The organism is Nostoc sp., from assembly GCF_036917135.1.
Taxonomy (GTDB): Bacteria; Cyanobacteriota; Cyanobacteriia; order Cyanobacteriales; family Nostocaceae; genus Nostoc.
The window spans coordinates 1-107,515 of record NZ_JBALEA010000043.1; the positions used below are offsets into that span (position 1 = coordinate 1).

General features: G+C 42.2%; 85 protein-coding genes, 2 tRNA genes, 1 other RNA gene, 2 pseudogenes and 1 CRISPR repeat array. Of the genes and pseudogenes, 45 read left to right on the plus strand and 45 right to left on the minus strand.

All coding sequences use genetic code 11. The features are described from left to right. The 7 genes and pseudogenes from V7K50_RS13115 to V7K50_RS13145 form a co-directional block, all read left to right on the plus strand. Nucleotides 1-132 (plus strand): annotated as a pseudogene (locus V7K50_RS13115) (photosystem II D2 protein (photosystem q(a) protein)); the annotation flags it as partial. Nucleotides 133-1,021: 889 nt separating this feature from the next. Continuing rightward, nucleotides 1,022-1,303, plus strand: a complete 282-nt coding sequence (locus tag V7K50_RS13120; RefSeq protein WP_334960580.1) for a 4a-hydroxytetrahydrobiopterin dehydratase — start codon at nt 1,022-1,024, stop codon at nt 1,301-1,303. A gap of 660 nt (nt 1,304-1,963) precedes the next feature. Then, nucleotides 1,964-3,658: an iron uptake porin gene (locus V7K50_RS13125; RefSeq protein ID WP_334960582.1), complete on the plus strand. Its 1,695-nt coding sequence runs from the start codon at nt 1,964-1,966 to the stop codon at nt 3,656-3,658. A 250-nt stretch (nt 3,659-3,908) separates the two neighbouring features. Further along, nucleotides 3,909-4,346: an Rrf2 family transcriptional regulator gene (locus V7K50_RS13130; RefSeq protein WP_334960584.1), complete on the plus strand. Its 438-nt coding sequence runs from the start codon at nt 3,909-3,911 to the stop codon at nt 4,344-4,346. A gap of 335 nt (nt 4,347-4,681) precedes the next feature. Beyond that, on the plus strand, nt 4,682-5,644 hold the full coding sequence (gene cysK, locus V7K50_RS13135; protein WP_334960586.1) for a cysteine synthase A: 963 nt from the start codon (nt 4,682-4,684) through the stop codon (nt 5,642-5,644). Between the two features lie 15 nt (nt 5,645-5,659). Then, nucleotides 5,660-6,361 (plus strand): J domain-containing protein, encoded by a 702-nt coding sequence (locus V7K50_RS13140; RefSeq protein WP_334960588.1) that lies wholly within the window; start codon nt 5,660-5,662, stop codon nt 6,359-6,361. Nucleotides 6,362-6,597: 236 nt separating this feature from the next. Next, on the plus strand, nt 6,598-7,470 hold the full coding sequence (locus V7K50_RS13145) for a 6-carboxytetrahydropterin synthase (protein WP_334960590.1): 873 nt from the start codon (nt 6,598-6,600) through the stop codon (nt 7,468-7,470). A gap of 296 nt (nt 7,471-7,766) precedes the next feature. Here the strand turns inward: V7K50_RS13145 and V7K50_RS13150 are convergent, their stop codons facing one another. From V7K50_RS13150 to V7K50_RS13165, 4 genes are all read right to left on the minus strand, one after another. Then, complete coding sequence (locus tag V7K50_RS13150) at nt 7,767-8,324, minus strand: Uma2 family endonuclease (protein WP_334960592.1); 558 nt, start codon at nt 8,322-8,324, stop codon at nt 7,767-7,769. A 32-nt stretch (nt 8,325-8,356) separates the two neighbouring features. Then, nucleotides 8,357-9,325, minus strand: coding sequence for a PrsW family intramembrane metalloprotease (locus V7K50_RS13155; RefSeq protein ID WP_334960594.1), 969 nt, complete (start codon nt 9,323-9,325; stop codon nt 8,357-8,359). Further along, nucleotides 9,318-10,241: a class I SAM-dependent methyltransferase gene (locus V7K50_RS13160; RefSeq protein WP_334960596.1), complete on the minus strand. Its 924-nt coding sequence runs from the start codon at nt 10,239-10,241 to the stop codon at nt 9,318-9,320. The genes V7K50_RS13155 and V7K50_RS13160 overlap by 8 nt, the downstream gene beginning before the upstream one ends. A gap of 282 nt (nt 10,242-10,523) precedes the next feature. Then, nucleotides 10,524-12,206: a DUF3352 domain-containing protein gene (locus tag V7K50_RS13165; RefSeq protein WP_334960598.1), complete on the minus strand. Its 1,683-nt coding sequence runs from the start codon at nt 12,204-12,206 to the stop codon at nt 10,524-10,526. 550 nt (nt 12,207-12,756) lie between these two features. Here V7K50_RS13165 and V7K50_RS13170 point away from each other — a divergent pair. From V7K50_RS13170 to V7K50_RS13185, 4 genes are all read left to right on the plus strand, one after another. Beyond that, nucleotides 12,757-15,399 carry a M1 family metallopeptidase gene (locus V7K50_RS13170; RefSeq protein ID WP_334960600.1) on the plus strand — a complete coding sequence of 881 codons (2,643 nt, stop codon included), beginning with the start codon at nt 12,757-12,759 and terminating at the stop codon, nt 15,397-15,399. A 514-nt stretch (nt 15,400-15,913) separates the two neighbouring features. After that, nucleotides 15,914-17,638, plus strand: coding sequence for an ABC1 kinase family protein (locus tag V7K50_RS13175; RefSeq protein ID WP_334960602.1), 1,725 nt, complete (start codon nt 15,914-15,916; stop codon nt 17,636-17,638). A 29-nt stretch (nt 17,639-17,667) separates the two neighbouring features. Next, entirely contained in the window at nt 17,668-18,042 is a 375-nt protein-coding gene (locus tag V7K50_RS13180; RefSeq protein ID WP_334960604.1) for a hypothetical protein, read from the plus strand. Nucleotides 18,043-18,483: 441 nt separating this feature from the next. After that, nucleotides 18,484-19,368: a hypothetical protein gene (locus tag V7K50_RS13185; protein WP_334960606.1), complete on the plus strand. Its 885-nt coding sequence runs from the start codon at nt 18,484-18,486 to the stop codon at nt 19,366-19,368. Between the two features lie 45 nt (nt 19,369-19,413). On the opposite strand, the gene V7K50_RS13190 is transcribed toward V7K50_RS13185, so the two are convergent. The 7 genes from V7K50_RS13190 to groL all read right to left on the minus strand — a co-directional run bounded on the left by V7K50_RS13190 (nt 19,414) and on the right by groL (nt 27,437). Further along, on the minus strand, nt 19,414-20,475 hold the full coding sequence (locus tag V7K50_RS13190; protein ID WP_334960608.1) for a Gfo/Idh/MocA family protein: 1,062 nt from the start codon (nt 20,473-20,475) through the stop codon (nt 19,414-19,416). 105 nt (nt 20,476-20,580) lie between these two features. Then, complete coding sequence (gene rnc / locus V7K50_RS13195; protein ID WP_334960610.1) at nt 20,581-21,294, minus strand: ribonuclease III; 714 nt, start codon at nt 21,292-21,294, stop codon at nt 20,581-20,583. A gap of 204 nt (nt 21,295-21,498) precedes the next feature. Beyond that, complete coding sequence (locus tag V7K50_RS13200; protein ID WP_334960612.1) at nt 21,499-22,812, minus strand: Nramp family divalent metal transporter; 1,314 nt, start codon at nt 22,810-22,812, stop codon at nt 21,499-21,501. A 228-nt stretch (nt 22,813-23,040) separates the two neighbouring features. After that, nucleotides 23,041-23,469: RNase P RNA component class A (gene rnpB / locus V7K50_RS13205), an RNA gene on the minus strand. A 46-nt stretch (nt 23,470-23,515) separates the two neighbouring features. Continuing rightward, nucleotides 23,516-24,214: a hypothetical protein gene (locus tag V7K50_RS13210; RefSeq protein ID WP_334960614.1), complete on the minus strand. Its 699-nt coding sequence runs from the start codon at nt 24,212-24,214 to the stop codon at nt 23,516-23,518. Between the two features lie 64 nt (nt 24,215-24,278). Next, entirely contained in the window at nt 24,279-25,421 is a 1,143-nt protein-coding gene (gene corA, locus V7K50_RS13215) for a magnesium/cobalt transporter CorA (protein ID WP_334960615.1), read from the minus strand. A gap of 342 nt (nt 25,422-25,763) precedes the next feature. Beyond that, nucleotides 25,764-27,437: a chaperonin GroEL gene (groL, locus tag V7K50_RS13220; RefSeq protein ID WP_334960617.1), complete on the minus strand. Its 1,674-nt coding sequence runs from the start codon at nt 27,435-27,437 to the stop codon at nt 25,764-25,766. Between the two features lie 158 nt (nt 27,438-27,595). On the opposite strand from groL, the gene V7K50_RS13225 reads away from it, so the two are divergent. Both V7K50_RS13225 and V7K50_RS13230 read left to right on the plus strand, forming a co-directional pair. After that, nucleotides 27,596-28,678 carry an MraY family glycosyltransferase gene (locus V7K50_RS13225; protein WP_334960619.1) on the plus strand — a complete coding sequence of 361 codons (1,083 nt, stop codon included), beginning with the start codon at nt 27,596-27,598 and terminating at the stop codon, nt 28,676-28,678. Nucleotides 28,679-29,275: 597 nt separating this feature from the next. Continuing rightward, nucleotides 29,276-29,794, plus strand: a complete 519-nt coding sequence (locus V7K50_RS13230) for an FG-GAP-like repeat-containing protein (protein WP_334960621.1) — start codon at nt 29,276-29,278, stop codon at nt 29,792-29,794. A gap of 353 nt (nt 29,795-30,147) precedes the next feature. On the opposite strand, the gene fabG is transcribed toward V7K50_RS13230, so the two are convergent. Beyond that, nucleotides 30,148-30,894 carry a 3-oxoacyl-[acyl-carrier-protein] reductase gene (fabG, locus tag V7K50_RS13235; protein WP_334960623.1) on the minus strand — a complete coding sequence of 249 codons (747 nt, stop codon included), beginning with the start codon at nt 30,892-30,894 and terminating at the stop codon, nt 30,148-30,150. A gap of 548 nt (nt 30,895-31,442) precedes the next feature. On the opposite strand from fabG, the gene trxA reads away from it, so the two are divergent. Further along, on the plus strand, nt 31,443-31,760 hold the full coding sequence (gene trxA, locus V7K50_RS13240; RefSeq protein WP_334960625.1) for a thioredoxin: 318 nt from the start codon (nt 31,443-31,445) through the stop codon (nt 31,758-31,760). Between the two features lie 76 nt (nt 31,761-31,836). Here trxA and V7K50_RS13245 read toward each other — a convergent pair. The 6 genes and pseudogenes from V7K50_RS13245 to V7K50_RS13270 all read right to left on the minus strand — a co-directional run. Beyond that, nucleotides 31,837-32,580 (minus strand): annotated as a pseudogene (locus tag V7K50_RS13245) (RNA-guided endonuclease InsQ/TnpB family protein); the annotation flags it as partial. Between the two features lie 2 nt (nt 32,581-32,582). After that, entirely contained in the window at nt 32,583-35,219 is a 2,637-nt protein-coding gene (locus V7K50_RS13250; RefSeq protein WP_334960627.1) for an EAL domain-containing protein, read from the minus strand. Between the two features lie 507 nt (nt 35,220-35,726). Then, nucleotides 35,727-37,511: a ShlB/FhaC/HecB family hemolysin secretion/activation protein gene (locus V7K50_RS13255; RefSeq protein ID WP_334960629.1), complete on the minus strand. Its 1,785-nt coding sequence runs from the start codon at nt 37,509-37,511 to the stop codon at nt 35,727-35,729. A gap of 347 nt (nt 37,512-37,858) precedes the next feature. Beyond that, nucleotides 37,859-38,743, minus strand: coding sequence for a hypothetical protein (locus V7K50_RS13260; RefSeq protein ID WP_334960630.1), 885 nt, complete (start codon nt 38,741-38,743; stop codon nt 37,859-37,861). A 70-nt stretch (nt 38,744-38,813) separates the two neighbouring features. Further along, the gene (locus V7K50_RS13265; RefSeq protein ID WP_334960631.1) at nt 38,814-39,407 is read right to left on the minus strand and encodes a DUF1517 domain-containing protein; all 594 of its coding nucleotides are present in this window, start codon (nt 39,405-39,407) and stop codon (nt 38,814-38,816) included. A gap of 129 nt (nt 39,408-39,536) precedes the next feature. Further along, complete coding sequence (locus tag V7K50_RS13270) at nt 39,537-41,102, minus strand: pentapeptide repeat-containing protein (RefSeq protein WP_334960732.1); 1,566 nt, start codon at nt 41,100-41,102, stop codon at nt 39,537-39,539. A 69-nt stretch (nt 41,103-41,171) separates the two neighbouring features. Here V7K50_RS13270 and V7K50_RS13275 point away from each other — a divergent pair, with 69 nt between their 5' ends. Together V7K50_RS13275 and V7K50_RS13280 are read left to right on the plus strand one after the other, a co-directional pair. Next, on the plus strand, nt 41,172-42,011 hold the full coding sequence (locus tag V7K50_RS13275) for a prephenate/arogenate dehydrogenase (protein ID WP_334960633.1): 840 nt from the start codon (nt 41,172-41,174) through the stop codon (nt 42,009-42,011). Nucleotides 42,012-42,239: 228 nt separating this feature from the next. After that, nucleotides 42,240-42,530, plus strand: a complete 291-nt coding sequence (locus V7K50_RS13280) for a hypothetical protein (RefSeq protein WP_334960635.1) — start codon at nt 42,240-42,242, stop codon at nt 42,528-42,530. A gap of 359 nt (nt 42,531-42,889) precedes the next feature. Next, nucleotides 42,890-43,661: a CRISPR direct-repeat array (repeat unit 37 nt; unit sequence ATTGCAATTCATCAAAATCCCTATTAGGGATTGAAAC). Nucleotides 43,662-43,693: 32 nt separating this feature from the next. On the opposite strand, the gene V7K50_RS13285 is transcribed toward V7K50_RS13280, so the two are convergent. Beyond that, nucleotides 43,694-44,995 carry an adenylate/guanylate cyclase domain-containing protein gene (locus V7K50_RS13285; RefSeq protein WP_334960637.1) on the minus strand — a complete coding sequence of 434 codons (1,302 nt, stop codon included), beginning with the start codon at nt 44,993-44,995 and terminating at the stop codon, nt 43,694-43,696. 191 nt (nt 44,996-45,186) lie between these two features. On the opposite strand from V7K50_RS13285, the gene V7K50_RS13290 reads away from it, so the two are divergent. From V7K50_RS13290 to V7K50_RS13305, 4 genes are all read left to right on the plus strand, one after another. Beyond that, a complete protein-coding gene (locus V7K50_RS13290) occupies nt 45,187-46,767 on the plus strand; it encodes a DEAD/DEAH box helicase family protein (RefSeq protein WP_334960639.1) in 1,581 nt (526 codons plus the stop codon). Further along, nucleotides 46,697-47,911 carry a DUF790 family protein gene (locus tag V7K50_RS13295; RefSeq protein ID WP_334960641.1) on the plus strand — a complete coding sequence of 405 codons (1,215 nt, stop codon included), beginning with the start codon at nt 46,697-46,699 and terminating at the stop codon, nt 47,909-47,911. The genes V7K50_RS13290 and V7K50_RS13295 overlap by 71 nt, the downstream gene beginning before the upstream one ends. Nucleotides 47,912-48,997: 1,086 nt before the next feature. Continuing rightward, nucleotides 48,998-51,826, plus strand: a complete 2,829-nt coding sequence (locus tag V7K50_RS13300) for a beta strand repeat-containing protein (protein ID WP_334960643.1) — start codon at nt 48,998-49,000, stop codon at nt 51,824-51,826. A gap of 621 nt (nt 51,827-52,447) precedes the next feature. After that, entirely contained in the window at nt 52,448-52,678 is a 231-nt protein-coding gene (locus tag V7K50_RS13305) for a hypothetical protein (protein WP_334960645.1), read from the plus strand. A 252-nt stretch (nt 52,679-52,930) separates the two neighbouring features. Here V7K50_RS13305 and V7K50_RS13310 read toward each other — a convergent pair whose 3' ends face one another. Genes V7K50_RS13310 through V7K50_RS13320 form a run of 3 tightly spaced genes read right to left on the minus strand, consistent with a single transcriptional unit; the run spans nt 52,931 to nt 55,540 of the window. Next, nucleotides 52,931-53,755: an ABC transporter permease gene (locus V7K50_RS13310; RefSeq protein WP_334960647.1), complete on the minus strand. Its 825-nt coding sequence runs from the start codon at nt 53,753-53,755 to the stop codon at nt 52,931-52,933. A gap of 5 nt (nt 53,756-53,760) precedes the next feature. After that, nucleotides 53,761-54,543, minus strand: a complete 783-nt coding sequence (locus V7K50_RS13315) for an ABC transporter ATP-binding protein (protein ID WP_334960649.1) — start codon at nt 54,541-54,543, stop codon at nt 53,761-53,763. Nucleotides 54,544-54,547: 4 nt separating this feature from the next. After that, nucleotides 54,548-55,540, minus strand: a complete 993-nt coding sequence (locus V7K50_RS13320; RefSeq protein WP_334960651.1) for an ABC transporter substrate-binding protein — start codon at nt 55,538-55,540, stop codon at nt 54,548-54,550. Between the two features lie 542 nt (nt 55,541-56,082). Here V7K50_RS13320 and V7K50_RS13325 point away from each other — a divergent pair. From V7K50_RS13325 to V7K50_RS13340, 4 genes are all read left to right on the plus strand, one after another. Then, on the plus strand, nt 56,083-56,967 hold the full coding sequence (locus tag V7K50_RS13325) for a substrate-binding domain-containing protein (RefSeq protein ID WP_334960653.1): 885 nt from the start codon (nt 56,083-56,085) through the stop codon (nt 56,965-56,967). Between the two features lie 88 nt (nt 56,968-57,055). Next, a complete protein-coding gene (locus V7K50_RS13330; RefSeq protein WP_334960655.1) occupies nt 57,056-57,274 on the plus strand; it encodes a hypothetical protein in 219 nt (72 codons plus the stop codon). A 338-nt stretch (nt 57,275-57,612) separates the two neighbouring features. Beyond that, complete coding sequence (locus V7K50_RS13335; RefSeq protein WP_334960657.1) at nt 57,613-58,311, plus strand: ABC transporter permease; 699 nt, start codon at nt 57,613-57,615, stop codon at nt 58,309-58,311. Continuing rightward, complete coding sequence (locus V7K50_RS13340) at nt 58,308-59,390, plus strand: energy-coupling factor ABC transporter ATP-binding protein (protein ID WP_334960659.1); 1,083 nt, start codon at nt 58,308-58,310, stop codon at nt 59,388-59,390. Before V7K50_RS13335 ends, V7K50_RS13340 begins: the two co-directional genes overlap by 4 nt. A gap of 151 nt (nt 59,391-59,541) precedes the next feature. On the opposite strand, the gene V7K50_RS13345 is transcribed toward V7K50_RS13340, so the two are convergent. Beyond that, complete coding sequence (locus V7K50_RS13345; protein ID WP_334960661.1) at nt 59,542-60,165, minus strand: TetR/AcrR family transcriptional regulator; 624 nt, start codon at nt 60,163-60,165, stop codon at nt 59,542-59,544. Nucleotides 60,166-61,249: 1,084 nt separating this feature from the next. Between V7K50_RS13345 and vnfD the strand changes: the two genes are divergently transcribed. Continuing rightward, nucleotides 61,250-63,241, plus strand: a complete 1,992-nt coding sequence (vnfD, locus tag V7K50_RS13350; protein ID WP_334960663.1) for a nitrogenase vanadium-iron protein, alpha chain — start codon at nt 61,250-61,252, stop codon at nt 63,239-63,241. Nucleotides 63,242-63,793: 552 nt separating this feature from the next. On the opposite strand, the gene V7K50_RS13355 is transcribed toward vnfD, so the two are convergent. Beyond that, nucleotides 63,794-65,803, minus strand: coding sequence for an ABC transporter ATP-binding protein/permease (locus V7K50_RS13355; protein WP_334960665.1), 2,010 nt, complete (start codon nt 65,801-65,803; stop codon nt 63,794-63,796). 760 nt (nt 65,804-66,563) lie between these two features. Between V7K50_RS13355 and V7K50_RS13360 the strand changes: the two genes are divergently transcribed. From V7K50_RS13360 to V7K50_RS13370, 3 genes are all read left to right on the plus strand, one after another. Then, on the plus strand, nt 66,564-66,809 hold the full coding sequence (locus V7K50_RS13360) for a hypothetical protein (RefSeq protein ID WP_334960667.1): 246 nt from the start codon (nt 66,564-66,566) through the stop codon (nt 66,807-66,809). Between the two features lie 74 nt (nt 66,810-66,883). Next, on the plus strand, nt 66,884-67,228 hold the full coding sequence (locus V7K50_RS13365; protein WP_334960669.1) for a DUF433 domain-containing protein: 345 nt from the start codon (nt 66,884-66,886) through the stop codon (nt 67,226-67,228). Beyond that, nucleotides 67,225-67,593: a DUF5615 family PIN-like protein gene (locus V7K50_RS13370; protein ID WP_334960670.1), complete on the plus strand. Its 369-nt coding sequence runs from the start codon at nt 67,225-67,227 to the stop codon at nt 67,591-67,593. The genes V7K50_RS13365 and V7K50_RS13370 overlap by 4 nt, the downstream gene beginning before the upstream one ends. 442 nt (nt 67,594-68,035) lie before the next feature. On the opposite strand, the gene V7K50_RS13375 is transcribed toward V7K50_RS13370, so the two are convergent. The 3 genes from V7K50_RS13375 to V7K50_RS13385 form a co-directional block, all read right to left on the minus strand. After that, on the minus strand, nt 68,036-69,964 hold the full coding sequence (locus V7K50_RS13375) for an ABC-F family ATP-binding cassette domain-containing protein (protein WP_334960672.1): 1,929 nt from the start codon (nt 69,962-69,964) through the stop codon (nt 68,036-68,038). 72 nt (nt 69,965-70,036) lie between these two features. Then, nucleotides 70,037-70,453 (minus strand): DUF1824 family protein, encoded by a 417-nt coding sequence (locus V7K50_RS13380; RefSeq protein ID WP_334799393.1) that lies wholly within the window; start codon nt 70,451-70,453, stop codon nt 70,037-70,039. 82 nt (nt 70,454-70,535) lie between these two features. Continuing rightward, nucleotides 70,536-71,384, minus strand: coding sequence for a prohibitin family protein (locus V7K50_RS13385; RefSeq protein ID WP_334960674.1), 849 nt, complete (start codon nt 71,382-71,384; stop codon nt 70,536-70,538). A 259-nt stretch (nt 71,385-71,643) separates the two neighbouring features. Between V7K50_RS13385 and V7K50_RS13390 the strand changes: the two genes are divergently transcribed. From V7K50_RS13390 to V7K50_RS13410, 5 genes are all read left to right on the plus strand, one after another. Further along, nucleotides 71,644-73,452: an ABC transporter ATP-binding protein gene (locus V7K50_RS13390; RefSeq protein ID WP_334960676.1), complete on the plus strand. Its 1,809-nt coding sequence runs from the start codon at nt 71,644-71,646 to the stop codon at nt 73,450-73,452. Nucleotides 73,453-73,491: 39 nt separating this feature from the next. Next, the gene (gene ccmS / locus V7K50_RS13395) at nt 73,492-73,920 is read left to right on the plus strand and encodes a beta-carboxysome assembly chaperone CcmS (RefSeq protein ID WP_334960678.1); all 429 of its coding nucleotides are present in this window, start codon (nt 73,492-73,494) and stop codon (nt 73,918-73,920) included. A 59-nt stretch (nt 73,921-73,979) separates the two neighbouring features. Next, nucleotides 73,980-74,156, plus strand: a complete 177-nt coding sequence (locus V7K50_RS13400) for a hypothetical protein (RefSeq protein WP_334960680.1) — start codon at nt 73,980-73,982, stop codon at nt 74,154-74,156. Nucleotides 74,157-74,243: 87 nt separating this feature from the next. After that, the gene (locus V7K50_RS13405; RefSeq protein ID WP_334960682.1) at nt 74,244-74,429 is read left to right on the plus strand and encodes a hypothetical protein; all 186 of its coding nucleotides are present in this window, start codon (nt 74,244-74,246) and stop codon (nt 74,427-74,429) included. A gap of 23 nt (nt 74,430-74,452) precedes the next feature. Beyond that, a complete protein-coding gene (locus tag V7K50_RS13410; protein WP_334960685.1) occupies nt 74,453-74,608 on the plus strand; it encodes a hypothetical protein in 156 nt (51 codons plus the stop codon). A gap of 62 nt (nt 74,609-74,670) precedes the next feature. On the opposite strand, the gene V7K50_RS13415 is transcribed toward V7K50_RS13410, so the two are convergent. The 4 genes from V7K50_RS13415 to V7K50_RS13430 all read right to left on the minus strand — a co-directional run bounded on the left by V7K50_RS13415 (nt 74,671) and on the right by V7K50_RS13430 (nt 77,506). Next, nucleotides 74,671-74,743: transfer RNA gene (locus tag V7K50_RS13415), tRNA-Phe, on the minus strand. A 75-nt stretch (nt 74,744-74,818) separates the two neighbouring features. After that, complete coding sequence (locus V7K50_RS13420; RefSeq protein WP_334960686.1) at nt 74,819-75,688, minus strand: metal ABC transporter permease; 870 nt, start codon at nt 75,686-75,688, stop codon at nt 74,819-74,821. Nucleotides 75,689-75,699: 11 nt separating this feature from the next. Then, the gene (locus V7K50_RS13425) at nt 75,700-76,476 is read right to left on the minus strand and encodes a metal ABC transporter ATP-binding protein (protein WP_334960688.1); all 777 of its coding nucleotides are present in this window, start codon (nt 76,474-76,476) and stop codon (nt 75,700-75,702) included. Between the two features lie 88 nt (nt 76,477-76,564). Then, nucleotides 76,565-77,506, minus strand: a complete 942-nt coding sequence (locus V7K50_RS13430) for a metal ABC transporter substrate-binding protein (protein ID WP_334960734.1) — start codon at nt 77,504-77,506, stop codon at nt 76,565-76,567. 525 nt (nt 77,507-78,031) lie between these two features. Between V7K50_RS13430 and V7K50_RS13435 the strand changes: the two genes are divergently transcribed. Beyond that, nucleotides 78,032-79,642: an iron uptake porin gene (locus V7K50_RS13435; RefSeq protein ID WP_334960690.1), complete on the plus strand. Its 1,611-nt coding sequence runs from the start codon at nt 78,032-78,034 to the stop codon at nt 79,640-79,642. 777 nt (nt 79,643-80,419) lie between these two features. Here the strand turns inward: V7K50_RS13435 and murA are convergent. Further along, nucleotides 80,420-81,787 (minus strand): UDP-N-acetylglucosamine 1-carboxyvinyltransferase, encoded by a 1,368-nt coding sequence (gene murA, locus V7K50_RS13440; protein WP_334960736.1) that lies wholly within the window; start codon nt 81,785-81,787, stop codon nt 80,420-80,422. A 408-nt stretch (nt 81,788-82,195) separates the two neighbouring features. Between murA and V7K50_RS13445 the strand changes: the two genes are divergently transcribed. Next, a tRNA-Leu gene (locus tag V7K50_RS13445) sits at nt 82,196-82,276 on the plus strand. A gap of 86 nt (nt 82,277-82,362) precedes the next feature. Next, nucleotides 82,363-83,145, plus strand: coding sequence for a TrmH family RNA methyltransferase (locus V7K50_RS13450; protein WP_334960692.1), 783 nt, complete (start codon nt 82,363-82,365; stop codon nt 83,143-83,145). 12 nt (nt 83,146-83,157) lie between these two features. Here the strand turns inward: V7K50_RS13450 and V7K50_RS13455 are convergent, their stop codons facing one another. Continuing rightward, entirely contained in the window at nt 83,158-83,400 is a 243-nt protein-coding gene (locus V7K50_RS13455; RefSeq protein ID WP_334960694.1) for a hypothetical protein, read from the minus strand. 571 nt (nt 83,401-83,971) lie between these two features. Between V7K50_RS13455 and V7K50_RS13460 the strand changes: the two genes are divergently transcribed. After that, nucleotides 83,972-85,642 carry an ABC transporter ATP-binding protein gene (locus tag V7K50_RS13460; RefSeq protein ID WP_334960696.1) on the plus strand — a complete coding sequence of 557 codons (1,671 nt, stop codon included), beginning with the start codon at nt 83,972-83,974 and terminating at the stop codon, nt 85,640-85,642. A 140-nt stretch (nt 85,643-85,782) separates the two neighbouring features. Beyond that, on the plus strand, nt 85,783-86,286 hold the full coding sequence (locus V7K50_RS13465) for a GNAT family N-acetyltransferase (protein ID WP_334960698.1): 504 nt from the start codon (nt 85,783-85,785) through the stop codon (nt 86,284-86,286). 144 nt (nt 86,287-86,430) lie between these two features. Here the strand turns inward: V7K50_RS13465 and V7K50_RS13470 are convergent, their stop codons facing one another. Together V7K50_RS13470 and V7K50_RS13475 are read right to left on the minus strand one after the other, a co-directional pair. After that, the gene (locus tag V7K50_RS13470; protein ID WP_334960700.1) at nt 86,431-87,063 is read right to left on the minus strand and encodes a TenA family protein; all 633 of its coding nucleotides are present in this window, start codon (nt 87,061-87,063) and stop codon (nt 86,431-86,433) included. A 29-nt stretch (nt 87,064-87,092) separates the two neighbouring features. After that, nucleotides 87,093-87,863 carry a pentapeptide repeat-containing protein gene (locus V7K50_RS13475; protein ID WP_334960701.1) on the minus strand — a complete coding sequence of 257 codons (771 nt, stop codon included), beginning with the start codon at nt 87,861-87,863 and terminating at the stop codon, nt 87,093-87,095. Nucleotides 87,864-88,105: 242 nt separating this feature from the next. On the opposite strand from V7K50_RS13475, the gene V7K50_RS13480 reads away from it, so the two are divergent. Both V7K50_RS13480 and V7K50_RS13485 read left to right on the plus strand, forming a co-directional pair. Then, the gene (locus V7K50_RS13480; RefSeq protein ID WP_334801783.1) at nt 88,106-88,372 is read left to right on the plus strand and encodes a type II toxin-antitoxin system HicA family toxin; all 267 of its coding nucleotides are present in this window, start codon (nt 88,106-88,108) and stop codon (nt 88,370-88,372) included. After that, nucleotides 88,356-88,568, plus strand: coding sequence for a type II toxin-antitoxin system HicB family antitoxin (locus V7K50_RS13485; RefSeq protein WP_334801782.1), 213 nt, complete (start codon nt 88,356-88,358; stop codon nt 88,566-88,568). The genes V7K50_RS13480 and V7K50_RS13485 overlap by 17 nt, the downstream gene beginning before the upstream one ends. A gap of 204 nt (nt 88,569-88,772) precedes the next feature. Here V7K50_RS13485 and V7K50_RS13490 read toward each other — a convergent pair whose 3' ends face one another. The 3 genes from V7K50_RS13490 to V7K50_RS13500 form a co-directional block, all read right to left on the minus strand. Continuing rightward, nucleotides 88,773-89,834: an L-histidine N(alpha)-methyltransferase gene (locus tag V7K50_RS13490; protein ID WP_334960703.1), complete on the minus strand. Its 1,062-nt coding sequence runs from the start codon at nt 89,832-89,834 to the stop codon at nt 88,773-88,775. Further along, nucleotides 89,815-89,967 carry a hypothetical protein gene (locus V7K50_RS13495; protein ID WP_334960705.1) on the minus strand — a complete coding sequence of 51 codons (153 nt, stop codon included), beginning with the start codon at nt 89,965-89,967 and terminating at the stop codon, nt 89,815-89,817. Before V7K50_RS13495 ends, V7K50_RS13490 begins: the two co-directional genes overlap by 20 nt. Before the next feature lie 98 nt (nt 89,968-90,065). Next, nucleotides 90,066-91,346, minus strand: coding sequence for an RNA-guided endonuclease InsQ/TnpB family protein (locus V7K50_RS13500; protein ID WP_334960707.1), 1,281 nt, complete (start codon nt 91,344-91,346; stop codon nt 90,066-90,068). Between the two features lie 150 nt (nt 91,347-91,496). Between V7K50_RS13500 and V7K50_RS13505 the strand changes: the two genes are divergently transcribed. The 5 genes from V7K50_RS13505 (at nt 91,497) to V7K50_RS13525 (ending at nt 98,240) form a co-directional block, all read left to right on the plus strand. Then, nucleotides 91,497-93,296 carry an ABC transporter ATP-binding protein gene (locus V7K50_RS13505; protein ID WP_334960709.1) on the plus strand — a complete coding sequence of 600 codons (1,800 nt, stop codon included), beginning with the start codon at nt 91,497-91,499 and terminating at the stop codon, nt 93,294-93,296. A gap of 67 nt (nt 93,297-93,363) precedes the next feature. Then, nucleotides 93,364-95,154 (plus strand): ABC transporter ATP-binding protein, encoded by a 1,791-nt coding sequence (locus tag V7K50_RS13510; RefSeq protein ID WP_334960711.1) that lies wholly within the window; start codon nt 93,364-93,366, stop codon nt 95,152-95,154. 267 nt (nt 95,155-95,421) lie between these two features. Next, complete coding sequence (locus V7K50_RS13515; RefSeq protein WP_334960713.1) at nt 95,422-96,195, plus strand: nucleoside phosphorylase; 774 nt, start codon at nt 95,422-95,424, stop codon at nt 96,193-96,195. 515 nt (nt 96,196-96,710) lie between these two features. Continuing rightward, entirely contained in the window at nt 96,711-97,271 is a 561-nt protein-coding gene (locus V7K50_RS13520; protein ID WP_334960715.1) for a retropepsin-like aspartic protease family protein, read from the plus strand. A gap of 129 nt (nt 97,272-97,400) precedes the next feature. Further along, nucleotides 97,401-98,240 carry a GH25 family lysozyme gene (locus V7K50_RS13525; RefSeq protein WP_334960717.1) on the plus strand — a complete coding sequence of 280 codons (840 nt, stop codon included), beginning with the start codon at nt 97,401-97,403 and terminating at the stop codon, nt 98,238-98,240. Between the two features lie 226 nt (nt 98,241-98,466). Here the strand turns inward: V7K50_RS13525 and V7K50_RS13530 are convergent, their stop codons facing one another. The 7 genes from V7K50_RS13530 to V7K50_RS13560 form a co-directional block, all read right to left on the minus strand. Then, nucleotides 98,467-99,288, minus strand: coding sequence for an NADPH-dependent oxidoreductase (locus V7K50_RS13530; RefSeq protein WP_334960719.1), 822 nt, complete (start codon nt 99,286-99,288; stop codon nt 98,467-98,469). A gap of 113 nt (nt 99,289-99,401) precedes the next feature. Then, the gene (locus V7K50_RS13535; RefSeq protein WP_334960721.1) at nt 99,402-100,520 is read right to left on the minus strand and encodes a sulfonate ABC transporter substrate-binding protein; all 1,119 of its coding nucleotides are present in this window, start codon (nt 100,518-100,520) and stop codon (nt 99,402-99,404) included. Between the two features lie 150 nt (nt 100,521-100,670). Beyond that, nucleotides 100,671-101,432 carry a class II aldolase/adducin family protein gene (locus tag V7K50_RS13540; RefSeq protein ID WP_334960723.1) on the minus strand — a complete coding sequence of 254 codons (762 nt, stop codon included), beginning with the start codon at nt 101,430-101,432 and terminating at the stop codon, nt 100,671-100,673. Continuing rightward, a complete protein-coding gene (locus V7K50_RS13545) occupies nt 101,425-102,087 on the minus strand; it encodes a hypothetical protein (RefSeq protein WP_334960725.1) in 663 nt (220 codons plus the stop codon). Before V7K50_RS13545 ends, V7K50_RS13540 begins: the two co-directional genes overlap by 8 nt. A 39-nt stretch (nt 102,088-102,126) precedes the next feature. Then, nucleotides 102,127-102,336 (minus strand): RRXRR domain-containing protein, encoded by a 210-nt coding sequence (locus tag V7K50_RS13550; RefSeq protein ID WP_334960727.1) that lies wholly within the window; start codon nt 102,334-102,336, stop codon nt 102,127-102,129. A gap of 1,013 nt (nt 102,337-103,349) precedes the next feature. Beyond that, a complete protein-coding gene (locus V7K50_RS13555; protein ID WP_334960729.1) occupies nt 103,350-105,089 on the minus strand; it encodes an RluA family pseudouridine synthase in 1,740 nt (579 codons plus the stop codon). 289 nt (nt 105,090-105,378) lie between these two features. Continuing rightward, nucleotides 105,379-106,815 carry a hypothetical protein gene (locus V7K50_RS13560; RefSeq protein ID WP_334960731.1) on the minus strand — a complete coding sequence of 479 codons (1,437 nt, stop codon included), beginning with the start codon at nt 106,813-106,815 and terminating at the stop codon, nt 105,379-105,381. Nucleotides 106,816-107,515 lie beyond the last annotated feature (700 nt).

Consider the following 107,515-nt stretch of genomic DNA (forward strand, 5'->3'; position numbering starts at 1 on the left):
GAGTTTGAAACCTTCTATACCAAAAACATTTTGCTGAACGAGGGTATCCGCGCTTGGATGGCTCCTCAAGATCAACCCCACGAACAATTTGTATTTCCTGAGGAAGTTCTACCTCGTGGTAACGCTCTCTAACAATTAATAAAAGCCGACCATGCCTTGAATTAGGGTTGTGGTTGCGGAAAATTGACACCACCCAGATTATATAATCTCCTTGACATCAGCTAATAAAGTGTCAATATTCCCCATTCTCCAGTCATCTCCCGCCTTTTGGTGGGAGATTTTTTTTTTATATATGGATATGGTTAATATCTCTAAATTTATGTGTTATCTTAGATGAAGGTGATAAGCCCAGAGTAAAAACTCTGCCCTTTTAAAACTAAGACCGCTTAGGCAATAAGGAGGTGATGCCCATGATAGAAAGTAGTAAATGCATGGGTCATCAGGTTGCAGTTAGCCGGCTGTGTGCCGGGGCTGTTCTCTAAAAGTTAGCCTTAGTTATCTTTGAGATACTAAGTTAGCTCAAGTAGCTAGGCAAGCTAGGAGTTCCTCCCGGCAGTCTGGTTGCAACCTGAAGACCCGCTAGACCGCTCTGACTTAGATCAACCGATCTAAATCAGAGCGGATAGTTTTTTATGGGTGATTTTTGTTTTATCAATGGTTGTTTTGAAAATTTCGATCGCAATGGCTGGGTTGGGCAAAACTAAAGCGTTTAAGTTTTCTTAAAAAAAATATCTCGCATCAAACCTTGGGGTCTGATTCCGATGTGAGCAATAGCATCTATCCCCCAAGTGTGATTTAAATATGCACACATTATGTAATAGTACAGCACGGCGGAAATAAACCACCAATTCCAAATCAATGAAATGCTTACGCTACATTGATTTGGAATTTGGAATTTGGAATTACGCCCTGCGGTATTAGACTATCCTCCCCTACTTTTGTGTGGAGAAAAAAGGGGTTTGCCTTTTTCAGATGAAAAATGTAAGAGACATAACAGATATATAAGTAGGAATTTTTTGATATGACAAAACTACTCACTGAAGCCGATATTCAAGAACAGGCAAGAGTTCTGACAGATTGGACTGTTGAAGACTCCAAGTTGCAAATTACCCGCACATTCAAGGATTTTGTCGAAGCAATTGAGTTTGTCAATAAATTGGTGGAGCCGGCTGAGTCAGCAGGACATCATCCAGATATAGAGATTTCCTACAACAAAGTGAAGATCACACTCACAACACATGATGCAGGCGGGTTGACGCAACCAGACTTTGATGTGGCGGGGGCGATTTCCCAAATCAACTAAGTGATTTCTTCTGATATCTTGCATTAGACGACTGAAAATCACTAATACATAGACAAAACACACCTATCCTTTTCCTGGGAGAGATGTAGTCCGTAGCTTGCTTAAGAGTAAAGCTACGGGTTTTGCTTTGGATTATGCGGGTTTCCAAAACCTTGATTCCTAATTTTGTGTTTATCCAATAAAACCAGGCAAACTAAGCTACGAGAAGGCTTTGCCTACTTTTGTATCGCCAAGTTAGTGTGTTCTGATTGGCCTGGGATTTCTAATCATCGCCAAAGGGAACTGCAAGAAGCGATTTTGATGACAAGCTGCTAAGTGTCTAAAACTTTCCGCAATTTAGCCCAGTAGGAGCAAATGACCTCAACAGTACTCCCTGCTTAGATATTTAGACCATTAGGTGTGACAGTTGTTAAGGCGATCGCTCTAATCTTGCCATCTAGATCAGATGTTTTATAATGTTATGATATGAAGATATGTTTTTGCATAAGTTAATCCCATAGGTTTTTAACCCAAAGTTAATCGTTTATTAGCTTTGCAAAAACTAGAATTGTAGTAAGGACGACTATGCCTCATCCACAGGTTTCAATGGGATGTCGCATTTTTAAGAATTAGGTGCAATGAAGCCAATTGTCTAAACAAGGTGTGAGGAGTAAAGTAAAGATGTCTAATCTCTTGTGGAAATCCTTAGTGGTTAGCCCAGCAGTTTTGGGAGCAACATTGTTAGTTTCGACAACAGCAATTGCGGCTCCAAACACAACCACTCAAGTATCATCAGCTAAACAAGCGGGTGTAACAGAAGTTGCCCAACAGCCAGAAGTATTGGCTCAAACAACGATAGATCAAGTTAACCGCTACAGTAACGAAGGCAACCAAAATAACTCTCAGTCTCAAGTAACATCGGTTTCTCAGTTTTCCGACGTACAACCCACGGACTGGGCATTCCAAGCATTGCAGTCCTTGGTTGAGCGGTATGGTTGTATTGCAGGTTATCCCAATGCTACTTATCGCGGTAATCGTGCTTTGACTCGGTATGAATTTGCCGCCGGTTTGAACGCCTGTTTGGATCGCGTTAACGAATTGATTGCCACAGCAACAGCTGACTTGGTGACTAAACAAGATTTAGCTACCTTACAACGGTTGCAAGAAGAATTTTCCGCAGAATTGGCAACCCTACGCGGTCGCGTAGATTCCCTAGAAGCGCGGACTGCTGAGCTGGAAGCTAATCAGTTCTCCACTACCACTAAACTAGTCGGTGAAGCTATTTTTGGCGTTACTGATGTATTTGGTGGTAACAATGGTAACAATAATAATACTGTCTTCCAAGATCGGGTACGTTTAGACTTGCAAACCAGCTTTACTGGTAGAGACGTGTTACACACCCGTCTTGCTGCTGGTAATGCACAAAGCTTTGCACTAAATGGAAATAACGTTGGTGCTGAAGGTACACAAACATTTCAAGTTGGTAACACTGGTAGCAATGCTGTCAGTATAGACCGTTTGACTTATGAAGTTCCTATAGGCCCAGCCAACGTTTACATTGCAGCTAGTGGTGGACAACATAGCCACTATGCTGCTGTGAATAACCCTTACTTTTTTGATAAAACTGACGGTGGTAACGGTGCTTTATCTACCTTTGCTTCTGAAAGTCCCATCTATCGCATTGGTCGCGGTGCAGGTATAGCGGTCAATCTACCACTTGGTAAAGGTGGCGGCATCCTAGGAAATAGCTCAATCACTGCGGGTTACTTGGCATCGCAAGCTAATAATCCTGGTCTGAATACAGGTTTGACTAACGGCGACTATGCTGCTTTAGGACAGTTGAACTTTAGTGTTGGCGATCGCGTGGCTTTAGCTGCTACCTACGTTCACGGGTATAATGCCGCAGGTGGTTCATTGTTCAACTCAACTTCCACGACAAATGGAACTTTTGCAGTAGGTACTAATCAAGCTAACACTCTAATTAATGCATCTTCAAGTAATTCCTACGGTGTAGAGGCAGCTTTTAGACCCAGTGAAAAGCTATCAGTTAGTGGCTTCGTCTCTTACCACGAGGTCACTGGCTTCGGTGCAAATGATGACTTTAACGCTTGGAGCTACGGTCTTGGAGTAGCCTTACCTGATTTGGGTAAAAAGGGTAACGTTCTAGGTATTTTTGCTGGTGCAGAACCCTATTCTTTTAACCGAGTAGGTTTTACTGGTAATAATATACCTTATCACTTTGAAGGCTTCTACAAGTATCGCGTGTCAGATAACATCTCAATCACCCCTGGTGTAATTTGGTTGACTTCTCCTGGTCAGAGCAACACTAACGACGATGCAATTATCGGTACACTCAGAACAACTTTCACCTTCTAGAGTGTTGACTATTCACTGACAATTTGGAACTCTATTTTTCCCCGCCATCAGGCGGGGCTTTTTGTTGCCCATAGCAGCAACTAACAAACCCCAGTGGTTAGCCGGAGTATACTAGAAAAGTTGGGAGTTGTGAGTTATGGACGGTTTTCTCTTTTGAATTTGGGATTTTAGATTGAAGGAAAAATCTCAAATCCAAATTGAATAACTCCTAACTCCTAACTCCTACTTAACCCCTAACTTATTGCTGCTTGTGGAACTATCGTGTAAATCGGAATACGCAATTCTGGCATTATTAGAGATGGCCGCTCATTACGAAAATGGCGAACCGTTGCAAATTCGACAAATTGCAGCACGACAAAATATACCCGATCGCTATCTGGAACAGCTACTAGCAACCTTGAGGCGTGGGGGTATAGTTAAGAGTCAGCGCGGATCAAAAGGTGGCTATCTGTTAACGCGAGAACCTCGAAAAATCATCCTTTTTGAGATTTTGGAATGTTTAGAAGGGTTAGAGGCGCGGACTGGTGAAGAAAAGGTTAATTCCAAAACGGTAGACAGTTCGGTTATAGAAGAAATTTGGCAAGAAGCAAGTCGCGCGGCAAATTCGGTGTTGCAAAAATATACACTCCAGGATCTTTGTGAAAAACGAGATTCTCTGCGGCAGTTGGATATCATGTACTACATTTAGTCAAGAGTCATTAGTCATTGGTCATTTGTCATTTGTTGATGATTAATGACCAATGACTAATAACTAACGCTCTTTTATGACTATGGAGAGAGAATAATCCAGGCGATTAGAAATCGCGGCTACACAAACAAAGTCCCTTCGGGTTCGGGAGTTCGCAATCGACGGGAACCGCCATCGCTCTTAGCGTCTCCCCTTCTCCCAAAGGGAGAGGCTAGCGCCAAGGGAGAAGACTGCGACCCCCTCACCGCCTGCGTGGACTAACGTCAAAATAGGGTTTCAAATTTAATCTGACGAGAGTAAGAAAAGAGCGATAACTAATAACTAAGGATTAAATTATGCGAATAGCTCGTAACATTACAGAACTGGTTGGTCGTACACCCCTAGTGCAGTTAAACCGCATTCCTCAAACAGAAGGATGTGTTGCTCAAATTGTAGTGAAACTGGAAAGTATGAACCCATCGGCATCAGTTAAAGACCGCATTGGGGTAAGTATGATTAACGCCGCCGAAGAGGAGGGGCTGATTACTCCTGGGAAGACAATATTGGTAGAACCCACCTCTGGAAACACAGGAATTGCCTTAGCAATGGCAGCAGCAGCTAAGGGTTATCGATTAATTTTAACCATGCCAGAGACGATGAGTGGAGAGCGGCGGGCGATGTTGCGGGCTTATGGAGCAGAACTGGAATTAACGCCAGGTATGGAAGGCATGAGTGGGGCAATTCAGAGGGCGCAGCAGATGGTTAATACTACACCAAATACCTATATGTTGCAGCAGTTCCGCAATCCAGCCAATACAAAAGTGCATCGGGAAAGTACAGCTGTTGAAATCTGGGAAGATACCGATGGACAAGTAGATATAATTGTGGCGGGAGTGGGCACAGGTGGTACGATCAGTGGTGTAGCAGAAGTAATTAAAGCACACAAGCCTAGTTCTAAGGCGATCGCAGTTGAACCAGCCAATAGCCCAGTTTTATCTGGGGGACGACCAGGGCCACACAAAATCCAGGGAATTGGTGCTGGGTTTATTCCCCAAGTATTAAAGATAAAATTGATTGATGAAGTGATTACCGTCACCGATGAAGAAGCGATCGGTTATAGTCGGCGTTTGGCAAAAGATGAAGGACTACTATCTGGGATTTCCAGTGGAGCCGCTTTATGTGCAGCAATTCGCGTTGGCCAACGTCAAGAAAACAAAGGGCGTTTAATTGTGATGATTCAGCCCAGTTTTGGTGAGAGGTATTTGAGTACACCGTTGTTCCAAGATTTGGAGGCAAGGTTAGCCGCTAGCGTTAGCTAACGATACATTGAATTAATGGTCAATTATAAGCACGTTTCTAACCATTACGAAACTCTCAAAGTTAGTCCAAGTGCCAGCCAAACGGAGATTAAGCAAGCTTATCGCCGCTTGGTTAAGTTGTTTCATCCTGACAGTAATCAGGAAAGTGCCGATCACGAGCAGATAATCCGCATCAATGCAGCTTATGAGGTTTTAGGCGATAACCAAAATCGCCGTAATTATGACCAACAACTGCAAGATCACTCTCAACAATTAAATAGCGATCGCCAACAGCGTACAGCATCAGCGCAAAAGCATTACCAGACAAGAAGAAAAACCGGACGGGATGTTGACGAACAAGTTGAAGAATGGCTACGTCAAGTTTACCAACCAGTTAATCGCTTGCTTTGTAACATTCTTTATTCGTTAGAAGAACAAATGGATCAATTAGCCGCCGATCCCTTTGATGATGAGTTGTTAGATGAATTTCAGGAATATTTAAAAACCTGTCGAGATGACCTCAAGCAGGCACAAATTACTTTTCGTTCCCTACCGAATCCCCCTAGTTTAGCAAGAACAGCCGCTCACCTTTACTACAGTCTCGATCAAGTAGCAGATGGACTCGATGAATTAGGTTATTTTCCTTTGAACTACGATGAGCGTTATTTACACACTGGTCAAGAATTGTTCCGCATAGCCACGGGATTACACTGTGAGGCACAAGCGTCTGTTATATAGTGGGGCAGGGGAGGGGTCAGGGCATGGGTCAATTTCAACTGGATGTCAAAGAAGCAATGACTAATGACTAATACTTCGGCTTACCTCGGCTCCGCCCTTCGGCTACGCTCAGGACAGGCTCGGCACAAGTCGCTCAGTACAAGTGACCAATGACTAATGACTAATGACAAAGAAATTAGTTTATGCTGGAAGCAGAGAAAGATTAAGAAATTTTAAATTCTGCTCATAGTGTACTCATGCAATGCATTGTTAATCGCCGCGCCCAGTTTTCAGCAAGTCATCGTTATTGGTTGCCAGAACTGAGTGAAGCCGAGAATATTGAGAAATTTGGTGCTTGCTCTAAGTTTCCGGGACACGGACATAATTATGTTTTATTCATCTCTCTAGCCGGGGAATTGGATGAATATGGCATGGTGCTGAACTTGTCTGATGTGAAACACGTAATTAAACAGGAAGTTACCAGTCAATTGGACTTCTCTTATATCAACGATGTATGGGCAGAATTTCAACAAACTCTGCCCACTACTGAGAATATTGCACGGATTATCTGGCAGAAACTAGCACCACACTTGCCTCTAGTCCGTGTGCAGTTATTTGAACATCCTGAACTTTGGGCAGATTATATGGGAAACGCAATGGAAGCCTACCTCACCATCAGTACTCACTTTAGCGCCGCCCATCGGCTAGCTCATCCTCATCTCAGTAATGAAGAAAACGCTGAGATTTATGGTAAGTGCGCTCGTCCCCACGGTCACGGACACAATTATCATTTAGAAGTCACTGTTAAAGGGAAAATTGACCCACGTACTGGCATGATTATTGATTTAGTTGCTCTAAATCAAGCTGTAGAAGATTATGTGGTAGAGCCATTCGATCACACCTTTTTAAACAAAGACATTTCTTACTTTGCCGAAGTTGTGCCCACTGCTGAGAATATCGCACTTTACATTAGTAATTTACTGCGATCGCCTATTCAGGAATTGGGAGCTAAACTTTACAAAGTAAAACTGATTGAAAGTCCCAATAACTCCTGCGAAATCTACTGCACGGAGTCAGAATCAGAGTCAGTCAGCCCAGCCGTGAATCAGCCAGTGCTAGCACGAGTTTAGAGGTACTTGAAAAGGCATAGGACATAACGCCATGTTCAACTTTCTTTCAAACCTAACCCCCAAACCCTTCCCTACGTTCGCGCAGCGTCTCGTTGGCGTAGCCTCTCGCAGAGAAGAGAGGGAAGGGGAGCAAGAATCAAAGCCTCTCTCCCTGTGGGGGAGAGGAATGGAAGTGGGGTTCTAAGAATAAGTTGCACATCGCTTGATATAGGGAATTGATATCACCCCCATGCCCAATGCCCAATACTTCTCTACGAGAGGCTGCGCCAACGGCTCCGCTCAGTACAAGTGCCCAGCTAGAAAAGTTTACTAACTAAACAGTTAAAACCAGGTAGCAAAGGACTTGTCAGTTCATCTTGACTAAATAAAGTAGCTGCTAGCTTTAATGCAGCCTGTTCACGACGATAAACTTCAACTTTCTTCTGTATAGAATCACAAATCCAATATTCTTGAACCCCTTGCACTGAGTACAGCTTTAGCTTTGTTTCCTTATCACGTTTCTTGTTTTTTTCACCAGGTGACAGAACCTCTACGACTAACTCAGGTGCGCCCGTCAGGTGTCCAGCCTCATCTAGCAAGTTTTTTAAGCGTTCATGACTTGCCCATACCACATCAGGGATCACATTGTCAGAATCTGAGAAAATAATTCCAGGTGCGATCGCAGCTTTACCCAGACCAGTTTCATCTGACCAATTGTTAAGAACTGTAACAATCTTGCCACAACTTGATTGATGATCCCAACTAGGTGATTTAGTCACAAATAGCTCTCCATCAATAATCTCATAGCGATTTCTGCGATCGCTAGCAAATAGCTCTAAGTCAGCAGTCGTCCAACGCACTGGAGTTGTTTGCATAGAAACCCCCTAGCATTTTCTTAAATCATATTTTAAAAATACCGACGACGGGCGGAATGTCGCAAATAGCGATAAATGCCCCAAGCTAAAACTCCGAAAAAGAGATTTAGTAAAAAGCGACTAAATATAAACCACAAAATATAAGTGTCAAAAAGCTTCGACGGACTCAAAGGACTAATTTTACTGGCTAAGAGAAACAGACCAAAAATCGCATTTCCACCCAGCACGAGGGCAAATAGCACTAAACTTCTCTGCCAGTAACGGCGCTGGATTGTACGGTCGCAAATCAGGGTAATTACAGCTTTACCTTGCACTTTTCGCAGTAATTGTTCTAATCGCCAAAACATCCACAACAGAAATGGAAACAAACTATAACTCAGCAAACGTAGGGGTAATGAGTAACCCCAAGCACTAGATAAGACATTAACTAGGGCGTGACAGATTACAGAATTTAGCCAAGCCCTAAAAATGAAGTTCTTGTCTCGATTTAACCGAGTATGGGAAGAAATATAAATTCCCAAAGCATATCCCCAAGGCGCAGAGAACATAGCATGGACTGGGGTGCCAATAGTTCGATCAAGAATTGATGCAGTACCGTGGAAAAGGTAAATCCAATTCTCTTCGGCAGTGAATCCAAGGGCAACGGCGATGGTGAAGAGGAAAACCGTAGACTGAAGTAATCGATACCTGCGTTGTAGATAGCAGGTTGGGACAACAACTGCTGCAAATTTGCAGCCTTCTTCAATTAAACCTACTTCCACAAGCTGCCGCAAGGCTATACCAGGAAGCCAACGTTTGATTTGTTGCCAGTCTATAAAAGAGTTGGCTACAGTTTCAAAAACCCATTCGAGGCTAAGGGCTAAGATCCCCGATATTGCCCCGATGATAAAGAACATGAGTAACTTTAACAGAGGTGGGGCAAATGGCACTCGGCAATAGTAGTAGCCTAGCAGCAGCAACGGTGGTATCCCTGCCCACAACAGTAGAGATAAATCAACCACTCACCTGAGCAATTACTGTGCGGTGACGGTGGGTATTGTTGGTGATAGTGGGAGTTTGGAAACCAGCGTCAACAATAGCTTGCTCAATGTCCAAAGCGAAATATTCATCTAAATAGGGTTCAGTACTTTTGAGCAATGTCAAAATGTAAGGCGGCATTTTCTGGTAAATTTCAGATTTGGGATTCATATCCATGATTGCCAAGTAGCCACCGGGACGCAGCACGCGCCGCATTTCAGCTAAAATCTGTCGGGTTGGGGATTGGGGTAATTCGTGGCACGTCAGGAAAATGGAAACTAAATCAAAAGAGGCATCAGGTAGCCCGGTAGATTCAGCTTGGGCATGAAGCCAGTTTATTTTAGCTTGGCGTTGCTGGGCGCGGTAATTGGCAACAGCTAAAAAGTAGGGAGATAAGTCTAAGCCTGTAATTTTGGCATGGGGATAAACTGCTTGTAGGGCAAAACTACTCAAGCCAACACTACAGCCTACATCTAAGATGTCTTGCGGCTCGTTGGGGATTTGATTTTTCACGATATTGTGGTAGCTTTCGCGTAGCTTGCGATCGCCTTGGGCTTCTTCAGTGCCCTGCCAAATCTTAGCGTGGACAGCATAAGCAGCAGGTTCTACCTCAAAAGCGGCTTGCCAACTGAGATTTCCGGTTTCGTAGGCATGGAATGAGGTGACGTAGTAATCGGGGTAGGAAAGCTGAGGATTTTCTACTTGAGCTAAATCGGCCTTCCAATCAAGCGCCTGTAGTGTTTCGACTTCTTGTGTCCAAGGCACACCAATTCTTTCGGCACGTTTAATCATCATTTGTCTAGCTTGATGCTTGGCTAGATTAGCTAAAGGCTGGATTGCCAGTATGCCATTCACCAAGCGGGAAGCTAAACCAGGATTCGTTTTTACAGCAGCAGTCATAAATCAATTTGCATTTGAAGAGCCTTTTCTACTTATGACATAGTTGCTAGAGGCCAGTCTAGATGCAAATTGAAAAACATTCTGGGGATGAGGGAGATGAGGTAAATAAGTAATGAGTGATAAGTAATGAGTAATAAGTTTTACTTCTTACTTCTTACTTCTTACTCATTACTCATTACTCATTACTTATTACTTCTTAGTTACAAGAAAAGCCGTCATAGAACGACGGGGCTTTAAACCCAATTTTTCGGTAATTATTGATTCTCCCCCATGCCCCATGCCCTATTTTGCAATAGGCTTGAGAGCTAACAACATCTCTAATTGACTGGTGGATTTATCGGCGCTAGTGGCGGTAATACCAAAACCACGAATGGAACTCAGGATGGTGATGGTATCGGCGTTAGATGAAATAAAACTATTGATCAGGGGCACAGTTTTAGTTTTATCCATATCCAGGTAAAAATAGCCACCGTTGGGCTTTTGCAAAGAACCCGTAACGGCTTTGAAGGTGTCGCTATTGTCAAGAGATGAATTTTTACGATCGCTAACTGCCTCAGCAATTGGGCCACCAAGAGCTACAAATACTGTATCTTGATCTAGCCAACCATGTGCCAATAAAGCTCCTTGTTGAGGGATTTGCCATTCGGTTACGTCTTTACCGCCGATATTTCTGTTGGCGACGTTGATTCGTTGGGTTTTGGCGATGGTATCCAATTTTGTGAAGGTGGCTTCGGCAGTTTTGCGATCGCTAGTATCAAATACTAAAGCACCTCCAAAACCAACACTCGCTAATACCCCTTGATTTGATGGAATCGCACCAAAGGCAAATTCCCCATTCATCCAGCCAAAAATATCCTTATCCAGGTCTATATTGGCAATTTTCACTTGTCCTCGCGCTTGTTCTAGAGCTTGCTTCATTTCTGGATAATCTTTTGACTGTTCTACTAGCGCTTCCCAGCCCCGGCTGATGCCATTGCCGCTAATCAGAGCAAAGGTATCAGCCGGAAATTGCCCGACTATATTGCCAGGACTTGATTGATACTGAAATTTATTTAGTTGCGGATCTAAATTAGCGATCGCTTTTAACCGCAATCCTGCATCATCAACACCAACACCCGCCACCACAGATTTTATCTGCTTCAATTGTGCCAAGCTTTGTGGTGGTAACTGCTTTCCCTGCGGATTTCCGGCGACTAATTGTTGTACCATCCCGGCATAGTCTGGTACATAAATTTGAGCAAGGCTGTTTTTGACATCCACTCCTTTAAGAGTGCTGCTGGCACCTTCTTTACTGGCAAAAGAAGATTGTCCCTTAAATGTGTCAATTGCTTTTTCTACAGCTTGCTTTTCGGGGGCTAATACCAAGTGACTATTATTTAAAACTACGCTGTAGCTCGGCTTGCCATTTTGTGTAGCTTCGACAATTTTTTCACCTTGATAATCAGATTCCTGTAATTTCACCCCTTTTTGGGACTTCAATTTGTTAGCAAAATTTAAGGCACTGAGTTTGTCCTTAATTCCCACCACGATCAGGATATTCGGTTCCTGTTGTACATTTGTTGGTACATTAGGTGTCCCAGAGGGCGTGTTGAACTGTGCTGGTTTCACCGGATTTGGTGGCAACACAGCAATCATCACACCACCAACCCAAGGCTTTATGTCTTTTTCATAAGAAACGTTACCGTCACTGAACATTTGCTTATTAAAATCTTCCAGATTTTTTGCCACTAACTTTTGTGCTTCTGGAGTGCCAAACTGTTGTAACTTTGCCCAAGCTTGGGGATCAGTAGTAATATAAGCTGCCATCAATGCTGTTGAAGGTACTAGTTTCGCACTGCCTAGAGCGTCTGAGCTACCTCCTGATGGACCTTTCAAATACGTATAGGCTGCTATACTTCCTGCTACAACTACAACTACAGCAGCACCAACAGCAGGGATGAGAAACTTTGATTTACTTTCAGACATTTTATTATCCTCTTTTGGTCAGATTGTCACCGAGATTTATACAAGTGTCATTGTAGAGTTTTCGGATTTATTAATAATTTCCGCTCATTGATCGGTATTTACTGATAAAATTAGTAGTCCTATAGGTTAGCGGTCTAATAATTACTCTCAAAAATACTTCAAAGCGATGATCAGCAAATCCGCAAATGATCTGCTGTTCATCTCAAACAAAATAGCCTAATCAGCAGCAGCAAGCTATCCTAAGTTATAAGAATAATTAGGAGTATTTCTACTTAATGAGAATCTATCGAGGTGCAAGAGACTCTTGAACCGATGACAAAAAAGTGCAAAATATCAGGAAAAGTAAATGCGGGAGGGATATGGAAAAAAGTCCCAGGATCGGCTGCCGATCTTCGGAAGTTCGGGTGAGATTAATTTCAATCCCCCAATCCCAAAGGTGAGTTTTCACCTGATACTACCCTGTTGATATGGGAAATACAGACACCGCTATTTTACTTAACAACATCCAGCCAAGCCAGACTTTTCAGGATTACAAGGTCAGTAAGGATCAATGTCGAAGTCTTATTTTGATACAGATAATAACACACACAAACCTTTTGAGTTACCGGGAGCAAGACCACACTACAACCCCGATCGCCCCGGACAAGTAGAGCATATTTTTCTCGATCTCAGCTTGGATATTCCCAAGCAAAGCTATCAGGGCACTTGTAGCATTCGCCTCTTACCAATCCGTAATGGCATTGATCGTTTGACTTTGGATGCTGTCAACCTGAATATCGAGTCTGTGCAGGTGGACGAGATCCCAGAAAATTTTGACTATGACGGGGAACAGCTTTCTATCCAACTTTCTGAGGCAACCCAAATTGGTAAAAGCTTGCTAATTGCGATCGCCTACTCGGTGGCAAAACCCCAACGCGGCATTTACTTTATTCAACCAGACAAGCACTACCCAAACAAGCCCACCCAAGTTTGGACTCAGGGAGAAGACGAAGACTCTCGCTTTTGGTTCCCCTGCTTTGACTATCCGGGACAACTTTCTACTTCCGAAATTCGCGTCCGCGTTCCCAACCCTCTGGTAGCTATTTCCAATGGCGAATTGATCAACACTACAGAAGATGGTGATTACAAAATCTACCATTGGTCACAGCAACAAGTTCATCCTACTTACTTGATGACTTTGGCAGTAGGTGATTTTGCTGAAATTCGGGATGAGTGGAACGGAAAACCAGTTACCTACTATGTAGAAAAGGGAAGGGAGGAAGATGCTAAACGCAGCATGGGCAAAACTCCCCGGATGATCGAATTTTTGAGCCAAAAGTATGGTTATCTCTATGCTTTTCCGAAATACGCCCAAGTTTGCGTCGATGACTTCATCTTTGGCGGGATGGAAAACACTTCCACAACCCTGTTAACAGATAGATGTTTGCTGGATGAACGCGCCGCCTTAGATAACCGCAATACCGAAGCTTTAGTCGTCCACGAACTCGCGCACCAGTGGTTTGGTGATTTGGTGGTGATTAAGCATTGGTCTCATGCTTGGATTAAAGAAGGGATGGCTTCTTATTCTGAGGTGATGTGGACAGAACAGGAATATAGTCAAGAAGAAGCAGCTTACTATCGTTTACTAGAAGCTCGTCGTTACTTAAGTGAAGATAGCAGCCGTTATCGCCGGCCAATGGTAACACACGTTTACCGAGAAGCTATTGAACTTTACGATCGCCACATCTATGAAAAAGGGTCTTGTGTTTATCACATGATTCGCGCCCAATTGGGAGATGAATTGTTTTGGCAAGCTATCCAAACATTTGTCCAAGATAATGCCCACAAAACCGTAGAAACAATAGACTTACTCAGGGCGATTGAAAAGGCAACGGGACGTAATCTTTTGTTCCTCTTTGACCAATACGTTTATCGTGGTGGTCATCCCGATTTTAAAGTGGCTTACTCTTGGGATGGAGATGCTAATTTAGCAAAAATTACGGTAACTCAAACCCAAGCTGCTGAAGGCAAAAATAGCAGTAAGGATTTGTTTGATTTAAAAATACCTGTTGGTTTTGGCTATACCCAACAGGAAGAAGTCAAGAGTAAGGAGTTAGAAGTTAAAAAGAATTCCAAACTCATAACTCGTAACTCACAACTCAAAACTTTCACCGTGCGGGTGAATGAACGGGAACAAAGCTTCTACTTTCCCCTAGAGAATAAGCCCCAATTTATCAGCTTTGATGTTGGAAATAATTATCTAAAAACAGTAGCTTTAGAGTATCCAATAGCGGAGTTAAAAGCACAGTTAGAATTTGATCCCGATCCGATTTCGCGTATTTATGCAGCAGCAGCTTTGGCGAAAAAAGGCGGGTTAGAAGCGACTATTGCACTTTCTACGTCGCTAAAAAATGACCCATTGTGGGGTGTGCGTGTGGAAGCAGCGAAACAACTAGTCCAGATTAATTTAGATCAAGCCTTTGATGGTTTAGTTGCTGGGTTAAAAGATAAAAATGCTTACGTGCGACGATCTGTAGTGGAAGCACTTGCTCAAATCAAAACTGCTGAAAGCTATAAAGTTGTGAGAGGAGTAGTGCAAAAGGGCGATCCTAGCTACTACGTAGAAGCAGCCGCATCTCGTGTAATTGGGGCGATTGCATCAGCAAACTTGGAAGAAAAACCCAAGGAAGACAAAGTATTAAAGCAGCTGAAATCCGTTTTAGAAGAAAAGGCGGGTTGGAATGAAGTGGTGCGGAGTGGTGCAGTTGCTGGTTTAGCTGAATTCAAAACCTCAGAAGCAGCTTTAAATATACTGATCGAATACACCAAACTCGGTGTCCCACAACCCCTACGTTTAGCGACAATTCGCGCTTTAGGAAAGATTTCTGTAGGCCAAAGTCCGGCTAATTTAGAACAGATTTTAGAAAAATTAACAGAACTAGCCAAAGAAACCTTCTTTTTAACCCAAGTAGCCGTAGCCACAGCCTTAGGACAAATGGAAACACCTAAAGCAGTGGGGATTTTGCGATCGCTAATTGACCAAACAGCCGATGGGCGTGTACGTCGCTATGCTGAAGAAGAAATTTCCAAGGTGCAAAATAACATTGGTTCAGAAAAAAACCTGCGTCAATTGCGTGAAGATTTCGACCAACTCAAACAACAAAATCAGGAATTGAGAAGCCGTTTAGAAAACTTGGAGGCCAAATCTAAATAGCACTACATGATAATTAAAAGTAGGTAATTGGTAATTGTGGCAAAACTACTACCAATTACTAAAGTTATACTTGCGGCTGTAATTTTTATCGTGGACACAAAGAATATTTTATTTTCCGCTTAAATTGCAGTGTGTAAATAAACATACTACCAAGATCCCCGACTTCTGTGAGAAGTCGGGGATCTCTGTTGTGAGGGGTTACTGAGTTCTCATCTCCTGATCAAACTTGCATATATAGGTAAATATTTATATTTATCTCAAGTAAAGTTAAGAAAAGATAAAATCATCTGAAAGTTGGATAATTAGTTGTAGTTTTATAAAGTATAATTAAGAAAAAGATAAACAAATCTAGGCAGTAATACAAGCTAAAATCGCTTCCAACAGTAGCCTTAAAAGGGTAAAGTTCTAGTTGTTTTAGATAAAATACTACCGCTATCTTGAACTTGCAACTAAATTGTGGGTCAGGAGAAAAAAATCATGGTAAATTTTTGAGTTGAAGAGGCAAAAAAAAGGCGTGGGTCAGTATCAACCTGCTCAACTAAAACTCTATAATCCAGATGCGATCGCTCGCTACTATAGTTACCGTCCTTGGCTAGCCTGGGGGCGACTGCTGAGAATTATCTCCTCCTTTGCAGGATTTATACTCAATCTGAAGTGGGACGAATGGCAAGATAAAGTTGAGCAGAACAAGGGTAAACGAGCGATCCAGTTGCGAGAAATGCTCACCCGCCTCGGCCCGACTTTTATTAAAGTTGGTCAAGCCCTCTCCACCAGACCAGACCTGATACGCAAAGATTTCTTAGAAGAACTGATCAAGTTACAAGACCAGTTACCACCTTTCGATAATGCGATCGCTTACCAGATTATCGAAACTGAACTAGACCGTCCAATTCACGCCAGCTTTAGCGAACTATCAGCTAAACCAGTAGCTGCTGCTAGCTTGGGACAAGTATACCGAGGTCGTCTAGTGAGTGGCGAAGAAGTCGCTGTAAAGGTGCAACGCCCCAACTTGCACCCAGTAATCACCCGCGACCTATATCTGATGCGTTGGGCAGCCGGTTGGCTAGCACCTTGGTTGCCTTTAAATCTCGGTCACGATCTAACTTTAATTGTGGACGAGTTTGGTACGAAGTTATTTGAAGAAATTGACTATATTAATGAAGGCCGCAACGCCGAAAAATTTGCTAGCGACTTCCGCAACGACCCGCAAATAAAAGTTCCAGGTATTTACTGGCGTTACACTAATACCCACGTTTTAACCCTGGAATGGATTGATGGGTTTAAGCTGACAGACACTCAAAGTATCCGCCAAGCAGGTTTAGACCCAGAAGCAATCATCCAAATAGGCGTTACCTCAGGATTGCAACAGCTGTTAGAAAATGGCTTCTTCCATGCTGACCCCCATCCCGGCAATTTACTTGCCGTGCCCGATGGTCGGATGGCTTATATTGACTTCGGCATGATGGATCAATTGGAGGAAAGCACCAAAGAAGCACTTGTGGATGCCCTAGTGCATTTGGTGAATAAAGACTACACCGACTTAGCCGAAGACTTTGTAAAATTAGGGTTTCTGACTCCAGACACGAATATTTGCCCCATAGTGCCAGCATTAGAAGCAGTGCTAGGAAACGCTATTGGCAAAAATGTCAAGGATTTTAACTTCAAAACTATTACCGATGAATTTTCGGAACTGATGTATGAATATCCTTTCCGAGTGCCGGCAAAGTTTGCCTTGATTATTCGTTCCCTCATTACCCAAGAAGGAATTGCCCTTACCCTCAACCCGAATTTCAAAATCGTGGAAGTGGGTTATCCCTACATAGCACGGCGGTTGCTGACAGGAGAATCACCCGAATTGCGGCGACGATTATTGAATGTGTTGTTCAAAGATGGTAAATTTCAGTGGCAGCGTTTAGAAAATTTAATCGCGATCGCTCGTACCGATAGCAACTTTGATGTATTGCCCACAGCCCAGATGGGGTTTCAATATTTAATGTCCGAAGAAGGCAAATTTCTGCGGCGTCAGTTGGTGCTTGCTCTCACCGAAGATGATCGCCTCCACACCGAAGATGTTCAACGGGTGTGGAACCTGATTAAAGATGACTTAAAACCGGATCGTTTATTAAATGTAGCGATCGGCATTTTAACAGAGTTATCCAGAGAAGGTGCAGCTGCTATCCTGCCAAAAGCAACATCACTTGGGGCTTTTGCAGACAACCAGTCAACAAATAAAAAGTAAAAAATCTTTAATATCAATTAGGAGTTTTGATGTACTATTTTCCTCTACAGCCACCTTACTTCCTATTACTTGTTGGCTTTTTGGCAGCATTAACATCTGGTTTGGCATTATCTGGTACATTGAAAGTAATTGTGCAGAAATGGCCAAGCGAACGTACAGAAAATACTAAACCGCGTTCATCACTGAAACAACTGCTTGTGCCATTTATCGGTATAACTGCTGGTACTTGTGTATTTCTCTCTTCAGGCTTAGAGATATTTGGCTTTCCCTCCTCCTTGGCTTTAGGAGTCGGTTTACCAATTAGTCTGTTTACTTGTTTATTAGTTTGGTTGCAGCTGGGAAGTATGATGACCTTTATAGAACGCGAAGGCATGCAATCTTTAGATTTAGATTCTTTTTCTTAAATATATAGCAATCCTAAATCATTCCTGAACAACTAGATCCCCGATTTATCTAAGAAGTCGGGGATCTGAGTCTTGTGATTTTCACAAATCAAATAAGATTGCTATAGAAAGCTTCAGCAACATACAAATTAACGTAAATCTTTATAGCGGTTCTCGTTTACGTGAGGTACACCCGTAGGGGCACGGCACTGCCGTGCCCCTACACCTGGTGATTTAATCTTGTACCGCATCTGAATGGGAACCGCTATACCGCGAGGAAATTATTTCCTCGCGGTTAATACTTATTTTTTACTGAAATTTCACAAATAATATCTAATCGCGTTAAAATTACGTGCGTAGACTGTAGTATCTCTGCTCAAAGAATAGTCAGGAATACTCACCCTTGTACGATTTTTCGTGCAAATTTTTATTTTTATCTTTTTCAAAGGAGTTTTATAAGCTATGAGTCAAGAAGAAAAAGAATTTTGCTTTTGCACCTTAGCCTTAGGTAAAAGATATCGCTCTCATGCTTTGCTATTAGCTCAAGATATTGAAAAACATTCACCTGGAACCAAGTTGGTAATCTTAACAGATAAGCCACAAGAATTTAGTAAATTTTCTCATATTTTAGCCTTTTCGCATCAACAACAAAGCATTGGTTGTTACCACGATAAAAGGTTTGTTATTGCCCAAGCATTATTACTATTTAATACCTGCATTTTTGTTGATGTAGATATCAGAATATTGGATAAGGTGGCATCAAATCTAAAATATCTTCCTGGAGTCACAGCAAGAAGTTGTACGAGTATTGTCAAACATAATCAAGCCTACATTGGTTCAGTAAATGACTTGCACAAGCCAAAAAGAATTAGAGACTTGGAAATTGTTAACAAGCTAGCACAAAAACTGGATTTGAATTTAGAAGATAATAGTATCCAGTTTGTGATGGAAATGTTATTTGTAGTTACAAGGCAAGATGAGCGTGAAATCGAATTTCTCAAGCACTGGAAAACCATTGCACTTTACTGTGAATTAAATGGTTTTTATGGTGCTGAGGGTTATGCAATAGGATTAGCTGCTGCTAAGGCTGGATTACCAGTTCGATGGGATGCTATGGACGGTATTGTTTATTTCAAGGATTGGGTAGAACGCCAGAAAATCAAAAAGGGACAAGCAAATCCAGATGAAACGCTGATATATTTTCAACAGCACGAAGCGATTGAGTACCGCAAAAATTCAATTTTCCAAAAGCTGGTACGTAAACTAGATAAATTTATTGGCTATTACTATCGTTCCTTGTGTTTAAGACTTACAGCTTTGAGTAACTTTAATTTTTATTACCGCTAATCAGCAGATGTCAGGTATTTCTACTTGGAAATAATTACTTGAGAATTATGCTGGAGAGCATTTATCAACAAAAATAGGTTTGCCGCCTTGCTCAAGAGATACTGTCAGAGCAGCAAGAATTTCTACTAACTCAGTGCCTACCCAGCCAGAGGAAACCTCTGAGGGAGTATTGTTAAGGATAGAGACAACAAAGCGATCGCAAACTCGTCCCAATGGTTCACCTGGTTCTAATTCCAACACCACCTGCTTTTGATTCACAGGAATAAATTGATTGCCCTGTTGTTCAAACTCCCCATGTATTAGGGTGAGAGGTGATGATTGTGACATTTCATCAAAAATCAAGCTGCCAAGGCTGCCTACAATTCCTAGCCGTCGCTGTTTATCAGGATTCAGCCAGCACAGGTGAATATAAACTTGAAAGCCATTGGGGTATGTCAGCGTCAGCCATACTAGATCAGCTAATCCTGGAGATGGGGAGTGGATTATTTCCCTACTCCCCTCACCCTGTAGCCACACCGTACCCGTTGCTTGTACTTTCACAGGAATCTCACCCAGCCAAGCGTTAAAGATGGCAATATCGTGAATTGCTAAGTCCCACAGTGCATCAACATCTTGGCGAACAGGCCCTAAATGGGTACGCGTCGCGTAGCCATAGCGTAAATCACCTAATTTACCCGCCTGTACTACAGTTTTTCCGCACTCAACTGCTGGGTGAAATAAATAAGTATGGTCAACCATCAGTATCAGATGATGTTGCTCTGCTAAATGGCAAAGTTCCCGACATTCTACTGGGTTGAGTGTTAGGGGTTTTTCTGCTAAAACATGGTATCCCTGTTGGAGAGAGTCTTTAATTAAAGCGTAGTGGGTGGTAGCAGGAGTGGCGATCGCCACTCCTGTCAACCCTGGCACTTGCTTTAAGTCCTGCCACTGGGTTGTTAATAGTACATCTTTATCTAAGTTAAATTGCTGCTTTAGCACCGCTAATCTTTCTGGATGAGGATCTACTACAGCGACTACATTTACTTGGGGATGTGCTAAGAAATTTCGCAGCAGATGCACTCCCCAACGCCCAACCCCGATGAGAGCAATTTTAATTTGGTTTGTCATTAGTTATTAGTTATTAGTTATTAGTTATTTGTCATTTGTCAAATAAAAAATGACTCATGGCAACCAACTGATTATCAGTTTATTTGTAATCTTTTGAGTTCAGGGTTATTGCGGATTAGGAATTGCTAAAAAAGCTACCTTGGCTGCTGCTTGTTCAGCCGTTTTGATCGAGCGTCCCTTACCTTCTCCTAGTTTGTTTCCGTGCAGCCACACTTCAGCCACAAAACGTTCTTGATTACGGTGCGGTTGACTGACTTCCACAACCCGATACTCTGGTAAAACTTTAAATTGTGCCTGAGTCCATTCTTGGAGAGCAGCTTTGTAATTAAGTCTGGCAGGATCGAGGCGAATTTCTGTGGTTAGTTGGTGAAAGTGGGGATCTAACCAAGAACGAATCAGTTCCAGATTTTGAGTGCTTAAGTAAAGCGCACCCAGAACTGCTTCAAAAGCATCTGCTAGTCGTGACTCTAGACCAACTTTATCAGCAGTAGCACTACCAGCAACTAGCAAGTATAACTCCAAACCATAAACTCTGGCCAATTGGGCGAGGATGCGATCGCTCACCAACACCGAACGAATTGCCGCAAAATCTCCGACTGGACAATCGGGATAATTTTCCCATAAAACCACAGCCGACACTAGCCGCACCACTGCATCACCAACAAATTCCAGCTGTTCATAATTTGCCGAATCAGAGACAGTGGGATGAGTTAGCGCTAAATCTAGCAGTTCCCACTTTATAGGTGCATCTAGCGACAAACCTAATTTTTGGACTAAACTTTCGAGTTGCCGTTGACGGCGTGGATAGGCAAGGGGCATTACATAACAAGGCGAAGGGGGCAATCGAGTGAAAACCGCTATATTTAGCTTATTTTGAATATATTTCTGCACAAAGGATCGCAAATTACAGTCAACACGATGTGGTCAGCTAACCCCAATACTGCTCGGTTAAGCCTAAAAAAGCACTCCGGGGTAAGTTGGGTTGAGGAATGAAACCCAACCTACCTACATTAATGGATTTTATTATAGCCATCCTAAGAATGTCTCCCATAACAACCAAGCATTTAGTCCAACAATTACCGTCGCTACGGCATAAGCAAGAACTTTCAGCCAGCGAGGATTAACAAACTCTCCCATCAAACGGCGATCGCTAGTGAACATCACCAGGGGAATTACGGCAAAAGAAAGCTGTAAACTCAGAATTACCTGACTCATAATCAGTAGATTGGTGGTGCTACCTTCGCCCAAAAATACAATGGTTAGGAGGGCTGGAACAATGGCCACCAGACGAGTTAGCAAGCGTCTTAGCCAAGGTTTCAGTCGAATTTGCAGAAATCCTTCCATCACAATCTGTCCGGCTAGGGTTCCAGTCAATGTAGAGTTTTGTCCTGATGCTAGCAGAGCGATCGCAAAGAGAATACTCGCAGGTGCAAACCCAAGCACCGGAGACAGCAACTTGTAAGCGTCTTGAATTTCTGCCACATCCTGATGACCGGAAAAGTGGAAGGTAGCAGCAGATAGAATTAAAATAGCAGCGTTAATAAATAGAGCAATCGATAAGGCAACGCTTGAATCGATCATGCCAAACTTGATGGCTTCGCGCTTTTTCTCAGGAATTTCTTGCCAATCGCGCGTTTGCACAATGGAAGAGTGTAGATAAAGATTATGGGGCATAACGGTTGCCCCTAAAATCCCAATGGAAATATATAGTGCTGTTGGATTTCGCACCACTTCTGACTGAGGGATAAAGCCTTGGAGAACTCCAGCCAAATCGGGACGAGCAGCAATCAATTCAACGATAAAGCAACCACCAATCACCGCAATGATGGTAATCACTAAAGCTTCGACGTAGCGAAAGCCCTTGCTTTGCAAAAACAACACCATTAGCACATCTAAAGCTGTGATGCAAACACCTACAGCTAATGGAATGCCAAATAATAATTGTAAGGCGATCGCACTGCCGACTAACTCTGCCAAGTCACAAGCGGCGATCGCAATCTCACATAGAATCCATAGGAAAAAGCTGACACGCGGACTGTAATTATCTCGACAGGCTTGTGCCAAATCTCGTCCCGTTGCCACCCCCAATTTGACACAAAGCGCCTGCAACAAAATTGCCATCAAATTAGAGAATAGGATGACACTCAGGAGCATATAGCCAAATTGGGCACCGCCAGCTAAGTCAGTTGCCCAGTTGCCAGGGTCCATATAGCCCACTGAAACCAAGTATCCTGGCCCTGTATAAGCCAACATCTTACGCCAGAAACCCCCTCCGACAGGCACTTTAATCGTTCGGTGAACTTCTGGCAGAGAAGGAATTCGTTCTGTTTTCTTCATAAATTACTCATAATTCTCTCATTTTTCAAAATTACCATAGAGCAGGTAAAAATGAAAGAAAAATGAGAACTAGTATCCAGACATCACACCTGGGTTTTTTATCCAAAAAAGCTTGATTTTTAAAGGTTTGTGGGTAAACCTCTGTGGAAAAAATAAAAGACGATCGCTCAAAATCCGTACAAAAAATAATAGAGTACAAACCGTGAAAGGTTCATACTCCATTGCAGGGGAGAGAGCAGGACATAAGCCGGGTTCTGTTCTCTTGCGAGGGCAGTTATCTATCTGGGACGTTTGTTACCAAACGCCTCTAGCGGCTCTCATTGAGCGGAACTGGTAAAAGACCAACCATAATTCCTATCGCCTTGCTCCCAACCGGGGTTTACCGAGCCAGCACCTCTCGATACTGCTGGTGCGCTCTTACCGCACCTTTGCACCCTTACCAGGTTGGGGATTGGGGATTAGGGATTGGGGATTAGGAAAATTCTTCCCAGTCCCCAGTCCCTAGTCCCCAGTCCCTAGTCCTGGCGGTATCTTTCTGTGGCACTATCCTCACGATCGCTCGCACTGGACGTTATCCAGCAAGTTTGGTCTTTCGGGAGTCCGGACTTTCCTCAAACCAGTGACTATGACTGATCTGCAACCACCTGCGCCTACTCTCTCCTTAGATCCAGTGTAATCTTGGATGGCATAGTATGTCTGGTTGCTATTGCTTTTTTTTATTCCAAGGTAGAGCGTAAGTCCAGGGTAGCTTCTTGACTGTGAAAGGACAATTGATAATGCTAATGGCAGGAAAATCACGACCTGGGGCTAGACCTAAACGCACCTCAGATATTCTGAGTACCAGTTGCAGGGAAAAATCCAACTCCTTTCTTCTGTTAATAAAGTCGTTGTATAACTTTTTTTGTCCTTTTTGCAGCCCGTTGATATCAATTAGTGGTTTTTTGGCTGAATAGGTTCCAGCTTCTTTATCGCGCTCGAAAACATCTTCTGCTGTCACCGTTTCCGAAAGTGTTTTCTTGGGAGCAATCAGACTAGGACTTTGGGGTACTGCTAAGTCGCGGGTTAAGTCTGGTGATTTCCGAATCACGCGGCGCGATTGCTTACTATGTTCAACTACCAAAGAACTGTTGTCCCAGTCAACGTATACGGCAACATGATCGGATTTATTTTCAATGCTAATTCCTAAATCTTTCAAATCGTCAATTGGATATGAGGCTTTGAGTTTAAAGGAAATTCCAATTTTATCGTCGAGATTTTGTTCTTTTAGCTGCTCATCAACGATTCCTTTCTTAAACTCAAACTTAATTTGGTCGTCGATGGATTCAACCATACGGTTAAACACATAAGAGACACCGATAATATAAGCCGTCAAAACTATTAAATTCTGGTCGCTACTCCTCATAACTCAGAATCTTAACTCCCGGTGCTAATGAATGTATATTTTACTCATCGTTCATTTGCAATTTTTAATTGCCCTTCATTGTGACAGAATTTTGTAGCCAACCTCGTCGCCAAAAAAAGAATAATAAACTAAGTGCGATCGCAGCCATTAATCCCAAGCAAAGTGGATAGCCCCAATACCAATTCAATTCAGGCATATTATATGGCGATTTTTCAGTACTGAAATTCATACCATATATTCCGGCCACAAAAGTCAGGGGAATAAAAATTGTTGAAACTACCGTTAGTACCTTCATAATTTCATTCATTTTATTACTCACTGCCGAAAGATACACATCCATTAATCCCGATGCTAGCTCTCGATAAGTTTCCACCATGTCCATTACTTGCACGGTATGGTCATAACAATCTCGCAGGTAGATTCGCACTTCTTCACTAATCAAATCACTACCATCTCTAATTAAGGCATTAATTGCATCTCGCTGGGGCCAGATAGCACGACGTAGTTGCAGTAATTCTCGCCGAATTTGATAAATATTTTGGAGTGTTTGCGGAGTTGGTCTGACTATTACCTCCTCTTCCAACTCTTCGATTCGCTCCCCATAAAGCTCCAGCACTGGAAAAAAGCCATCAATAATCGCATCTAACACAGCGTAAGCTAAATAATCCGCTCCCTGTTTACGGATGATACCTTTGTTTTTTTCAATCCGCGATCGCACCGCTTCAAAGCAATCATGTTCTGGTTCTTCTTGGACTGTCAACAAATAATTTTTACCTAATATTAAACTCACTTGCTCGCTATGAAAACCACATATTCTTTCCTTTGGTACTACCATGCGGCTAATGAATAGCAATTGGTCTTCATAATCCTCTGTTTTCGGACGCTCCGGCACATTGACTACATCTTCTAAAACTAAAGGATGTAACTTAAAAACGTTACCCAATCGTTGTAATATGTCTTGACTGCCTAAACCTTGTACATCTACCCAAGAAATAGATTCCATCTCCAGATATGGAACACACTCTTCTGGAGTTCCTATTTGTTCACGGGTGAAATTGGTTTGGTTATAGTCAATCAAGAAAATTATCGGTGGCGGAGCATCTGCATCAATAATAATGGTTCCTGGCAGAGTTCCTGGTTGATGATAGAATTCATCTTCATATCGCTTAGTTACTACTTTCGGAGCGCGGCGCAGTTTTCGTGCCATGCAATACTACCTAATAGTTATTAGTCATTTGTCATTGGTCACTTGTACTGAGCGACTTGTGCCGAGCGACTCGCCCTGAGCGCAGTCGAAGGGAGCCGAGGTAAGTCGAAGTATTAGTGAATAACAAATAACAAGTTACACTAATTTTACAAAAATTAATACAAAGACAGTCATTTCTAGATTAAGCAATTATTTAGGTTGCTAATTTGATCATCAGTCAGATTTAATCTGAGGAATTACGAATTGGTATAACATATCGCCTCTGAATCAGCAATGCTACAAAAAACAGTTTGTCTTGCCAAGACAAACTGTTTAAAAAATATTTATCTGGGTGAGCAGAAGTTAGAACATACCCATACCGCCCATGCCGCCCATGCCGCCCATACCACCCATACCGCCCATACCGCCCATATCAGGGGCAGGAGCTGCGGATTTCTTCTCCGGCTTTTCAACAATGATCGCTTCGGTGGTTAAGACCAAACCAGCAATTGAACCAGCGTTTTGCAAAGCTGAACGCACGACTTTGGCAGGGTCGATAATCCCAGCAGCAATCAAGTCTTCAAATTCCCCGGTAGCGGCGTTGTAGCCAATGTTGAAGTCGGTATCCCGAACTCTAGAGACGATTACAGAGCCTTCAGCACCGGCGTTGTCTGCTATTTGGCGCAAAGGAGCTTCTAGCGCTCGTGCGACTATATCAGCCCCAATTCTTTCTTCTTCATTTTCTAGGCTGTTTTTAATCGCTTCTACTTTCTTAGCCAAGTGAATTAGGGTCGTCCCACCACCAGGAACAATACCTTCTTCCACGGCGGCTTTAGTAGCGTTCAGCGCGTCTTCAATCCGCAATTTGCGGTCTTTGAGTTCGGTTTCGGTTGCCGCACCCACTTTAATCACTGCCACACCGCCAGCGAGCTTGGCGATGCGTTCTTGCAGTTTTTCTTGATCGTATTCGGAATCGGTTTCTGCCAACTGTTTGCGAATTTGAGCAATCCGTTTTTGTACCTCTGGCTTGGTGACACTGCCAGCGACAATTGTGGTGCTTTCTTTGTCGATGGTGATTTTGCGGGCAGTTCCCAGGGCTTCGAGAGAAGCGGTATCCAAACTTAAGCCGATTTCTTCAGAAATCAACTGTCCATCGGTGAGAATAGCAATATCTTCTAACAAAGCTTTGCGGCGATCGCCAAACCCAGGTGCTTTAATGGCAGCTACGGCTAGTACACCCCGCGCTTTGTTTACCACCAAAGTTGCCAAAGCATCACCTTCAACATCTTCAGCGATAATCAGCAAGGGCTGACCAGAACGCGCGACTTTTTCCAAAATCGGCACTAAATCTTGGATGCTGCTGATTTTTTTATCAGTAACCAAAATCCGAGCGTTTTCAAATTCCACAATTTGTCGCTCGTTGTTGGTGACGAAGTAGGGAGAAATATAACCCCTGTCAATCTGCATCCCCTCAACTACTTCTAGTTCAGTGGTTAGGGATTTGGATTCTTCAACGGTAATTACACCATCTTTGGTGACTTTTTCCATTGCTTCGGCTAACATTTGGCCAACTTCTTCATCGTTACCAGCAGAGACAGTGGCAACTTGAGCGATCGCACTTCCTTCTACTGGCTTGGCTATCTTGGCAATTTCTAGTACCAGTGCCTCAATAGTTTTGTCGATTCCGCGTCTCAAGCTAACTGGGTTACTACCCGCCGCGACGTTCTTCAAACCTTCCCGAATCAGGGCTTGTGCTAAAACTGTGGCGGTGGTTGTCCCATCTCCAGCGACATCTTTAGTTTTTGAGGCTACTTCCTGGATGAGTCTTGCACCAGTATTTTCCAAAGGATCTTCTAATTCAATTTCCTTGGCAACAGTGATACCATCGTTGACAATTTGAGGTGCGCCAAATTTTTTCTCTAAAAGGACATTGCGACCTTTTGGCCCCAAGGTGATTTTTACGGCATCGGCAAGGGCGTTAACACCCCTTTCTAGAGCTCGCCGAGATTCCTCGTTAAATGCAATAATTTTCGCCATGTTTGATTTCTCCAGCGCTTCCATTAGACAATTTAGCACTCACAGAGCAAGAGTGCTAATCTCCCAACTGGCTCAAGTTACAAATGGAAATAAAAAAAATTGATTAATATACAGGTGATGCTCATATTAGATACTGGCAGTAATGCTTGAATTGGGAGATGAATCTAGAGAACTCCCTTAAATCCCTTGGTATTGCCGACCCTGGCGGCACCGGCTGGTTGGCAGTAGTATTTACGTTCCTCTTGGCTTGGGTTGTAACTTGGCGTTTAATTCCGACAGTACGCAAATTCGCCTTGCGGGTAGGTTGGGCTGACCAACCCAACGCCCGGCGACTCAACCGAGAACCTTTACCCAATGCAGGGGGGTTGGCTATCTACGCGGGTGTAATTGCCGCGCTGGTATTAGCTAGCCTTTTACGACCGATCGAACTCCAAAACGTCTTGGCTCAGGTACTCACTATTCTGTTGGGAGGTTCGATATTAGTCCTTGTGGGCTTTATCGATGATCAGTTTGGCTTACCGCCCTCTGTTCGATTGTGGGCGCAAATTGTCACGGCACTGTTGCTGGTAGCTAATGGCATCAGCGTCAAAGTGATGTTTGGTACCCCCATCGACTCGCTCCTTTCCATGTCGCTAACAGTACTATGGGTAGTAGGGATTACCAACGCCATCAACTTGATGGATGGTATGGATGGCTTGGCAGGAGGAATCAGCTTTATTACGGCCATGAGTTTGTTGGCCGTTGCAGCCCAATTTAACAACCGTGCAGCCGCAATTTTAGTACTCGCAGCTTTGGCAGGTGCTGCACTGGGCTTTTTACGCCATAACTTTCATCCTTCACGAATTATTATGGGTGATGCCGGAGCATACTTTTTCGGTTATGTGCTGGCAGCAACTAGTATTTTAGGGAAACTGCAACAAAACACAGTTTATGCACTAATTCCTACGGTTTTATTTCTGTTGTTACCAGTGCTAGACACCACTCAAGTATTTGTGCGGCGGCTACTAGCAGGAAATAACCCTCTAAGTACTCCTGGCAAAGACCACCTGCACCACCGCTTACTTGCTTGGGGACTCTCCCAGCGCAATGCTGCCTTCACGCTTTGGTCAATTACCTTAGTTTTTAACTTGCTGGCGATGAGAATACAAGGTATGAGTTTGACTGTGATGGTAGCTACTGCTACTAGCATTATCCTTCTTTTGGCCTTTACTGTCTGGCAAAGGATACGTCAACAGCCTTAGTTGTTTGTAGGGTTGGCATTGCAATGCTAGCCCTACTATCTTTTATTCTCTATATGCCAAGATATTTTACCAATGCAAAGTGATGTTTACAACGTGCTATGACGCTCGTTGCCTTGGTGTATCCCCTTTTCCCAAAGGGAGAAGACCGCGCTGGCTCGCCAATCTATCCGTGACATACTCCTACACGGACTGCAAGCATTGCAGTGTAGGCTTCTCACCCAATCCGGCTATTGCTGATTTTTATTTAACGAGAGTGATAGAAGAGCGCTAATTATGTAGATTTTTAAGAAGTTATGTATCAAGTAGCTACTAGCATTATGTTATATTTTTGATAAAGCTTGTTAGCTTGATGTAATTCTTAAGACTAATATTTAATAGTTAAAAACTATTGTAAAAATTATATTTTTAGCTAGAAAGTTATCTGTCTTAGATATCTCAAGCTGAAGCTGAAACTCAAGTCTCAAAATTAACTTTTGTTCATGCTTAATACCATTTCTGTATGAAGATGCACATAAGAAGTCCTCCCAAGGCATCGGGGGGAAATATATGCAGCTTCACAAAGAAACGGTATAAGTCCTATCTAGTTGTGCATAACCGATGAAAAAAACAAAGGTCAAGCGAATTGCTTCTGTTGTGCTGTTTGCTGCTGTTGTGTTGTTGTCAATATTTGGAAATCCCGCACAAGCGCAATTCAATTTTAACGAATCTTGGACGCAGAATCCCTACTACGGGAGTCGGGGAACATTCTTCGCCGATGTCACCGGCGATCGCAAGGCTGATGCGATTGTGGTTAACGACGACAAAGTAACTGTCCGACGCTCCAACGGTTTTAGTTTTACTGGTAACGAGTCTTGGACGCAGAATCCCTACTACGGGAGTCGGGGAACATTCTTCGCCGATGTTACCGGCGATCGCAGGGCCGATGCCATTGTGGTTAACGACGACAAAGTAACTGTCCGACGCTCCAATGGTTCTAGTTTTACTGGTAACGAGTCCTTCACGCAGAATCCCTACTACGGAAGTCGGGGAACATTCTTCGCCGATGTCACCGGCGATCGCAAGGCTGATGCCATTGTGGTTAACGACGACAAAGTAACTGTTAGAAGGGCACTATAGGGCAATACCCTTGGGTTAAGGAAAATTGTAGGTTGGGTTAAGCAAAGTACAACCCAACATATATCAGGATGTTGGGTTATGCAAAGCCTCCACCCAACCTACAATTTTTTTGCAATATTTTAGCCTTGTCACGCCTCTACAAAAATTACTAACTCCTAACTCCGCGCGATGTGCAACTTATTCTTAAAACCCCACTTCCATTCCTCTCCCCGCTTCGGGAAGAGGCTTTAAGTTTTGCTCCCCAACGCTAGTAGGGAAGGGGCTGTTCTTGTTAGGTTTGAGAGAAAGTTGCACACCGCGTAACTCCTGTACAGACGCGATTAATCGTGTCTCTACTCCTAACTCAGCACTATTTAGGACATCACCATACCGCCATCGACATTAAAAACTTGTCCGGTGACGTAGGCTGCGGCGGGATCGGCAGCGAGGAAGCGCACCATGCCAGCGATCTCTTCAGGTTGGCCGAAGCGACCGAGTGGGATGTATTTCAGAATATCTTCCGGGTTGTTAAGATCGCTAGTCATGTCGGTGGCGATGAATCCAGGGGCGACGGCGTTAACGGTGATGCCGCGAGTAGCTAGTTCTTTGGCAACGCTTTTGGTGAAGCCGATGACACCTGCTTTGGCGGCGCTGTAGTTTGACTGGCCTGGGTTGCCCATTAGCCCTGCAACGGAAGTAATGTTGATAATTCGCCCCGATCGCTGTTTCAGCATAATTTTACTGATGGCGCGTGTACATAAGAAAACACCAGTTAGATTCAGGTCTATCACAGCTTGCCAATCCTCTGTCTTCAAACGCAAAAGCAGATTGTCGCGGGTAATACCTGCGTTGTTGACTAAGATATCCACACGGCTGAACTTTTGCATGACGGTCTTAACTAGTGCGTCTACTTGATCGCCTTGAGAAACATCAGCTTGGATAGCGATCGCTTGACCGCCCGCACTTGTAATTTCTGTAACAACTGCTTCAGCAGCCGCACTCGAACTGGCATAATTGACAACTGCGATCGCTCCTTGTGAAGCTAATTCAATTGCGATCGCCCGCCCAATCCCTCGTGATGCACCTGTGACAATTGCGACTTTATCTTGTAATAGTGTCATTTCATGTTCCTCAATCTTAGAAATACCGCGCTAATTATCTTATGGTGATTTCGGGAACATCTGAATATTCTCTGAATAAAATCTAACTCTTGCGGGATGACAATGTTGCTGTCATGATGCAAATTAGATAATTAATAAATAGTCAGTTTTTTTATGAAAAACACCCGATAAAAGTAGTAATTATATGTCATTTTGGCGATTTTTAAAGCTAGAAAATCAGGTGGTGAATATTGATTTAAATGAAATCTATCTTAACCCTGTTGATAATCTGTTAGGAATTTTAACTACACTTATTAAATAGATAAAGTTCTTCGTCGTTTACATCTGTTTATCAGCGTAGAGGCGTGCCATTAAATATATATCTATTGCGTATACACAAATTAAAATAATATACGCATTTTATTATAATTATTTAAGATTCTTATCCGGCAAATCAGTCTAGATCAACTAATCTAATCTTTTACCAACAAAAACCGATGAATCTATACCGATTTTATTTTCTAAGAATTACTATTGAAACAAACAATTGAAAATCGGTGTGTGTCATCATGGCAACTAAAAAGCAATTTAACAGCTTTGAAGAGATGCTGTCTGCTTCTGATGTACCTGTATTAGTAGATTTTTACGCTGACTGGTGTGGCCCCTGTCAGATGATGGTGCCAATTTTAGAGCAAGTCAATGCCCAACTTAAGGATCGCCTACGGATTGTCAAAATTGACACAGAGAAATACACAGATTTGGCTACTCAGTATAAAATTGCGTCTCTGCCAACCTTAGTACTGTTTAAGCAGGGTCAACCTGTGGAGCGGATAGAGGGAGTGATGCAAGCGCCCCAGTTAGTGCAATATCTACAAACAAAGATTTAAGGTAACACTTAGAATTGGAATTTTGGTTCTTAGAGGCGCGAAATATCGCGTCTTTTTCATTGACATCCTCCCACCACTAATTCGGAGTAACGAATATAGTGGGGGATTCCAAAGATCGCTCTTTAGGTTTCCTCTTTCCACGAGTTGATTTGCTTGAAGGAGTTTCCTCACCCAAGTATTGATCGGTCTCTCCAGAGGCGTTAGTTCCGACGTGACCCGCCGTACTCAATCCTTTTTCTAATATGTTCCGTGCCGCGTTCCAATCCCGATCTTGGGTATGCCCACAATGAGGACAAGAATGAGTTCTAGTGCTAAGAGATTTTTTCACAGCCTCGCCACAGTTAGAGCAATTCTGACTGGTGTAGTGGGGTGGAACAGCAACCGTGACAACACCAAACACTTTACCAAAATACTCAACCCATTCACGGAACAGCGACCACGAAACGTCGCTAATCGACTTAGCCAAGCGACGATTTTTCACCATATTCCGCACCATCAAATCTTCATACGCCACGAGGTCGTTAGACCTCACCACGCACCTTGCTGTTTTTACAGCAAAGTCTTTACGCTGACGACTTACTTTGAGATGCTTACGAGCAAGTTTATTTCTAAACTTAATTCTGTTCTGGGAACCTTTTTTAGTCTTAGACATCCGGCGTTGCAGTCGTCTCAAAGACTTTTCACTCTTGCGAAGATGTCTAGGATTGGCGACTGTTTCCCCGTTACTATCAGTGTAGAAGTGGTTCAATCCCACGTTTAAAAACGTGGGTTCCTCCTGCCTCCTGCCTCCTTCACTTTGGCGCTCCCCATCTTCACAAAATACTAAAGTGTTGGTCGTTTACTTTCGAGGATTTCTGTTGCAATCTTTGCAGAAAGCGGTCGGTAGAATAAAAAGCCCTGTACATCATCACAGTTGATAGATTTCAAAAACTCCAATTCCTCTTTATTCTCTACCCCTTCAGCCGTCAACTTCAATCCCAAGCTCTTTCCCAAACTAACTATGGCCTTGATAATATGAGCTACTTTGACATCGTGCGTCAAATCTCGAATAAAAGACTGATCTATTTTCAGATTGTGCAGTGGCAAAAGCTGTAGGCGTGAGAGCGAAGAATGACCTGTACCAAAGTCATCAATGGAGATATCAATACCCATCTGTTGTAGATTTTCTAACACTGTTGTGGTAAAAGCTAAATTTTCAATAGCTGTGCTTTCGGTAATTTCTAATTCTAAAAAGCGCGGCTCCAGCCTTGTTTCTTCTAAAAGTTTGGCTATAGTCTCCACCAATTTGGGTTGGCGGAACTGCTTAAGAGAAAGATTGACTGCGATCGTTATCGGTGGCAATCCGGCATCTTGCCAGGCTTTATTTTGGCTACAGGCTGTCCGCAGCGCCCATTCGCCGATGGGGACAATTAATCCACTTTCTTCGACCAGGGGAATGAAGACACTGGGTGCAACCAATCCCATCTCTGGGTGCTGCCAACGCAACAGAGCTTCCATACCAGTAATTTGTTCTGTGGCAATGTTCACACGAGGTTGATAATACACCGTAAATTCATTACGTTCTAGGGCATAGCGCAAACTCTTCTCTAAACTCAGGAGTTCAGGATTTTTGGCACTCAAGGAAACACTGTAGAATTGGTAGTTATTCCGCCCTTTGTCCTTGGCGTAGTACAAAGCGGCATCGGCGTGCTGGATTAGTGTTTCGGCATCAGGACTGTTGTTATCAAGCAAGGCAATACCGAGGCTGGCAGTCACATAAAGTTCGTGCCCTTGGAGATGGAAAGCATCCTCTAAGGATTGTAAGATTCTGTACGCCACCAGAGTTACCTCTTCAATATCATTGACTCGCGGGAGTAAGATAGTGAATTCATCACCTCCCCACCGGGCTATGGTGTCTCCGCCTCTGAGTGAGTCATTTAATCTTTGAGCGACCCTTTGTAACAATTGGTCTCCCAGAGTGTGCCCCAGAGTGTCATTAATCACCTTGAAGCGATCGAGGTCGAGGAAGATCACAGCTAAACTTTCGCCATTCCGAGTGGCATTGGGCAGGGTTTTACTGAGCAGTTCGTTAAATAGTAGGCGATTGGGCAACCCTGTCAGCAAGTCATGGAGGGCTTGATAGCGAATCTTTTCTTCTACTTGCTGACGCTGCTTGGTACTAATGATACTGGCCGCCATAGTCAACAGGGTAGATTCTTCGTGCCTTGACCAATGACGCTCAGAGGTGCAGTCTGCCAAGCCAAGATACCCCCAGAACTCATTCTCTAAGCGCAGAGGCACTAGAAGAAGGGATTGAATCCCATCTCGAATCAGGAATTCTTGTTCGGCGACAGGAAATTTTTGGGTGAGTCCGCTAATGGACTGGCCGCTAGAGAGAACAGTGTACCAACGGGCTAATCCCGAATCTTCATAAGGCTGATTTTGCCAATTATGGTGGGTAGATCTAATCTTAGGGTGCGTCCATTCAAAGCGTAGGCTGACTGCTATTTCCCCTGTAGCAGGATGGGGATGGTTCTGAAAGAGATAGGCACGATCTGCCTGGGCAGCTTCACCCAGTACAGCTAGAGATCGAGCAACAGCAGTTTCGTAATTCATTTCGCCCAGCAAATAATTGGCAGCTTCTGCAACTGCCTGTAGCAAGCGATCGCGCTGGCGCAGTTCGGCTGTAACTTGCTTTTGCTCTGTAATATCCCTAATAATAAAAGTTCTAATTAAATCACTTTCAGGAAGGTAGAGAACGGATTGTTCAAAAACTTCTGTGCCTACTTCCACCTCCCGCACAAAAGAATTTTTTTCTAGATTTTTAACTCCACTCAGAAGTCCTGTTAAAATCGGATGTTGCGTCCCAACTTCCCGAAGTTTGGGAAACTTGAGAGCTGCGGCTGGATTGAGATAAGTAACTGTTCCCTCGAAATCCATCTCAATAATTGGATTGGGGATGAGTTCAGGGAAGGATGCTAGGCGAGCTAGGGCAGATTCACTAGCTGCTTCCAAGCCGGGATCGACAGCTAGGGTTTGAAAAGGATTGGCAGGATTGGCTTGCTCTGAGAGGAAACCAGATAAGTCTTCAACATCACAAGATTCAGAAAATGCTTGTTCTGAAAGGTTGGAAATAGCATAATATTTACCTTGAGCTTGATTACCACCAAAGGCAATGACATCTCCGTGTCTGAGATTATGAGAAAAGCATTTATTGCCATTTACAAATAATCCATTAGTACTTGCTTTTCCCTTGTAGTTGCCATCAATAATCTGGAAGCCATATTGGTCAGTTTCTGGAACAGTTACTCGCAATAAAATTGCATGCTGCATTGATACTGATCGGGAAGCCAAGACAATAGTATTTGCGGGATGCCGCCCCAGTGAATAAGTAGTCTCTCGTAAGGGGATAGTTCGCCGCCCTTGTAGGTCTTGAATAACCAACAGATGGCGTATTTTTTCCCGCTCAGTTCCTAGCATGGCTGTTCCTCAAATTCTCATCTCTTTATGTCTTAGTTGGAAAAATACTACTCCCAGAAGTTAAGCTTTTCAGGCTGCACTTCTGGGAAAATTTGCTCAATCAAAGTTGTCACCATTTGTGATCCCATTGGCATGAGCGTGTAAACCAGCCCTTCTCTTGATGATTGAAAAAGGGACTGGTGACTGGGGATTAGAGACTAGGGACTGGGAAAACTTGGAAGGGGATTCAGACCTAAACCTTGTTTTGCAGAAAACTCTTCCTAGTCCCCAGTCCCCAGTCCCCAGTCCCGTCGCGCCATTCCTCCCCAACTTCGGCATCTCTTGTGGGGGAGGAATGGCGCGACGCTTTAACCTTCATGAGATGGCTAATTGTTCAGTCAGTTTTTGCGGTAGAAGCTCTAGATGGTTTCTCCACTAATACATAAGTTATAAACTTTCTCCCTTCGTCTATATCATTCAACTTTGTCTTTACTTAAGATACCCAGATTAACAATTCAAAATTCAAATTTAAAAAGGATTATAGAGTAAACTAAAATACAGACCGTTTTCTTGTAGTGTTCTATCATTTGAATTAACAGATATTAAAGGAATGCCCCAGTCAAGACGAGCGGTGAAGCGATCGCTCTGTGACCAACGCAACCCCACACCAACAGCAGCTAGAGTATTAGGATCGGGATTCTCTCGATCAGAACTGTTCCAGCCAACACCAAAATCCACAAAGGGGACAACCTGTAAGGTGCTATCTATCTGGGGTAAACGCAGAATTGGTACTTGAACTTCAGCAGAAAGAAAAGTGCCATTATCCGTCAGCAGGTAATCTTGACGGTAGCCCCGAATGCTATCTTGCCCACCTAAGCCAAATTGCTCTAAAGGTAAAAGTGTTCTGGTTGCGAGTTGGGTATTTAAACGAAGTAAAAGTAAGGTTTCAGGAGCTAAAAGACGTGCCCACTGCACTTGCCCTTGCCAAGCAAAGAAACGGCTATCGGGAGGATTTTGATTAATAGTGGGATTCAACACATCTATGCCCAAACTGAATTGAGAATGTAGGGCGATAACTTGACGACTGTTACGAGAAGTCCATTCTTGAAAAAATCGCAACGCAGATACCCTAGTGCGTCCCTGTTCATCAGCGCCTGAACCAGGGAAAGGGATTCGATCTATGTCAATATAAGAGGCTTCACTTTCCCGTCGTGAGGCTGTCAACCCCAAAGCAAATTCTTGTGTAGGAGTTTGAACTATGGGCTGGCGAAATGTTAGTTCGTAATAGCGAGAAGACGATTGGATATCTAAAATGTTGAAAGGAGGTTCAATGACATTACTTGACGTAGTGCCATAATTAAAGGTGAGGGTTCCATTCTTGGGATTGAGTGGTAATGTATAGCTGGCATCAAAGGAGTTGCTCCCATCGGTATTAGTGTAAGCTACACCCAGAGCATCTCCCAGTCCCAATAAGTTGGCTTCATTCAATTGTAATCGGCGACGGAAACTGCCAACGCTAGGCGATCGCCCATTATCAAGAACTATTTGACTACTAAAGGTTTTTGCCTCCCTGATCTTAACTTCTAGCAGATTCACACCAGGCCGCGATCCTGCTGAGAGTTCAGCAGACACCTTTTGAATTAAAGGATTCAGTTGTAAAAGTTGCAGTGCTTCTAGTAGACGCTGGCGATTGAGAGGCGGTGATGTCGCTATAGCTAGTCGGCTGCGGACATAATTCGGATTCAACCGTCGAGTCCCAGTTATCTGGATGTCTTCTAATTTACCTTCAATCACCTGAATTTTAATTACACCGGATTGAATTGTTTGGGGTGGAATATATGCACCAGAAGTAATATAACCATTTTTGAAGTATAGATCAGTGATTTTAGAACGTGCTTGATACACTTGAGTCAGTGAGATCGGTCGTTTGGTAAATTCCGCAGTGGCTTGGGCTAACTCTTTAGCACTGAAGACTGTGCTACCAAAAACTTCAAAGCGTTCAACAACAATAGTTTGAGGAAAGTTCCCAGGGAGTCGTTCTTCAGGTGTCGGATTTGGGGCAGAGGGTGGAAATAGTTCTGCTGGTGGGGGGAGTGGCTGTGGCAGTTCAGGTGAGGGAAGTGGGGAAGGTGAGGGTGGTTGGACATCCTGTGGTGGTGGTAATTGTTGTGACAGGATGAAATTACCAACTAGTAATTGTGTAGTATCAATAGCCTGAGCTTTCAGTGGATTAGAAAATATGTTACTGACTAATATAAGCGTACTCAGAGGTAAGCAGGACACGATCAGATTTTGAAGATATTTATTAATCATTGCACCAGACTATTTTTTTTGACATCCTCACCGACCTAAAGGCGCTCTTAAGAAGCAGTAATGAGTAATGAGTAATAAGTAATAAGTAATGAGTAAATACCCATTTTTCATCCACTCATTACTCATTACTCCTTACTCATTACTCATTACTTTAAAGCATTGCGTGAAGCACGGGGCTTTAGACCCAATTCTTTGGTCAAAAGAGGGTTAATCAAAGGCGGGCAAGATGCCCACCCCACAAGTAAAAGAAGCCGGAGGGTAACAAGTCAATCCTCCGACTTCTTTATGGAACACACTACCTTTAATTGTTAGGCAGTGTATTTATTGAATTGAACGTTGATAATTTCCTAACGGCGTCTGCTGCCAAAACCACTTGAACGGCGGGGTGCTGTACTACGCCCACTACCAAAACTACTACCAGAATTGCGTTTGGTAGTGCTGGAGTTACCAGAAGGTCGTAACGTACTACCACCAAAACCAGAACCAGAAGGACGGTTATTACCTGTAGTGCTACGCGGTGTATTGCGTATAGTTGAATTTCCCGGATATGACCTTCTAATTGTCCCTGTATTGCGGAAGGCAGTCCGATTTACCACGGCTGCGGGTGGCGTATTGTAGCGAGTCTGGTAGTTTTGAACTGCTTGTCCATAGCTGCCGCCATATCCACCGAAGCCACTTAATCCTTGTCCTGATTGATAGGCAGGGGGTACATAATATTGGGGTCTAAACAATAGACTACCAATTGCTTGACCCGCCAAGCTACCAGCCACAGACCCTGCAAAGGGTGCCCAGAAGCTATTTTCTCGACGGACTACAACCGTCTCTTGTTGTCCTGTTTGGGGATTGGTTTTATTTTCGGTAACGTTGTGGACGTACTCAATTTTAAAGTCTTCCGTTAGATATAAAATTGGCTGTCCTTTTTCTACCTTGAGATAGGTTTTCTTACCCTCCTTGATTTGATCATCAGTTAACCGCGCCATTTGCAAATTTTCGGTTGAAAAGGTTGGGGGCTTATTGTTTAGTAAAAACAGGTTGTACTCCCCAGAGGCATCGTCATAGGTAGCTTGTTGTATTTGATACTCTCCGTCACTGAGTTTGGTAGCATTAGAGGTTTGGCTAACGTTCTTAGGTGAAGAATTAGTTTGGTTTCCGCCTCCACAAGCGACAGTTGTAAAACACAAACTCAGAGCTAAAAAAACGGCTGTAAATTTACGTACTATGGTCATGATCATTGGATTATTGTCCTATCTCTGAGCTTAACAATTTCTTGATGTAAGTAGTAAGTACGGACTACCCAACACATTACAAAGGAATTAATTCTGGGTAATATTGCAACAGTTGATCGCTAGTGAGTTCATCGCCTAATTGTGCTGGCGAGAAATGCACTTGGATTGCCTGGAGTTTATGTTTGTAGTGCAAATTGATTAAGGCTTTCAAACCTTCCTTGAGTGCCTGGACGTTAGAAAGATCAGTTTCTAAATCTGGTACTTCTCCTTCATAAGCTACTGTAATTATCACAATGACGTTACGGGTTACAGGTATCGATAAAGGTTCATTCGATCCAGAATCAGAACTGTAATCTGGTTCACTGAGATATCTTTGGGCAGAGTCGGTAAATAATTCGTTCACATAATCTCCCGCCTCGCCTTCACTCCAAAATACGTCACCTTCGTTGGCAGCAGAAAGCCAATATTCATCGTATTGCAGCAGGGTTTGGCTAATTTCTGCTAATCCTTCTCCCAAAACTTCTAAGTCGCCATCGGCATCGATGGCATTTCGTCCAACACTATTTAATACTCCCAAAATTGGGGCTACTTCACCTCCCCCCAAGTGCAGAAATAGCCGAAAGACTACATAGCGAGTTCGACCGATCATTTTATTAAAGAGATTGCTCATTTTCGTCCTCCAAAATTTTTTTTGTCATTTGTCATTTGTCATTAGTCCAATGCCCAATACTTCGACTTACCTCGGCTTCGCTCGGCACAAGTCGCTCAGTACAAGTGCCCCATGCCCTATGCCCCATAACTAATGACTAACATAGTGAAATCCTTTGAGAAAATCCATAACCATATCTAATGAAGGTAATATATATTTTGTTGATTCACTGGATATATTATTATAAGCTGAAGGATTGAGAGCAGAGCGATTAATAAATCTTTTCCCAAAATTGGGATGATCGTGGACAATCAAAGTGTGGGCACTGGAATTTGTTAAAACTATTTGGGTTGGGGCTTTGCAAAAATTTAATTTTGCAGCTACTTCGATATTTTTTTTCGTCTTTTTAATTGTTGTAGCCTGACTTATGGCTGGCTCTAAAAGAATACTTAATTGTTTCACTATATGGAGCGATTTTAAATCTTGGTTTGCAACAACTTCACTGTTGAGCATTTCTAGCATACTGGAAATATTCTTTTGAGTAGATACTGCATCTAGAAAGGGAAGAATCACAATGTAAGCAGTGGGAAATAATGCTTCGTCGCTATCGACATGAAAGGTGAAAATAGTTCGACGACGACCACTTTCGATGTTTGGGGGTTGTTTCAGCACCCGGTATTCTTGAGCAATTTGGTAGTAAGCACCTGCGATCGCAAAATTGGCTTCGTGTTCTAGGGCTGCATCCACAATAATCCGAATTGTTGGCGGTGTTTCGTTAAAAAAATCTCGTGACTCTTCAGAATGGAAGTTTTGGACAATAGAGCGATCGCCTTCTGGACTAAGATCAACCCATTCACAAATCATCCCTTCGGTTTTTAAACCAAATCTGGAGGTGGCATAAAGTTTTGCTCCTGTTAAAGTTGCTCCTGTTAAGTCAGCACCGATCCATTCCGCCCTAATTAATTTTGCCTGAGTTAAATTCGCATGGATTAAACTTGTATTCGTTAAATTGGCATTGCTTAAGTCTGCGCCAATTAAATCAGCCCCGCTCAACTTGGCATTACTCAAATCTGCCCACCGGAGATTCGCCCCGCTCAAATCTGCCCATCGAAGATTCGCCCCGCTCAAATCTGCCCCGCTCAAGTTAGCACGGCTGAGATTGGCTTGTCTGAGTTCGCTATCTCGCAAATTTGCACCGCTCAGATCAGAACGACTGAAATCACTGGCGTTTAAGTTCGCCATTTCCAAGTTTGCTCCCGTCAAAGAAGCGCCTTTCAAGACGGCCTCACTCAAGTTAGCTTGACGGAAATTCGCTTGGCGGAGTGTCGCCTCTCGCAAATCAGCACCAGTGAGATCAGCCTCCAATAGGTCAGTACGACTGAGATCAGCGCGAATCAACTCGGCGCGGATCAATGAGGCTCCTCTGAGTTGAGCGCGACTGAGATCCGCTCGAATCAAATTAGCGACGTTGAGACTGGCGTTGTTCATAATGGCATCGCATAGATTCGCGCCACTCAGCCTGGCTACATTCAGCTTGGCATTGCTCAAGTTAGCTTCACTCAGATTCGCGCCACTCAGGTTGACTATACTCAAATTAGCATTGCTGAGATTTATGCCACTGAGTTTGACCCCACTTAGGTTAGCTTCCGCTAGGTCAATACCACTAAAATTTAAGACTCCTGCTGCATATTTTTCCAGTAATTCCTCTACAGTCATTGATGCTACCCCTTGGATGCCAACTTTAATTGTTGGTAAAGTCATAAAAAACGGAATGTCAAAATCAAAATGAATATTGGGATTTTAGGATTGGGACTGATAGGCGGCTCTTTGGGTTTTGATTTGCGATCGCAAGGACATCATATCTTAGGAGTCAGTCGCCGCGAAACCACATGTCAAAAGGCAGTTGACCTCGGCAGTGTTGATCAAGCATCAGTTGATCTAAGTTTGTTAGCCGCCGCCGAAGTTGTATTTATTTGTACGCCTCTAGCCCTTATTGTGCCCCAACTTGAACAGTTAATCGCTCATTTGCCTGTGGCTACAGTGGTGACTGATGTCGGTTCGGCCAAAGGACAGATAGTTAAAGATATTTCTCCCCTTTGGGATAATTTTATCGGTGGTCATCCAATGGCGGGAAGAACAGACAGTGGTATAGAAGCAGCACAACGGCATTTATTTGTCAATAAACCTTATGTTCTAACACCGATAACTACAACACCAACTAGTGCAATTACCGTTGTAGAAGAAATTGTGCGATCGCTAGGAGCAAATATCTACTATTGTCAACCAGAGCAACATGACCGCGCTGTGAGTTGGATTTCCCATTTACCTGTAATGGTCAGTTCTTCCTTGATTGCTGCTTGTTTGAGTGAAACTGACCCCGATGTTTTGCAATTAGCCCAAAAGTTAGCTAGTTCCGGCTTTCGGGATACCAGTCGCGTGGGTGGTGGGAATCCAGAGTTGGGCGTGATGATGGCGCGGTATAATCGTCAAGCATTGCTGCGATCGCTGCAACAATATCGTCACAATCTCGATGAATTGACTAGCTTAATTGAGCAAGAAAATTGGGCAGTTTTAGAGGAAAAGTTTAAATCAAGGCAACAAGCACGACCTGATTTTGTTAAATAGTTGTCGGGTGCGTTCAGCTATCGATAACGCACCCGTTTATTGTCCCTTGCACGTTCTATAGGAAAGATTGAGTGTGGTGTTTCACCATTTATTCATTCGCCAGTCAGACTTCAATTCTGAATTCTGACTCCTGAATTCTTTTCTGATAAAAATCTTTAAAAATGCGACTCAACAGTTTGATATTCACCAAACCGATGTATCATACAGATGAATTTACAAAAATAAACAATGGTAGAACGTCCAATCAAGAAATCGGAACGTCAGTCCCAAGAAACTACTGACAACAATTCCGAAAAATCGGATTCTATAACTCCTATTGAATCCAACCCCAAAAGCTCAAAACCGACCCGTAATCGCTCATCTGGCACAGAAAAAAAAGCATCATTCGGAGATGAAAACAGGCATCAGGGAAATCCTGCCTTAGCGCGTGGTCCAAAACCCGTTAAACCTCCAGTCAAAGTCGAAACAGAAGAACTTGAAACCGAATCAGAACCTAGCTCTGAGGAGTCTCAAGACTAATATTACAAGTGTTGCGTGTGATGTGGGAGGCTATAAAGACTGGGATTTCTGACTTCCGTTGGCAGCGATCGCGCCCCCCATCACCTTTAGGTTATTCTGATGCAAAATGCGCGGACAGGTAGGTGTACAAATTCCAGCGCCCCAAAAAAGTGCTTCTATCTCAACACCAGCAAGCGTTTCACCCCTCTAATCGCCCAATTTTCATCCGCGCAATGTCTGAAATGCTTACAAAAAGTGGGTGTCAGCCTTAAACCTTTCCCGACACTCTTCCCAAAGGAATTCTCTAATGCTATGATGACTCTAGAATCGCGCAACCGCACCTTGAAAACTAAATACAGCTTGGCTTTCAGGCTCCCGCCATTGCAATTCATCAAAATCCCTATTAGGGATTGAAACACCATGCGGTTTATCCCATTCTTCTAAATCAACTCCATCATTGCAATTCATCAAAATCCCTATTAGGGATTGAAACGGAAGATAACAAAGGGAAGTATCGCTCATTAGTTGATGTTCAAATTGCAATTCATCAAAATCCCTATTAGGGATTGAAACGGCTGACTTCTCACCCAATATATGGCCATCGCTAATATTGCAATTCATCAAAATCCCTATTAGGGATTGAAACGTAGTAAATGCCCATTCCCACATCGGGGATACATTATTGCAATTCATCAAAATCCCTATTAGGGATTGAAACACTTCACTAAAGATGAGGCTAAGGCACTCAAAGATTGCAATTCATCAAAATCCCTATTAGGGATTGAAACAGATACATTGCAGTTCCTAACAGTAATGTGATGAGATTGCAATTCATCAAAATCCCTATTAGGGATTGAAACGCTATACGATGTTTGGATAGCCGTATTTACTGAAATTGCAATTCATCAAAATCCCTATTAGGGATTGAAACAAGACTGAGTATTTACCCAAAAACCACTAAAAAGTAAAATTGCAATTCATCAAAATCCCTATTAGGGATTGAAACCGCTCTATCTTGTCCTTCGTCATCAGTTAAATAATGTATTGCAATTCATCAAAATCCCTATTAGGGATTGAAACATCAGCCTACTGATGAGGTTGCTAGGTATCCTCTCATTGCAATTCATCAAAATCCCTATTAGGGATTGAAACTAAATTAAATCGATTGTAAAGGTCTAGATTTATTAATTTGTTATAATAATTTCCTTGAGTATATAAGTCATCATTTCACCTTTACCTTTAACCTGAATTAAACCTCGTTTTTCCAACAAATATTTATCCTTTAAAAGCTGATAACTTGCTTCACAAACCTGAATACTACCTGCGATACCATGAGATTCCATTCTACTAGCTGTATTGACTGTATCTCCCCAAAGGTCATAGGCAAACTTTTTTAGCCCAATTACCCCTGCTACTACTGGCCCAGTACTAATGCCAATACGGATGCGAAAGGATTGGTTATTTTCTTCATTAAAAGTAGCTATAGCATTTTGCATATCCAAAGCCATGTTAGCGATCGCTGGAGCATGGTTGTTAGACTGATTTGGCAAACCGGCAACAGCCATATAAGCATCGCCAATGGTCTTAATTTTCTCTACGCCATGACGTTCTGCTAATTGGTCGAACAAACAGAATATTGTATTTAATAACTCGACTAATTCCGCAGGAGACGTGCGACTTGAAAGCTCTGTAAAGCCAACAATATCAGCAAATAATACCGTAACTTCCAGAAAGCTATCGGCAATAGTTGTTGGCTGTTGTTTTAATTGTTCTGCAATCATCTCTGGCAGAATATTTAATAACAGCCGTTCTGATTTAGACTGTGCGAGTTCCATTGCCTTCCGAGCATAAAATTCTTTTTTTCGCAAGCGTTCGTATAAAAATACAGAAAATACACAAATAACGCAAGTCCAAAATAAATATAACCCCTGTTCAATGTAGAAAGCTGATGAATTTTTTAATAAAGGATTATATAATAAATATAAAACTGAATAGCAAATAATTGTCCCCACTTGTGAGATTAAATGTAGCCACCATTGCACTGGAATGATTGTAGCCTGAGTGAGAAACATCAGATTCCAGAGATTGCCTCTAGGCTCGAGATTATTAAACAGCAAAGCTACATTAATTTGAACAGCACAAGTTACAGACCAGCATAAACTCAAAAAAATTAAGTTTGGATAACGACGACCTATTGAGGTTTTACATAAACCCCAACAAATGAGTGTGAATACTTCTATTAAAAGGCCGATTTTAAAGGCGTATATCTTGCCTTGTAATTGTGAATTTGCCCAAAGAAAAAAAGCGCTTAAAGTCAAGCCAGCTACTAGCAAAATCTGCGCCTGCAATTGCAGCCGTTTTAGCAGAAAGCTCTGTTGCTGTTCTTTATAAGATTCGGCAAGGTTATTGTTAGTTTGCCGATATGACATTCCGTGACTAATGAGCGTATCTAGTTGGATTTTGTCTGAGTTATTTGGATGAGTCATGCACTTTTCGCGTTATTAGTAATCAATGGAGTAGGAAGTGGGGAGTAGCGAATGGGGCATGGTGAATAGAAATAATTACCAATGCCCAATCCCCAATACTTCGGCTTCGCTCAGTACAAGTCCCCAATTCCCAATCCCCAATACTTCGGCTTCGCTCAGTACAAGTCCCCAATGCCCAATCCCCAATAATCATGGCTCGTACCCCTACATTAAATTTTGATCGTGGCACATTAATTTTGCATCCACCACCACGTGGCAAAGGTTGGATGGACTACGCGACATGGGATGATAGAGTTGAAAAATTCCGCATTCCGGCAATTAGATACCGATCGCTAGTGGAAGCACTACAAGCGGAAGATGTTTATTTTATCGACGAGGCGAAGCAATTTTATCCTGTAGATTTGGTTCCTAGCCTCGAAATGCAACCCTATCCCCATCAGACTGAGGCACTAGCAGCTTGGAAACTGGCGGGTAGACAAGGAGTTGTTGTGCTTCCCACGGCGGCGGGAAAGACTTATTTAGCGCAAATGGCGATGCAATCAACACCACGAACGACGTTGATTGTAGTGCCAACTTTGGATTTAATGCATCAGTGGTATGCACATTTGGTGGCGGCTTTCCCTGATGCTGAGGTAGGGTTGCTGGGGGGTGGTTCGCGGGATAGAACGGCAATTTTAGTTGCAACTTATGATAGTGCAGCAATTCACGCCGAAACCTTGGGAAATCAATATGCGTTGATTGTTTTTGATGAATGTCATCATTTACCCACAGATTTTAATCGGGTGATTGCTGAATATGCGATCGCACCTTATCGCCTAGGACTCTCTGCCACACCGGAACGCACCGATGGTAAACACGCTGACTTAAATATCCTCATTGGTCAAGAAGTATATCGCAAACGCGCCGAAGATTTGGCAGGAAAGGCATTAGCAGAGCATGAAATTGTCCAAATTAAGGTAAAGTTATCCCAACTTGAGCGGGAAAGATACAATCAACTAATTCAAACCCGCAATGACTTTTTGAAGCAATCAAAGATTTCTTTGGGGAGTCTGCAAGGTTGGCAAATGTTCGTGCAAATGAGTGCTAGATCGCAATCGGGACGGAGGGCGATGTTGGCACACCGAGAAGCGAAAGATATCGCTTTGGGTACTGATGGTAAATTGCGAATTCTAATTAATTTATTAGCAGAACATTACCCGGCACGAATTCTGATTTTTACTGCGGATAATGCGACAGTTTACCGCATTTCTCAAGAGTTGCTAATTCCGGCAATTACTCATCAAACTCCAGTGAAAGAACGCCATGAGATATTAACAAAATTTCGAGAGGGTAAATATAATACTTTGGTTGCATCTCATGTGTTGAATGAAGGGGTTGATGTGCCTGCGGCTTCAGTAGCAATTATTTTATCGGGAACGGGTTCGGCTAGGGAGTATACTCAGCGATTGGGGAGGATTTTACGGAAGGGGAATATTGAGAATAAGCAAGCGATTTTATATGAAGTGGTGGCGGAAGATACGAGTGAAGAGGGAACTTCAGCTAGGCGAAGAGGAGAAAGGAAGGCAGGGGGAGAAAAAGAGAGTAAAGGAAAGTTGCAGGTTGTATATGGAAGTGGGAAGGAAAGGAATTTGAAGGCTGCCGAACAGTTAGAAATTAATTATTCAATCCAAAATCCAAAATCTAAAATCCAAAATTCAGCAGATGTTACCGACAGACTTACTGATGCATCGCCAAACCGGGGAGGAGATTATTCCGAAGAGACTGAAGATTGATCAGAAAACTTCGGAGTTGGCGATTGAGTTAATTAATTATTATCAATCGGCAGTGGGGAAGACTCAAGGTGTGCTTGAGCGACAATTGACTGATTTTGAAGGAGATTCTACAGATTATCGGGTGAAGCGGGGATTAGCTTATATTCTCAAAAGTAGTTTTTGCACTTTTGAGGTAATTAGTCCTCTGGAACCACAGATGTTAAGAGAACGAGTGTTTTCGCTAGCGGCAAAGTCTGTTTCTAGTCGAGAATCTACACAAGTTACTCTGAGTAAAATTGCTGATGAGTTAACTCAAGAACTTGAGCGAGAAGTTTTAACAGAACAGGTTCGGAATGGATTATATGCTGATTTATCTGAGAATAAGATTTTAACTGTTTTTGATGCCCCAATCGCACCAGATTTATTAAATCGATATAACTTATCTCAAGTGCAGGGTGTATTTTATAAAGCCAGTAAACTTGTGTTAAATGCTCATCGGAATGTTCCGGGTGAATATAAGCTGTTATTTCGCTATCTGAAGTTGTTTCAATTGATGGCTTATATTGAAGGTGATGCTGACCACGGGTTTACAATTACCATTGACGGACCGACGAGTTTGTTTAATCCTAGTACACGGTATGGGTTAGCGATCGCTAAACTTATTCCCGCTTTACTTCACGTGACAAAATGGAGTCTTTCTTCTATTCTCCAAACCCGCGACGCTTATACAAATACTTGGAAAACTGGACGTTTCACCCTCAATTCCGAATGTGGTTTGGTATCCCACTATCCACCAGGCAAGCCCTACGATAGTATGCTAGAAGCATCCTTTGCTGATAAGTGGGATGCGTTAAAAAGTGGCTGGGCATTAGAGCGAGAAGTTGATTTGATCCCAATTCCCGGTAGTGTGATGATTCCCGATTTTCGCTTGGTGCATCCTGATGGACGCACCTTCTTATTAGAAATTGTTGGTTATTGGCGGCCAGAATATTTACAAAAGAAGTTTTCTCAAGTGCGGCGTGCTGGACGCGATGACTTGATTTTGGCAATTTCCGAGCGACTTAATTTAGAAAAAGCGGGAGTAAAATTAAATGATGTCCCCGCTAGAATTGTTTGGTTTAAAGATAAGTTATTGCCGAAAGCTGTGTTAGCTGTAATCGATTGAATAAGGCGACTAAGTACTTGGAATTGGATATTTTGGCGAATCGGTAACTAAGCCCAAGTTAGCTTTTGGCTACAATAACCTGGGATTGCTGAATCTTCACCCAGGTTATTGTAAGCATTGACGTCGGGTGAAGCAATACTGAAGCGATCGCGTGGTTGAAAAGTTAACTGCGCGATCGCACCGTCAAAACATAAGTAATTATATATACATTTTCCATCAAGTAATGTGAAGAGTATGCAAAGATGTGTTTGGAAGTATAGACATCTCAGTAAATATTCAGATATGTTTATTACGGTGTTACTTAGATGTTTCTTATTTTTAAGCTAGACACGTACGGGCAACAGTCCGCAACGGGGGTACAAAAATCTCTCTCCCTATCAATGGTCTATTGTCCTTTATTTTGAGGTAAATAGAACTTACATATTAACAACAAATATGAAGTGGGGGTTTTAGGCAATAAAAATATGTCGAAAGCCCTAACTCTCGGCGAGTTCCATGTGTCCTCAAACAGTATTAACAACAAATTCAGAACTAGACTTTTTGCAGAAATCAAAAAAAGAATCCCACCCCGCCTGCCTACGGTGTATACACAAGTCGAAAAAAGCTTGATTTCCCATTGTTTTTTCGTTTATCTCGTTCCTGGGCTGCTGCCTCCTGTCAGATCATTGAGTCCTCATAACACAGTGAAGGCTAAAGGATGCTATGCGATGCTTAAAGCTGCTGCCTCCAGTCGAGACATTGAGTTAGAGACTCAATGAATGCATTCCCAGGCGGCAGCCCAGGAACGAGTAAAGCCTTATCAAGCTGGGTTTTTAGGACAGGGTAGCCCCGCCTGCGGGGAGAAGATGTCAGGGTGGTTTCATACAACCAGAGAAAAACTGAAACTGGTTTTTAAAGCCTCTCCCCCCGTGGGAGAGAGGAATGGAAGTAGGGTCAAAATCTATGGTTTTACATGAGAAATCAAGACTTATGTATTTTTCTTTTTTCGGATGAAACTACCCTGGCCTAAGGGGAGAGAATGTTAGTGGACTTTTGCCAGACATCTACTGAAGTTACTCAAAAAATCGATTCTCTAAGGTGAAAATTATGGTGAATATCATTGGAACCAACGGTAAAGATACCCTACTAGGTAGTAACCGCGCGGATACAATTAAGGCTAAAGCAGGTGATGATATCATCAATGGCAAGAGTGGCAACGATCTTTTAATGGGTGATGCCGGAAATGACACCCTAACTGGTGGTGCGGGCAATGACACCCTAACTGGTGGTACGGATGATGACTCTCTCGTTGGTGGTACTGGTAATAACCAGCTGCGGGGTGGTGCAGGCAATGATACTCTTGATGCCTCCTATTCTTCTGGAAATAACATCCTCAGTGGAGATGCAGGAGATGACTACCTTGATATTAGCTACTCTAGTGGCAATAATACAGTTTCAGGCAAAGAGGGTGATGATTACTTTTACGCCTATGAAGTCCAGGGTAGAAACACTCTAAGTGGAGGCGATGGCAATGACTTCTTCTATTTATCCGCCCCAGGAACTGCCCCCTCTTCCTTAACGACTCAAATAGTAGATGGAGGAACAGGTGGCGATTACTTGTCTGTATATTATACCAGTGTTAACACAGGAATCACTTCGAGTTTCGATGCTGTTACTAACACTGGCTCCATTAGGGCGGGCACGAATCGGGTTAACTACAAGAATATTGAACAATTAGAAATTAGAGGTACAACCTACAGTGACAATATTGTGGGGACTAATGGCAACGATTGGCTCTTCGGGGGTAGTAGTGGCAATGATACCAATTATGGGAATGATACGATTTTTGGTGGTGAAGGTAACGATTATTTGAATGTTGATTATTCAACAAGCAATAACATCCTTAACGGTGGTGTTGGTAACGATCAATTGAGTGCTAACTCTTCAAAAGCTAATAACCTGCTCTCTGGGGACGATGGCAATGATTCTCTCTCCACTTCTGGGTATCACATTGACTACAACCAAGGATATACCAATGCCGCCTCTGGCAATAACACCCTCAACGGTGGTGCTGGTAACGATACATTGAGTGCTAACTATTCAACAGGCGATAACCTACTCTCTGGGGGCGATGGCAAAGATTATCTGTCTGCCTGTAGCTACGCTTCTGACAGATACGGATTTGCCACATCTGGCAATAACACCCTCAACGGTGGTGCTGGTGATGATACATTGATTGCTGGATTTTCAACAGGTAATAACCTGCTCTCTGGTGGCGATGGCAACGATTATCTCTTTCTCTCTAGCTACGATGAAGGGAGTGCCTTTGGCAATAACATCCTCAATGGTGGTGCTGGCAATGATTCCTTCTCTTTAGTCCTGTATATTTCTCCCTCTTCCTTAGCGACTCAAACAGTAGATGGGGGGACAGGTGACGATTTGTTGAGCGTCTCATATATCTATCCTACTGGGGGAATTACTTCTACTTTCGATGCTGCTACCAACACTGGCTCGATTACAGCAGGCACAAATCTGATTAACTACAAGGATATTGAACAATTAAATATCTCAGCTACAGCCTACGATGATAATATTGTCGGCAGCAGTGGTAATGATACGATAGATGATGGGAGCGGTAGTGGCAACGATACAATAGATGGGGGGGCTGGTGACGATTATTTATCGTTCTCCTACTATAATCCAACCCAGGGAATCACTTCGACTTTCGATGCTGCTACTAACACTGGCTCGATTACAAAGGGTACGGATGTCGTTACCTACAAGAATATTGAACAATTAGATGTTTCTGGTACAGCCTACGATGACTTGATTGTGGGGAGCAATGGCAACGATTCGCTCCAGGGAGGCAATGGCGGCAAGGACACCATTGATGGTGGTGCAGGTGACGATTTGTTGTCGTTCTCCAACTATACTACTAGCAATGGAATCACTTCGACTTTCGATGCTGCTACTAACACTGGCTCGATTACAAAGGGTACGGATGTCGTTACCTACAAGAATATCGAACGATTAGATGTCTCTGGTACAGCCTACGATGACTTGATTGTGGGGAGCAATGGCAACGATTCGCTCCAGGGAGGCAATGGCGGCAACGATACCATCAATGGTGGTGCAGGTGACGATACATTGAACGTTAACGACTCAAATGGTGATAACCTGCTCTTTGGTGGCGATGGCAATGATTCCCTTAGTGCCTCTGGTTCCTACGACGACTACCGAGCCGATTTATCTCTCAATGCTATATCTGGCAATAACACCCTCAATGGTGGTGCTGGTGATGATAACTTAGTTACTAATTATTCATCAGGTGCTAATCTCCTCTCTGGAGACAATGGCAATGATATTCTCACAGCCTCTGGTAATGCCTTTTTATACTCTTCCTATGGAGTTTATACTGTCTCTGGCAATAACACCCTCAATGGTGGTGCTGGTGATGATCGTTTGATTGTTGATTATTCATCAGGCGCTAATTTCCTCTCTGGGGGGGATGGTAATGATACTCTCACCGCCTCTAGTGCCTCTGGTAATAATACCCTTGATGGGGGTAATGGCAATGACTACCTCACAGGTGGCAAGGGTAATGATAGTCTCTATGGAGGAGATGGTACTGATACCTTTGCTTTCAATAGTTACAATCAAGGTGTTGACACTATTTATGACTTGAACCCGACTAATGAATTGATTCAGGTATCTGCTGCTGGTTTTGGCGGTGGTTTATCACCAAGTTTACTTAAGACAAGTCAGTTCACCATCGGAACATCTGCAACTACTAGCGAAGAGCGATTTATCTACAATAGCGCTACAGGTGGACTCTTCTTTGACCTTGATGGCAGTGCCTCTGGGTTTACTCAGGTACAATTTGCACAACTATCTAGTGGAGTGTCACTAACTGAAAACAATTTTGTGGTTGTTTAATGGGAAATTAGTCCTCCATCACTAAACGCCACAGGAAAATAGAAATATTCCGAATGCGATGTGCCTAAAATAACACCTCGCATTCGATTAATCAATTGCAGGATAGCTAGACATCAGTAGACTTCCTACGACAATTACTGCGATCGCACTCAACAATAATATCAGCGCTGACGAGCAAGCAATTACAACTTACTTTTATCGCTTCACTCAAATTTGCTTTCATTAGGCACCGTACTCAAACCTTTGAAAAGCGCAATTCCATCGGATCATATTGAAATTGCGATCGCTCCAGCATTAAATAATAAAATAGGAGGCGTTGCCAAAAGAAGGAAGAATTTCCAATAGCAGAGCATATCCACAAATCATGTCAGCATTCATCCGCGCACAATTGATGAAGTGATGAGTGCAAGTATTAGATAAATTGGTTGCCTTGATTTGTTCAAAGTTGCCTAATTAATAACTTAATTACAATACCAAAGGCGCATTAGATACCCTTGCAATACTGAAATTACGAACCATCTCAGGACATCCCAGGAGGGTTGTATTTTGCAACTAAACCAACAGACTTGGAGCAACTATACGATTTATGCTCGACAATGTACTCTTGTAGCTTGAAAACCTATGCCAGTCGTATTTAATGTATTAGATGTTGAAGACAAAGAGCATTACTTGAACTATGAAGACATAGAGGAAACAAAGGTAGCTGATGAAGGATTACGCAACGATGATTACCTCGATGCTCAATGCTTTTTCGTCCTCCTAAAAAATGGAGATATACTACTTTTGGAAATGGCTAGACAAAACCAAGTAAGTAAAAACTTCCTTTACCGCTTACTGATGCCCGGAGAATAGCTTTCTTTAATATCTAGGGCTACCTGGATGCCGACCGTTGCTATTCTTAAATCCATCGTGGATACACGAACCTGTTGCGATCGCAGTCTTTGATCAACTGCGATCGCTCCAGTATCAAATGATAAAATTTTAGCTGTTATGTGGCGGCAAATCTCAGTGGTGTAGAAGCGATGTCTACGACGGGCTACGCCTAATTATCCCAACTCGACCTTTCAACAACAACTGCCTTTGATACTTCATCAAAACCCCAGTTTAACTACGTTTCATACCCCATTTTTGTACTGTTCTGATTTCAATTAATCGAAAAATATAATCGACAGCTAAACCCAAAATTGCAATCACCACTAATCCGGCAAATACGCGATCGGTTTGCAGAAAGTAGCGACTGTTATTAATCTGCCATCCCAAACCACTGGTAGCACCTCCTGAACCAAACACTAACTCAGATGCAATCACGGTGCGCCAACCAAAAGCCCAAGCAGTTCTCAAGCCTGTTAAGATATGAGGCAATGCAGCAGGGAGCATAATTTCTCGAATCAGTCTGAAACCATCTAAACCCAGGTTTTTCCCCACCATCAGAACTGTTGGGTTGATGGTACTGAGTCCCATTTCTGTATTCAGGGCAATAGGCCAAGTTGTAGCATGGGCAGTAACTACGATCATAGAAATAGAAGTGAACCCAAACCAAATCATCACTAGGGGTAAAATAGCGATCGCAGGTAAGGGATTCAGCATCGAACTCATTACAATTAGCAAATCTTGACCAAAACGAGAAACTTTGGCGAAAGCTGCTAAAGCCGTACCCAGAATCACACCCAAGACCATACCAGTACATAACACGGACAAAGTACTTAGTGTTGCTTGCAGCAGTTTTTGACTCAATAAGTCCTGCCACAGTACTTCTAGGACTGCTATTGGGCCAGGAATCAGTAAGGGGGGAACTTGGCTAACCCATACATACAATTGCCAAAAAATCAATAGACCGCAAAAAATGACTCCGCGCCTGAAAGTACTACTGGCTTGGAGTGAAGCATATAACTTCTCAAATTTATGGGAATTTGCTGTTGTTCGAGTCACAAATCTCATACTCGAAAAGCCTCACGACGGGAATCATTGCGGAGTAAACTTTCTAAATAGGCAGCAACTTCGACAAACTTATTAGTGTTGATGTTATTAATCTGTGCGGTATCAACAATTTCTTTGACAGTTCCAGGTACTGGTGTCATCACTAAAACTCGATGTCCCAGGTAAACAGCTTCTTGTATAGAATGGGTAATGAAAATAATTGTCAACCCTGTATTTTGCCAAATAGTATTGAGTTCGTATTGCAGTTGAGTCCGCGTCAGCGCATCCAAAGCGCCAAAAGGCTCATCCATCAGAAGAATTTGAGGTTTTACAGCCAAAGCGCGGGCGATCGCTACCCGTTGTTTCATCCCTCCTGATAACTGATGGGGATACTTATTGACAGCTGCTGAGACTCCCACTAAGTCGAGATATTTTACAGCTTCAGCAATGGCAACTTTCCCAGAGGCTTTACCTGTAGTCTCAAGAGCATAGACAACATTTTGCACCACAGTTTGCCAAGGTAGAAGTTGTTCAAAATCCTGAAAGACAACGATCCTATCTGGACTGGGAGCAGAGATGGGTTTACCTGCCATCAGTAATTCGCCGCTACTGATAGACTGAAAACCAGCGATCGCCTTTAACAGGGTACTCTTTCCACAACCCGATGGCCCAATAATTACAAACTTTTCTCCTGGTTTGACAGCAAAGCTAACATCTTCCACAGCCGGAAATTTATTCTTACCTTCGCTGTAGCTAATGTGTACATTTTTAGCTAGTATTAACGATTCTAAATTAACCATCAATTTAATCTCCCCCAGCACCTTTAAGCGGTGGTAAAATCAATTCCTCAATGGATTTTGGCTGCTTGTTTAACATCCCGATTTCATGCATAAATGCTCCACATTTGAGAAAGGCTCTTGGCTCAATTCCGTATGCCACTGCCTTATTCGTGAGCCACTTTTTATATTGCTCCTGTGAGACTTTTCCACCATCTATATCTGAGAGAATTTTGGCCGCTTCTTCAGGTTTTTCATTCACGAGTTTAGTTGCATCCACAATTGCGGTATACAAAGCTTTTCCAAACTCAGGATATTGATTGTAGAATTTTTCAGTCGTAAATACACTAGCTATGCTAGTCTTACCAAAAATATCAGAGCTTTTAATAATTACCCTACCACCTTTTTCAACTTCTTGAAATTGAAAAGGTGGTGTCGTAAAATGTGCATCAATTTGACCAGTTAATAGAGACTGCAACCCTAGAGGGTGAGCAATTACTTGCAGGTTTTGATCGAGTGCTGTGGGATTTCCTAAGTCTTTTTGTGCCACCTTCCGCAGTACAATTGCCTGTACCCCATCTAGAGATGGTAAACCAATTTTCATTTCTGGCTTGAAATCTTTGATACTTTTGATATTGGGGTTTTTGGTTATTAGCCAAAACTCACTATAGTTAAGTGAAGCTAATATTTTCCAGCCCACGCCTTTATCCCAACCTACGAGAAACGACCCAGGACCACCAGCACCAACTTGTATTTGATTAGCGATAATCCCATCCCTAATAGCTCCACCATTCGATAATTCTTTCCATGCAAATTGTGTCCTGGGAAACTTTTTTTCTAAAGTTTGCTGCTGCTTGACGATAAGTAGATTAGCGTAATTAATTCCAGGTTGATAGGCAATTGTTACTTTTTCTGGTGTTTGTGAAGCAGTTTGATTACCAGAAGCACAAGCTACAAATCCAAACGCCAATAGTGCTAATCCAATCAAGAAACTCCACGTTCTAAATCTCTTGAATCTCATCACTTTTTACCTTTTTTAAGAGATTTATGCTATTTTTTAAGTTCAACGAAAGTATCACACAGCTAGCAGCAAATAACAAGGTCTTTTCAAGCTAGACCCCTAGGGACGCTTCGGCCACAACGAGGGTATGAAAAATCCCTGCTACGTTTCGGTGGCTTTGGGATATTTGTGAATGTACCGCAGTGTATTTAAATAATTCGTAATTCGTAATTCGTAATTAAGTTTTGTGACGGGGATTTAGCGCAAAGTGCGGTCTTGGGGTCTCCCCTTGGGAGAAGAGGAGCAACTTTGTAAGACAGACCCCGACCCAAAACGTTCTGCCCTTCTTAGGCAGGGGAATTAAACCCCTAAACTTTGTTAAAGCCCTTTGATAATCGGTTTTCTCAAAGCCGCTACTGTGATATCGCTTTTCCCAGAAGTAACCATTGTCTGGAAAACAACATAAATGGTTGATTTCCTACTCAATCTTGCTTATACTTCCCAATGTAAGCTTTACTTGCCATAGTAAAAAATATTGGCATAAAGATTGGTAGGAGAGTGCAATGATCAGTTATCGGGCTGTGCGCGATGGGTGTTTGGTAAGTTTCCTGGCGATTCTTTGCATCGGCTTTGGTAGTAATCTAGTCAACCAAGAGCCAACTCTTGGACAGTCCCCAGCGAAGAAAGATGTGATTGTGGCGATGACAACCAGCATTGAAGATAGCGGGCTGCTAGATGATTTAGTTCCGGCGATTGAAAAGAAAACAGGATATAAGCTCAAAAAGGTTGCAGTCGGAACCGGACAAGCTTTGGCTCTGGCTGAAAAAGGTGAGGTTGACGCGCTATTCGTCAATTCACCTAAAGCCGAACGCAAAGTTTTGTCAGGTGGTGCGGTGATTAATCGCCACTTGGTAATGCACAATGACTTTGTGATTGTCGGCCCAGATGCTGACAAGGCAAAGATCCGAGGTAAAAAGAATGCTGTGGAAGCGTTCAGTCTGATTGCCAAAAATCAAGCATTGTTTGTATCGCGGGGTGATGACTCAGGGACTAACAAACTAGAAAAAGATTTATGGCAACAGGCAAATATCACACCATCTGGCACTTGGTATCAGCAAACAGGTTCAGGAATGGCGCAAACTTTGCAAGTCGCTAACCAAAAACTAGGATATACCTTAGCAGATCGAGCAACCTATATATTTCAGAAGAAAAACCTGTCTTTGCCCATACTAGTGCAAGGAGACAAGAAACTGTTAAATCTATACCATGTCATGGAAGTAAATTCTCAGAAATTTCCCAAGGTGAACAGTGCAGGAGCTAAAGCGTTTATTAATTTTGTCTTATCTCCTGAAGGACAGACAATAATTGCAGCCCACGGCAAAAAAGAGTTCAAACAACCGCTATTTTATGTTGATGGCGGTAAAACGGAGAAAGATTATGGCTTTTAAAGAAACTTGAGTATCTGAACAATGAGCCAAAATATTCTTTGAATTGAACACAGTAAAAGTTATTCTTTTTTATACCAGGAGTAAGCTCATGACAATCCAACAAAACTCGCCCGAAACCGACCCACACCACCATACAGCGAAAATCAAAGGTAAGTTGAACGATCTGATTACACACTTGCGTGAAGATGTTAGCAAAATCGAAGATCCAAAGGCTCAGGCTCTTTTTGAGACTACAGCCGAAGTACTCAAGGGTCTGGTGAATGCTTACAATGATTACGATAAACATTCAGAGGAAGCATGGAAATAAATACTATAGCATTTCCTAAGCAACGGAGGTAAACCCAAATCTTTTTTACCAAACGCCATCTACTCAAAGATGGGGCAAGGAGGATTTTGGCGGTGGTTTTCGTATTTGCACCCAAAGTCGGGTTTTTAATAGTAAGTGTTCTTGTTTTTGTGTTGCAAGCTATTGCAGTTCTAACCACAAGCGGTGATTTGTCTGCTTCACCTTCGACATAGGATCTTGCAGCAGATGTGTAGCATTTAGAGCAGACAACCTCAACTAATGCCGTATATTCTGCTACTTCTGCAAGTATAGATATCTGAGCTTTGATAGCAGCAATCAGATTGTCAGGGCAATAAATTGTGAATACAATCATCGAAGGAGCTGTGAAAGCTCTTGAGCTATTAACCAGTGGCGATAGTGACGTTTTCCAAGTCATGACGATGACATTGTTCGTCTCTGGAACAGCTACAGCCATTAGCGTTTTACTGGGACTACCATTAGGACTGTGGCTAGCATTAGCGGATTTCGTCGGCAAGCAGACTCTGACTAGTTTGATTAACTTCGGTATGGGATTGCCACCTGTCGTAGTCGGTTTATTCGTCAGTTTGTTTTTGTGGCGATCTGGTCCGTTAGGAAATTTTGATTTGATGTACACGCCCACAGCGATGATCATAGCCGAAGCCATCATTGCTTTTCCAATTGTCGCTGGCTTCAGTTTTGCGGCAATTATCAGTATTAATCCGAAACTACGCTGGCGATTGTTATCAATGGGAGCGACACAGTGGCAAGTCAACTGGTTGCTAATCAAGGAAGCGCGGTTAGGATTAATGGCTGCAATCATGGCTGGTTTTGGTCGCGTTATCTCGGAAGTTGGTGCATCCATGATGGTGGGCGGCAATATCAAGGGGCAGACAAGAGTCCTGACTACAGCGATCGTTTTGGAAGTAGGGAAAGGAAATTACGATGTTGCTATGGCGATCGCATACATTCTTCTGATCATCACATACACCGTTATCGTGTTGCTGACTATCCTACAGCATGACAAGAAAATCCTATGAGTACTAACGAATATGCCCTGAATATGCGACAGGTTAGCGTCGATAGCAAAACACGTAAAAATATCCTGTCAATTGAAAATTTTACAGTCCGTCCTGGAGAATTGGTTGCTGTACTTGGCCCCAATGGCGCTGGTAAAAGCACTCTGTTAAGAACAATCAATCTCTTGCAACCTTACCGTGGTGAGATGCAATTATTTGGAGAGGATGTCCGCAATGCTAATAAAACATTGTTGCGTCGTCGTTCAGCTTTGGTATTCCAGGAAACATTACTACTAGATGACACTGTTTTTAATAATGTTGCCAAGGTATTAAAGTTTCGCGGCACACCAACACACAAGATTAAGCAAACGGTACATACTGCACTTGCAACTTTTGGCTGTGAACACCTGGCAAATCAGTCAGCTCGTTCTCTCTCCGGTGGTGAAGCAAAGCGGGTTTGTATTGCCTGTGGTTTAGTTGCTGATTCCGAATTGCTGCTTTTGGATGAGCCTTCTGCCTCTTTAGATGTGGGAATACGTCCCCAGATGATTGAGAAAATTAGACAATGGGCGCAAGCGAGGGGATCAGCAGTGATATTAGTCAGTCATAATTTTACAGATATACTGCATTTTGCTGATCGAGCGATCGCTTTATTTGACGGTTGTATTGTCCAAGATGATAACTTGGAAACTATCATCCGCCGACCAGCTAACGAGCAACTTGCCAGACTCGTAGGGATAGATAATATTATTCCGTGCCATGTAGAACGGAGTAGCTCTGGGAGTTTTATCAAACTTGCAAACGGGATAAAGTTTTTATATGCTGGGGAAATCACAAAGCCAATTACTGCATGTTGTTTATCTGCCGATACTTTCAATCTTTACGATGCAAGTTCTTCAATGCGACACAAACTGTGTTCGGTAATTATTGAAGGGCTAGTAGAACGGGTTTTAAATGGTATTGGGATTTGTAGTATTTGGGTTAAGGTAGGAGAAGAGACTTTAATTGCCAGAGTGCCTCGGAATCATATATTCGGCAATGTATATCCCCATGAAATAATTAAGCTGGCATTCAATCCTAAAGATGCACATTTTGTTTAGAAAAATAGACGGTTTTATACTAGAAATAGCGGGATAAATAAGAATTTAGTCAGTCCAATTAGCAAAATACTCTAAAATTTTACACGCCGCAGTATTTATCTTATTAAAACCATCATCCGGTGCAAGCATTTCTTTGGGTTTATGAATATACTCAGCACTCTAACTGGGCAGTCAAAACTGTTTCGGTAATACCGGATTTTGATGCAGTCTGGATTAGTGTTGCCGCGACTTTTTTCGCCTGTGAAGCGGTTGACCAACTTCCTTCCATCATCGCAACCACGATCGCACCTTGCACTAAAAGAAGCAGTTGCCTGGCTAACTGTTCCGGCGATGAAACTTCTGCTTCTTGAGCTAGACTCTTGATATAACGGTAAATCGATTGTTGATGCTCCAATGCCACTCGATGTCCAGGATGGTCAGCATTCGCTAGTTCCACTGAAGCATTAATGAATGCACAACCTCGAAAATCTGGGCTTTCAAACCATTCCCGTAACGCATCAAATATTGCCAATAGTTGTTGGGATGGGTTAGAAGCTCGTTGCTCAATCGTGGTTTTGAGCCATTCACACCATTGTTCATCCTGTTGTAGCAGCCACGCTTCAATCAATGCATCCTTTGACTTGAAATGATTGTAGAGTGACATTTTAGCAACCCCAGATTCCGCAACGATTCTGTCAATACCAACATTGCGAATTCCCTCGCGGTAAAATAAGCCTGATGCTGTACTTAGGATGCGATCGCGAACAGATTTACGGGTTGTTTTTGCTTTAGTCATTTAGCTCGCATCCTTGAATAATGTTTAATTTTTCAATAGTTGATAAATAATAATGACAAAAATCTTCTCAATTTCACAAGGGGTTAAACCTGAATATTGACTAGCTTTTTGAAGTGACTGTGTGAATATAACAAAAATTGTAAATTAGAAAACACTCTTAACTCTTCTTTGATTGATTGTAAAGATTAGAGTGTTTCATCTATAGCAATTTTATGTGATTATGTGAAAATTTGTGGTGTCCAGATCCCCGACTTCTCAAAGAAGTCGGGGATCTAATTTTTCATGAATGATTTAGGGCTATTATCAATTGCTTGTCCTATTCTTTCATTCGCCAAAGCTTCGATTATTTCTGAGGATTTAAGAAAAAACCATCTATAAATAATAAAACGTTTATCCCAAAAGTGATTGATGAACTGCAAGCAGACCAAAGTCCCCCCGAACTTCAGAACTGCTACCGATCAAGTACTTCCACAATCCTCCAGAGACTTATGGAGCAAGATCATCAGTTCATCAAACAATTGGTTAACTTATGGGATTTGGCTTCATCACTACAGCGCAAGTGCTTGGAGATCCTTTGTGCTTTAGCGATTTAGATTCCCTATAAATCAAGAATATCATACATTTGGCCAATTTACTTGCGCTGAGGAATTAATTTACAAACAGTATTCGTGGTTACAATTACTCATCAGCTAAAGAGCCTCAAAGCCGATAATTACGTTATTCTGTTGTTGAAAGTTGAGAAAATATCGTCGATTTCTTCTTGGAGAGATATCTATAGTGAGGACAGAATTTAAATCATTTATCTCTTCATCTACAGTTAGAACAGTCTGTCTATTTTTATTAACAAAAGTCTTATATATAAAAGGATTGGGGTTGCTTTAAATTTATACAGAACTGTCTATTATAAATCAACTTTGTTCCTATTTTGCAACATTAAATTAGTTGAGTGTTATCAAGATTACTATTATTAATTAAAAAGGTTGATAGGATTTTGAAATCAAGGAACTCCAAGAAGTTTCTGACAAAATTAAACAGATAGAAGAATCATTCTTCTTATCAGCTATTGCACAAGGAGCAATCAGCCATGCCAATGAAGTTGTTTAAGTGCGACGAAACTATCCCAGAACGGGAGAAGCACATATATATTAAAGAAAAAGGAGAAGATACAACCCAGTTTCTCCCTAGCGCTCACGTCGAAACCATTCCCGGCTCATTATCTGAGCGCGGATGCAGCTATTGTGGTGCAAAGCTAGTAATTGGTGGTGTCCTCAAAGATACTATTCAGTTGATACATGGGCCTGTGGGCTGTGCTTATGACACATGGCACACCAAACGCTATCCCAGCGACAATGGCAACTTCCAACTCAAATATGTCTGGTCATCAGACATGAAGGAACAGCACGTTGTCTTCGGTGGTGAAAAGCTGCTCAAGAAGGCGATGCTCGAAGCCTTTGCAGAATTTCCCCACATTAAGCGGATGATGGTGTACACCACCTGCTCTACTGCTTTGATTGGCGATGATATTAAGCCTGTAGTCAAAGAAGTCGAAAAAGAACTTGGTGATGTCGATATCTTCACCGTTGAGTGTCCCGGTTTTGCTGGGGTGAGTCAGTCCAAAGGACACCACGTATTTAACATGGGGTGGATGACTGACAAGGTAGGAACCTACGAGCCAGAAATTACCAGCCCATACACAATTAATGTGATTGGTGACTACAACATTCAAGGGGATACCTTTGTAATGGAGAAGTACATGGAAAAAATGGGCATCCAAATTATTGCCCATTTTACCGGCAATGGTACTTATGACTCCTTACGCGGGATGCACAGAGCGCAGCTGAATGTAACCAACTGTGCCCGTTCTGCTGGGTATATTGCCAATGAATTAAAGAAAAAATATGGCATTCCCCGCATTGATGTGGATACCTGGGGCTTTGACTATGCTAAGGAAGGGTTACGCAAAATCGGGGCTTTCTTTGGGATTGAAGATAGAGCCGAAGCGGTGATTGCTGAAGAAGTCGCTAAATATGAATCGAAGCTTGAGTGGTACAAAGAGCGCTTGACTGGCAAAAAAGTCTGTATTTGGACAGGTGGACCACGTTTGTGGCACTGGACTAAAGCTCTGGAAGACGATTTAGGAATGCATGTGGTAGCGATGTCGTCCAAGTTTGGACACCAAGAGGATTTTGAAAAGGTAATTGCCAGAGGTGAAGAAGGGACTATCTATATTGATGATGGTAATGAACTCGAATTTTTCGAGGTGCTGGAAATGGTCAAGCCGGATTTGGTTTTGACTGGGCCACGGGTGGGTGCTTTGGTGAAGAAGTTGCATTTGCCTTATGTGAATGGTCACGGCTACCACAATGGCCCTTATATGGGTTTTGAAGGTGCGGTGAATATGGCAAGGGATATGTACAATGCCATTTATTCTCCTCTGATGAAACTCGCTAAAGATGACATCCGTGGTGAGCAAATGAAAACTATTATCCGTGAAGAAAATAGGAAAGTTATAGACAGCGAAGTACAACAATCTAAATTTGTTGATATTACCTCAACCGAACCGCTCACAGCACTTGGAAGTTCAAAATCTGATACTCAACCATTGCTATTACCTGCTAATCAAGCATTACATCGGGAGAGCGAATTACAACAATCTAAATTTGTTGATATTACATCAACTGAACCGCTCGCAGCACTTGGAAGTTCAAAATTTGATACTCAACCATTACTATTACCTGCTAATCAATCATTACTTCAAGAGCAGCAAATTGGCGGTAATTTTCTTGCCTTTTTCGAGCAATTGCCTAAATACTTAGGTATATTTTTCACCCAATACCAGATGCCAATTATTTGTTTTGCTACAATTATTGTAGGGACTCTGGCAATTAAACTAGTTCTAGCTGTATTAGATGTACTAAATGAAATTCCGCAGCTAAATCTAGTTTTTGAGTTAACTGGAATTAGTTACATAATTTGGTTTTTTTTCCGATATCTACTCAAAGCTTCTACTAGGCAGGAATTAGCTGTACAAATTAGTTTTATCCAAAAAGAAATTGTTGAGGGACAAGATTCATAAGCTGTTATGCCTCCACATTTGCTTTCTTTCATAGTAAAAGGCATCACCGTGCCAAAAAAGGTTTCTTGTACGCTAAGAAAATTTCAAGTGCCTGAAACGACGATTTTTCGTTCAAACTAGATCAAAATTAGCAGCATAACCATAGTTCTTTCACCAATCTGATGCGAGAAAGCACTTATTGAAAAGCTTACCCCATCTTAGATTAGGGAACTCCAAGAAATAAATTGTCCAATATTATGGGGTGGGCAACATGAGCGCCCAGTCAATAGGGCGGGCGCTCATGTTGCCCACCCCACAAGAGTTAATTGGATATTTTTTTATTTTAGGACTTACGCAAAAATTGCCAAAAAGCTTAATTTCTCGTTCGCGTAGCGTGCCGCAGGCATACCGCCAAGACGCCAAGAACGCCAAGAATTCGTAGAGAATGCGTAAGTCCTATATTTGTCAGTCCCTTAAACTAAGTGAGACTCTGACGAGTCCCGCTCGTCTTCAAAACCGGACGTGACACTTTCACATCATCCGACTCCTCAATGACTTGGCTCTGCCTAATCGCTAAACTCTCACCCATTTCAACATCTTGGGATCTTTATCATAGCGATAGGTAAAGCTGTCCTTAGTAGTAATAGACTCGCCTTTACTTGCCTTACTTCTAATAGTACTAATGGAATAGTATGTTAATGCATTCATTTCTTTATGAGAAAATCCTTCGACTGTGTTTATTTCTGCTTGGTTTAGGGATTTATCTTGAGATGAATCATCTGTTTTTATTTGAGCATTTGTTGGGGGTTTAGTAATACTTGCGTTTTGAGTCCGATAATCCTGCACAGTCATAAGCTGCCAGCTGGAATCTTGTGAAAGTTCTAAAACCCATTGATGATAATCAAACAGGCTTTCCCGATGCCCAACACTGATAAATGTTGTTTTCGTTTCTTGTAACTGTTGATATAAACTTCCTTCATTTTTCAAATCCAAAGCACTCGTTGCTTCATCTAAAATAGTAAAACTAGGATGAGTAACTAACAGTCGTGCGAAAGCAAGGCGTTGTTGTTCTCCTATTGATAATATGTTCTCCCAAGGAACTTCTGTATCAAAGCCATCGACTCGACTAAGTAAGTTTTGCAGGTTGACTTGTTGCAATACTGCTTTGAGTTCTACGTCGGTGATCTGACGATTAGTATTAGGATAAAGTAACTGTTCGCGTAAAGTTCCCAAGATTATATAAGGACGTTGGGGTAAAAACAAGACTTCTTCTAAGGGAGGTCGCACTAAACGACCAGTCCCTGCATTCCACAAACCAGCGATCGCTCTCAATAGAGAACTTTTGCCTCGACCACTAGGGCCAACAATTAATAATCCTTCTCCAGCTTGAACAGACAAAGATAAATCTTCGACGATTACCTGTTCATAGTTGGGCGTTTGTAAGGTAACATTCTCAAAAGCCAGATGGTTTTCTTCTATTGTTTTAATAGTACTGACATTTTCTGGTTGTTTAGTTACTTCATCTAAAGCATCTGAAAACTCAGATAAACGCTCAACATAACTAGAAAATCGTCCAGAAGTCCCAAATTCATTGATTAATTCTGCCAAAGCAGTAGCAAATAGGTTACAGGCTAGAGCTGCTTGGCTAATTTCTCCAAAATCCATTTCCCCTTTAATGTCTAAAGGACCGAATACTATAAATGGAAAGATTTGGATTACAGCCTGATATCCTCTATTAAAAATATCTTTGTTTCTCTCCCAATTTATCTTGCGCTTGGCATTTTTTATCAAATGACTAAATCGGCGGACAATGATATTTGATTCTTGTTTTTCTCCCCGAAAGAAAGCTATTGATTCAGCATGAGTGCGAACATGAGTCAGACAATAGCTGTAGTCAGCTTTCGATTCGAGTTCTTCTTGATTAATCTTATTTAATTCTTGAGTCAAGTAAACGGCAATCAAATTGCCTATGACCGTATAAGCAACTAAAATTACCGCAACTTGCTGAGAGATTGACCAAAGTATTATTAAAAAAGCTGTCATTTCCAGGACTTTTTCCAGGAAAGTAGCTGAAAAACTCAACGCATTGCTGGCAATGGGTTCTATTTCTTGAGATAGATGTTGATCTGGATTATCAATATCAGATTTAAAGTTTATTTTGTAATAGGCTCGACTGCTCAAATATTTTGATAGAATGCGATTATTTAGCCATTGGTACCAATCGAGAGCGATTTGCTTTCTAAGGAATTTAGAAAACCCAACCAAGAGGGTTACCAATGCCAGAGCTATACCATAAAGTAATAAAGCATCAAAAAACTTAGACAGATCCTTCTCTTTAATAATGATATCGAGTAAATAGCGATTGATGAAACTATTAAAAACAGTCGTACCTACAAGCGCAATTATTAATAATATCAGGAGAATGAGCATTCCCCAGGCGCGAATCACATCTGAAAATGCTCTTTCTCCTGGCTCTGTTGGATACCAGTAAGGCTGGACAACCGCTTTTACGTCTTCCCAAAATTGAGTAAAACCGGAAAAAGCATTTGTTAAAGGTTGGGCTGGAACAACTTGGGTTGGCATATTCTGGAGATTAACTGAATATCTGTTGTAAACCAAAATAGTACTTTCGTACTAAATAATTAGTCCTAGCTATTGAGTAATATTTTTTTACTCGATAGTTAGAACTTAGAACCATCTTTGCACTTAGATGTTTGCTTGTGCTTGCTCAATGCAAGCTTTCAACCGTTCGGCTAAAACCTGAACAATACAAAATAAGATTTAGTTTGACAATCTTTAAAAGAAGCTTGTTTGTTTAAAAACAATATACTGAACTTCAACTTATGAATCATCTCAGCTTTATCAACAAAATGCAATAGGAGTAAAACAGTTAAGTGGACAGTTAAGACAGTTAAGACAGTTAAAATAGTAAGAGAATGGAATTCGTGGCTACACAAAAAAAGTCCGCCTACGCGGACTAATAAAAAATTAAGGTTTTTGAACCCAGGTCGGTGGGTTTTGTCTGTGTAGCCGCGATTTCTAATTGCGATCGCTCACTCATGAACACCAGAGATAGTTTGTAAATGCAAAACCTGCTTGATACCACCAAAGCGGCTTGTTGATGGGTATGGCTGCGTAGGCAAGACTTTTGTACGCGATCGCAGCAGTTTATGAGAAATAGTTAGTTGTCTCTTGTGGAAGTGCGATCGCACTAATCGTCAGTTAGGCGAATTTAATTGCTGCGATCGCACCCCACAAGCATGAGGTCTTGACAAAAATATAACTGTTAGAATCAGCATAATGGTGTCAAAGTGCGAAAAAAAACACACCCAAGAGGAAAAAAATGCCAGCCATTGTTAAACTACAACTCTCCTTAGAAACTTTAGCAGAAGCAATATCTTCCCTTGATTTAACAGAAAAATGTCAACTTCAAGAAGCTCTTGAGCAACAAATTTTTGAAGCCGAAGAAGCTTTGTATGAAGACGATGCAGAAACACTGGCAGAAATTCAAGCAGTTCGCACTGAGTATAGCGATGGTGAGTCGGTGACTATAGATGAATATCTTGCTAACCGCTCAGAGCAGAGATAATGAGTTATGCGATCGTTATTTCCAAGTCTCGCAACATCCGGGCTTTGCCTGTGTAGCCAAGCAAGTGCAAAGTAATGAATATTATAGAAATAATATTTAGTGTGAGACATTTAGGAGAACAAGTTTTGGCAACTATTACTGATATTGGTACACTGATCAACCATCATTCTGGAATACACGGCGGTTGTCCGATTATTGCTGGTACAGGCGTGACAGTCAGACGCATAGCCATCTGGTATAAACAAGGTTACAGCGCCGAAGAGATTGCAGATCAAATTAGTCATTTGACCTTGGCGCAGGTTTATGCAGCTTTAGCTTATTATCATGCTAACCGCGACCAAATTGACGCTGACATTGCAGCAGAAGAGGCAGAGGGAGACAGATTAGAGAAACTGCATAAAACTCAAAAACTTTCATGAGCCGAATTCGCTTATATATGGATGAGGATTCTACCGCACGTTCTCTAGTTCTGGCTCTACAAAATCGTGGTGTAGATGTGATTACAAGTCTAAATTTGAATAGGCTGGGATATACCGATGAAGAACAGCTAACGTGGGCAAGTGAGCAAAGTCTTGTTTTATATAGTTCTAATATCAGAGATTTTTATCGGTTGCACACTGATTTGTTGACCAAAGAACAATCTCATGCCGGGATGATTTTGGTACAGCAGCAACGTTACTCAGTGGGGGAACTAATGCGCGGTATTTTGAGATTAATTGCAGCTAAGTCAGCAGAAGAAATGCAGAACCAGGTAGAATTTCTGAGTACTTGGATTGATGAATAGTATCCAATACGGTTCAGTTAGAACCCCTGGCGATCGCTCATCGACAGTCTAGACAATTTCTTTGATGATTTCATGACTAATTGCGATCGCTCACTCATCGACACCAGAGAGAGTTTGTAAATCCGGGCGAATGGAATGATGCCTCCGGTGCGCGGCTTGGGCGAACGCGGCTACACAAGCAAAACATAGCCGCTACACAAACTCTCGTCCGCCTATCGCGCTTGCGCTGCGCGAAGCGCACCACGCGGACTAACAAACATTACAGCAGTTTTTATGTATTTGAACCACAGATGTCGTAGGGGCACAGCATGCTGTGCCCCTACCGCGTGGTCTATTTACCTGAAAATAGCTGTAAGGGTTTTGAACCCACGCAGGTGGGTTTTGTCTGTGTAGCCGCGATTTCTAATTGCCAGGTATATTTGCAAACGTGAAATGCTTACTACTAAGATTCCATCTCTGCCAATTCTAACCAGCGTTCAGTCGCTACATCGATCGCGTGCTTGAGCTTTTCCACATGATCATACAGTTTTTGCACTTGGCTATAATTCCCCGGTGAGACATTCGTGAGCGTTTTCTCAGTTTCTGCCTTCTCAACCTCTAACTGGGCAATTTTACCCTCCAACTGCTGAAATTCTTTTTTTTCCCAATTGGATAACCTACGCCGCTTTGTATTCTCTACATCCTTGGGTGAAGCCGCACCATTTTGGACTTCGGCATTTTTCGGCTTCTCCTTACTATTAGCAGCTTGTTGCTGTGCTTCTTCAGCCTTCTTATAGTCGAGATAAATCGAGTAATTACCTGGATATTGCCTCAGATTACCGCCTTCCTCAAAGGAAAACACTGTGTCGATGGTGCGATCGAGAAAGTAGCGATCGTGAGAAACTACAATTACACACCCTACGAAATCTTCTAAATAATCCTCTAGTACTGCCAATGTCTGCACATCTAAATCATTTGTCGGTTCATCTAGAATCAACACATTGGGCGCACTCATCAAAACCCGCAACAGAAATAAACGGCGTTTTTCACCACCCGAAAGTTTATTAATTGGAGCATACTGTTGATTACCAGGAAACAAAAACCGCTCCAACATCTGGGAAGCAGTAATTTGAGTACCATCGGTAATTTTGATAAATTCACCTTCTTCTTTAATGTAGTCAATCACGCGCTGATTTTCATTTAAAGCTGTGAGCAATTCTTCAGAATGCTGGTCAAAATAACCGATGTGAATTGTCGTACCAATTTCCGCAATACCTGAATCTGGCTGAATCTGACCGGTAATAATCTCCATTAAGGTGGATTTACCTGCACCATTAGCGCCGATGATGCCGATGCGGTCTTCGGGACTAAATTCGTAGGTAAAATTATTAATCAGGGTACGTCCATTGTATGCTTTAGAAACTTGATTTAATTCAATAACTTTTTTACCAATGCGACGACCAACTGTAGAAATATCAACTTTACCCTGAACTTGTTTAAATTCAGTATCCCGCAAAGCATGAGCGCGATCAATTCTAGCTTTTTGCTTAGTACTTCTAGCTTTCGGCCCTTTTTTGAGCCATTCCAACTCGCGCCGCAACAAGCCTTGATGTTTACGTTGACTACTTACAGCAGATTCTTCAGCTAAAGCTTTCTTTTCGAGGTAATATGAGTAGTTACCTGTATAGGTGTAAATGTCGCCTCGGTCAATTTCAATGATCCGATTGGTAACGCGATCTAAAAAATAGCGATCGTGGGTGATCAGAAAAAGTGCGCCACGATAGCGATTTAAATAACTTTGTAACCATTCTACAGAAAGAGCATCAAGATGGTTTGTCGGCTCATCCATGAGCAAAACATCGGGTTCTGATAACAAGGCTGATGCTAAAGCGATGCGCTTGCGATAGCCTCCAGATAAAGTGCCTATCTTGGCATCAAAGTCAGAAATTCCTAATTTTGTGAGGATGATTTTGGCATTAGTTTCTAGTTCCCAAGCATCACTCGTATCCATCTGTTGCATCACCACAGAAAGACGAGACATCAGTTTATTATCATCTGGATAGTGAACCAATTTATCTGAGAGTTCCTCATACTCTCGCACCAAAGCAATATGTTCGCCACTGTCGGCGAAAACTTGCTCTAAAACTGTGTGATTTTCATCTAAATCTGGCTGCTGGGGTAAGTAGATAATTTTAGAACCGGAGTTGATTAAAATTTGTCCACTATCAATAGATTCTAGACCAGCTATTATCTTTAATAGGGTTGATTTACCCGAACCATTAGTACCAATCAAACCAACTTTATCGGTAGCATCAAGGCTAAAGCTAGCATCTTTTAAAATTTCCTTGATGCCAAAGTCTTTTGTTACTGATTGCAGTGTAATAATACTCATAGGATTTAATTCATTAACTATTTTTCATTAGTGAGTAGGCAAGGCACATACCTTACCTACATTAGCTGAACTCTATACAAATAAATCCAAGGGTAAATGTCCATACATCTCGTTGATTCCCTCTTCGTCGTCAGACTGGCAAGATACTAATACTCCACGATGATGTCCAGAGTATGAATCAAGATAGCATAAGCCGTTTTTACCATTTAATTTGATATAAACTGGGCCTTCAGGTGTAAGTAAATTGTCTGGTGGTTCATAACCCAAAGCCAGAGAATAAGTTTTCATTGCCAATATTCCTTCTTCTGCTGTATCAGCACAAATTCCTAAAATTTGGTAATCAGCAAGCTTGGTGAGCAAAATTAAGGCATCACGAATTACTACTTTTTCTGATGGATTCAGGATAGGGGCGATGTCTAGACAGTTGAATTTTTTCAGTAATTTTTTCGCTTCTTCGGCGGTGAGATTGTGATGATTGGAGGTTGACATAAACTTCGATGATTTTCTTGTTGGTTTTTCTGTTGTGTTTGAGTTGGGACTAGCCCAACTTACTAAGTATTGTTTACTCTAATTAAGGTTGATTTTGGACGTTTCCAAGGTTGAATATAAAGGGGACACCGCTTTTTGAGTCACCACCCATAACCAGAACTTTGGGCATCTGAGCGCCGCCACTTCTCCAAGCTTCAATTGCTTCTTTTTGTAGAACTAACTGTCCTCCTTGGGCTTTGAGTGTTTCTGCTAAGAGTCTTTGAGCTTCTGCTCTCCCTTTGGCGCGATTAACATCTGCTTGTGCTTCTTGTTCAGCTTCACGTGCTACATAAACGGCTCTTTGCGCTCGTTGTTCAGCAATTTGTTTTTCTTCCACGGCTTTGGCAAATTCTGGTGAGAATGCTAAATCAACTACGCTAGTATCTAACACAATTATCCCATATTTGTCTAAGCGATCGCCTAAGGCTTGATCAAAGTCTTCTTTCAACTCACTTCTTTTGGTAATTGCTTCTTCTACTGTTCTTCTGGCTGCGGCAATTTTAAATGCTTCTTGTGTTTGGGGTGCAATGATTTTCGATACAATATTCTCTAATGTTCCTTGTTTCCTTCTAACTTCAACTACCTTGATCGGATCGAGGCGAAAGTTAATCGCAAATCTCGCAGATAAATTTTGCAAATCCTTAGTAGAACTCTCGGCTGGCACTTCAAATTTTTGCACTGTCAAATCATACACATCTATCACAGTAATAAAAGGCGGTTTGACGTGAATACCTTCCAATAAAGCGCCATCTTTTGCTTTACCCAAGATGCTGATCACTCCTGCTTGTCCAGGATTAATAATGATAAAGGAATTTAGCCCCAGAATCACTAGTATTGCTAACACAATTCCCAAAACTGTGGTTTGCCAATTACCCAATTGCTGATTTTTCAAATTCCTTTCTCCAATATAAGTTAGGAGTTAGGAGTTAGGAGTTAAGAGTTAAGAGTGATTATTCTACTTATTATCTCCTTTCCCCAGTCCCCAGTCCCCAGTCCCTAGTCGCCAGTCCCTAGTTTTGCTTTGACTTAAGTAAACTCAGTTACTAGTTTAAGTGTCTCATTAGTCTGTCTAAATCAATCTTCAGACTCAGGACTTGGGACTGAAAACTTTGTTTCGTGGTAATATCAGTGACACAAAACCGCAAAAAGCCGTGGCTACTGTATTAAAATCTCATCGGGCATCAAGAAGGCGTAAACATTCAACGCATCCTCTTCAGCGTTTGCTTGAGTATGGACACCAGTATCGTAAACAAATTTGGCTAGCGACTACTTATTCTATCCTCAATAAATTTTTCGATTTAGCACCACCCGGCTTAATTGGCGTGGCAGTGGATGTGGTAGTTAAGCAACAGGATTCCATAATTGCCCAGTTAGGGGTGCGGGATGTCTTTCAACAATTTTTGATTATTTCCTTCCTGACTGTAATCATTTGGATACTAGAATCTGTTTTTGAGTACGCCTACGCTCGACTTTGGCGGAACTTGGCTCAGAATATTCAGCATGATTTGCGTTTGGATGCATACAAACATTTGCAAGAGTTGGAGTTGGCTTATTTTGAAGAACGCAGCACTGGCGGTTTAATGTCTATCCTCAGTGATGATATTAACCAATTAGAGCGGTTTTTGGATGGAGGAGCGAATGATATTATCCAAGTTTCCGCAACTGTTTTAATTATTGGCGCTGCTTTCTTTATTTTGGCTCCTAGTGTAGCGTGGATGGCTTTATCACCGATGCCATTTATCCTCTGGGGTTCATTTGCTTATCAACGACTACTTGCCCCTCGCTACGCCGATGTCCGCGAAAAGGTAGGTTTCCTAAATTCGCGGTTGTCAAACAACATCAGTGGAATTACTACTATTAAAAGTTTCACTGCCGAAACTTATGAAGCCTCTCGTTTGGAATTAGATAGTGATGCTTATCGCCGGAGTAACTCTAAGGCAATTACTCTTTCTGCTGCTTTTGTACCGTTAATTCGGATGCTGATTTTGGTGGGTTTTACGGCATTACTTTTATATGGCGGGATGGCTGCGGTTTCGGGAAAAATGTCTGTAGGTACTTACAGCGTATTAGTGTTTTTAATTCAGCGCTTGCTGTGGCCTTTAACAAGATTAGGCGAAACATTTGACCAATATCAAAGGGCAATGGCTTCTACTAATCGAGTCATGAATTTGTTGGATACTCCTATCGCTATTCATACAGGTGATGTGGCGTTACCTGTGAATGAAGTGCGCGGTGAAGTGCAATTTAAAAATGTTTATTTTGCCTATAAAGATAGATTTCCAGTTATTAAAAATCTGTCTTTGGATATTCCGGCGGGGAAAACGATCGCAATTGTCGGTTCTACTGGTTCTGGTAAAAGCACTTTAGTCAAGCTTTTGTTGCGGTTATACGAGGTGCAAACGGGAAGCATTACTCTCGATGGCATTGATTTACAAAGTTTGAATTTGCAAGATTTACGTCGTTGCATTGGCTTAGTGAGTCAGGATGTGTTTTTATTTCATGGTACTGTAGCTGAGAATATTGCCTATGGCAGCTTTGAGACTACAGAGCCAGAAATCATCACGGCGGCGAAGGTGGCGGAGGCGCACGAATTTATTGTTAACTTGCCCGAAGGTTATGAGACAATTGTGGGGGAAAGAGGACAAAAGTTATCTGGTGGACAAAGACAACGAATTGCGATCGCCCGTGCAGTCTTAAAGAATCCCCCTATTCTGATTTTAGATGAGGCTACCTCGGCGGTGGATAATGAGACAGAAGCGGCAATCCAGCGATCGCTCGAACGGATTACAGTCGATAGAACTACAATTGCGATCGCTCATCGTCTTTCCACCATCCGCAATGCCGATTGCATTTATGTCATGGAACATGGGAAATTAGTAGAGTCGGGAACCCATGAACAACTGCTGGAGAAAGATGGGATTTATTCTAGTCTCTGGCGTGTACAGTCAGGTTTGAGATAACTTCCGCCTATTTTTTTGTGTCTTCATTACAAATTATTTATGTTTTTTGCTAATAGTCAACCAGAATCAGGTGATAACAAGTGGCGTCGCCAGTTGGATAAGTTTGTCAAAGCAAATCAGCAAGAGTTGGCGGCACTGTTTTGGGGATTGTGGTTAGCAAATGGTGACAGTCAGGGTACTGTTGGTATTGATTTGCAACCAACGCCACATTTTGTTTATTGCCCGAAAGAGCAGATAGAGAATTTAAATATTAGAGTTGAAAATCGGCTGCAAGAAATATTGGGAATTGTGGAGAATCACAAGCCGGATGTGGAAGTTGTGATGATTGGGATTGGAAAGGGGGAAATTAAGTTAATTCAGTTTGTACCGGAACCAGCACCACCGATTTGTTTTGAGGAAGTTGGGAAGGATGTGAATGGGTTATTGGATGTGCTGGAAGAGAGGATGAAGGAGGAGTTGAAGTTATAACTAACTAAGCCTTATTTATTTGTATAGCAGAGTTGTTTCTAATCTTCAGGCTTTTTAAAATGAGTCGTAAGATTTCAGATATTATTCTTATTGGGCCAATTAGTACAGGTAAAAGCACCATTGGAAGACTGCTTGCTCAGAAGTTAGGGATTCCACAGTGTTCTATGGACGATGTACGATTGGATTATTATAAGGAAATAAATTATGATGAGGAACTGGCAAAGGAAATAAGATAAAAAGAAGGATTTCAAGGTATTTATCGTTATTGGAAACCCTTTGAAGCCTACGCTGTTGAAAGAGTACTTTCGGAATATAGCAATTATGTGATTGATTTTGGTGCAGGCCATTCTGTTTATGAAGATGACGCACTTTTCAAACGGGTACAAAAAGTTTTAGAGCCATATATAAATGTTGTGTTGATTCTTCCTTCTCCAAATTTAGAAGAATCTATCCAAATACTTAATGAGCGCAATGGTGGGATTATCAGTAATGGGTTTGATTTGAAGTAGATATTTCTCTGGCAGCCCAGCAAATGGGAGATTCTGCCAAGGTACACTCGGAACTTTATCATCACTGGATTAGCCATAAGCATCACCAGAGGGCTTTTGATTTGATGGCAAACAATAGCGATCGCCCCCAAGTTTCCCATGTTTTGGGTTACGGAAAAACTGTAAAATCTTCTGACTAAACCTTGCCTAAACAAAATTTATGAGTTTTGGTCAGAACCCCTTGAGATTGCGTTGTAAGTTATGCCAGGAACCGGACTTGAACCGGTGACACGAGGATTTTCAGTCCTCTGCTCTACCAACTGAGCTATCCCGGCTGGGGCTTTTGTGAGCCACGATTATTCAATGTAGCAAACATCCTAAAATATAGCAAGCCCTTGGAGAAAAAAGATTTATGCAGCTTTCAAACTCAACTTAAACCAGATGAAAACAGCTACAAATATTAGAAACTGGACAAGAACAATACTTGGGCCAGAAGCAAGGTTAAAAATACCTGACACCATGATGCCAGCAATGCTGCTGATGGAACCAACTATCACCGATATGACCAGAAAGCGGCTAAAGTGGTGACTCATCAGTTTGGCGGTAGAGGCGGGAATAACCAAAAAGGCGTTCACCAATAAAACGCCAACAGCTTTAATCGCTACAGCAACGGCGAGTGAAAGCAAGACCACAAAAGCGTAGCGGTACAATTGCACGGGAATACCTTGAACTTGCGCTACATCAGGGTTAAGGGTCAACAAAATTTGCTGCCGTAGGGTTGATAGTAAAAATATACTACCTCCCACAAGTACTAGCAGCGTCAAAATCAAATCTGTGGTATCGATCGCTAGAATATCCCCGAACAGCACAGCCATCAAGTTGCCACGATATCCTTTAATTAGGCTTGTGAGAATTACACCGATCGCTAATGCCCCGGATAGCACTATGCTAAGTACGCTATCGCTACCTAAGTCGGTTTTGTCGATAAAGTAGAGGACAACAACACCAAAAACTAAGGTAAAAGGTAACAGCATCCAAGTAGGATTTATTTGTAGCAGCACACCTAACGCTACACCTACTAATGCTGCATGACCAACCGCGTGGCTGAAAAAGGATAACTGGCGCAAGGTGACAAAACTACCCAACATCCCGCCAAGTATTCCCATCAACACAGCACCGACGATCGCACGCTGCATAAAAGGGAATTGTAACAAGCTTACCAAGTCGTTACTACTGGCGATCGCAAGCCAAGCTATCTGACAATCATTAAATAAATTCATACTTATGGGTATTAATGTTGGTGCTGGTAGCGACTGAAACCTGGCCCGTAGGTTGCTAACAGGTTTTGCGGTGAAAGGGCAATTTCCGGCTTCCCAGTACAAACAATACTTTGGTTCAGGCAAAGCACGCGATCGCAATGGCGATTTACCATATCAATATCATGAGAAACTTGCAATACTGTCCAACCCTCCTCTCGCTTTAATTCATTTAACAAAGCATAAAAATCTGCTGTACCTTGCACATCAACACCAGCAAAAGCTTCATCTAGTACCAATAGCTTCCGAGGCATTACCAAACAATAAGCCAATAAAACCCGTTTGAGTTGACCACCACTAAGAGTACCAATAGCTTGATGCTTTAAATGATCAGCATCTGTTCGCCGCAAAGCTTCTGTTACTGCTGCTGATTTCTCCCGGTCTTGTCTCCACAATTGGGAGAAAAATGAATTTTTTCTTTTACCTTCTTTAGTCCATCCCAGTCCCACCAATTCGCTGACAGAAATGGGAAAGCTGCGGTCAAAAATGAAGTTTTGCGGCATATAACCCAACAAGTTACGTAAGTGCCCCAACCTGGCAATTGGGCGACCCAATATTTCAATCGTACCAGCACTTCGAGGTATCAAATCTAAAATCGCTTTTACCAGAGTACTTTTACCAGCACCATTGGGGCCAACGATCGCCGTATCTGTTCCTGGCAACAATTCAAAGGAAACATCTTTAACAGCTAGATAGCTGCCTTGATAGATAGTTAATCCTTCTACTTTCAAAATAGCAATGTCATTATTCATTATTTAAAAAATGATAATTGATAAATTAGGATTTTTAACTCCTAACTCCTAACTCCAAACTCCAAACTCCTAACTCCTAACTCCTAACTTATTTACACGCCGTTTCTAGAATTTTTAAGTTAGCTTTCATCGCTTGAAAATAATGCTGCGGATCTGTTTCGCCAGTTTCCAGAGAATCCAGAGGACGCAAAGTTAACTTCAAGTCTTTGGAGAGGCTGACCAGTAGTTTATTATCTACTCCTGGTTCACTAAATAAAGCTTTAACTTTGTACTTTTTTACTGCATTGATTGCATTTTTGACATCCGTTGGTGAAAGTTGATCTTCGGGAATTTCTACCACAGCAACTTGCTTGAGGTTATAGCGTTTAGCTAAATATGGAAACGCATCATGAAATGTAATAAAGGTGCAACTGGGATTTTTTTGCAAAGTCTGCTGAAATTCGCTGTTTAAACTTTCTAATTCTTTAATATAAGCCTTAGCATTAGCCTCATAAGTACCTTTATTCGCGGGATCGGCAGCAATTAATCCATCCCGAATATTTGTTACCTGTTGTTTTGCCAAAACTGGATCTAACCAAACGTGAGGATTACCTTGGGTATGTTCGTGGTCTTTTTCCTGTTGCACTATTTTATCAACAGGTGAAATCTCATTTAAGGGTTTAATACCTTTACTTGCATCAATTTCAGTTAATTTGGGATTTTGGGCATTTTTGACAGTACCCTCCAGAAATTCCTCCAAACCTAAACCATTTTTTACTAACACATTAGCAGTAGCGATCGCTTTGACATTTTCTGGTGTCGCTTGGTATTCATGTACCTCCGTACCAGGTGGCACTAATATTTCTACATCTGCCACATTTCCAACTACTGCCTTAGTAAACAAATACATCGGCAAAAATGTCGTCACTACTTTAGTTTTTCCCGACTGCACCGGAGGGGTAGAACCAACTTCCCGTGCTTGCGGCGACTGTTCGGCAGTTTTTCCCTGATTCGGATTCGATTGGCTACAACCTCCAGCCATTGACAACATCACCAGAGCAATGATCGGCAAGATACCGCTTCTTTGTCTACCTGTTCTAAGTCCTTTGCAATTCACAATCACGGTGTTTTCTCCTCAAAACGAATGCTTACTTTACCTCTGTCACAGTTCTCATTGAGAATGAGACCTATTCTAAAGTTTATACTATAATAATTCTCATTCTCATTCAAAACAAATAATATCATTCTAGATTTGCTGTGTAATAATTAACAGCGAAACTTTTTAGACGGTACAGTCCTTTGCAATTTAGTTTTCCTTGAATAAGGGACTGACAAAAAAATATCTAATTAACTCTTGTGGGGTGGCGTCTCGCCCGCCCTATGGACTGGGCGGGCAGGATGCCCACCCCACAATATTGGATAATTTATTTCTTGGAGTTCCCTAATCAGCGTTTATTGACTTTTCTGTAAAAACGTTTGCTAAATTCTGATAAAATTCATGAGAAATATTCTCATAAAATATACGTTTAATAAAACGTGGTTTAGGTGTGAATTGAAGATCAGTGTGAGGAGAAAAGTGAACAAATTCTGTAAATATCTGCTAGTTAGTCCAGCAATCTGCGGTGTAGTGCTATTTGTGAATACTGCTGCCTTTGCAGGTGAAACATCCAACACGTCTGAAATCAATCAACCACAAGTTTTAGCTAGTCCAAACACAAAAGCGCCAAATCAGACAATGGCGCAAGTTACCTCAGTGTCTCAGTTATCTGATGTGCAAACTACAGACTGGGCATTCCAAGCCTTGCAATCGCTGGTAGAGCGCTATGGTTGTATAGCAGGATACCCAAATAGTACGTATCGCGGCGATCGCGCCCTAACACGATATGAGTTTGCTGCTGGTTTGAATTCTTGTCTCGATCGGGTTAACGAACTAATAGCCACAGGCACAGCTGATTTGGTGACAAAAGAAGATTTAGCCAAATTAGAAAGGCTGCGAGAAAACTTTTCAGCAGAACTGGCGACACTTAGAGGTCGTGTGGATGGAGTAGAAACACACTCTGCTGAATTGGAAGCACATCAGTTTTCAACCACAACTAAACTGAATGGGGAAGTCGTAATAGCGATCGCCAGTGTCATCAGTGGAAACACAGTTAATGGTAATAAAGTCAACCAAAATACCGTCCTTGCAGACCGGGTGCGTCTGAACCTCGACACCAGCTTTACTGGTCAAGATTTACTCAGAACACGACTTCAGGCAACAAATCTAGATGCCTTCTCTAAGACTGCTACCTTTACACCAGAAGGTGACTTCCGATTTGCTGGTGGTAACAACAATAATCAAGTTGTGATAGACGCACTGTTGTATCAGTTCCCTCTTGGTAAGAAAACAAACGTCACCCTGGAAGCCAATGCAGGTGCAATTGATGATTTCACCAACACAGTCAACCCCTACCTAGATGGAGACGGTGGTAGCGGTGCCCTTTCCCATTTTGGGACTCGCAACCCAATTTATTATCTAGCCAATGGGACTGGTATCGGAATCAAACACGAGTTCAGTGATAAGCTCGAATTAAGCTTGGGATATTTAGCCAATGATGCTGCTAACCCTCAGCAAGGCTCTGGACTGTTCAACGGTGCTTATGGTGCTATGGCGCAGTTAACAGTTAAGCCTACCAACCAAATTACCCTTGGTTTAACCTACCTTAACGCCTACAACAATACTTTTTTTGCCAATGGTAGTGGTGGTAGTAATAACGCCAATAACATATTGCAGAATGCTTCTAGCAACTCCTACGGTATAGAAGCATCCTTCCAACCTAGCTCAAAATTCGTGATTGGTGGTTGGGCTGGCTTGACTAAAGCTCGCATCCTTTCAGTTACTCCTGGCGATGCTGAAATCTGGAACTATGCCGTCACCCTGGCTTTCCCGGATCTTGGTAAAAAAGGTAACGTTGCAGGTATTGTTGTCGGTATGGAACCTAAAGTTACCGGTGTAAGCAGTTCTCTCAGCAATGCAGGTATCAACAAAGATCCAGATACTTCATATCACATTGAAGGTTTCTATCAATATAAGCTCAGTGACAATATCAGCATTACCCCAGGAGTGATCTGGTTGACATCGCCAGATCATGACAATCAAAACGACGATATCGTGATTGGTACAGTGAGAACCACATTCACTTTCTAATTTTCACAATCTCACCGAAAGACGCAAATTTATACTTTGCGTCTTTGATCTTGTGTGTGATCTCAAAAATAAAACTCAGCATTTTTGCTGGGCATGATAAGCTGTCGCGCATTTAATTTGCACAACTAGGGCGCTCATGTTGCCCACCCCACAAGAGATTTATTTTTTGGAGGATGCAAATTAAAAGATTTTTAGCTGATCTCAAAACAATATAGCGATTCTCACGTAGATGCAATCGGTTGTAGCGGCAGGAAAATAAAAATCTCTAGTAGATTTAATGCATACGAAACAGAGTAATTGCGGAAATTAAACCAAATCTATTTTGAGAACCATAGTTTTTAAAAGTAGTGGGAGCATCTTGCTTTCTACTGGCAGTAGCGGGCAAAATGCCCGCACTACTCCCGGTTTCAAAACGGACAAGGTTTACTTAAAAAATCTTCCCTTTTTAGAGCCATAAATAAGCAGTTTAAATACAAAAAGACCAGCCTCCCACAGCTGGTCTAGAAAATATTTTTTTTTGCGTTGTCTTCTCAAGAGAGTTAAAACCCAATTGCGCGTTCCCAAAATGCAACGGGCAACTTTTCTTAACAATCAATATTGTAACAGCCAACACAGATTTTTCCGGAATATTCATTAAAAAAAGATATTTACAAAGCTTAAAAGCCTCTATCTATCAGGAGAATTTAGCAGATGGCAGGGTATAGATAGATGGTGGAGGAGAGGGAGAAAATTTTACCTTATCTCCCTTGTCCTTGCGTCAGTCTCAACCGATCAATTTCAACTTGACAGGCTACTGATGCTGGGAGCGATTTCTGCATCTGCTGATGTTTCGCCCACTCGAAGGATTTTAGCCCCCAATTGCTGCAATTTCACATCGAGTCGATCATAGCCGCGATCGAGGTGCTGTAGTCCCTGAATTGTGGTTTGTCCTTCTGCCGCCAGTCCTGCTATGACTAACGCTGCCGATGCTCGTAAGTCTGTGCCTAATACTGGTGCCCCAGACAATTTTGCTACTCCCCGAACGAAAGCAGCGTTGCCTTTGACACGAATATCTGCCCCCAAGCGATTTAACTCTGAGGCATGACGCAAGCGATTTTCAAAGACCGATTCGTTAATCACGCTGTCGCCTTCTGCCAATGTCAGCAAAGCCATGAACGGCGCTTGCATATCTGTGGGAAAACCTGGATGGTATTGAGTTTCAATATCCGTTGCCTTGAGGGTTTCTGCTGGCAGAATGTGTAAGTGTTCAGGCTTGTCCTCAATTATTGTTACTCCAATATCCCGCAGCTTGGCAATCACTGGTATAAGATGTTCTGGAGCCACTGGTGAGAGGATAAGTTCTGAGCGGGTAATTGCTGCTGCCAACAAAAACGTCCCGGCCTCAATGCGATCGGGAATAATGCTGTAGTCAACAGAATGCAACTTCGGGACTCCTTCGATAATAATCCTGCTAGTTCCCGCCCCCTTAATCTTGGCTCCCATCGCGTTACAGAAGTTAGCTAAATCAACTACTTCCGGTTCTCTGGCAGCATTTTCGATGATCGTTTCACCCTCTGCCAGGGTAGCCGCCATCATCAAGTTTTCCGTAGCTCCAACACTGGCGATGTCTAGGTAAATTTTCGCACCTTTTAATCTCCGGCTGCTGCCAGGAACATAAGCATTACAAATGCCATGCTCAATTTGCACCTCAGCTCCCATTGCTTGCAGTCCCCGAACATGCAAGTCAACTGGTCTTGCCCCAATTGCACAACCGCCTGGTAAGGGCATTTGTGCTACTCCTAGTCTTGCCAGAATTGCTCCAATGGCGAAAAAACTCGCCCTTAACTGGGTAACTAGTTCGTAGGGAGCTTTTGATGTTTTAATCTCGCTGGCGTTGATGTCTAAAATGTCGCCTTGTCGTGTTAATTGCACACCCAAAGCTAATAACACCTGACCCATCCGCTCTACATCCGCTAATAAGGGGACATTGCGAATACGACAATCGCCCGGACACAGCAAGGCTCCAGCCATGATTACCAATGCTGCATTTTTTGCCCCGCTAATTTTCACATGACCTCGCAAAGGATGCCCACCCCAAATTTGCAAGACTGAGGAGTCTGCTTCTGGAGCAATTTTGGCATCTGGTAAGCTGGTAGAAGGATTAATAAGCCTACCTCCAAAAGTAATACGTATTTTATATGCTTGAAGTTGGTTTTGATTCTACAGTAAAGATTCAAAATGTCCACGTTTTAGGGTAACATCTTGGACAATAAAATTGTTTTTTAGGTAAAAAAGGCGGGCTGAAAACAAACAATAGTAAGCTTTTTGGGCTTTTGAAAATTTTCACAAACCAGAATGAATAAGTAGTAAGTTGAAGCAAAATTAAATACTCAGTAAAATAACTTAAGTGTTATCTAAAAATCAATACTTTACTGTTCAGCTAATATTTTGATTTGACCGATCGCCGGAATCACTCGTTTCCAGTGTGAGATTTTTAACGGGGCGCGACGATGGCACTTGACAAAGGTAAAAAATTACGCAATAATAGGAAATTGTCGATAAACAAAAGTACAAGCGGAACTGGCGGAATGGCAGACGCGCTAGATTCAGGTTCTAGTGCCGCAAGGCTTCCGGGTTCAAGTCCCGGGTTCCGCATATTATCTGAGTTAGAAGTGAAGAGTTATGAGTTGAAATAAAACTAAATTAACTCCTAACTCCTAATTATTAACTCCTAACTTTTGATGTTGACCAGTTTACAAAATTCCCTAGTCAAGCAAATTCGCAAACTCCACTCCACGAAGGAGCGGCACAAGCAACAGTTATTTTTACTCGAAGGGACGCACCTGTTAGAAGAAGCTTGTGCGGTTAACTACCCACTAGAAACAGTTTGTTGTACCCCAGAATGGCAAGCAGCCCACCTTTCGCTATGGGATCTGGCTTGTAGCCGATGCGATCGCGCCGAAATTGTCAGTAGAGAAGTCTTGGATGCGATCGCTACTACAGTCCAACCCGATGGTGTGGTGGCAACGGCAAAACGAAGCGAACGCCAAACTCAAATACCATTAACTGGTTTAGTGCTAGCTTTAGAAACCGTACAAGATCCCGGCAACCTAGGTACAATGATCCGCACCGCCGCCGCCGCCGGAGCATCGGGGTTGTGGGTAAGTGGAGATAGTGTAGATTTAGATAGCCCCAAAGTTCTCCGGGCTTCCGCAGGGCAATGGTTTCGCCTAGCAACAGCCGTAACCGAAGATTTAAAAGCGACAGTCCAACAAAGTCAAGAGGCAGGAATGCAGGTTGTGGCAACCTTGCCCAGTGCGACTTTAACTTATTGGGAAGTGGACTGGCGAAAACCCAGTCTGATTTTACTGGGAAATGAAGGTGGAGGGTTGTCGGCAGATTTAGCAGCGATCGCAGATCAGCAAGTCAGAATTCCTTTGAGTCCTGGGGTAGAATCGTTAAATGTGGCGATCGCAGCCGCTTTAATGTTGTACGAAGCTCGACGGCAAATGATTTGTCAGTAATGAATTTTAACCCTATTCGGTTTTTGTTATTTCTTCGAGATATTGTTCAATATCAGCAACTGCGTCCTCAAGAGCCGCTAAATCAATATCTATCAAGTCTTGATCGAGTTCGACTTCAGTGAAATTACTAGTATGCAGTTGGGGGATATCTTCTTCCTCAGTCGAACCCTCTTCTAAGATATCCTCCAACTGTTCGAGGGATTTTTGAAACACCTGATCAGCGATGTGGCGCTGTTGTGGCTGATTTTGCTCCATAATATTGACTTAAAAATCCTGATTTTCTGAGTTAATTTTGATTCTAGTTCCTACAGATTTAAATTTGGCACTCATAACATCATACTTGTGTGCTGTATCAACTTTAGCAGTGGTTATCAAGAATATCGATAGCTGTCTGCAATTGCTAGAGCATCGATTCAGCTGACTTTTCACGGTATCTGGAAAACCTCTCTTCTATTTCTCTCTCCTTCTAGGAGAGAGACTTTGAATTTTCTACGAGCGTTGGGGGAGTCAAACTCCCCTCTCCGTTTCGGAGAGGGGTTGGGGGAGAGGTTATTTCAGGATTACTGAATTGGTGTTCTAGGACTGGAAATTTATGGCTAGCGCTACGAGATACACTAAATCAAGTTTTGCTATGTTTAGGTAATTTTGATAAAACAGGTCTAATACTTACAGCAGTTTTCATGTATTTGAACCACATCTGTCGTAAGGGCACAGCATTGCTGTGCCCCTACCGCGTGGTCTATTTACCTGAAAATAGCTGTAATTTGATAGACTATCCTAAATTTGAAATTATAAAAACTGGTAGCTCAGGGCTGATAACTAAACTATGAGTGAAGCCTTATTTTGTATCGAAAATCTGCGAGTTGCCTATCCTCAACGGAGTGGAGAAGAAGCAAGCTGGGCGGTTGATGATGTCTCTTTCACCTTGCAACCAGGCGAAAGAATGGGATTGGTGGGAGAGTCGGGTTGTGGTAAGTCAACTATCGGACGGGCAGTAATGCGTTTACTACCAGCCTCTAGTCGTGTTGAGGGACGGGCGATATTTCAAGGAAAGTCGGTGTTTGAATTGATGCCTAACCAGTTGCGGAAATTTCGGGGAGAAGCGATCGCCTTAGTTTTTCAAGATCCTATGACACGCCTCGATCCCCTAATGACAATTGGTAAGCATTGTATCGAAACCCTCCAGGCGCACTCACCACAATTATCCAGGCGAGAAGCCAAAGAAAAAGCACTTGCTACCTTAGCAAAGGTGAATATTCCCGCTAGTCGCTGGAATCAGTATCCTCATGAGTTTAGCGGGGGAATGCGCCAACGGGTAGCGATCGCTTTAGCTTTACTCCTCAACCCCAAGTTAATTGTTGCCGATGAACCTACCACTAGTTTAGATGTCACCGTTTCCGCGCAGATATTGCAAGAATTAACTCGGCTGTGCGGTGAAGAAAATATGGGATTGTTGCTGATTTCTCACGATTTAGCAATGGTGGCTGAATATTGTGATCGCATTGGGGTGATGTACAACGGTAAGATGGTCGAAATGGGTTCTACAGAAACCGTATTTAGACACCCTCAACATGAATACACGCGATCGCTCTTAAAAGCCGCTTTACACATTCAAGCAGTAAATGATAGTGGAGAATTGATAATTGCCAATGACGAAGAAAAGCAATTACCGATTATTAATGATAAATCTCCAATTTTGAGTGTCACAGAACTCAAGCAATACTACACCATAGAACCTAACTTGATCGAACGACTGTTTAAAACACAAACACAGACAATTAAAGCAGTCGATGGGATCAACCTGGATCTGTATCCAGGAGAAATTCTCGGCTTAGTTGGGGAATCAGGTTGTGGTAAAAGTACACTATCACGAACAATCTTGCAACTAATTCGTCCCACTAGTGGCAAAGTTGAGTTTTTAGGACAAGATTTAACTAAACTGTCGCGTCAAGAAATTCGTTCTTCACGGCGACAAATCCAAATGGTTTTTCAAGACCCTCATGCTTGTCTCAATCCAGCGATGACAGTGGGACAAAGTATCGCCGATCCTTTATTTATCCACAATCTGGCCAATGCTGCCAAGGCAAAAGAACAGGTTTTGTGGATGCTAGAGAAAGTTGGGTTAACACCGCCAGAAGTGTATTATGAGCGTTATCCATCCGATTTATCTGGTGGACAACAACAACGAGTAGCGATCGCTCGTGCTTTGATTACTCACCCTAAACTTTTAATCTGCGATGAACCAGTGAGTATGTTAGATGCTAGTGTGCAGTCGCAAGTGCTGGATTTGATGTTGCAATTAAAGGAAGAGTTTGAGTTAACTTATTTATTCATCACTCATGACCTTTGGTTAGCTCGATTTTTGTGCGATCGTATTGCGGTCATGAATGGCGGTAAAATTGTCGAACTTGGTCTGACAAAAAAGATTTTTGCCAATCCTCAGCACCCTTATACCAAAACCTTACTAGCTGCTGCTCCTTTATTAGCACGTGCATAAAATCAGCAGTTAGGAGTTTAAAATTCCTAACTCTTCACTTCTAACTCACATAACAATTACGATAGAAACCGTATAATTGCTACTGTTAACACTGTATTATTTGTGAATATTTTCTGAAGATTTTTTTCGAGACGGTAGCAATGACTATTCGCCATGCGACTGAAACTGACTTACCTGCAATTGTGGCAATTTACAATGCCGCAGTTCCCAGCCGCATGGCAACGGCTGACTTAGAACCAGTATCCGTGGAAAGTCGCCTTGCTTGGTTTAAGGCGCGATCGCCTTCACAACGCCCACTTTGGGTAATCGAAGTAGATGGAATAATTGCTGGATGGCTTAGTTTCCAATCCTTTTATGGGCGACCCGCCTATACTATGACTGCGGAAATTAGTATTTACATAGCCCCTAACTTTCATCGATGTGGTTTGGGACAGCAACTCTTAGCACAAGCAATTAGCGAAAGTCCTAGCTTGGGTTTAAAGACCCTAGTATGCTTGATTTTTGCCCACAATCAGCCCAGTTTAAAACTCTTTGAAACATTTGGTTTTCAACGCTGGGGACATTTGCCTAAAATTGCCGAACTTGACAGCGTTGAACGAGACTTAGTGATCATGGGACTGCGAATTAGTAAAACTGTTGTTTAAGGCGATCGCTTTTTTCTGTATAGAATTTGGAACTGTATATTTTGTATTTAGCTTGTAGCCAATTCAGCAAAATCATTGTCAATTCTCTGCAACATATTTCTTACATATATATTTATATACATTGAATTTCTATCACTGATTTAATTAGGCAGACTGCTCTAAAATCCACGCAGCCTGAAAAAAATCGCGCTCACAAAACATAGCATAACGATAGGTTGAATGGACAACAGCATTAGTAGTGGCATAATTGTCAACTAAACTTTCTAATTGTTGTGCTAATGGTTGAAAATCTGCGCTGCTATAAGTACGAATCCAGTCTGTGTATTGATGATTAGGAATACCGTTAACAGCCAACTTTTCTCCCAAAAAGGCATACAAACGCATACAGGGAGACATCGCCGCAGCAGTTAAACCCACATCTGAACCCCAAGCAGTTGCTAACAAAAAGTCAGTATAGCGGCGGGTGGCAGATGCAGGTTCTACAGAATGCAAATTGACTCCCCACCCAGAAGCATAGCCACTATGCAGCCGCAGTTCTTCTAAAACTCCACTAGCTAAGTTATGAAATGTGGTGAAACCTAACCAGTCTGGTGCTTTAGCTGCGGCGATACTGTACGCACGGGCAAAAGCTTCTAAGAAAAAAGCATCTTGCCCTACGTAGTAAGCAAATTTAGCTTGCTCAAGAGTACCATCGCCAATGCCTTGAACAAAAGGATGCTTTAAGCAAGCTTGGGCTAAGTCATGATTTGCTGCCCATAATTCGTTAGATAAAGTCATTTGTTATTTGTCATCTGTGATTATCTTCCTTAAAAAGGGAAGAACTGAAGCAAGACTGAGCCAAGACTTCCAAACAAGTCAACGAAACTGGGGCTACCAGCACTTACTTTATCATTTACTGGTGTTTGCATTTCTTTAATAAAAGCTTGGGCTGTTTGCGTTCCAGAGCTGTTGTTTTGGGATGTAAACAATTTTTGAGCCACTTGGGCATCTTGGAATGCACCTTGTCTATCTAGTATTTGGTAACGGGCGATACCACGAGCGAGATAAGCACCCGCATATTCTGGTTTGATAGCGATCGCTTGATTAAAATAACTGATTGCTTGTTGTTCGTTACCTTTTTGCCCTTCTGCTACACCCCAAGCATAAAATTCTTCTGGTGAAGCAATTTGTAATGGTATCCCAACTGCACCCTGGAAGTTAGCCCCATTCAGGTAAGCGCCAGTCAGTTCTGCATTTGCTAAATAAGTATTTCTCAAATCCGCACCCGTCAAATTTGCCCCACTAAATTTAGCTTCGCTCAGGTTAACACCAAATAAACTCGCGCCACTCAAGTTTGCACCCCGCAAATCCGCGCCGCTCAAGTTTGCACGGCTGAGGTTAGCGCCTGTGAGATTAGCACCGCTCAAATTGGCTCCAGATAAGTCAGCCATCACTAAACCTGCACTACTCAAATCACAATTTTGACATTGTTTAGTTGCCAATAACTGTCTAAGATGTTCAGAATTTGCTGCTTGTACGCTTGTTGTCAAACTAATGGTGGTTAAAAATGCGGCTGCGCCTAGAATCTGGTTTTTCATATTCGCGTAATATTTCTTACTCAATACTCAACATTAACTGAGACGGATTTATACCTCAGCCTATGATATGAGCAATCTCAACAATTTGCCCTCTGTAGTTGCCTATATTACTTATAAATTGGCGATACCTTTCCTGCGGAACGCTACCCTAAGACATTGGAGAAAAGTAGTCAAGATATCATTTGTATACCTGATTTTAAATAAATATGAGACTATAGAAACATTAAGACAGTTAGAAAAACGTGAGTCAGCAAGACAAACTCTTAGAAAAAATCCTCTCTGGGACTTCTGATACAGACATCCCTTTTGCCCAACTGTGGCAACTTTTATATAGATTAGGCTTTGATGAACGGATTCGTGGCGATCATCGTATTTTTATCAAAGCTGATGTTGAAGAAATATTGAACCTGCAACATAAAAGAGGAAAAGCCAAAAGCTATCAAATTAAACAAGTTCGGGCAGTGATTGTCAAGTATAAACTAGGAAGCAAAAATGATGTTTCGATATGAAATTATTCTCTACTGGAGTGAGTTAGATCAAGCCTTTATTGCTGAAGTACCAGAGTTATCAGGCTGTGCAGCTGACGGTGATACTTATCAAGAAGCCCTACATAATGTAGAATTAGTTGTGCATGAATGGATAGAAACGGCTAAGGATTTAGGCCGTTCAGTTCCTGAACCTAGACCGCGTTTGATGTATATTTGATTGATACACAAGCTAAGTCAAACTGATTTTTTAACATCATCAGAAATATTTGACATGCGCTAGATACAGATAAGAAAATTTCGGCGATAGGATTACTATTTGATTTTTGAAAAGATATTCATATAGCAATCCTAAATCATTCGTGAAAAATTAGATCCTCGACTTCTCGAAGAAGTCGGGGATGAGGAAGTCTAATTAAAAAGCTTAGTTACTAACAACCTTACAAATAACCATAATATGTGATTTGTATTTGTCAGTACTATAGTGAAGAAGTTGTAGTCCAGAACGTTGTATTTCTTGCAAAAGTTTAGGCATTTCATACTTGTGATGTCGCCAAATAGTAATCTCTTCACCTTCAGAGATTTGAATCTTTTTATCTATCCCCATTCGACTAAAATTTATAGTGTAATCATGAAGCAGTTTAATATTAGCCACTACACTATCGGTTGTTAAATCATACTTTCTCACAAGTTCACAATCTTCAGATTTAATCCCAATCTTATTTTTAACCCACCCATATATTTCTTCTACATGATATTTGCAGCCACCTCTAACTTTTCCATCCCATTGAGAGTTAGAACCAGTTTCATTAGTGAATACGAGAAAATCCTTTTCTCCCATACTATCTCTAAAGTTTTTGAGTACCTGATCTCGATTTTGATGATTCCCAATGGTAACTCCTAAGTGTAAAAATATTTTTGGTGTGTCGTCAATTTCAAGATTAGCTTGATTTTGGAATAAAGTTTTGGGTACACAACTACTTTCTATGTCAATTGTGGAACTGATAAACTCGATGAGAGGAAACCATTTTCTAAAATTACTTCTGGATACATGAAGCAATTCTTCACTAATATCTAAGGCAACATATTTATTAATTTTATCCAACTTATTTAGTCTGTGAATAAGTTTTTTAACTGGATAGGAATTTCCTGCACCAACGTCTACAATGTTGACTTTTTCTCCATTTTTAATATTGCCATTCAGATATTTAAAGTTATATTTTAAAAGGTCAATTTCGACATTTGATCTTCCATACCATTTAGGAATAATATATTGTAGATAAAAATTGTCCCAAATTTTTGCACCTCTACCTTTATAAGAATACTTTAGAGGTATTTCTCGTCTGACTTCTAATGCATGAATTATCTCTAAAACTTCTTCTTCAGAAAAAAGAGAGTAGAACTCAGAACTTGGCTTGACTGTGTGATTGATAGCAGTTGGGATATCCGAGGAAAGTTGGGAATCGCTATGAAAATTTTGAGCCATTATTCTTGTTCTTTGGTTTTCTGAGGTCTGGAAACGGATTAGCCGCAATTCTTGCCAAAAAGTTATTCTCCCATACCACTGTCCCAAAACTCGGAATTTCCACCACAACTAGGAGAGTTGTTCTATATTTCATATTCTCCACTCTCAAATAACCAATTGTTTTTTTACAATCAAAGTACGAGTTGACACTCTCAGGTCTAAAGACACTGAGATTCTACAGACAGAGTTAGACTAATTTAGTCTAACTCTCGCTACGACTGTCAAAGATCGCCTACTGAGTTGATCAAGTAAAATACCTAATCTTCCCGCTACTTTTCTTAAAATATTAGCTGCACCATTCAGGTCAGCATTAACAACCAATCCATCAGCAGACTGATACAAACCACGTTTAACTCGTTTTCCAGATGCTTTCCACCAATATGGTTTTTCACCATATTTAGGTAGGGAGTCTCCATCAAGAAAACTAGCTTGACTAGTATAAGCTTCTTCTGTTATCTCAAACCTAATTCCATGTAACTCACATAGTTGACATAACCTATCTCTTAATTTACCTAAAGGCATTTGAACAAATTTTTGGTTGTTCAACTTGCCCAGATTAGAGTTACTTTTAAATCCCTCATTCCAACCGATAACTAGAGTACCAATTCCATGTTTAATACAGTGATCAATAATTAACTTAGCTGTTTTGTTAATCCCATCTTTCATCTGATGATGACGTTTTCTAGTTACCCTATCTAACCATTCATCCCAGTAACCTTGAGGTTTATTCTCTTGCCTAGTTGCTACTTTCTTATTCCAAAGTTGATTAGCTGATTTCAAAAATTTAGCATCTATCAAAAATGAATTACCTAACGTATCAACACCAGCTGCTAAGTTTTGAGAAGTTCCCAGATCAATACTCAAAGCCTGATTAATATCTAATTGGTGTTTTGGCTTGTCAACTAGATAAGAAATCTCTAGATAGAAAGCTCCATTTTTAGGGAGAATAGTAAACTCTTTAACCCTTGAGTAATCAATATTAGATGGCAATGGTAAAGAAAAACACTTGAGATTAAACCATCTATTTACCGTGTTACCTAAAGGAAATTTAATTCTGTCTCCCTCTAGAATAGGTCTACCTAGTCCAGTGTTGGGATAAGCAACCTTGAAAAGTTTAGAACCTTTGAGATATTGAGGAGGTCTAGGTTGAAAATGTAGATTACCTTTGTGAAATTTAGCTTTCAATTCTTTGAAAGATTTAAAAGCTTCGGTAACAGAAATTAAAGTTTGTTGTGCAGTGATAGATGGTAAAGAACTACTTAAAGTAGTTTTAGAGATAGATGCCTCATAAATTAAATCAAATTTACCTGTCAGGAACTTACCTGTCTTAAAGAGTATTTGTCTAGCAAAATAGACTCCTGAGTTATATAATTTTCCTGATTGCTCACAGAGATATTGCAATATAGCTTTAGTATCTTTATCTAGGTGCAATAATAATTGTTGTACACCCATTAAATATTTTTCTTTACCCATCTTTTCACCTGTTTGTGATATTATTATCGCACAAAATTAAAAAAACTCGAGTGACTTAAGTCACTCGAGTCGCTTATGTCTCAGTCCCTAAAGGGACTGAGTTTTACGCTTACCGAGTGTTTCTATAATTTTTCAAAGATACAGGGGTGAATGACATTGGTTCAGCTACCAGAACTCCAGGAAACTTCGTCGATACGGTCAACCCAGCGCGTGCTTAGAAGTTTAAGCACTTACCGATGGACTTCGCTTGGAGCATTGGTCAGCCTGTTGTTGTTGACGATCGCAAACGCAGTTACCCCACAACTATTTCGGTGGGGAATTGATCAGGGCATCAGCCAAAAAAACCTCCAAGTTGTGCTATACAGCGCCGCCTGGATGGTACTCGCGGCGATCGCTCGTGGTGTATTTAACTTTGGACAAAGCTATCTAGCAGAAGCCGTATCTCAGGGTGTAGCTTATGATCTGCGAAACAAAATTTTTAGCAAGATTCAAAATCTCAGTTTCAGCTATCACGATCAGGCGCAGACTTCCCAACTTCTAACCCGTGTCACCAGCGATATTGAGCAAATCCGTACCTTTGTCGGCACCAGCTTAATTCAGGTCATTGGTGGAGTTGTGACATTGGTAAGTATTTCGGTGCTTTTACTGGTGATGAACTGGCAATTAGCACTGATTACCCTGACAGTAGTGCCGCTATCTGGATGGTTGATGGCACGATTCATTGGCCGAAATAACAAACTTTTCCGACAAGTACAAGAGCAACTGAGCAACCTCAATGCTGTATTGCAAGAGAACTTGCTAGGAATCCGGGTAGTGAAAGCCTTTGTGCGGGAATCAACCGAAAGGTCGCGTTACACGACCATGAATGATGCCTTAGTCAAGGCAAACATGAAGACCATTAGCGCCATCCGTGATACCTTCCCGGTGATATTTTTGCTGAGTAATTTTGTCACACTGGCAGTCTTCGGCTACGGGGGAGCGCAGGTGATTGGAAATCGGTTCTCCATTGGCGAACTAGTGGCGTTTAACTCTTACCTAGCGTTGATTCTCCAACCGATTTTGTTAATTGGATTTGCAGCACCCGCGATCGCTCAAGCAGCAGCTTCTGCCGAACGAGTCTATGAAGTTGTCGATGCAGAGGTTGAAATTCGCGATCGCCCCGGTGCTGTCCCATTTGAAACCTGCGGTGGTAGAATCACCTTTGAAAATGTTTCCTTTCGCTATCCAGGAGCCACAGATGAAACTCTCAAAGAAGTTTCCTTTGAAACCAAGCCCAACGAGCTAATTGCCGTTTTAGGGATGACTGGTTCGGGAAAAAGCACAATTATGAACCTGATTCCCCGCTTTTACGATGCCACAAAGGGAGCAGTTCGCATTGACGGACGAGATGTAAAAAGTTTCACACTCAAAAGCCTCAGATCGCGTATTGGGATTGTATTTCAGGAAACCACTCTCTTCTCTGGTACAATCCGCGAAAATATTGCTTACGCCAAACCCGATGCAAGCTTAGAGCAGGTGATTGAGGTGGCAAAAACTGCACAAATGCACGATTTTATTATCGGTCTACCCGATGGCTACGAGACGATTGTGGGTGAACGGGGCGTGGGCTTGTCTGGTGGACAAAAACAACGAATTGCGATCGCTCGTACCTTACTAACCGATTACAGTATTCTGATTTTAGACGATAGTACCTCAGCTGTGGATGCCAAAACTGCTGCCCAGATTCAGGCCGAACTCGATGACTTAATGCATCAAAGAGCTTGTACAACTTTTGTAGTGGCTCAACGCATTAGCACCGTCAAGAATGCCGATCGGATTTTTCTCATGGATAAAGGACGATTGGTGGCACAAGGCACTCACGAGGAATTGATGCAAAACAGTCCGCTCTACGGTGCGATTTTGGAATCTCAGGTAAAGCTGAAGGAGAAAAATGATCGACAATTAGCATAATTTTTGATCGCAGCCTTGTAATAAAGACTTTTAATCTCAAATCCCAAATCTAAAATCCAAAATTTTTATGAGAGGCACTATTCCCGTTGTTGCATCTGAGCAGACGAGTCAGCAACTTTCCACCCTGCGGCGCTTTTTGCAATACGTGCTACTCTATCGCAAAGAAATTCCCATCGCCCTGACATTAGTATTCATTGGTGCTATAACCCAGGCAATTGGGCCATTCTTTCTCGGCTGGTCAATTGATCACCTGATTAAACAAGGGAATTTACAGGGACTACTACAGTTATTAGCTCTACTTGGACTGAACTATGGGCTTGGTATCTTGGCAATCCGGGGTCAAATTGTTCGAGTCGGCTGGATTATGCAGCGATTGCTGGCTCAACTGAGGCAAGACATTTTTATTAAAATCCAAAGTCTGCCACTCAGCTTTTTCGATCGCAGCGAAGCAGGCGATTTAATGAGCCGCTTGCTAAATGATGTCAATACCGTGAATCAGGCATTTGGATTGACTATCGCCCAAATGCTGGGCAACACTTTCAGTTTGGTTGGCATTGTTATTGCTATGCTCTCAATCAACCTAAAACTCGGTTTGTTGAGCAATCTAGTTGTGCCACTGATGATTTTTACTACAGGCTTATTTGCACGTTGGGCAAGAGCCAGATTTCGCGTCACCCGACAAACCATTGGGGAGCTTTCCGCCAAGTTAGAAGAAGATATTGGCAGCGTCCGAGAAGCACAGGCATTTAATCGTGTACAGATGAATATCGAAGAATTCGACATTCTTAACGCCGCCAATAGAGATGCCAACGTAGAGGCTGTGGCCATTACTTCAGCCTTTTTGCCCTCCATCGATTTTCTCAACACACTAGCAACCGCAGGTGTACTGGCTTATGGTGGCTATCTGGCGGTAACGGGAGCTGCAACAGTGGGTGTGGTGACATCCTTTTTACTATACGTCCAGCAGTTCTTCCGCCCTATCCAAATTCTCAGCCAGTTTTACACCCAAGCTCAATCTGCTTTCGCCGGATTAGAGCGAATCTTTCTATTACTAGATGAACCGTCAGAACTCAAAGACGCACCTGATGCAACAGAAATGCCGCTCATTCAAGGTGAAGTGACATTCTCCAATGTCAAGTTTGGCTACAACCCAGATCAACTGGTTCTCAAAGGAGTGAATTTGCACGCCTATCCAGGGCAGATGGTTGCCTTAGTCGGGGCGACCGGTTCGGGAAAAAGTACAATTATTAACTTGATTTTGCGCTTCTATGATGTATCTGGCGGTGCAGTGAAAATTGATGATATTGATGTGCGTAGCGTTACTCAAGCAAGTCTGCGGCGGCAAATAGGCATCGTTTTACAAGACAATATTCTGTTCACTGGCACCGTTGCCGAAAATATAGCTTTTGGCGCTCCTTACGCCACTCAAGCTGAGATCGAAGCGGCTGCACAACTAGCAAATGTACATGAGTTCGTTACCTCACTACCACAGGGTTATACAACTCAATTAGGCGAACGGGGCGCTCCCCTGAGCCAAGGACAGCGACAACTAATTAGTATTGCCCGTGCGGTGTTGATCAACCCCCGAATCCTGATTCTTGATGAAGCCACCAGCAGCATTGATACCCGTACAGAAGCGCTCGTACAAACTGCGATCGCCCGTTTGCTGCAAGGTCGTACTAGTTTCGTAATTGCCCACCGCCTCAGTACAGTTACCCAGGCAGATCAGGTATTAGTAATTCAGCAGGGAGAAATTGTCGAGCGGGGTACTCACGCTGAACTGATCAATCAGCAGGGTGTCTATGCCAACCTCTATGCCCTCCAACTGGGTGCAGCAGAGACAATGGAAGTAAGATAACTGGGGTTAAGTTAGCTGGTGTGATTAGCCAGACGGTAGCCAACAGCGTTAGTCGATGATAGTAACACAGAACAAGTTCACCTGAGTAAAACGACATAACCAATGAACAACCAAGGTAACTAGTGTCCCAAGGTGGGGACACTAGTTACCTTGGGACAGCCTCAAAGCCTTACACTCGTGAAAAATTAGATCCCGACTTCTTCGAGAAGTCGGGGATCTGGACATCGCGGATTTTCACAACAGCTAAAATTTAAAATCCAAAATTGAATGCCAAATAAACGCTTTCATCACATTGGCTTTGGGCAAGATGATTTAGGCTCATCGCCTCCTAGCATTGCCCTATTATCTGGCGATCCAGAGCGATCGCACCTAATTGCCCAAACTTATTTACAAGATATACGCTTGTTGTCAGAAAATCGCGGACTCAATAGCTATGTAGGATACCTACCTAATGGTCGCCCCATCTTATCAGCTACTAGTGGTATGGGTGCGCCTTCATTAAGTATTGTGGTGAATGAGTTGGTACAAGTAGGAATCCGGCAAATTATTCGCATTGGAACTTGTGGATCAATTCAACCTTATATACCAGTCGGTAGCGTTGTCATTAGCAGTGCCGCATTGTGTCGCCAAGGTGCAGCAAATGACATTGCACCTGTGGAGTATCCAGCCGCAGCCGATCCGTTTCTGACAGTCGCTTTAGTTAAAGCCGCACGAGAATTAAAAATTGAACATTACATAGGAATCACAGCATCAGTTGATACTTTTTATGAAGGACAAGAACGCACTAATTCAGCAAATCCATATTTAATGCGATCGCTGCATGGCATTACAGAAGAATATCGGCGCTTGAATATCTTGAATTACGAGATGGAATGCGGCACACTATTCAAAATGGCAGGAGTGTATAATTTTGCTGCTGCTGCTATTTGCGGTGTAGTTGCTGGGCGTACTATTGGTGAAAATATCATCTTAGAACAAAGAGATATTGCTGTTAAAAATGCGATCGCAACTGCTGTAAATGCAGCAGCAACCCTTGAATAAGCTAACAAATTTTCTTATATAACTTCTTAGCATCCCAGATTTAATCTGCTCTAAGTAATTTTATCATGTCTTTACCTAATCTTTAATTATCAATCAGTAATTCTAGGTAAGATGTATTGAGCAAGATGCAATTTATCTGATAAATAAATATAAATAAAGAAAATTATTATGGTGCTTTTTGGTTGAGTTCAATATAGACCGAACCCCCCAACCCTTCCCTTCTACAAAGGGGAGTAAGATTCCCTTATACATCTCCGAAAATGAATGTAGAGACGTAGCAGTGCTACGTCTCTACAAGGTTTTGGATTTTATATATGTACTTCATTTACCTGAAATCTGCTATATATAGACAAAAATTATATTTAGAAGAGTACGAGGTGTTTAAAACTTTGTTGCAAGAGATATATGTTCATAAATATTGTATTAATAAACCTGATTTTTACCACAAAACTTTGTATTCATTATAAGGAGTTTAATTATTAACCTATATCAGAAAAATTGGAGAGAAATATAATATGAAGAATGCTTGGATGCGTTGGATTGCGACCGTTAACTTAGCTGCAATCGCACTAATGCCGACGCTGATATTTTTAGCATTCTCTCATTGGGCAACAGCTGACGATCCAGGAATATGTTATATGGTAACTTCCTCTGGTAAAACCATTGAATTGGGAAGGCTTTGTGGCAATATAGTCGCACCTTTCGACAACAGAGTTTTTCGAGTCCCCATCAAACGCCGCTTTGGTGGAACTCCTATAATTGATGTCACCTTCAATGACAAAAAAACCTTTGAAATGATTGTAGATACAGGTGCCACTGGAACCATTATCACTCTAAATATGGCGAATATACTTCAACTACAGGCTACAGGTACGATGCAAGCTCAAATTGCCGATGGTAGCGAAGTAAAATTCCCAACCAGTAAGGTAAAATCTATTGCAGTCGGTGGAGTTACAGCCAATAATCTTCAGGTAGCGATCGCACCAAAAGCAAGCATCGGCTTACTAGGCCACGATTTCTTTGGTAACTATGACATCAAGATTCTGGAGAAAGAGATCGAATTTCATCACCGCTAAGTTGTAATACCACTTAGACAGATGCTTACGATTTGTAAAGATTTTACTTGCGGCATAAAAGATTTCCGAAAACAGCCTATATGACATTGTAGCTAGCTAAGTACTTTTACATACAAGGACAGACAAGCTATGTCAGTTGAAGGTATTGACGTTGCTCAATTTAGTGGGAAGATTGATTGGGAAAAAGTGAAAAGTCAAGGTATTCACTTTGCTTTTGCTAGAGTCAATGATGGTATCACCCATCCAGACGAACTATTTACTACTTACTGGCCTAGTATTAAGAAAGCTGGGATTATACGGGGTGCATATTTCTTCTTTCGTCCCACCCAAGACATTGATCAACAGGTTAGATTTTTTGCCCAAAACTTGGAAATAGAACCAGGCGATCTCCCTCCAGTTGTAGATATTGAGCCAGCTTCCAGTTGGGATGACTTGAGTATGACACAGAGGCTTGACCATGTTACAAACTCCTTAAATGCAGTGGAAAATGCTACAGGTTACAAACCGATCATCTACACAGCACCTAACTTTTGGCAAGTAACGTTGGGAAATACCAAGCGCTTTGCTGACTATGATCTATGGATTGCAAATTTTAATACAGACACTCCTACTATTCCAGGTGGGTGGGAACTTCACACCTTCCACCAATACAGAGAAAACCAGACTGGTTTTCCTGGGATAGAGGGTGATGTAGATCGGAATAGATTCAACGGTGCTTTGGATCGTCTCCAAGCTTTAACCGTTCCTACTGTTTCACTTCAGGAAGGTCGCATCGGCCCAAAGGTAAAAAAGTTGCAGGAGACTTTAAAAAAAGTTGCCCAAGACTCAAGTCACCCAGAATTCGATCCAGGATCGCCAGATGGGATTTTTGGCCCAGGTACTAAAAAGGCTGTTATAGCTTATCAGGAAGCCAACAGTCTTACAGCTAATGGCATTGTTGCCCCTGAAGACAAATTAGCGATCGCTTAAGTTAAGCTTGATTTTCAAAAAAATCTTGATGGCTTGCACAAAGGCGATTAATCATCTATCTAAGTTATACGAACCCAAAAAAAGCATTTTTAACAACTAAATATTACTATTAAGTAACCCTAAATTCACCTGTGAGAGGGTTTGTAGTCGCATTTCTACAAACCCTTCTCCCAAATCAATCTTGACAGATTCCAAGTTGTAAATCCCTAATCTTGATTCTTCTTGTTTACAGCAATTTGAAGCCAAGATTATTGAGAACTTCACGCAAGCGATCGCGTCCCTTTAAAGCCTCAACAGTTGCAATTCGCTGGGCTGAGTGTTCTGACCAATCGCCAGGAACATTCATCTTTTGTTCAGTATAAAAGTCTTTGATGATGTCGTTGTAGTGAGCGATCGCTTCTTCTTGTTCTGCCAATTTATAGGTTTCACGATGGAGTATCGCTGACTGGGGCAACCTTGGCTTAATCGCCGCTTGAACTTCAGGATTCGGATAGCCGACACATAGACCAAATACAGGGAACACAGAAGGCGGTAAATTCAGTAGTGCTGCCACCTCTTGGGGACGGTTCCGTAGTGCGCCGATATATACTGTTCCCAAACCAAGGGACTCAGCAGCTACAGTTGCATTTTGCGCCGCTAGTGCGGCATCGACTGTTGCTGTCACAAACATTTCCAAGTATTCTAAAGCATCATGAGATATGCCGCGACTCTCAGCAACGTAACTTAGACGTGCCAAATCTGCTAACCAAACCAAGAATAAAGGCACCTGCTTAATATGTGCTTGGTTTCCCGCTAGCTTAGATAACTCCTCTTTGCGCTGTTGATCTTCGACTGCTACCACACTCCAGGTTTGCAAATTCGAGGAAGTAGATGCAGATTGGGCGGCTGCAATTAGCAACTCCAGAGTTCCCGGTGGTAAAGGATCAGATACATAAGACCGGATTGAACGGTGAGATAGTAATGCTGTCAGCGAATCATTCCATTCAATTTCGGGATTGAAGGGAATTTCACCGTAGCGCGATCGCAGTAGTTCTGTAGGATTAGTCATAATCAATTTCCAGATTCACATTTCAAAAATTGTCAGCTAGTTTATTCCTAACACTAATTCCATCTGTCGTGGCATAGAGATATATGCCCTGACAGCCGATTCATTCTACTAGTTTAAGTTTTTGGTGAAAATGCCGCATATTCTTCTTTTGTCAACACTGCATCCTTCACATTTATCTCTTTGGGAATTAACTTCAATTTATAATATGTATCTGCAACACCTTGTTGTAGATTTATCAGATTGTCGTCAACTGGCACAAGCCCAAAAGTCCGCCTATTAGTTGCTTTTATCATCGTTTCTAAATCAATTCCTAACACAGGTGCTAGAGTTTTTGCTACTTCTTCTCGATGCTGTTTAGACCATTCTTCTAGATTTTCAATCTCCTCCAATATTGTCTTGACAGTTTGGGGATTTTCAGTGACAAATTTGCGGGTCATCAAATAATATCCTCCCTGTTTATTAATTCCAGTGCCATCAATCAGGACTCTGGCTTTAGTTGCCTGTTGAGCTGCTGCATAGAATGGGTCCCAAATTACCCACGCATCTACACTACCCTTGACAAATGCAGCACGGGCATCAGCCGGAGCCAAATATTTAGGTTCAATGTCAGTATATTTCAACCCAGCTTTTTCTAAAGCTTGGACTAACAATAAGTGGGCACTAGACCCTTTTTGAAAGGCAACTTTGCTGCCTTTCAGGTCAGTAACTTTTTGAATTGAGGAATTTTGAGGAACAAGAATTGCTGAACTAGCCGGAGTAGCCGCAGTCCCAACAACATAAGTTAGTGATGCTCCCGCAGCTTGGGCAAATATTGGCGGTGATTCTCCTACAGGGCCAATGTCAATACTACCCACATTCATGGCTTCTAATAGTTGAGGTCCAGCCTGAAATTCAGTCCACTGTACAGTTATACCTTCTGGTGTTAAACGCTTTTCTAAAACACCCTTAGCTCTCAGCAAAATGGTTGATTTTTGATAGCCAAATCTGACTACTTTTGCTTTATTAGAAGTAGAATTGCCAACAGATGTGGCACTGGGATTAGAAGAATTAACAGTCGATGTTGATGAACAGGCAGCAAATAGCAAGCTCAGAGAAAGACCTGTAATAAAAGCCCCGACTATTCGCAAAAAAGAAGAAAAGAAGAATTTATATTGGTTGTTAAAGAGGATATTCCTGAACTTGACGGGCGATATCCACTTGGCAATGAAACGGCGAAAGATTACGTTAATCATCAAAATGATTACTCTGAACTATATTAATACTATAAACTTATAGGTTTACCGGAGTATATAAAAATTCAGGGAAATTTGACATAAGAATAGCGGTAAGTGGGGTAAATTAATACTTACCCGCCTCTTGTCATAGTGCCAAAAAACACAACACTAATTCAGCAAATCAGGTTCTTCGCGCACAATCCGGTCGTAAAGTGGCTGGAAACTGAACCACCCACTTGTATGTGATCCCACTTGAGTTTGGGTTAAACGGGCAGTTTCGTGTTTGATAGTAGTGGGTCTACCCGCAGCTTCTGCCAGCAGTTGGGCTTGGCACGATCGCTCTAAGCTAATATACCAAAAGGCAGCTTCATCTACTGTATGTCCCACAGTTAAAATGCTATGGTTACGCAGGATTATGGCTTTCTTTAGCCCCAAGGCTTGCGCTAGTCGCTGACCTTCAGAAGTTTCTAAAACAACACCTGTGAAATCGTCAAACAGGGCATGATCTTCGTAAAAAGCACAAGAATCTTGAGTCAAAGGGTCAAGAAGACGCCCTAAACTAGACCAGGCTTTACCATAAAGCGAATGGGCGTGAGCCGCAGCGATTACATCAGGTCGAGCTTCGTGAATCTGAGAATGGATGGCGAAAGCAGCTTGATTTACCTGAGCATCGCCTTTAACCACCTCACCTTCTCTGTTAACCAACAGCAGGTCAGAAACTCGGATATGACCGAAGTATGTGCCTAATGGATTTACCCAAAAATGGTCTGTAAACTCAGGATCGCGAGCGGTAATATGGCCGGCGATTCCCTCGCTGAACCCAAACTTACCAAACAGGCGAAAGGCAGCAGCGAGGCGTTGCTTACGGTGCAGGCGTTCTTCTTCAACTCCCTGGAATACTGGGGGTTTTGGTCTATCGTACCTAGGCATATTCTTTTTCTTCTTCTTTACAGGGAGCGTTGGAATATCCAGAGCGAAAGGATTTGACGCTCTGAGATTCTGGGATGAACTGGTGACGCAATACGCAACCAGTATCATTACCCAGGATATGAATGGATACAGATGCACTCTGGGATGTGGTTTTGACGGCGTGGATATCACCATCTGGGGGTAAGAGGCGGTAGATATCGCCTGATTGAAGCCTACGCACTTCAGTTATTTGTAATTGTGCGTGTCCTTGGGCATTACCGCTATCTACACGGCGATAGACTGTTTCTTCTTGATTGCCTTTGTATAAACCAATCAATCCCCAAGCTAAATGATCGTGGACGGGAGTCGTTGAGCCTGGGGGAATCACCAAACTGAATACCGACAGGGAACGGTCTTTGGCGCGATAAAGCAACCATTGACCAATACCTCCACCCATGCGGCTTTCGGGATTGACTTGGGCAAACTTTTGGGGTAGCCATTCCTCTTGGGCGAGCAGTTCTTGAAAATATGGTTCTAGTCTGGCAAGAGTTTGTGTGTGATCGTCAACAGTACTGGCGCTAATTTCCCGCACTGTTGCTACAAAGGATCGTAGTTCTTGACTCTCAATAAACCATTGGTCTTCTGCTAATGGTTCTAAGATAGTGTGGTTCGTCATCTATATTTCTCGGTTTAGGAGGCGACTCCGATTAACTAATTACGAATTACGAATTATTTTAGTGCCAGGATGAATCTTGAAGCCAAGTTGCTCAAGCTTTAGATGAGAAAGGGACTCCTTCAAAATGATAGTAAAGGGATATCGCTGAAATACGGTAGCTTTACCTTGTGACAATAGCAGCCTAGCATGGCTGATGCGTACTGGATACAAGGGTTGTTGGTTGGCATCGAGAATGAATACTTTGGTCATGAATTATATTCCTTATGAATGAATTATTAAGTAAGTGGGTGGTAAAATTTATAAGTGCCTCATTGCAAGTGGAAGCTTCGCAAAGCATCTAGTAAAGAAGCAATTGGCATAGTGCATCACCTCAAAAATTACAAATCTTATTTGGGAATGGGGCATTGGGCATTTCCCTCTGCTTCCCCTGCTCCTACTTAGGTGTGGGGCAAATAGTCGCAGCAACATCTACCCTTTTCGGTAGAATCTTTTGATCGAGCATCCACTCGGCAGTCTTCTGAATTTTGGCAACATCATCAGCATTATTGGAGCGCAGCCAAAAATCGCCAAACCTAGCCAGGAACTAGCAACCAATAATCCACTAAAGGACTTACCTGAGCGTTCTGATAATAAAAATAATAACTTTTTGGACTGATTCAACAACTTTTTTATTACTCCTTTTATTCAAGAAAAGGTAAGAATGAGAGTCTAGATGTCAACTCCAGCATTCTTGATCTTTACCGCTCATTTATAGCAGTTATCGTTTACGTGAGGTACACCCGTAGGGGCACGGCAATGCCGTGCCCCTACACCTCGTGATGTAACGTTGTACTGCATCTGAATGGGAACCGCTATAGGGATTTCCAAGGAATAAATCATCCAATTTTGTGGGGTGTCTCACAATAATTAGTTGGATATTTTTTATTGTGAAGTCTCTTAGCTATGATATTATTAATTACCTTAAACCCGGTAAGTTGGTCGGATAACCGTTGATTAACTACAAACAGAAACTATCACATACAAATTTAAAAAGCAATAGGCTAGTACCGCAAGGCGGAATTAAAAATTAAAAATGAATATAGCGTAAGCGTTTCATTGATTTTGAATAGGTGGTTTATTTACGCCGTGTTGTACTAGTGGTCTGTCAAGTCTAAGGTTGTGGGTTTCGACTTCGCTCAACCCACAGATGAACGAGTGTTGAGCGAAGTCGAAACACGGTGCTCATGCACAAATTTGGTTCTGACAGACCACTAGTCCCTTTTTCAAAAGGGCGTAATTGCTTGTAAATGCAGGGTTTTTTCTAACTGTGGATGCTTGAAACGAAGTTCCCTAGCGTGCAGATGTAAGCGACTGGTAACTGCACAGCATCCATAAAGGCGATCGCCTAAAATAGTTACCCCAAGTCCTTGCACATCAGCCGCATGAACCCTCAACTGATGAGTGCGTCCTGTGAGTGGCGTAAATTCTACGCGGGTGTAGTCTTGTTCTCTCACCATTACCTGGAACTGTGTCAAGCTGGGTTTACCGTGTTGCCAATCAACTTTTTGCTCAGGGCGATTTTTAGGATCTCCCCACAGTGGCAAGTCAATCACACCTTGCTCAACTTTTACAGCACCGGCAAGTATGGCTTCATAAACCTTGTGAATCTGGCGTTGCTGAAACTGCTGGCTGAGTTGGCGATGGGTTTGGCGATCGCGTGCCAATAACAAAATACCAGATGTTTCCTGATCTAGGCGATGCACAGATACAAGTGCCATACCATCCGGTAACAGATGACGTAAGCGACTCAAAACACTATCTTGGCGATCGCCATAACGACCAGGCACCGAAAGTAGTCCAGCAGGTTTATTTACAGCAATCAGCCATTCATCCTCATAAATAATGGGGATCTCTCCCTTAATAGAGGGGAACGCTGGGAAATTACTTTCATTGGAGCTACGCAAATGTGTTAATGTATTTAGCGAGAGTGGGTTAGTTATGTAAAAATCCCTATTAGGGATTGAAATAGGTCTTAACCCTGAGAGCAAAAACCCCATTAATGGCTGACATCGCTCCGCACAGGCTCCATAAAATTCTCCCGAAATTTTATCCTGATTTCCTGAAGATGCACCCCACCAAAATTCCGCCATTGCCAGTGGTTTGAGATGATGGGTTGCCGCATAATGGAGCAGCTTTGGGGCACAACAGTCTCCTGTGCCAGTGGGTGAACCTCCTGGCATCAATTGCTGTAATGATTGCGATCGCCCCGAAAAATTAGTCAGGCTGTAGCTAGCCTGCATCTGAGCTTGTAATTGACGAGACAATGCTTTACGCCGTTGTTTCAATTCGCTAATTCGCGCATCCGTTGCGGCAATTAACTGTTGCAGAGGCTGTAATACTTCATTTTGCTGGCGTTTAAGTTGTCGTCGCTCAATTCCCTGCTGACGACTCTCTTCGTCTAGTTGTTCCAGGGCAATAGTTAGGGCTTCTGGAGTGAGTGTATTGCAGACTTGCTGACGTTTCTCCTGTCGTTGATGTTTGCAATGGCGATGGCGATCGCTCATTACTTGTAACTGACGCTCAAATTCATCAAACAGGGTTTGGTAATGCTGGCGTTCAGTCAGTTGCTTTAAAGTAATAATTTCTTGTTTAATCGTGTCCAACTCAGCCAAAGTGCGGGCTTCCTCCAAAGCAACTTCGTCTCTTCCGGGAATTGGCGGCACCCAGCCCTCAACAACACTGCAACCATTCAAAAGACCGGAAAAGGCTTTGAGTACCCGTTGTTCGCCATTGGGCAGTTCAACCAATAGTATTCCATACATCTTGCCTTCACGAGAATAACAGTCATTGTTGGCAAGTTGTTGCATTAGTCCGTGAGCGATCGCTTCGGATATTGGGGTGCGGGGTAATTTTAAGCGAGCGCCACTTTGGAGACAACGCCCTTCGTACCAATAACTACAAGATGAGTCGCTGATTGCAAAATCGCATTCGATGAAATCTGAAAGTGCGTGGAGAAATACCATACAAAGTATGATTACAAATTTAGCTGATCCTAATCTCTGAAATTATTGCCCATACTAAGAAGTTCGTAGTAAGGACTTTAGTCTTTGTTTTCTAAGCACTAAAGTGCTTACTACAAACTATTCATCCGAGATACGCGGAAAGTGGGAAACTCAGTCACTTCAGTACTGAGAGGGAAGCGACACGAGGGATTTTAATCCCCGTGATATGAGTCTATATTAAGTAATAAGTAATGGCATTTACTCATTACTCATTACTCATTACTCATTACTTATTACTCATAGAAGAGCGTTAGTTAGCAGGAATCGATAAATCGCTCTCTGGTGGATTGTCTTGTTTTGGTGGAAGCGGCTGTTCGGGTGAATTTTCTTCTTTAGCTGTAGATTCTGGATCTTTTATCCTATCATGCTGTTCTTGCCCTCTCAGTCCAACATCTGATGAATCGCTCTCTAGTGGATTGTCTTGTTTTGGTGGAAGCGGCTGTTCGAGTGAGTTATCTTCTTTAGCTATAGATTCGGGAACTTTTTTTATGCCATGCTGCTCTTGCCCTCTCAGTCCAAGATATGTTGCCGCACTGATTCCTTGTAGTGTGAGAAGTGTATCATCAAATTCTGGCATTGCCAGATTTTTAATCACCTGCACAATAAAGAATAGTCCGAGCGCAACTGTCCAAATAAATGTTTGGAACCGATGAAAGTTAACTCCATTAATGTCCGATAATATATCGGTGAAAAAACCTTCAGAAACGTCTTGACTACCTTTTCTATCTTCCTCATTACCCTGTCCATCAATTAACGAAGTACCAAATGCAGTTACAGAGTTAACTCCTAATAAAATTAGTGCTTGTCGATTCAAAATATGGGCATAATCTCCTGTTATGCCGTAGATAATCAGGTAAGAACCAAAAATGAGAAATGTCCAAAAAGCAAGTTGAGATATCGATAGGCTGAAAGGGTTTTTGTTATTTTTTTTCCTCCCCAGAAAAAATTTACTAATTGGGTTTTTCCGATATTCTATTTGAATCCCAACAGTTTCAACCTCTTGTGTTTTTTTAGAGTAATAAACCCCTTCTATTCCTGGGCTACGAAGGCTGTTTCGGCAATACCTAGTGAATATTAATGCAATAGACAAAAGTAGAATCAGAGACAACCAAAATCGCCACGAGAACAGAACTATTTTTAATTTAGGCGGTGAAAGAGGATTGCTCACCGGAATCGCCAGTTTCTTGGGACAGCCTACTCCTGCAATCACGTTAATACTGTATCTATTTCCTTGACCAAGAAGCGTATTCCATGCAGATTGAGACGAGTCGGTACGTTCAAGTCGAAAGGCTAACCAATTATCATCAACAATTTTGCTTTGATCTTTATCTGGAACCGTGACGATGACTGGTTCTCCGTGGACATCCTCTAGTTCATAGCCATCCAGGTACAATACTAATTGGCGAGGATCAAATGAATTGCCTTTAGGGGTTACATTTCTAGTCGCTGCTGCTAATCCTTCAACTCTTATCCTGATGCGATCGCCCATTGTAACTTGGTTATGATCATTGTCAGCAATAACTTGTTGAGTTTTGAGACCAGGAGGTACTGAACACACCTGAGGCGATGCAAAATTCACAGAAGGGACATCTGAACTATCTTGAGCAATTACTGCAAAGTTGATAGAAACAATCAACAGAAAAACCAACAGAAAAATAGCAGTAAATCTTTTAACATTTCTATACATCGCTCGGTATTCCACCACCAGTGATAACTATGTCGGTAGTGTAAGACGTTTCGGAGTACACAAGCCATCACAGAGGAAAGACAACAAAAACGCTTAGATTACTGAACAACGATTCGAGGGGTTGCTCAAGATGACTTGATATTCATGGATGAGATGGGATTATTGCTCTGACTTTTCACGTTATGTGGAAAAGCTAACGATTGACCTAAACCCCCTAACCCCCTTCCCGACACCAGGCTGGTTTCATACAACTAGAGAAAAACTAAAACTAAAACTGGTTTTTAAAGCCTCTCCCCCCGTGGGCTACAGTGTACACACAAGTATGACCAGCATAGGTTTCAACTCTTCTAGTAGTTTCGTAGTAGCGCGTTTTGGCGAGATATCCTGCATTTGGTGTCAATTGGGTTTCGTTAGGTCAACCCAACCTACACTTTTTTTGCTACATATTAGTCTAGATACCCCAGTATGGTGCGTTATGGACACGCCGAAATAACAAATGGGTTCCCAAATACGATAAATGGGTTCCCAAATACGATAAATGGGTTCCCAAATACGATAAATGGGTTCCCAAATACGATAAATGAGTTCCCAAATACGATAAATGGGTTCCCAAATACGATAAATGGGTTCCCAAATACGATAAATGGGTTCCCAAATACGATAAATGGGTTCCCAAATACGATAAATGGGTTCCCAAATA

Coding starts and splice junctions, on each gene's coding strand:
- V7K50_RS13170 (WP_334960600.1), top strand. CDS start 12,757: ATGTCGAAGTCTTATTTTGATACAGATAATAACACACACAAACCTTTT.
- fabG (WP_334960623.1), bottom strand. CDS start 30,894: ATGACACTATTACAAGATAAAGTCGCAATTGTCACAGGTGCATCACGA.
- V7K50_RS13300 (WP_334960643.1), top strand. CDS start 48,998: ATGGTGAATATCATTGGAACCAACGGTAAAGATACCCTACTAGGTAGT.
- V7K50_RS13475 (WP_334960701.1), bottom strand. CDS start 87,863: ATGAAAAACCAGATTCTAGGCGCAGCCGCATTTTTAACCACCATTAGT.
- V7K50_RS13200 (WP_334960612.1), bottom strand. CDS start 22,812: ATGAAGAAAACAGAACGAATTCCTTCTCTGCCAGAAGTTCACCGAACG.
- V7K50_RS13460 (WP_334960696.1), top strand. CDS start 83,972: ATGAGTGAAGCCTTATTTTGTATCGAAAATCTGCGAGTTGCCTATCCT.
- V7K50_RS13550 (WP_334960727.1), bottom strand. CDS start 102,336: ATGACCAAAGTATTCATTCTCGATGCCAACCAACAACCCTTGTATCCA.
- V7K50_RS13315 (WP_334960649.1), bottom strand. CDS start 54,543: ATGGTTAATTTAGAATCGTTAATACTAGCTAAAAATGTACACATTAGC.
- V7K50_RS13160 (WP_334960596.1), bottom strand. CDS start 10,241: ATGACTGCTGCTGTAAAAACGAATCCTGGTTTAGCTTCCCGCTTGGTG.
- V7K50_RS13290 (WP_334960639.1), top strand. CDS start 45,187: ATGGCTCGTACCCCTACATTAAATTTTGATCGTGGCACATTAATTTTG.
- V7K50_RS13545 (WP_334960725.1), bottom strand. CDS start 102,087: ATGACGAACCACACTATCTTAGAACCATTAGCAGAAGACCAATGGTTT.
- V7K50_RS13330 (WP_334960655.1), top strand. CDS start 57,056: ATGACAATCCAACAAAACTCGCCCGAAACCGACCCACACCACCATACA.
- V7K50_RS13360 (WP_334960667.1), top strand. CDS start 66,564: ATGCCAGCCATTGTTAAACTACAACTCTCCTTAGAAACTTTAGCAGAA.
- V7K50_RS13485 (WP_334801782.1), top strand. CDS start 88,356: ATGATGTTTCGATATGAAATTATTCTCTACTGGAGTGAGTTAGATCAA.
- ccmS (WP_334960678.1), top strand. CDS start 73,492: ATGTTTTTTGCTAATAGTCAACCAGAATCAGGTGATAACAAGTGGCGT.
- V7K50_RS13120 (WP_334960580.1), top strand. CDS start 1,022: ATGACAAAACTACTCACTGAAGCCGATATTCAAGAACAGGCAAGAGTT.
- cysK (WP_334960586.1), top strand. CDS start 4,682: ATGCGAATAGCTCGTAACATTACAGAACTGGTTGGTCGTACACCCCTA.
- V7K50_RS13325 (WP_334960653.1), top strand. CDS start 56,083: ATGATCAGTTATCGGGCTGTGCGCGATGGGTGTTTGGTAAGTTTCCTG.
- V7K50_RS13185 (WP_334960606.1), top strand. CDS start 18,484: ATGAGTCAAGAAGAAAAAGAATTTTGCTTTTGCACCTTAGCCTTAGGT.
- V7K50_RS13125 (WP_334960582.1), top strand. CDS start 1,964: ATGTCTAATCTCTTGTGGAAATCCTTAGTGGTTAGCCCAGCAGTTTTG.
- V7K50_RS13210 (WP_334960614.1), bottom strand. CDS start 24,214: ATGAGGAGTAGCGACCAGAATTTAATAGTTTTGACGGCTTATATTATC.
- V7K50_RS13375 (WP_334960672.1), bottom strand. CDS start 69,964: ATGAGTATTATTACACTGCAATCAGTAACAAAAGACTTTGGCATCAAG.
- V7K50_RS13145 (WP_334960590.1), top strand. CDS start 6,598: ATGCAATGCATTGTTAATCGCCGCGCCCAGTTTTCAGCAAGTCATCGT.
- V7K50_RS13190 (WP_334960608.1), bottom strand. CDS start 20,475: ATGACAAACCAAATTAAAATTGCTCTCATCGGGGTTGGGCGTTGGGGA.
- V7K50_RS13470 (WP_334960700.1), bottom strand. CDS start 87,063: ATGACTTTATCTAACGAATTATGGGCAGCAAATCATGACTTAGCCCAA.
- V7K50_RS13320 (WP_334960651.1), bottom strand. CDS start 55,540: ATGAGATTCAAGAGATTTAGAACGTGGAGTTTCTTGATTGGATTAGCA.
- V7K50_RS13430 (WP_334960734.1), bottom strand. CDS start 77,506: ATGTTGTCAATGGCTGGAGGTTGTAGCCAATCGAATCCGAATCAGGGA.
- V7K50_RS13285 (WP_334960637.1), bottom strand. CDS start 44,995: ATGACTCATCCAAATAACTCAGACAAAATCCAACTAGATACGCTCATT.
- rnc (WP_334960610.1), bottom strand. CDS start 21,294: ATGCCCCTTGCCTATCCACGCCGTCAACGGCAACTCGAAAGTTTAGTC.
- V7K50_RS13225 (WP_334960619.1), top strand. CDS start 27,596: ATGAATCTAGAGAACTCCCTTAAATCCCTTGGTATTGCCGACCCTGGC.
- V7K50_RS13490 (WP_334960703.1), bottom strand. CDS start 89,834: ATGGCTCAAAATTTTCATAGCGATTCCCAACTTTCCTCGGATATCCCA.
- V7K50_RS13495 (WP_334960705.1), bottom strand. CDS start 89,967: ATGAAATATAGAACAACTCTCCTAGTTGTGGTGGAAATTCCGAGTTTT.
- V7K50_RS13400 (WP_334960680.1), top strand. CDS start 73,980: ATGAGTCGTAAGATTTCAGATATTATTCTTATTGGGCCAATTAGTACA.
- V7K50_RS13370 (WP_334960670.1), top strand. CDS start 67,225: ATGAGCCGAATTCGCTTATATATGGATGAGGATTCTACCGCACGTTCT.
- V7K50_RS13305 (WP_334960645.1), top strand. CDS start 52,448: ATGCCAGTCGTATTTAATGTATTAGATGTTGAAGACAAAGAGCATTAC.
- V7K50_RS13530 (WP_334960719.1), bottom strand. CDS start 99,288: ATGACTAATCCTACAGAACTACTGCGATCGCGCTACGGTGAAATTCCC.
- V7K50_RS13560 (WP_334960731.1), bottom strand. CDS start 106,815: ATGTATAGAAATGTTAAAAGATTTACTGCTATTTTTCTGTTGGTTTTT.
- V7K50_RS13465 (WP_334960698.1), top strand. CDS start 85,783: ATGACTATTCGCCATGCGACTGAAACTGACTTACCTGCAATTGTGGCA.
- trxA (WP_334960625.1), top strand. CDS start 31,443: ATGGCAACTAAAAAGCAATTTAACAGCTTTGAAGAGATGCTGTCTGCT.
- V7K50_RS13500 (WP_334960707.1), bottom strand. CDS start 91,346: ATGGGTAAAGAAAAATATTTAATGGGTGTACAACAATTATTATTGCAC.
- corA (WP_334960615.1), bottom strand. CDS start 25,421: ATGGCACGAAAACTGCGCCGCGCTCCGAAAGTAGTAACTAAGCGATAT.
- V7K50_RS13255 (WP_334960629.1), bottom strand. CDS start 37,511: ATGATTAATAAATATCTTCAAAATCTGATCGTGTCCTGCTTACCTCTG.
- V7K50_RS13455 (WP_334960694.1), bottom strand. CDS start 83,400: ATGGAGCAAAATCAGCCACAACAGCGCCACATCGCTGATCAGGTGTTT.
- groL (WP_334960617.1), bottom strand. CDS start 27,437: ATGGCGAAAATTATTGCATTTAACGAGGAATCTCGGCGAGCTCTAGAA.
- V7K50_RS13275 (WP_334960633.1), top strand. CDS start 41,172: ATGAATATTGGGATTTTAGGATTGGGACTGATAGGCGGCTCTTTGGGT.
- V7K50_RS13270 (WP_334960732.1), bottom strand. CDS start 41,102: ATGACTGTAGAGGAATTACTGGAAAAATATGCAGCAGGAGTCTTAAAT.
- V7K50_RS13520 (WP_334960715.1), top strand. CDS start 96,711: ATGAAGAATGCTTGGATGCGTTGGATTGCGACCGTTAACTTAGCTGCA.
- V7K50_RS13380 (WP_334799393.1), bottom strand. CDS start 70,453: ATGTCAACCTCCAATCATCACAATCTCACCGCCGAAGAAGCGAAAAAA.
- V7K50_RS13535 (WP_334960721.1), bottom strand. CDS start 100,520: ATGATTAACGTAATCTTTCGCCGTTTCATTGCCAAGTGGATATCGCCC.
- V7K50_RS13355 (WP_334960665.1), bottom strand. CDS start 65,803: ATGCCAACCCAAGTTGTTCCAGCCCAACCTTTAACAAATGCTTTTTCC.
- V7K50_RS13425 (WP_334960688.1), bottom strand. CDS start 76,476: ATGAATAATGACATTGCTATTTTGAAAGTAGAAGGATTAACTATCTAT.
- V7K50_RS13420 (WP_334960686.1), bottom strand. CDS start 75,688: ATGAATTTATTTAATGATTGTCAGATAGCTTGGCTTGCGATCGCCAGT.
- vnfD (WP_334960663.1), top strand. CDS start 61,250: ATGCCAATGAAGTTGTTTAAGTGCGACGAAACTATCCCAGAACGGGAG.
- V7K50_RS13505 (WP_334960709.1), top strand. CDS start 91,497: ATGACATTGGTTCAGCTACCAGAACTCCAGGAAACTTCGTCGATACGG.
- V7K50_RS13165 (WP_334960598.1), bottom strand. CDS start 12,206: ATGTCTGAAAGTAAATCAAAGTTTCTCATCCCTGCTGTTGGTGCTGCT.
- V7K50_RS13180 (WP_334960604.1), top strand. CDS start 17,668: ATGTACTATTTTCCTCTACAGCCACCTTACTTCCTATTACTTGTTGGC.
- V7K50_RS13250 (WP_334960627.1), bottom strand. CDS start 35,219: ATGCTAGGAACTGAGCGGGAAAAAATACGCCATCTGTTGGTTATTCAA.
- V7K50_RS13515 (WP_334960713.1), top strand. CDS start 95,422: ATGCCAAATAAACGCTTTCATCACATTGGCTTTGGGCAAGATGATTTA.
- V7K50_RS13280 (WP_334960635.1), top strand. CDS start 42,240: ATGGTAGAACGTCCAATCAAGAAATCGGAACGTCAGTCCCAAGAAACT.
- V7K50_RS13340 (WP_334960659.1), top strand. CDS start 58,308: ATGAGTACTAACGAATATGCCCTGAATATGCGACAGGTTAGCGTCGAT.
- V7K50_RS13525 (WP_334960717.1), top strand. CDS start 97,401: ATGTCAGTTGAAGGTATTGACGTTGCTCAATTTAGTGGGAAGATTGAT.
- V7K50_RS13410 (WP_334960685.1), top strand. CDS start 74,453: ATGGGAGATTCTGCCAAGGTACACTCGGAACTTTATCATCACTGGATT.
- V7K50_RS13510 (WP_334960711.1), top strand. CDS start 93,364: ATGAGAGGCACTATTCCCGTTGTTGCATCTGAGCAGACGAGTCAGCAA.
- V7K50_RS13345 (WP_334960661.1), bottom strand. CDS start 60,165: ATGACTAAAGCAAAAACAACCCGTAAATCTGTTCGCGATCGCATCCTA.
- V7K50_RS13555 (WP_334960729.1), bottom strand. CDS start 105,089: ATGGTATTTCTCCACGCACTTTCAGATTTCATCGAATGCGATTTTGCA.
- V7K50_RS13450 (WP_334960692.1), top strand. CDS start 82,363: ATGTTGACCAGTTTACAAAATTCCCTAGTCAAGCAAATTCGCAAACTC.
- V7K50_RS13140 (WP_334960588.1), top strand. CDS start 5,660: ATGGTCAATTATAAGCACGTTTCTAACCATTACGAAACTCTCAAAGTT.
- V7K50_RS13150 (WP_334960592.1), bottom strand. CDS start 8,324: ATGCAAACAACTCCAGTGCGTTGGACGACTGCTGACTTAGAGCTATTT.
- V7K50_RS13295 (WP_334960641.1), top strand. CDS start 46,697: ATGTTACCGACAGACTTACTGATGCATCGCCAAACCGGGGAGGAGATT.
- V7K50_RS13230 (WP_334960621.1), top strand. CDS start 29,276: ATGAAAAAAACAAAGGTCAAGCGAATTGCTTCTGTTGTGCTGTTTGCT.
- V7K50_RS13365 (WP_334960669.1), top strand. CDS start 66,884: ATGAATATTATAGAAATAATATTTAGTGTGAGACATTTAGGAGAACAA.
- V7K50_RS13540 (WP_334960723.1), bottom strand. CDS start 101,432: ATGCCTAGGTACGATAGACCAAAACCCCCAGTATTCCAGGGAGTTGAA.
- V7K50_RS13260 (WP_334960630.1), bottom strand. CDS start 38,743: ATGATCATGACCATAGTACGTAAATTTACAGCCGTTTTTTTAGCTCTG.
- V7K50_RS13265 (WP_334960631.1), bottom strand. CDS start 39,407: ATGAGCAATCTCTTTAATAAAATGATCGGTCGAACTCGCTATGTAGTC.